98 protein-coding genes, 1 riboswitch and 1 other annotated feature (2 of these 100 running past the window's edge) are annotated in these 115,343 nt (G+C 60.4%); of the genes, 62 read left to right on the forward strand and 36 right to left on the reverse strand.

Features of this window, described 5'->3' with window-relative positions; genetic code table 11:
* A protein-coding gene (locus tag J0F90_RS03190; protein ID WP_033641221.1) for a zinc-binding alcohol dehydrogenase family protein crosses the window boundary here: on the reverse strand, window positions 1-639 show its 5' portion. It extends 363 nt beyond the left edge of the window; 639 of the gene's 1,002 nt are visible here — the first part of the coding sequence; its start codon is at window positions 637-639; its stop codon lies off the left edge, out of view.
* 97 nt (window positions 640-736) lie between these two features.
* Between J0F90_RS03190 and J0F90_RS03195 the strand changes: the two genes are divergently transcribed.
* A complete protein-coding gene (locus J0F90_RS03195) occupies window positions 737-1,648 on the forward strand; it encodes a LysR family transcriptional regulator (RefSeq protein WP_016929157.1) in 912 nt (303 codons plus the stop codon).
* Window positions 1,649-1,679: 31 nt separating this feature from the next.
* Here J0F90_RS03195 and ettA read toward each other — a convergent pair whose 3' ends face one another.
* The 4 genes from ettA to yfiR all read right to left on the reverse strand — a co-directional run bounded on the left by ettA (window position 1,680) and on the right by yfiR (window position 5,875).
* Window positions 1,680-3,347: an energy-dependent translational throttle protein EttA gene (gene ettA, locus J0F90_RS03200; RefSeq protein ID WP_025159620.1), complete on the reverse strand. Its 1,668-nt coding sequence runs from the start codon at window positions 3,345-3,347 to the stop codon at window positions 1,680-1,682.
* 142 nt (window positions 3,348-3,489) lie between these two features.
* Window positions 3,490-3,987, reverse strand: a complete 498-nt coding sequence (gene yfiB, locus J0F90_RS03205; protein WP_016929155.1) for an outer membrane lipoprotein YfiB — start codon at window positions 3,985-3,987, stop codon at window positions 3,490-3,492.
* A 38-nt stretch (window positions 3,988-4,025) separates the two neighbouring features.
* Window positions 4,026-5,273, reverse strand: a complete 1,248-nt coding sequence (gene dgcN / locus J0F90_RS03210) for a diguanylate cyclase DgcN/YfiN (protein WP_033641222.1) — start codon at window positions 5,271-5,273, stop codon at window positions 4,026-4,028.
* Window positions 5,270-5,875 (reverse strand): regulatory sequestration protein YfiR, encoded by a 606-nt coding sequence (yfiR, locus tag J0F90_RS03215; RefSeq protein WP_015376603.1) that lies wholly within the window; start codon window positions 5,873-5,875, stop codon window positions 5,270-5,272. Before yfiR ends, dgcN begins: the two co-directional genes overlap by 4 nt.
* Window positions 5,876-6,514: 639 nt before the next feature.
* Between yfiR and sltY the strand changes: the two genes are divergently transcribed.
* Both sltY and trpR read left to right on the forward strand, forming a co-directional pair.
* Window positions 6,515-8,443, forward strand: a complete 1,929-nt coding sequence (gene sltY / locus J0F90_RS03220) for a murein transglycosylase (RefSeq protein ID WP_016929153.1) — start codon at window positions 6,515-6,517, stop codon at window positions 8,441-8,443.
* Between the two features lie 54 nt (window positions 8,444-8,497).
* Complete coding sequence (gene trpR, locus J0F90_RS03225; protein WP_016929152.1) at window positions 8,498-8,827, forward strand: trp operon repressor; 330 nt, start codon at window positions 8,498-8,500, stop codon at window positions 8,825-8,827.
* Between the two features lie 11 nt (window positions 8,828-8,838).
* Here the strand turns inward: trpR and yjjX are convergent, their stop codons facing one another.
* A complete protein-coding gene (gene yjjX / locus J0F90_RS03230) occupies window positions 8,839-9,357 on the reverse strand; it encodes an inosine/xanthosine triphosphatase (protein ID WP_004933015.1) in 519 nt (172 codons plus the stop codon).
* Window positions 9,358-9,458: 101 nt separating this feature from the next.
* Between yjjX and gpmB the strand changes: the two genes are divergently transcribed.
* Window positions 9,459-10,106, forward strand: coding sequence for a 2,3-diphosphoglycerate-dependent phosphoglycerate mutase GpmB (gene gpmB, locus J0F90_RS03235; RefSeq protein WP_033641223.1), 648 nt, complete (start codon window positions 9,459-9,461; stop codon window positions 10,104-10,106).
* Here the strand turns inward: gpmB and robA are convergent.
* Window positions 10,103-10,972 (reverse strand): MDR efflux pump AcrAB transcriptional activator RobA, encoded by an 870-nt coding sequence (gene robA, locus J0F90_RS03240; protein WP_033641224.1) that lies wholly within the window; start codon window positions 10,970-10,972, stop codon window positions 10,103-10,105. The genes gpmB and robA overlap by 4 nt on opposite strands.
* A 341-nt stretch (window positions 10,973-11,313) precedes the next feature.
* Here robA and creA point away from each other — a divergent pair, with 341 nt between their 5' ends.
* On the forward strand, window positions 11,314-11,793 hold the full coding sequence (gene creA, locus J0F90_RS03245) for a protein CreA (RefSeq protein WP_004933005.1): 480 nt from the start codon (window positions 11,314-11,316) through the stop codon (window positions 11,791-11,793).
* Window positions 11,794-11,844: 51 nt separating this feature from the next.
* On the opposite strand, the gene arcA is transcribed toward creA, so the two are convergent.
* Window positions 11,845-12,561, reverse strand: coding sequence for a two-component system response regulator ArcA (gene arcA, locus J0F90_RS03250; RefSeq protein ID WP_004933003.1), 717 nt, complete (start codon window positions 12,559-12,561; stop codon window positions 11,845-11,847).
* Between the two features lie 629 nt (window positions 12,562-13,190).
* Here arcA and J0F90_RS03255 point away from each other — a divergent pair.
* From J0F90_RS03255 to thrC, 5 genes are all read left to right on the forward strand, one after another.
* Complete coding sequence (locus J0F90_RS03255; protein WP_016929150.1) at window positions 13,191-13,877, forward strand: tRNA/rRNA methyltransferase; 687 nt, start codon at window positions 13,191-13,193, stop codon at window positions 13,875-13,877.
* A gap of 212 nt (window positions 13,878-14,089) precedes the next feature.
* Window positions 14,090-14,158, forward strand: a complete 69-nt coding sequence (thrL, locus tag J0F90_RS03260) for a thr operon leader peptide (RefSeq protein WP_086581142.1) — start codon at window positions 14,090-14,092, stop codon at window positions 14,156-14,158.
* Window positions 14,097-14,214 (forward strand) — a sequence feature (Thr leader region). It overlaps the preceding gene by 62 nt.
* Window positions 14,215-14,238: 24 nt before the next feature.
* Complete coding sequence (gene thrA, locus J0F90_RS03265; RefSeq protein WP_016929149.1) at window positions 14,239-16,698, forward strand: bifunctional aspartate kinase/homoserine dehydrogenase I; 2,460 nt, start codon at window positions 14,239-14,241, stop codon at window positions 16,696-16,698.
* Between the two features lies 1 nt (window position 16,699).
* Window positions 16,700-17,629, forward strand: a complete 930-nt coding sequence (gene thrB / locus J0F90_RS03270; protein WP_016929148.1) for a homoserine kinase — start codon at window positions 16,700-16,702, stop codon at window positions 17,627-17,629.
* A 3-nt stretch (window positions 17,630-17,632) separates the two neighbouring features.
* Window positions 17,633-18,922, forward strand: coding sequence for a threonine synthase (thrC, locus tag J0F90_RS03275; protein ID WP_033641225.1), 1,290 nt, complete (start codon window positions 17,633-17,635; stop codon window positions 18,920-18,922).
* A 47-nt stretch (window positions 18,923-18,969) separates the two neighbouring features.
* On the opposite strand, the gene yaaA is transcribed toward thrC, so the two are convergent.
* Window positions 18,970-19,746, reverse strand: coding sequence for a peroxide stress protein YaaA (yaaA, locus tag J0F90_RS03280; protein WP_033641483.1), 777 nt, complete (start codon window positions 19,744-19,746; stop codon window positions 18,970-18,972).
* 105 nt (window positions 19,747-19,851) lie between these two features.
* Window positions 19,852-21,288: an alanine/glycine:cation symporter family protein gene (locus tag J0F90_RS03285; protein WP_033641226.1), complete on the reverse strand. Its 1,437-nt coding sequence runs from the start codon at window positions 21,286-21,288 to the stop codon at window positions 19,852-19,854.
* A gap of 383 nt (window positions 21,289-21,671) precedes the next feature.
* Here J0F90_RS03285 and tal point away from each other — a divergent pair, with 383 nt between their 5' ends.
* The 3 genes from tal (at window position 21,672) to J0F90_RS03300 (ending at window position 24,796) form a co-directional block, all read left to right on the forward strand.
* The gene (gene tal / locus J0F90_RS03290) at window positions 21,672-22,625 is read left to right on the forward strand and encodes a transaldolase (protein ID WP_004932982.1); all 954 of its coding nucleotides are present in this window, start codon (window positions 21,672-21,674) and stop codon (window positions 22,623-22,625) included.
* Window positions 22,626-22,776: 151 nt separating this feature from the next.
* Window positions 22,777-23,364, forward strand: a complete 588-nt coding sequence (gene mog, locus J0F90_RS03295) for a molybdopterin adenylyltransferase (RefSeq protein ID WP_015376607.1) — start codon at window positions 22,777-22,779, stop codon at window positions 23,362-23,364.
* 124 nt (window positions 23,365-23,488) lie between these two features.
* Entirely contained in the window at window positions 23,489-24,796 is a 1,308-nt protein-coding gene (locus J0F90_RS03300) for an MFS transporter (protein ID WP_016929143.1), read from the forward strand.
* Between the two features lie 45 nt (window positions 24,797-24,841).
* Here J0F90_RS03300 and satP read toward each other — a convergent pair whose 3' ends face one another.
* Window positions 24,842-25,441 (reverse strand): acetate uptake transporter, encoded by a 600-nt coding sequence (gene satP / locus J0F90_RS03305; RefSeq protein WP_033641484.1) that lies wholly within the window; start codon window positions 25,439-25,441, stop codon window positions 24,842-24,844.
* A 324-nt stretch (window positions 25,442-25,765) separates the two neighbouring features.
* Between satP and dnaK the strand changes: the two genes are divergently transcribed.
* The 4 genes from dnaK (at window position 25,766) to nhaR (ending at window position 31,405) form a co-directional block, all read left to right on the forward strand.
* The gene (gene dnaK / locus J0F90_RS03310; protein WP_004932972.1) at window positions 25,766-27,679 is read left to right on the forward strand and encodes a molecular chaperone DnaK; all 1,914 of its coding nucleotides are present in this window, start codon (window positions 25,766-25,768) and stop codon (window positions 27,677-27,679) included.
* 106 nt (window positions 27,680-27,785) lie between these two features.
* Window positions 27,786-28,910, forward strand: coding sequence for a molecular chaperone DnaJ (dnaJ, locus tag J0F90_RS03315; RefSeq protein ID WP_004932969.1), 1,125 nt, complete (start codon window positions 27,786-27,788; stop codon window positions 28,908-28,910).
* 236 nt (window positions 28,911-29,146) lie between these two features.
* Window positions 29,147-30,313, forward strand: coding sequence for a Na+/H+ antiporter NhaA (nhaA, locus tag J0F90_RS03320; RefSeq protein ID WP_033641227.1), 1,167 nt, complete (start codon window positions 29,147-29,149; stop codon window positions 30,311-30,313).
* A 192-nt stretch (window positions 30,314-30,505) separates the two neighbouring features.
* On the forward strand, window positions 30,506-31,405 hold the full coding sequence (nhaR, locus tag J0F90_RS03325) for a transcriptional activator NhaR (RefSeq protein ID WP_028127865.1): 900 nt from the start codon (window positions 30,506-30,508) through the stop codon (window positions 31,403-31,405).
* A 71-nt stretch (window positions 31,406-31,476) separates the two neighbouring features.
* On the opposite strand, the gene rpsT is transcribed toward nhaR, so the two are convergent.
* Window positions 31,477-31,740, reverse strand: a complete 264-nt coding sequence (gene rpsT, locus J0F90_RS03330) for a 30S ribosomal protein S20 (RefSeq protein WP_004932960.1) — start codon at window positions 31,738-31,740, stop codon at window positions 31,477-31,479.
* Window positions 31,741-32,130: 390 nt separating this feature from the next.
* Here rpsT and ribF point away from each other — a divergent pair, with 390 nt between their 5' ends.
* The 5 genes from ribF to ispH all read left to right on the forward strand — a co-directional run bounded on the left by ribF (window position 32,131) and on the right by ispH (window position 37,971).
* Entirely contained in the window at window positions 32,131-33,069 is a 939-nt protein-coding gene (gene ribF, locus J0F90_RS03335; protein ID WP_033641228.1) for a bifunctional riboflavin kinase/FAD synthetase, read from the forward strand.
* A 156-nt stretch (window positions 33,070-33,225) separates the two neighbouring features.
* Window positions 33,226-36,042: an isoleucine--tRNA ligase gene (ileS, locus tag J0F90_RS03340; protein ID WP_016929137.1), complete on the forward strand. Its 2,817-nt coding sequence runs from the start codon at window positions 33,226-33,228 to the stop codon at window positions 36,040-36,042.
* 13 nt (window positions 36,043-36,055) lie between these two features.
* A complete protein-coding gene (gene lspA / locus J0F90_RS03345; RefSeq protein ID WP_016929136.1) occupies window positions 36,056-36,565 on the forward strand; it encodes a signal peptidase II in 510 nt (169 codons plus the stop codon).
* Between the two features lies 1 nt (window position 36,566).
* A complete protein-coding gene (fkpB, locus tag J0F90_RS03350) occupies window positions 36,567-37,037 on the forward strand; it encodes an FKBP-type peptidyl-prolyl cis-trans isomerase (RefSeq protein ID WP_016929135.1) in 471 nt (156 codons plus the stop codon).
* Window positions 37,018-37,971: a 4-hydroxy-3-methylbut-2-enyl diphosphate reductase gene (ispH, locus tag J0F90_RS03355; RefSeq protein WP_033641229.1), complete on the forward strand. Its 954-nt coding sequence runs from the start codon at window positions 37,018-37,020 to the stop codon at window positions 37,969-37,971. The genes fkpB and ispH overlap by 20 nt, the downstream gene beginning before the upstream one ends.
* Window positions 37,972-38,244: 273 nt before the next feature.
* Here ispH and J0F90_RS03360 read toward each other — a convergent pair whose 3' ends face one another.
* Window positions 38,245-39,171 (reverse strand): LysR family transcriptional regulator, encoded by a 927-nt coding sequence (locus tag J0F90_RS03360; protein ID WP_028127864.1) that lies wholly within the window; start codon window positions 39,169-39,171, stop codon window positions 38,245-38,247.
* 191 nt (window positions 39,172-39,362) lie between these two features.
* On the opposite strand from J0F90_RS03360, the gene pvcA reads away from it, so the two are divergent.
* From pvcA to kefC, 8 genes are all read left to right on the forward strand, one after another.
* Window positions 39,363-40,328: an L-tyrosine isonitrile synthase gene (pvcA, locus tag J0F90_RS03365; RefSeq protein WP_033641230.1), complete on the forward strand. Its 966-nt coding sequence runs from the start codon at window positions 39,363-39,365 to the stop codon at window positions 40,326-40,328.
* Between the two features lie 96 nt (window positions 40,329-40,424).
* Window positions 40,425-41,288 (forward strand): TauD/TfdA dioxygenase family protein, encoded by an 864-nt coding sequence (locus J0F90_RS03370; RefSeq protein ID WP_033641231.1) that lies wholly within the window; start codon window positions 40,425-40,427, stop codon window positions 41,286-41,288.
* A gap of 25 nt (window positions 41,289-41,313) precedes the next feature.
* Window positions 41,314-42,573: a glycosyltransferase gene (locus tag J0F90_RS03375; protein ID WP_033641232.1), complete on the forward strand. Its 1,260-nt coding sequence runs from the start codon at window positions 41,314-41,316 to the stop codon at window positions 42,571-42,573.
* A 263-nt stretch (window positions 42,574-42,836) separates the two neighbouring features.
* Window positions 42,837-43,658, forward strand: coding sequence for a 4-hydroxy-tetrahydrodipicolinate reductase (dapB, locus tag J0F90_RS03380; RefSeq protein WP_033641233.1), 822 nt, complete (start codon window positions 42,837-42,839; stop codon window positions 43,656-43,658).
* A 470-nt stretch (window positions 43,659-44,128) separates the two neighbouring features.
* Window positions 44,129-45,277: a glutamine-hydrolyzing carbamoyl-phosphate synthase small subunit gene (carA, locus tag J0F90_RS03385; protein ID WP_071525950.1), complete on the forward strand. Its 1,149-nt coding sequence runs from the start codon at window positions 44,129-44,131 to the stop codon at window positions 45,275-45,277.
* 16 nt (window positions 45,278-45,293) lie between these two features.
* Complete coding sequence (gene carB, locus J0F90_RS03390) at window positions 45,294-48,518, forward strand: carbamoyl-phosphate synthase large subunit (protein WP_033641234.1); 3,225 nt, start codon at window positions 45,294-45,296, stop codon at window positions 48,516-48,518.
* 171 nt (window positions 48,519-48,689) lie between these two features.
* Window positions 48,690-49,247: a glutathione-regulated potassium-efflux system oxidoreductase KefF gene (kefF, locus tag J0F90_RS03395; protein WP_016929126.1), complete on the forward strand. Its 558-nt coding sequence runs from the start codon at window positions 48,690-48,692 to the stop codon at window positions 49,245-49,247.
* On the forward strand, window positions 49,240-51,093 hold the full coding sequence (gene kefC / locus J0F90_RS03400) for a glutathione-regulated potassium-efflux system protein KefC (RefSeq protein WP_021505358.1): 1,854 nt from the start codon (window positions 49,240-49,242) through the stop codon (window positions 51,091-51,093). Before kefF ends, kefC begins: the two co-directional genes overlap by 8 nt.
* A gap of 32 nt (window positions 51,094-51,125) precedes the next feature.
* Here the strand turns inward: kefC and J0F90_RS03405 are convergent, their stop codons facing one another.
* A complete protein-coding gene (locus J0F90_RS03405) occupies window positions 51,126-51,740 on the reverse strand; it encodes a LysE family translocator (RefSeq protein WP_033641235.1) in 615 nt (204 codons plus the stop codon).
* Between the two features lie 128 nt (window positions 51,741-51,868).
* On the opposite strand from J0F90_RS03405, the gene J0F90_RS03410 reads away from it, so the two are divergent.
* The 4 genes from J0F90_RS03410 (at window position 51,869) to J0F90_RS03425 (ending at window position 55,831) form a co-directional block, all read left to right on the forward strand.
* The gene (locus J0F90_RS03410) at window positions 51,869-52,675 is read left to right on the forward strand and encodes a threonine/serine exporter family protein (RefSeq protein WP_016929123.1); all 807 of its coding nucleotides are present in this window, start codon (window positions 51,869-51,871) and stop codon (window positions 52,673-52,675) included.
* On the forward strand, window positions 52,672-53,136 hold the full coding sequence (locus J0F90_RS03415; protein ID WP_015376621.1) for a threonine/serine exporter: 465 nt from the start codon (window positions 52,672-52,674) through the stop codon (window positions 53,134-53,136). Before J0F90_RS03410 ends, J0F90_RS03415 begins: the two co-directional genes overlap by 4 nt.
* 143 nt (window positions 53,137-53,279) lie before the next feature.
* Entirely contained in the window at window positions 53,280-53,762 is a 483-nt protein-coding gene (gene folA / locus J0F90_RS03420; RefSeq protein ID WP_016929122.1) for a type 3 dihydrofolate reductase, read from the forward strand.
* 179 nt (window positions 53,763-53,941) lie between these two features.
* Entirely contained in the window at window positions 53,942-55,831 is a 1,890-nt protein-coding gene (locus tag J0F90_RS03425; protein WP_033641236.1) for a PhoX family protein, read from the forward strand.
* Window positions 55,832-55,877: 46 nt separating this feature from the next.
* Here the strand turns inward: J0F90_RS03425 and apaH are convergent, their stop codons facing one another.
* The 6 genes from apaH to lptD all read right to left on the reverse strand — a co-directional run bounded on the left by apaH (window position 55,878) and on the right by lptD (window position 62,648).
* Window positions 55,878-56,729, reverse strand: a complete 852-nt coding sequence (gene apaH / locus J0F90_RS03430; protein ID WP_033641237.1) for a bis(5'-nucleosyl)-tetraphosphatase (symmetrical) ApaH — start codon at window positions 56,727-56,729, stop codon at window positions 55,878-55,880.
* A gap of 2 nt (window positions 56,730-56,731) precedes the next feature.
* Window positions 56,732-57,109, reverse strand: a complete 378-nt coding sequence (apaG, locus tag J0F90_RS03435; RefSeq protein ID WP_016929119.1) for a Co2+/Mg2+ efflux protein ApaG — start codon at window positions 57,107-57,109, stop codon at window positions 56,732-56,734.
* A gap of 12 nt (window positions 57,110-57,121) precedes the next feature.
* Entirely contained in the window at window positions 57,122-57,940 is an 819-nt protein-coding gene (gene rsmA / locus J0F90_RS03440) for a 16S rRNA (adenine(1518)-N(6)/adenine(1519)-N(6))-dimethyltransferase RsmA (RefSeq protein WP_016929118.1), read from the reverse strand.
* The gene (pdxA, locus tag J0F90_RS03445) at window positions 57,933-58,934 is read right to left on the reverse strand and encodes a 4-hydroxythreonine-4-phosphate dehydrogenase PdxA (RefSeq protein WP_392392014.1); all 1,002 of its coding nucleotides are present in this window, start codon (window positions 58,932-58,934) and stop codon (window positions 57,933-57,935) included. The genes rsmA and pdxA overlap by 8 nt, the downstream gene beginning before the upstream one ends.
* The gene (surA, locus tag J0F90_RS03450; RefSeq protein ID WP_033641238.1) at window positions 58,912-60,213 is read right to left on the reverse strand and encodes a peptidylprolyl isomerase SurA; all 1,302 of its coding nucleotides are present in this window, start codon (window positions 60,211-60,213) and stop codon (window positions 58,912-58,914) included. Before surA ends, pdxA begins: the two co-directional genes overlap by 23 nt.
* Before the next feature lie 65 nt (window positions 60,214-60,278).
* A complete protein-coding gene (gene lptD, locus J0F90_RS03455) occupies window positions 60,279-62,648 on the reverse strand; it encodes an LPS assembly protein LptD (protein ID WP_033641239.1) in 2,370 nt (789 codons plus the stop codon).
* 228 nt (window positions 62,649-62,876) lie between these two features.
* Between lptD and djlA the strand changes: the two genes are divergently transcribed.
* Complete coding sequence (djlA, locus tag J0F90_RS03460; RefSeq protein ID WP_033641240.1) at window positions 62,877-63,698, forward strand: co-chaperone DjlA; 822 nt, start codon at window positions 62,877-62,879, stop codon at window positions 63,696-63,698.
* Between the two features lie 143 nt (window positions 63,699-63,841).
* Here the strand turns inward: djlA and rluA are convergent, their stop codons facing one another.
* The 3 genes from rluA to J0F90_RS03475 form a co-directional block, all read right to left on the reverse strand.
* A complete protein-coding gene (gene rluA, locus J0F90_RS03465; RefSeq protein ID WP_016929114.1) occupies window positions 63,842-64,492 on the reverse strand; it encodes a bifunctional tRNA pseudouridine(32) synthase/23S rRNA pseudouridine(746) synthase RluA in 651 nt (216 codons plus the stop codon).
* 57 nt (window positions 64,493-64,549) lie between these two features.
* Window positions 64,550-67,456, reverse strand: a complete 2,907-nt coding sequence (gene rapA / locus J0F90_RS03470; protein WP_033641241.1) for an RNA polymerase-associated protein RapA — start codon at window positions 67,454-67,456, stop codon at window positions 64,550-64,552.
* Window positions 67,457-67,703: 247 nt separating this feature from the next.
* Complete coding sequence (locus J0F90_RS03475; RefSeq protein ID WP_033641242.1) at window positions 67,704-70,070, reverse strand: DNA polymerase II; 2,367 nt, start codon at window positions 70,068-70,070, stop codon at window positions 67,704-67,706.
* A gap of 215 nt (window positions 70,071-70,285) precedes the next feature.
* On the opposite strand from J0F90_RS03475, the gene J0F90_RS03480 reads away from it, so the two are divergent.
* A complete protein-coding gene (locus J0F90_RS03480) occupies window positions 70,286-71,056 on the forward strand; it encodes a DedA family protein (RefSeq protein ID WP_033641243.1) in 771 nt (256 codons plus the stop codon).
* Window positions 71,057-71,084: 28 nt separating this feature from the next.
* Here J0F90_RS03480 and ilvN (J0F90_RS03485) read toward each other — a convergent pair whose 3' ends face one another.
* The 7 genes from ilvN (J0F90_RS03485) to sgrR all read right to left on the reverse strand — a co-directional run bounded on the left by ilvN (J0F90_RS03485) (window position 71,085) and on the right by sgrR (window position 78,525).
* Window positions 71,085-71,378, reverse strand: a complete 294-nt coding sequence (gene ilvN / locus J0F90_RS03485; protein WP_016929110.1) for an acetolactate synthase small subunit — start codon at window positions 71,376-71,378, stop codon at window positions 71,085-71,087.
* 3 nt (window positions 71,379-71,381) lie between these two features.
* A complete protein-coding gene (gene ilvB, locus J0F90_RS03490; RefSeq protein ID WP_033641244.1) occupies window positions 71,382-73,076 on the reverse strand; it encodes an acetolactate synthase large subunit in 1,695 nt (564 codons plus the stop codon).
* 111 nt (window positions 73,077-73,187) lie between these two features.
* On the reverse strand, window positions 73,188-73,301 hold the full coding sequence (gene ivbL, locus J0F90_RS03495) for an ilvB operon leader peptide IvbL (protein WP_154747116.1): 114 nt from the start codon (window positions 73,299-73,301) through the stop codon (window positions 73,188-73,190).
* 88 nt (window positions 73,302-73,389) lie between these two features.
* On the reverse strand, window positions 73,390-74,094 hold the full coding sequence (gene thiQ, locus J0F90_RS03500; RefSeq protein ID WP_033641245.1) for a thiamine ABC transporter ATP-binding protein ThiQ: 705 nt from the start codon (window positions 74,092-74,094) through the stop codon (window positions 73,390-73,392).
* Window positions 74,081-75,688, reverse strand: a complete 1,608-nt coding sequence (gene thiP, locus J0F90_RS03505; protein ID WP_033641246.1) for a thiamine/thiamine pyrophosphate ABC transporter permease ThiP — start codon at window positions 75,686-75,688, stop codon at window positions 74,081-74,083. Before thiP ends, thiQ begins: the two co-directional genes overlap by 14 nt.
* The gene (gene thiB, locus J0F90_RS03510) at window positions 75,664-76,650 is read right to left on the reverse strand and encodes a thiamine ABC transporter substrate binding subunit (RefSeq protein ID WP_033641247.1); all 987 of its coding nucleotides are present in this window, start codon (window positions 76,648-76,650) and stop codon (window positions 75,664-75,666) included. Before thiB ends, thiP begins: the two co-directional genes overlap by 25 nt.
* Before the next feature lie 57 nt (window positions 76,651-76,707).
* Window positions 76,708-76,826: riboswitch (TPP riboswitch) on the reverse strand.
* 37 nt (window positions 76,827-76,863) lie between these two features.
* Window positions 76,864-78,525 carry an HTH-type transcriptional regulator SgrR gene (sgrR, locus tag J0F90_RS03515; RefSeq protein ID WP_033641248.1) on the reverse strand — a complete coding sequence of 554 codons (1,662 nt, stop codon included), beginning with the start codon at window positions 78,523-78,525 and terminating at the stop codon, window positions 76,864-76,866.
* Window positions 78,526-78,615: 90 nt separating this feature from the next.
* Here sgrR and sgrT point away from each other — a divergent pair, with 90 nt between their 5' ends.
* The 3 genes from sgrT to J0F90_RS03530 all read left to right on the forward strand — a co-directional run bounded on the left by sgrT (window position 78,616) and on the right by J0F90_RS03530 (window position 81,757).
* A complete protein-coding gene (gene sgrT / locus J0F90_RS03520) occupies window positions 78,616-78,789 on the forward strand; it encodes a glucose uptake inhibitor SgrT (protein WP_072009629.1) in 174 nt (57 codons plus the stop codon).
* Between the two features lie 154 nt (window positions 78,790-78,943).
* On the forward strand, window positions 78,944-80,140 hold the full coding sequence (locus J0F90_RS03525) for an MFS transporter (protein ID WP_033641249.1): 1,197 nt from the start codon (window positions 78,944-78,946) through the stop codon (window positions 80,138-80,140).
* Window positions 80,141-80,284: 144 nt separating this feature from the next.
* Window positions 80,285-81,757 (forward strand): DASS family sodium-coupled anion symporter, encoded by a 1,473-nt coding sequence (locus J0F90_RS03530; RefSeq protein ID WP_033641250.1) that lies wholly within the window; start codon window positions 80,285-80,287, stop codon window positions 81,755-81,757.
* A 42-nt stretch (window positions 81,758-81,799) separates the two neighbouring features.
* On the opposite strand, the gene leuD is transcribed toward J0F90_RS03530, so the two are convergent.
* Genes leuD through leuA form a run of 4 tightly spaced genes read right to left on the reverse strand, consistent with a single transcriptional unit; the run spans window position 81,800 to window position 86,482 of the window.
* Window positions 81,800-82,402 carry a 3-isopropylmalate dehydratase small subunit gene (gene leuD, locus J0F90_RS03535; RefSeq protein WP_004932829.1) on the reverse strand — a complete coding sequence of 201 codons (603 nt, stop codon included), beginning with the start codon at window positions 82,400-82,402 and terminating at the stop codon, window positions 81,800-81,802.
* Between the two features lie 9 nt (window positions 82,403-82,411).
* Window positions 82,412-83,812, reverse strand: coding sequence for a 3-isopropylmalate dehydratase large subunit (gene leuC, locus J0F90_RS03540; protein WP_033637093.1), 1,401 nt, complete (start codon window positions 83,810-83,812; stop codon window positions 82,412-82,414).
* Window position 83,813: 1 nt separating this feature from the next.
* Window positions 83,814-84,905, reverse strand: coding sequence for a 3-isopropylmalate dehydrogenase (gene leuB, locus J0F90_RS03545; protein ID WP_033641251.1), 1,092 nt, complete (start codon window positions 84,903-84,905; stop codon window positions 83,814-83,816).
* A gap of 2 nt (window positions 84,906-84,907) precedes the next feature.
* Window positions 84,908-86,482, reverse strand: a complete 1,575-nt coding sequence (leuA, locus tag J0F90_RS03550; protein WP_016929098.1) for a 2-isopropylmalate synthase — start codon at window positions 86,480-86,482, stop codon at window positions 84,908-84,910.
* Window positions 86,483-87,357: 875 nt separating this feature from the next.
* Between leuA and leuO the strand changes: the two genes are divergently transcribed.
* From leuO to cra, 5 genes are all read left to right on the forward strand, one after another.
* Window positions 87,358-88,305: a transcriptional regulator LeuO gene (gene leuO, locus J0F90_RS03560; RefSeq protein ID WP_033641252.1), complete on the forward strand. Its 948-nt coding sequence runs from the start codon at window positions 87,358-87,360 to the stop codon at window positions 88,303-88,305.
* A 465-nt stretch (window positions 88,306-88,770) separates the two neighbouring features.
* Window positions 88,771-90,579 carry an AMP-dependent synthetase/ligase gene (locus J0F90_RS03565; RefSeq protein WP_033641253.1) on the forward strand — a complete coding sequence of 603 codons (1,809 nt, stop codon included), beginning with the start codon at window positions 88,771-88,773 and terminating at the stop codon, window positions 90,577-90,579.
* 316 nt (window positions 90,580-90,895) lie between these two features.
* Window positions 90,896-92,614: an acetolactate synthase 3 large subunit gene (gene ilvI, locus J0F90_RS03570; protein ID WP_033641254.1), complete on the forward strand. Its 1,719-nt coding sequence runs from the start codon at window positions 90,896-90,898 to the stop codon at window positions 92,612-92,614.
* 2 nt (window positions 92,615-92,616) lie between these two features.
* Window positions 92,617-93,108, forward strand: a complete 492-nt coding sequence (gene ilvN, locus J0F90_RS03575) for an acetolactate synthase small subunit (RefSeq protein WP_025159637.1) — start codon at window positions 92,617-92,619, stop codon at window positions 93,106-93,108.
* Window positions 93,109-93,326: 218 nt separating this feature from the next.
* Entirely contained in the window at window positions 93,327-94,331 is a 1,005-nt protein-coding gene (gene cra, locus J0F90_RS03580; RefSeq protein WP_025301563.1) for a catabolite repressor/activator, read from the forward strand.
* A 39-nt stretch (window positions 94,332-94,370) separates the two neighbouring features.
* Here the strand turns inward: cra and J0F90_RS03585 are convergent, their stop codons facing one another.
* Window positions 94,371-94,811, reverse strand: a complete 441-nt coding sequence (locus J0F90_RS03585; protein WP_004932798.1) for an L-alanine exporter AlaE — start codon at window positions 94,809-94,811, stop codon at window positions 94,371-94,373.
* Between the two features lie 862 nt (window positions 94,812-95,673).
* Between J0F90_RS03585 and mraZ the strand changes: the two genes are divergently transcribed.
* From mraZ to lpxC, 16 genes are all read left to right on the forward strand, one after another.
* Window positions 95,674-96,132, forward strand: coding sequence for a division/cell wall cluster transcriptional repressor MraZ (mraZ, locus tag J0F90_RS03590; RefSeq protein ID WP_004932796.1), 459 nt, complete (start codon window positions 95,674-95,676; stop codon window positions 96,130-96,132).
* A gap of 2 nt (window positions 96,133-96,134) precedes the next feature.
* Window positions 96,135-97,076 carry a 16S rRNA (cytosine(1402)-N(4))-methyltransferase RsmH gene (gene rsmH / locus J0F90_RS03595; protein ID WP_004932794.1) on the forward strand — a complete coding sequence of 314 codons (942 nt, stop codon included), beginning with the start codon at window positions 96,135-96,137 and terminating at the stop codon, window positions 97,074-97,076.
* Window positions 97,073-97,393: a cell division protein FtsL gene (gene ftsL / locus J0F90_RS03600; protein ID WP_015376645.1), complete on the forward strand. Its 321-nt coding sequence runs from the start codon at window positions 97,073-97,075 to the stop codon at window positions 97,391-97,393. The genes rsmH and ftsL overlap by 4 nt, the downstream gene beginning before the upstream one ends.
* A gap of 42 nt (window positions 97,394-97,435) precedes the next feature.
* Window positions 97,436-99,199: a peptidoglycan glycosyltransferase FtsI gene (locus J0F90_RS03605; RefSeq protein WP_004932790.1), complete on the forward strand. Its 1,764-nt coding sequence runs from the start codon at window positions 97,436-97,438 to the stop codon at window positions 99,197-99,199.
* Complete coding sequence (gene murE / locus J0F90_RS03610; RefSeq protein WP_033641255.1) at window positions 99,186-100,673, forward strand: UDP-N-acetylmuramoyl-L-alanyl-D-glutamate--2,6-diaminopimelate ligase; 1,488 nt, start codon at window positions 99,186-99,188, stop codon at window positions 100,671-100,673. Before J0F90_RS03605 ends, murE begins: the two co-directional genes overlap by 14 nt.
* Window positions 100,670-102,031, forward strand: a complete 1,362-nt coding sequence (gene murF / locus J0F90_RS03615; protein ID WP_028127855.1) for a UDP-N-acetylmuramoyl-tripeptide--D-alanyl-D-alanine ligase — start codon at window positions 100,670-100,672, stop codon at window positions 102,029-102,031. Before murE ends, murF begins: the two co-directional genes overlap by 4 nt.
* Entirely contained in the window at window positions 102,025-103,107 is a 1,083-nt protein-coding gene (gene mraY / locus J0F90_RS03620) for a phospho-N-acetylmuramoyl-pentapeptide-transferase (RefSeq protein WP_004932782.1), read from the forward strand. The genes murF and mraY overlap by 7 nt, the downstream gene beginning before the upstream one ends.
* Window positions 103,108-103,109: 2 nt before the next feature.
* Entirely contained in the window at window positions 103,110-104,429 is a 1,320-nt protein-coding gene (murD, locus tag J0F90_RS03625; protein ID WP_033641256.1) for a UDP-N-acetylmuramoyl-L-alanine--D-glutamate ligase, read from the forward strand.
* Entirely contained in the window at window positions 104,426-105,628 is a 1,203-nt protein-coding gene (gene ftsW / locus J0F90_RS03630; protein ID WP_015376649.1) for a cell division protein FtsW, read from the forward strand. The genes murD and ftsW overlap by 4 nt, the downstream gene beginning before the upstream one ends.
* 3 nt (window positions 105,629-105,631) lie before the next feature.
* Window positions 105,632-106,696 (forward strand): undecaprenyldiphospho-muramoylpentapeptide beta-N-acetylglucosaminyltransferase, encoded by a 1,065-nt coding sequence (gene murG / locus J0F90_RS03635; RefSeq protein ID WP_028127853.1) that lies wholly within the window; start codon window positions 105,632-105,634, stop codon window positions 106,694-106,696.
* An 84-nt stretch (window positions 106,697-106,780) separates the two neighbouring features.
* Window positions 106,781-108,256, forward strand: a complete 1,476-nt coding sequence (gene murC, locus J0F90_RS03640; protein WP_028127852.1) for a UDP-N-acetylmuramate--L-alanine ligase — start codon at window positions 106,781-106,783, stop codon at window positions 108,254-108,256.
* The gene (locus J0F90_RS03645) at window positions 108,249-109,169 is read left to right on the forward strand and encodes a D-alanine--D-alanine ligase (protein ID WP_033641257.1); all 921 of its coding nucleotides are present in this window, start codon (window positions 108,249-108,251) and stop codon (window positions 109,167-109,169) included. Before murC ends, J0F90_RS03645 begins: the two co-directional genes overlap by 8 nt.
* Window position 109,170: 1 nt before the next feature.
* Entirely contained in the window at window positions 109,171-110,022 is an 852-nt protein-coding gene (ftsQ, locus tag J0F90_RS03650; RefSeq protein WP_004932761.1) for a cell division protein FtsQ, read from the forward strand.
* Window positions 110,019-111,275 (forward strand): cell division protein FtsA, encoded by a 1,257-nt coding sequence (gene ftsA / locus J0F90_RS03655; RefSeq protein ID WP_004932758.1) that lies wholly within the window; start codon window positions 110,019-110,021, stop codon window positions 111,273-111,275. Before ftsQ ends, ftsA begins: the two co-directional genes overlap by 4 nt.
* Before the next feature lie 74 nt (window positions 111,276-111,349).
* Window positions 111,350-112,504, forward strand: coding sequence for a cell division protein FtsZ (gene ftsZ / locus J0F90_RS03660; protein ID WP_004932757.1), 1,155 nt, complete (start codon window positions 111,350-111,352; stop codon window positions 112,502-112,504).
* A gap of 103 nt (window positions 112,505-112,607) precedes the next feature.
* Window positions 112,608-113,525, forward strand: a complete 918-nt coding sequence (gene lpxC / locus J0F90_RS03665) for a UDP-3-O-acyl-N-acetylglucosamine deacetylase (protein WP_004932754.1) — start codon at window positions 112,608-112,610, stop codon at window positions 113,523-113,525.
* A gap of 99 nt (window positions 113,526-113,624) precedes the next feature.
* On the opposite strand, the gene J0F90_RS03670 is transcribed toward lpxC, so the two are convergent.
* The gene (locus tag J0F90_RS03670; protein ID WP_033641258.1) at window positions 113,625-114,140 is read right to left on the reverse strand and encodes a DUF721 domain-containing protein; all 516 of its coding nucleotides are present in this window, start codon (window positions 114,138-114,140) and stop codon (window positions 113,625-113,627) included.
* A 26-nt stretch (window positions 114,141-114,166) separates the two neighbouring features.
* Here J0F90_RS03670 and secM point away from each other — a divergent pair, with 26 nt between their 5' ends.
* Complete coding sequence (gene secM, locus J0F90_RS03675) at window positions 114,167-114,697, forward strand: secA translation cis-regulator SecM (protein WP_033641259.1); 531 nt, start codon at window positions 114,167-114,169, stop codon at window positions 114,695-114,697.
* Between the two features lie 82 nt (window positions 114,698-114,779).
* Window positions 114,780-115,343, forward strand: the 5' end (the start) of a protein-coding gene (gene secA / locus J0F90_RS03680; protein WP_033641260.1) for a preprotein translocase subunit SecA. The gene runs 2,145 nt beyond the window's last position; 564 of the gene's 2,709 nt are visible here — the first part of the coding sequence; its start codon is at window positions 114,780-114,782; its stop codon lies off the right edge, out of view.

Consider the following 115,343-nt stretch of genomic DNA (forward strand, 5'->3'; position numbering starts at 1 on the left):
CTGCTCGATGCCGTGCTGCGCCAGGTTGCCCTTCAGATCGCGGTAGTCCACCACCAGATCGGCGCCGCGCTCACGGCACCAGGCGGCGGATTCAGGTCTTGATGCGGTGGCGATCACTTGCACCTTGCTGCGCAATGCGGCCAGCGGAATGGCCAGCGAGCCGACCCCGCCGGCGCCGCCGATGATCAGCAGCGTCTTGTGCTCCGGCGCGTCCTGAATGTTCAGGTGTTCGAACAGCGCCTCCCAGGCGGTGAGGGCGGTGAGCGGCATGGCGGCGGACTCGGCCCAGTTCAGGCTGCGCGGTTTGTGCGCGGCGATGCGTGAGTCGATCAGTTGGTGACTGCTGTTGCTGCCGGGGCGGGTGATGTCGCCGGCGTACCACACTTCATCGCCGGGCTTGAAGCCGCTGACGCTGCTGCCCACGCCCACCACGATGCCGCTGGCGTCCCAGCCGAGGACGCGCGGCTGCTGCAGGCCGCTTTTCTGCAGGCCGGCGTGCACTTTGGTGTCCACCGGGTTGACCGACGCCGCTTTCACTTCCACCAGCAGATCGTACTGGCCGGGAACCGGCATCTCCGGTGAGATTTCGATGAAACTGGCGGGGTTCTGCGGGTCTACGGCAATGGCTTTTATCGACATGATTGTACTCCTTTCAAATGATGCCCCCAGTGTAGACCCGCGACAGTGGGGTGATAAGATGGACAATATCTAACGGAGTGTTCGTTTAAGGTGAACAATGGAATTCAAACAGCTGCAGGACATGGCGTTGTTCGCGCTGGTGGCGGAGTGCGGCAGCTTCACCGCCGCCGCGCAGCGCGTCGGGTTGCCGAAATCCAGCGTCAGCCAGCGCATCAGCCAGCTTGAGCAGACGCTGGGGCTGCGCTTGCTCAATCGCACCACGCGCCAGCTGAACCTGACCTTCGCCGGCGAGCGTTATCTGGAGCATTGTCAGGCGATGATGTCCGCTGCCGAACGCGCCGATCTGGCGTTGCAGCGGCTGCGCGATAACCCGAGCGGGCGCCTGCGCATCTCGACGCCGGCCGGGCTGGGGGCGACCCTGGTGGCGCGGCTGGCGGCGGATTTTCAGCGCCAGTACCCGGACGTTTCGCTGGAGGTGTCGGTGTCCGACGCCATGGTGGATCTGGTGCAGGAAGGTTACGACGCCGCGCTGCGCACCGGCAAGCCGCAGGATTCTTCGCTGATCGGCCGACGCCTCGGGTACGCGCCGCGCTATCTGCTGGCGGCGCCGTCCTACCTGGCGCAGCACCCGCCGATCGAACATCCGCAGCAACTGCAGCAGCATCGTTGCATCGCCCACCGCGCCTGGACGGCCTGGAACCTGCGCTGCGGCGATGACTACTACCGTTGGCAGCTGCCGCTGGCGCACACCACCGACAACCTGCTGTATGCGCGCGAATGCGCCATTGCCGGTGCCGGCATCACGTTGCTGCCGGCGTTTCTCAGCCGCGAGGTGGTGGCGCAGAAGCTGTTGGTGGAGGTGTTGCCGGCGTGGCGTGCGGAAGGGAATGAGCTGTATCTGGTCTACCCGAGCCGCAAGCTGAACTCCCCGGCGCTGGCTTGTTTCATCGATGTGGTGCTGCAGCACCCGGCGTTCGACGATTACGCGCGCGAGTTGGCGCGGGGGTAAAAAAAAGGCGCCGCATGCGGCGCCTTGGGTATTACTTGGCGATCTTTTTGTACTTGATGCGGTGCGGCTCGAGCGCATCGGCGCCCAGCGTGCGCTTCTTGTACTCTTCGTACTCGGTGAAGTTGCCTTCGAAGAATTCCACCTTGCCCTCGTCCTGGTAGTCCAGGATGTGGGTGGCGATACGGTCGAGGAACCAACGGTCGTGCGAGATCACCATGGCGCAGCCAGGGAATTCCAGCAGGGCGTTTTCCAGCGCGCGCAGGGTTTCGATATCCAGGTCGTTGGTCGGTTCATCGAGCAGCAGCACGTTGCCGCCAACCTGCAGCAGCTTGGCCAGGTGCAGACGGCCACGCTCACCGCCGGACAGCTCGCCCACGCGTTTGCCCTGATCGACGCCCTTGAAGTTGAAGCGCCCGACATAGGCGCGGCTCGGCATCTCGGTGTTGCCGATGCGCATGATGTCCTGCCCGCCGGAGACTTCTTCCCAGACGGTTTTCGAACCGTCCATGCTGTCGCGGAACTGATCGACGGAAGCGAGTTTGACGGTGTCGCCCAGCACGATGCTGCCGGAATCAGGCTGCTCCTGACCGGACATCATGCGGAACAGCGTGGATTTACCCGCGCCGTTCGGGCCGATGATGCCGACAATCGCGCCTTTCGGCACCGAGAACGACAGGTCGTCGATCAGCAGGCGGTCGCCATAAGACTTGCGCAGGTTGCTGACTTCGACCACTTTATCGCCCAGGCGCGCGCCAGGTGGAATGAACAGTTCGTTGGTTTCGTTACGTTTCTGGTATTCGGTGTTGTTCAGCTCTTCAAAGCGGGCCAGGCGGGCCTTGCCTTTGGACTGACGGCCTTTGGCGCCCTGACGCACCCACTCCAGCTCTTTCTCGATCGACTTGCGACGAGCGGCTTCGGCGGACGCTTCCTGCGCCAGACGCGCGTCTTTCTGCTCCAGCCAGGACGAGTAGTTGCCTTCCCACGGAATGCCTTCGCCGCGGTCGAGTTCGAGGATCCAGCCGGCCACGTTATCCAGGAAGTAACGGTCGTGGGTGATCGCCACCACGGTGCCTTCAAAGTCGTGCAGGAAGCGTTCCAGCCAGGCCACGGACTCGGCGTCCAGGTGGTTGGTCGGTTCGTCCAGCAGCAGCATGTCCGGCTTTTCCAGCAGCAGGCGGCACAGCGCGACGCGGCGGCGTTCACCCCCGGACAGGTGGGCGATTTTGGCGTCCCAGTCCGGCAGGCGCAGCGCATCGGCGGCGCGTTCCAGCTGGGCGTTGAGGTTGTGACCGTCGTGCGCCTGAATGATCTCTTCCAGGCGGCCCTGTTCGGCGGCCAGCTTGTCGAAGTCTGCGCCTTCTTCCGCGTACAGCGCGTACACTTCGTCCAGGCGCTTCAGCGCGCCGACCACTTCCGCCAGCGCTTCTTCCACCGATTCACGCACGGTGTGTTCGAGGTTAAGCTGCGGCTCCTGCGGCAGGTAACCGATCTTGATGCCCGGCTGCGGGCGCGCTTCCCCTTCGATATCGGTATCGATGCCGGCCATGATGCGCAGCAGGGTGGACTTACCGGCGCCGTTCAGGCCCAGCACGCCGATTTTGGCCCCAGGGAAGAAGCTCAGGGAGATGTTTTTCAAAATATGACGCTTCGGCGGTACCACCTTGCCGACGCGGTGCATGGTATAGACGTATTGAGCCACGTTGCTCTAAGCCTCTCTATATCAGTATTTATAGGATGTCTGGCGGCATGAGTGTAGCCCGTTTCGATCTCGGATCCCAGACATCGCTCAGCGATCGCCAAGTATAACCGTTTATGCGCCGATAAAGGCGCATATTGGTGGCTTATGGCGTGACGACGATCGCGACGCGGCGGTTTTCCGCGCGGCCGCTGGAGGTGCGGTTATCGGCAACGGGATCGCGCTTGCCCATGCCGCGAGTTTCGATATTGGCGCGCGGAATGCCGACGCTGGCCAGCAGATCGGCCACCGCATCGGCGCGGCGCAGGGAAAGCTGATCGTTATAGCTGTCTTCACCGTAGTTGTCGGTATGGCCGTCCAGGCGGAACTTGGTGATGCCGACGCTCAGCAGCGCACGGCCCATCTTCTGCACCGTCTCGGTGCTTTCCGGGTTCAGCTTGCCGATGTTGTTGCCGAACAGCACCTTATCCGACAGGCCGAACTCCCAGCCGTTATCGGTCAGTTTGAAGCCCTGCGATTGCAGCAGCGCAACCTGCTCGGGCGTCAGGCCCTGCGGTTTGCTCTGGCAGCCGGCGAGCGCCAGCAGGGCGACGAACGCCATCGCCAGCAGTGAAAAACGACCTTTAAACAGTTGCTGTATCATAGTCAAAATCCCTAGTTCAAGTGTTATAGCCGGGGCTCTTATTTATGTATAGCCAGCCGCCAGCCTCCGTTATAACGATGCTTTGCCTGATACATCGCATCGTCAGCTTCGTGCAAAAGACCCTGAGGCGTCGACGCGTGATCAGGGTACAGCGCAATACCGATACTCAGAGAGGTGATGACCGCCTCGTCGTTCGGCAAAATGACCGGTTGCGTCATGCAGTCGATGATGTTGTCAGCGATCTGCAAGACATCTTCCGTGCCGTGTACCGGCGCCAACAGCACGGCGAATTCATCCCCTCCCAGGCGGGCGACCAGATCGGTTTCGCGCAACTGCGCGCGAATGCGTCCGGCAATGGTAGTCAGCACCGCGTCGCCTGCGGCGTGGCCGTAACTGTCGTTCACCTCCTTGAAGCGATCGCCGTCGATAAACAGCACCGCCAATTTCGCCGGCGATTCGATATCGCCCAGCGCCCGGCTCAGCCGTCCTTCGAAGAAGGCGCGGTTCGGCAAACCGGTCAGGCTGTCGTGCGTCGCCCGGTGCGCCAGCGAGTCGTTTTCCTGCTTCAGATGGGCCTGCCAGGCCTCCAGCTCGTCGAGCAAGCCGTTGAAATCGTTGCTGAGCTCATGCAGCTCGGCGATAGGCGCCGACGGCACCCGCAGGCCGAAAGTGCGATCGCGGCGCACCGCATGCGCCACGTTGGCGATATCGTCCAGCGAACTGACGATGCCGACCAGCATGCGGCGCGACAACACCAGGGCGCACAGGGTGCTGAGCACAAGGCAGGCGATCATGCCGACCATGCCGCGCAACAGGAAACGCAGCAGGCTGCCGCCGTTGCCGCTCAGCCAGACCTGGCCGACCTGTTTGCCCTCGTGGGTGATAGGCAGAATGACCGGTTCGGGCAGCGCCCAGTGCGCGACGATCTGCTCCAGGCCGTGCAGCGGCCCATCGGTAGGATGGCGCCAGTTGGCCAGCATCTTGCCGTTGTTGTCGAGGATCCGCGCGTCCGATACCTCTTCATTGGAGGATATCAGCATCAGCGCCTCGCGCGCGGCGGTGCGGTCTTCAAACACCACGGCGGCCTCCACGGTATAGCTGATGGAGCGCGCGATCAGGTGCAGGTTGTGATTGGCATAGGCGCGCAGCGCAAACAGCGCCACCAGCGTCAAAAAGATGCCGGCGGTGCCGACGGCGATCAGCGCCAGCCCAAGGTGCACCCGCTGCAGCACTCGGCCCAGCGTCGGGCGCGCATTGCCGGAGCGGTTTCTACGCAACAGCCTCATAGCGGCGGCGCCTGTTTGCGTGCCAGCTGCAGCACGTTGGGGTGAACGCGCACGCCGCTGCGCGCCAGAGCGTCCAGGTTGACCTTGAAGCTGGCCTGGTCCCCATCAATCTGCAGGCAAAATGCGCTGCCGGCGGAGCATTCGCTATCGTTCTCGCTGATGCTGAGAATGGAGTTGCCGGAAATGCGCTGCATGAAATTTTGTCTCTGCGCGGCGGTGATGTTCCCTAAGTAGATGACATCACAGCCGGTACTCAGCGTTGGGCTGTCGAACGGCACGCGCTCGGCTTTAATCGGACGCGGCGCGCTCAGCAGGATCGGATCGAACAGCCCTTCGGCATACTGGGTGGGTGCGGTCACGCACAAGCGGATCGGATTGGGTTCACGCGACCAGCGTGCGTAGCTGATGATGCCTACCACCACGGTCGTCACGGCGTGCGTGCGCTTTTGATAGGGATCAGCGGCGGCGTGCGCAGGCTCGGACAACGTCAGCAGCACCAACAAAACGATCAGCAGCAGGCGGCCGATATTCAGGCGTGCGTCAAGGAAGCCCGGTTCGGGGCTTTTTGCGCAACGCATCGCTATCGCGGTCTTATTCACCATCTTCACCCGCCATTCCGGCCTGATCCACCGCCCGCAGGCCGTGGCCTGACAAGGAAAAATCCGGCCCGCTTGAAGGGACAATCGTTTTGCTGAAAGCTGTCAGTCGCACTGCCTAATGAACACTATCTAACCCATAATTGGCGCGGATTGTATTATAAGATGTCTTCGTTGGGCGCTTTATGTGCTGTTTTCTCGGAATTATCTTACTTATTTTTGATAGTATAAAAATGCCCACCCGGGTTTGCCACCGCTTTTCTGCAAAGTTGGCGCGTTTAGCCTGCTGTCAGGCGATTTGCGCAACGGCGGCGTCATGTCGAAAATGCAATAATGTGATGGCTAATAATTAAAAAGTATTTTACTTCTCCAATAAGTGCCGGGGCAGCTAATAAAAATCCGGTGGCTGGAAATATCCCGCCGGCCTGATTTGTCAGCCAAAGTAAACGTTTTTTACCTGGCCCCCGTCATGGCGATACACTTCTTCTTCTACAGTATTGAATGGATAAGCGATTGCGCTGTCTATGGTAGATATCCGCGTCCGGGCCGTGCGCCCGGCTTTATTTTGTCCCGCGGCGCCGTGGTGCGGCGGTCACCGGGGAGCTGGGCGGCTCCTGCGGTACAACCAGTGAGGAAAGAGCGAGGATGGTCAAGGTGGACAAGCGACGGCTGTTGGCAATGGGCCTGTGTCTGACGGCGTTTTCAGGCGCGGCGCTGGCGGATTCTCTGGATGCGCAACGTCAGCGTTACCAGCAGATCAAACAGGCGTGGGACGGCAATCAAATGGACGTGGTGGCGCAGCTGATGCCGACGCTGCGCGATTACCCGCTTTATCCTTACCTGGAATACCGCGAGCTGACACAGGATCTGAGCCAGGCGGGGTTCTCCGAGGTGAACGACTTTATCAAACGCCACCCGACGCTGCCGCCGGCGAAATCACTGGTGCCGCGCTTCGTCAATGAACTGGCGCGGCGCGAAGACTGGCGCACCCTGTTGGCCTTCAGCGCGCAGCCGCCCAAACCGGTGGCTGCGCGCTGCAACTATTACTACGCCAAATGGGCTACCGGTGACCAGCAGGCGGCCTGGAGCGGCGCCGATGAACTGTGGCTGAACGGCAAAACGTTGCCGAGCGCCTGCGATCGTCTGTTCAGCGTCTGGCGCGGCGCAGGCAAGCAAACGCCGCTGGATATTCTGGCGCGCATGAAGCTGGCGTTGAAAGAGGGTAACAGTTCGCTGGTCAGCAACCTTTACGGCCAGTTGCCGGCCGACTATCAAACCATGGGCAACGCCCTGGTGCGCTTGCAAAACGATCCGACCACCGTGGAAGCCTTCGCCCGCAGCGTGGGGCCGACTGACTTTACCCGTGCCGCCACCGGCATCGCCTTTGAACGCCTGGCGCGGCAGGATGTGGAAAACGCGCGGGCGATGATCCCGACGCTCGCGCGGTTGCAGAAAATGAGCGACGACGAACGGCTAGGGTTGGAAGAGGCGGTGGCCTGGCGCCTGATGGGCAGCGACGCTACCTACGAGCAGGCGCAGTGGCGCGATCAGGTGATTCTGCGCAGCCGTTCGCCTTCGCTGTTGGAGCGCCGAGTACGCATGGCGTTGGGCAACGGCGATCGGCAGGGCGTCGCGACCTGGCTGGCCCGCCTGCCGGAAGAGTCGCGCAACAAGGATGAGTGGCGCTACTGGCGCGCCAGTCAACTGATGGACGAAGGCAAACGCGCCGAAGGCGAGGAGATGTTGCGTAACCTGATGACCGAACGCGGCTTCTATCCGATGGTCGCGGCGCAGAAGCTGAACGCCACTTATCCGGTGATGGTGGCGGTGGCGGCCAAGCCGCGCACGTCGCTGGTCGACGGGCCGGAGGTCGCCCGGGTGCGTGAGCTGATGTACTGGAATATGGACAACCTGGCCCGCAGCGAGTGGGGCTCGTATGTCGCCAGCCGCAGCCGGCCGGAACAAGAAGCGCTGGCGCGCTACGCCTTTGAGCAAAAATGGGCCGATCTGAGCGTGCAGGCGACCATCGTCGGCAAGCTGTGGGATCATCTGGAGGAGCGTTTCCCGGTCGCCTGGCCGCAGGAGTTCCGCCGCGCGACCGATGACAAGGGGATCACCACCAGCTACGCGATGGCGATCGCGCGTCAGGAGAGCGCCTGGAATCCGAAAGCGCAGTCGCCGGTTGGCGCTACCGGCCTGATGCAGGTGATGCCGCGCACCGCGCAGCATACGGTGCAGATGTACAATATTCCCGGCTATGTCGGCCCGAGCCAACTGTTCGATCCGCAGACCAATATCACCATTGGCACCAGCTATCTGGAGTCGGTCTATCAGCAGTTCGGCCGCAACCGCATTCTGTCGAGCGCCGCCTATAATGCCGGCCCGTCGCGGGTGAATACCTGGCTGGGCAACAGCGCGGGGCGGATCGACCCGGTGGCATTCATCGAAAGCATTCCGTTCTCTGAAACCCGCGGCTACGTCAAGAACGTGCTGGCTTATGATGCGTTTTACCGTTATCTGACGCACCGGCCGGCCAAGGTGCTGACCGACGCCGAGTGGCAGAGACGTTATTGATTTTGACGGCCCTATGGTATGCTGCTGTACTAGTTAAATAGTATGGTGGCTGCCATGACGCAATTATCGTTAAACGACCCCGCTCTTTCAGAACAAGGCAATGAGGATTGGCTGCGCTTCGTCGCGCTGCTGCAGAATTCCTTTGCGCAAGAACTGCATCAACCGCTGCTGCAGCTGATGTTGACGCCGGACGAGCGCACCGCGCTGGGCACCCGGGTGCGGATCATTCAGGAACTGATGCGCGGCGAGATGAGCCAGCGCGAGTTAAAAAATGAACTGGGCGCGGGGATCGCCACCATCACCCGCGGATCGAACAGCCTGAAAGCGGCTTCACCCGCGCTGAAACAGTGGCTTGAGCAGCAGCTGTTGCACGACGCGCCCTAGCAGACTCAGCGTTATTGCTGATAGATGGCGTTGTGGAACGGCACCAGCGCCAGCAGCAGCGCCTGGTGGTAAACGCTGGTGCGGCTCAGCCGGCCGTCGGTGAAGACGCCGATGGCGCCGCCCTGACGTTTCACCTCGGCGTTGCCGGTGATCGCCGCCATTTCGCTGCCCAATTCGCGACCGGCGCGAATACCTTGTAAGATGACTTCCGGCAGCATCAGGCTCGCCGAGCGGGATTCGCCACGGATGTGCGGGTTCTCGATGGTCATCCAGGCGAAGGTCATATTCTCTTCAATCCCGGCTTCCACGCCGACCCAAAAATCGGCCTCGGGCCTGACCTGGCGCGCTTCCATGACGCGTTGACGCGAACCGGTGCGGGTTTCGTGGTTGCCTATCGGCTGCAGCGAGACGCCGCTGGCGACGTCAACGGATTCAATGCGGTATTGGCCCGCGCCAAAGACGTCATCGAAGGCGAGTTGAATAGCCTTGATCTTTGCCGGGTTGGTAGTTGCAGCGACAACATGGTACATAACGGGTTTGATATCCTTCTGGCCGATACGCCGGGCAGCGGCAAAAGCGCCGCCGGGCCGGGGATAAACGCAAATTTCACGCAGTATAACGGAAAACAAAAATGTTACAGGTATACCTCGTTCGCCATGGCGAAACGGAATGGAACGCGGCTCGCCGTATCCAGGGTCAGTCCGACAGCCCGTTAACCGCCATGGGTGAACACCAGGCCCGTCTGGTCGCCAGGCGCGTCAGCAAAGAAGGCATTACGCACATCATTACCAGCGATCTGGGGCGCACGCGGCGCACCGCGCAGATCATCGCCGACGCCTGTGGCTGCGAAGTGATTGGCGATCCGCGTTTGCGTGAGCTGCACATGGGGGTTCTGGAAGAACGCCTGATCGACAGTTTGACGCCGCAGGAAGAGCAGTGGCGCAAACAGATGGTCGATGGTACTCCTGACGGCCGTATCCCTCAAGGCGAATCCATGGAGGAGCTGGGCGAGCGCATGCGCGCCGCGCTGGAGAGTTGCCTGATGCTGCCTGAAGGCAGCAAGCCGCTGCTCGTCAGTCATGGCATCGCGTTGGGGTGTTTGATCAGTACGGTGCTGGGGCTGCCGGCCTATGCGGAACGCCGCCTGCGCTTGCGCAACTGCTCACTGTCGCGCGTCGATCACCAGCAGAGCCCGTGGCTGGCTTCCGGCTGGATCGTGGAAACGGCGGGCGATGTCACGCATTTGGACATGCCCGCGTTGGACGAACTGCAGCGTTAACGCCGAATCGGGATCAGGTAATCGCACTTGATCTCGATAGGCGCCTGATGTGGACGGCGCTCGCCTTTCGGATAGAAGCGCTCGATGTCGTGCCCTTTGCGGCGCGTCAGCTGGAGCGCCGGCAGGCAGGTGCCGTAGACCGTCAGAATAAAGTCTTGCAGTCCCTCGGTGGGCCCTTCGTAGCTGAACATCGCAAACTCACCGCCCGGCAACACCAGCGGCTGGCCTTCCTGTACCTTGTCAGGCACCTGATCCGGCTCCAGCGCCGTGGTGTACAGCACTTCCTGTTCGTCGTCCTTCTCCTGGCTCGGTCTCGAGTGGTGCAGCCCGTACAGCACCGGCGGCAGGGTTTCGACGTCACCGAGGAACTGACGCCAGAACTGTGAGCGCAGTTCGGTGCGCACGGTGGTGATCTGTTCCAGCGTACAGGAGTAGCTTTGGGTCAGGCCGACCAGGTGCTTGTCCGGCAGCGAGACGAATTCCGGCTGCGGCAGGGTGAAGGCTCCCAGACGGATCGGCGGACAGATGCCGAATGCGTTCCAGTCTTCGGCGCGGCGGTACAGCGCCGGCGTCTGCGCAAACTGTTTTTTGAAGGCGCGGGTGAAGGTCTGCTGCGAGTCGAAGCGATATTGCAGGGCGATATCCAAAATCGGCCGGCTGGTCAAACGCAGCGCGACGGCGGCTTTGGACAGCCTCCTTGCCCGGATGTAAGCACCGATGGCGTTACCGGTAATATCTTTGAACATCCGTTGCAGATGCCATTTGGAGTAGCCTGCCTTGGCCGCCACGTTATCCAGCGACAAGGGTTGGTCCAAATGGCTTTCCAGCCAGCTAAGCAGATCACGAATGATACCGGCTTGATCCATAGATCTTCCTCGTAAAGCTTGGGGGTAGGAACCCGAACTGTTGATTCGTCACGCTGGTGCTGCGCTATCAGACCGATCCATGAGCCATTATGCGTTGCACTCTTTGCCTCTGCTGCGCATGCCGCGCCAGAGTTGGATTGGGGTACACCGTAGTGGGCGCAAAGAAATAACGACGCCGCATCATAGCAATTTTTTTACTCCGCGACTCTCAAAGATTTTTGTCACGCTCTGTGCTAAAACGGACGGTGCGGACCCGTAAAAACCGATTCCGTGAGCTTAGACATAAATAATGGCGACCGCCGAACCTATTTTTGCAGCAAGGTTATACCGGAGTTAAGTAAATGAAAAAAAGCTGGATATTTTTATTCGGTTTGGTTTGCGCAACCGTTGGCAGCGCGCAGGCGGAGCAGGTGGGCTCCGTTGATACGGTGTTTAAATTGTTAGGGCCGGACCACAAAATCGTGGTGGAAGCGTTCGACGATCCGGACGTTAAAAATGTAACTTGTTATATCAGCCGCGCCAAAACCGGCGGCATCAAAGGCGGCCTGGGGCTGGCGGAGGACACCGCCGACGCGGCCATTTCCTGCCAACAGGTGGGGCCTATCGAGCTGAGCGACAAGATCAAAAACGGCAAGGCGGAAGGCGATGTGGTGTTTCAGAAACGCACCTCGCTGGTGTTCAAGAAGTTGCAGGTGGTGCGCTTCTATGACGCCAAGCGCAATTCGTTGATTTACCTGAGCTACTCCGACAAGGTGATCGACGGTTCGCCGAAGAACGCGTTGAGCGCGGTGCCGATCATGCCGTGGGCTGAGACGAAATAAAAAAACGGGGTTCAGCATGCTGAACCCCGTTTTCATGACGGCAGGCCGGAATTACTCTTCCAGATCGCCGCAGAAGCGGTAGCCTTCGCCGTGAATGGTGGCGATGATTTCCGGCGTGTCCGGCGTCGATTCGAAGTGTTTGCGAATGCGACGGATGGTGACGTCCACGGTGCGGTCATGCGGCTTCAGCTCGCGGCCGGTCATTTTCTTCAGCAGTTCGCCGCGCGACTGGATCTTGCCCGGGTTTTCGCAGAAGTGCAGCATGGCGCGGAATTCGCTGCGCGGCAGCTTGTATTGTTCGCCGGCCGGGCTGATCAAAGAACGGCTGTTGATGTCCAGCTCCCACCCGTTGAACTTGTAGCTCTCGACCAGGCGGCGCTCTTCGCCCAGGCTGCCCAGGTTCATGGTGCGCGACAGCAGGTTGCGCGCGCGGATGGTCAGCTCACGCGGGTTGAACGGCTTGGTGATGTAATCGTCGGCGCCGATTTCCAGGCCGAGGATTTTGTCCACTTCGTTATCGCGACCGGTCAGGAACATCAAGGCGACGCTGGCCTGTTCACGCAGTTCGCGCGCCAACAGCAGGCCGTTTTTGCCTGGCAGGTTGATGTCCATGATGACCAGATTGATATCATTTTCAGACAGGATATTGTGCATCTCTGCACCATCATTGGCTTCATGAACAATGTAGCCTTCCGCCTCGAAAATGCTCTTCAGGGTGTTACGAGTGACTAACTCGTCTTCGACAATCAGAATGTGCGGGGTCTGCATATTTGCTACCTAAAATTGCCAACAAAATAGAAAATCGGAAGTACAGAAGTCTTTGTTTTCTTAGAGGAGGGCAGAGATAGCGCCACGTTCCCTCTCAGCAAATGACTAAAGTACGTAAACTCGTTCTTGATGCACTTTCCATCTCATGTCAACAAGATCGCTAGCCTGGTGGGGATGCTGTTCCCTACAACCCCTGGGGTGCCGAAACGGCGCATATCCTAACCCCATTAACAGCAATATAACAGCGCGTGCCGAATTCATCACCCAACAAAACTACGCTTTGTTGACATATATCAAATTCAATTGTAGCACGTTAACAGATTTGTGAAAAACACTTACAGAAATGCCAGTTTAAGTCACAGAACCTCAAATTCTGTGAACGATTCAGCATTATCCGGCCCGATAGGATACAATTATTCGCTTATTGATCATCGCGTTGTTTTAACTTATTGATAAATAAACACAGTAAAACATAAGCGCGAATAATGACTATTACGATGGGTTTATTAGCTCAACGAGCCGTTTAATCTTGTTTGTTGCTATTAACGCGTTTATTGTTACGTAATTGTAAATATAAGCGGGCGCTGCGCCATCGTCAAAAACGCAGGCCCGCCTTCGGTGGAAGAGTGATGCAGCTTCATATTGTTTTAGTGGCTCCGGCGCGGCCGGAAAATGTCGGCGCGGCGGCGCGCGCGATGAAAACCATGGGCTTCACGTCGTTGCGCATCGTCGACAGCGAGGCGCACCTGCAGCCGGCGGCGCGCTGGGTGGCGCACGGTGCCGGCGAGATCCTCGACGGCGTGCAAACGTTCGCCACGCTAGAGCAGGCGCTGGCGGGCGTGGATTTTACCGTCGCCACCACCGCCCGCAGCCGCGCGCGCTTTCACTACTACTGTACGCCGCCCGAACTGCTGGAACAGCTGAGCGAGCGTAAGCAGTGGGTCGGCCAGGCCGCGCTGGTGTTCGGCCGCGAAGATTCCGGCTTGACCAACGAAGAGCTGGCGTTGGCGGACTTGCTAACCGGCGTGCCGATGCAGGCGGACTATCCGTCGCTTAACCTGGGCCAGGCGGTGATGGTGTACTGCTACCAGCTGGCGAGCCTGATGGGTGTCAATACGCCACAGGAAACGGCGGCGTCGGAAGGGCAGCTTAAGGCGCTGCGCCGCCGCGCCGATGCCTTGTTGAGCGCATTGGATGTCGGCGATGACCAAAAATTGCGCGACTGGCTGCACCAGCGTCTCGGCGCGCTGCAACAGCGAGATACGGCGATGCTGCATACGCTGCTGCACGACATCGAAAAAAAACTCGCCAAGTGATAGCGGCTCCATCAGACGGTTACCCAGCGTGATCCACTAGTAAATCGGCTTTAAGTTGTTTTTTTGTTCTGTCATTTTGCTTTTCACCTGTTGCATCGCGCATTACCGCCGCTGAACGGAAAATAAGCAAAAAAAAGAAATAGTTTGACTTGGGATAGCGATTGCTTTAACCAATAGAGGGGACAGAGTATTTCATGAGACAGACAGACAACATGCGCAACATCAGCCTGAAAACCACAATTATTACCACCACCGATACCACAGGTAACGGGGCGGGCTGACGCGCACAGGAAACACAGAAAAAAGCCCGCACCTAATCAGTGCGGGCTTTTTTTTCGGCTTAAATTCGGAGAGATCACACATGCGAGTGCTGAAATTTGGCGGAACCTCGGTGGCGAATGCAGAACGTTTTCTGCGCGTCGCCGACATCATGGAGAGTAATGCGCGTCAAGGGCAGGTAGCCACGGTCTTGTCCGCCCCCGCAAAGATCACCAACCATCTGGTGGCGATGATCGACAAAACGGTGGCGGGCCAGGACATTCTGCCGAATATCAGCGACGCCGAGCGGATCTTTGCCGACCTGCTGAGCGGGCTGGCGCAGGCGCTGCCGGGCTTTGAATACGATCGCCTGAAAGGCGTGGTCGATCAGGAATTCGCGCAGCTCAAACAGGTGCTGCACGGCGTCTCGCTGCTGGGGCAGTGCCCGGACAGCGTGAACGCGGCGATCATCTGCCGCGGCGAAAAACTCTCCATCGCCATCATGGAAGGGGTGTTCCGCGCCAAGGGCTACCCGGTCACGGTGATCAACCCGGTGGAGAAACTGCTGGCGCAGGGCCACTACCTGGAGTCTACCGTGGATATCGCCGAGTCCACGCTGCGCATCGCCGCAGCGGCGATCCCGGCCGACCACATCGTGCTGATGGCCGGTTTCACCGCCGGTAACGACAAGGGCGAGCTGGTGGTGCTGGGCCGCAACGGCTCCGACTATTCCGCCGCGGTGCTGGCCGCCTGCCTACGCGCCGACTGTTGCGAAATCTGGACCGACGTCGACGGCGTGTATACCTGCGATCCGCGCACCGTGCCGGACGCCAGGCTGCTGAAATCGATGTCGTACCAGGAGGCGATGGAGCTCTCCTATTTCGGCGCCAAAGTGTTGCACCCTCGCACCATCACGCCGATTGCCCAATTCCAAATCCCATGCCTGATAAAAAACACCTCTAACCCGCAAGCCCCCGGCACGCTGATCGGCAAAGACAGCACCGATGACGCAATGCCGGTGAAAGGCATCACCAACCTGAACAATATGGCGATGATCAACGTCTCCGGCCCGGGCATGAAAGGCATGGTCGGCATGGCCGCGCGGGTGTTCGCCGTGATGTCGCGCGCCGGCATTTCGGTGGTGCTGATCACCCAATCCTCTTCCGAATACAGCATCAGTTTCTGCGTGCCGCAGGGCGAACTGCAGCGCGCCCGCCGCGCGCTGGAGGAGGAGTTCTATCTGGAATTGAAAGATGGCGTGCTGGATCCGCTGGACGTCATGGAGCGCCTGGCGATCATCTCGGTGGTCGGCGACGGCATGCGCACCCTGCGTGGCATTTCCGCGCGCTTCTTCTCCGCGCTGGCGCGCGCCAACATCAATATCGTCGCCATCGCCCAGGGCTCTTCCGAACGTTCAATCTCGGTGGTGGTCAGCAATGACTCCGCTACTACCGGCGTGCGCGTCAGCCACCAGATGTTGTTCAACACCGATCAGGTGATCGAAGTGTTCGTCATCGGCGTCGGCGGCGTCGGCGGGGCGCTGATCGAGCAGATCTACCGCCAGCAGCCGTGGCTGAAACAAAAACATATCGATCTGCGGGTGTGCGGCATCGCCAACTCGCGCGTGATGCTGACCAACGTGCATGGCATCGCGTTGGACAGCTGGCGCGACGAGCTGGCCGGCGCGCAGGAGCCGTTCAATCTCGGCCGCCTGATTCGTTTGGTGAAGGAGTATCACCTGCTGAACCCGGTGATCGTCGACTGTACCTCCAGCCAGGCGGTGGCCGATCAATACGTGGACTTCCTGGCGGACGGCTTCCATGTGGTAACGCCGAACAAAAAGGCCAACACCTCGTCGATGAACTATTATCAGCAACTGCGCGCCGCCGCCGCCGGTTCGCACCGCAAGTTCCTGTACGACACCAACGTCGGCGCCGGTTTGCCGGTGATTGAGAACCTGCAAAACCTGCTGAACGCCGGCGATGAGCTGGTGCGCTTCTCCGGCATCCTGTCCGGCTCGCTGTCCTTTATCTTCGGCAAGCTGGACGAAGGGCTGTCGCTGTCGGCGGCGACCCTGCAGGCCAGAGCCAATGGCTACACCGAGCCGGATCCGCGCGACGATCTGTCCGGTATGGACGTGGCGCGCAAGCTGCTGATCCTGGCGCGCGAGGCCGGTTACAAGCTGGAGCTGAGCGATATCGAGGTCGAGCCGGTGCTGCCGCCGTCCTTCGACGCGTCGGGCGACGTGGACCATTTCCTGGCGCGGCTGCCGGAACTGGATAAAGAGTTCGCGCGCAACGTGGCCAATGCCGCCGAGCAAGGCAAGGTGCTGCGCTATGTCGGTCTGATCGACGAAGGGCGATGTAAGGTGCGCATCGAGGCGGTGGACGGCAACGATCCGTTGTATAAAGTGAAGAACGGCGAGAACGCGCTGGCCTTCTACAGCCGTTATTATCAGCCGCTGCCGCTGGTGCTGCGCGGCTACGGCGCCGGTAACGATGTGACCGCAGCGGGCGTGTTCGCCGATCTGCTGCGCACACTGTCATGGAAGTTGGGAGTTTAATATGGTTAAGGTGTATGCACCGGCCTCGATCGGTAACGTCAGCGTCGGTTTCGATGTGCTGGGCGCGGCGGTTTCGCCGATCGACGGCACGCTGCTGGGCGACTGCGTCAGCGTGGAAGCCGCCGAGACGTTCAGTTTGCAGAATGCCGGGCGCTTCGTCAGCAAGCTGCCGGCCGAGCCGAAAGAGAACATCGTTTATCAATGCTGGGAGCGTTTCTGCCAGGAGATCGGCCGCGAAGTGCCGGTGGCGATGAGGCTGGAAAAGAACATGCCGATCGGATCGGGGCTGGGCTCCAGCGCTTGTTCGGTGGTGGCCGGGCTAATGGCGATGAACGAATTTTGCGATCGCCCGCTGGATAAGACGACGCTGCTCGGCCTGATGGGCGAGCTGGAAGGCCGCATTTCCGGCAGCGTGCATTATGACAACGTGGCACCCTGCTATCTGGGCGGCCTGCAGCTGATGCTGGAAGAAGAAGGCATTATCAGCCAGGAGGTGCCGTGCTTCGACGATTGGCTGTGGGTCATGGCCTATCCGGGCATCAAGGTCTCCACCGCCGAAGCACGCGCCATTTTACCCGCGCAATACCGTCGTCAGGATTGCATCAGCCACGGCCGCTATCTGGCCGGCTTTATTCATGCCTGCCATACCCGGCAGCCGCAGTTGGCCGCCAAATTGATGCAGGACGTGATCGCCGAACCGTACCGCACCCGTCTGCTGCCGGGCTTCGCCGAAGCGCGCAAGGCGGCGCAGGACATCGGCGCGTTGGCCTGCGGCATCTCCGGCTCCGGCCCGACGCTGTTCGCCGTCTGCAATGACGGCGCCACCGCGCAGCGCATGGCCGCCTGGCTGCAACAACACTATCTGCAAAACGACGAAGGTTTTGTTCATATTTGCCGTCTGGATACCGCAGGCGCTCGACTACTGGGATAACGCATGAAACTGTACAACCTTAAGGATCACAACGAGCAGGTCAGCTTCGCGCAGGCGATCAAACAAGGCCTGGGCAAGCAGCAGGGGCTGTTCTTCCCGCTGGAGCTGCCGGCGTTCGAACTGACCGAGATCGACCACCTGCTGGAGCAGGACTTTGTCACCCGCAGCAGCCGTATTCTGTCGGCCTTTATCGGTGACGAGGTGCCGGAAGCGGCGCTGAAGAAACGCGTGCAGGCCGCCTTTGAGTTCCCGGCGCCGGTGGCGAAAGTGACGGAAGACGTCTCCTGCCTGGAGCTGTTCCACGGCCCGACGCTGGCGTTCAAAGACTTTGGCGGCCGCTTTATGGCGCAGATGCTGGCGGAAGTGGCCGGCGATCAGCCGGTGACCATTTTGACCGCCACCTCCGGCGACACCGGCGCCGCCGTGGCGCATGCCTTCTACGGCCTGAAAAACGTCCGGGTGGTGATCCTCTACCCGCAGGGCAAAATCAGCCCGTTGCAGGAGAAACTGTTCTGCACCCTGGGCGGCAACATTCACACCGTGGCGATCGACGGCGACTTCGACGCCTGTCAGGCGCTGGTGAAGCAGGCGTTTGACGATCAGGAATTGAAAGATGCGCTGCACCTGAACTCGGCCAACTCGATCAACATCAGCCGTTTGCTGGCGCAGATCTGTTACTACTTCGAAGCGGTGGCGCAGCTGCCGCAGGAAGCGCGCAATCAGCTGGTGATTTCGGTGCCGAGCGGCAACTTCGGCGATCTGACCGCCGGGCTGCTGGCCAAATCGCTGGGCCTGCCGGTGAAGCGCTTCATCGCCGCCACCAACGCCAACGACACCGTGCCGCGCTTCCTGACCAGCGGCCAGTGGCAGCCGCACGCCACGGTCGCGACGCTGTCCAACGCCATGGACGTCAGCCAGCCGAACAACTGGCCGCGCGTGGAAGAGCTGTTCCGTCGCAAGGTCTGGCAGTTGAAAGAGCTGGGCCACGCGGCGGTCAGCGACGAGACCACCAAAGACACGATGCGTGAGCTGGCCGAGTTGGGCTATGTCTCTGAACCGCACGCGGCCATTGCCTACCGTGCGCTGCGTGACCAATTGCAGGAAGGGGAGTTTGGTCTGTTCCTTGGCACCGCGCATCCGGCCAAGTTTAAAGAGAGCGTGGAGGCGATCCTCGGCCAGGAACTGCCGTTGCCGAAAGCGCTGGCGTTGCGGGCCGATCTGCCGCTGTTGTCGCACACGCTGCCGGCCAGTTTCGGCGAGCTGCGCACGTTCCTGATGGCACTTCCGGCCTGAAATTCGGCAGGTTAGAATGCGAAAAGCCGTCTTGCGACGGCTTTTTTTTATGCCTGCTCCGGGCGCTTGAACACCAGTTCATTGCCCTGCGAGGCGGCTTCGTCGAAGGCGTAGCCTTCCAGGTTGAAGTCCGCCAACTGCTCGCTGCGCGTCAGGCGGTTCTTGATGATAAAGCGGCTCATCAACCCGCGCGCTTTCTTGGCGTAGAAACTGATGACCTTGTATTTGCCGTTCTTCTCGTCGAGGAACACCGGTTTGATCAGCGCGCCGTGCAGTTTGGCCGGCTTCACCGCTTTGAAATACTCGTCGGACGCCAGGTTGACCACCACGTCATCGCCCTGTTGCTCCAGCGCTTCGTTGAGCTTTTTGGTGATCTGATCGCCCCAGAAGCTGTACAGATCTTTGCCCTTCGGGTTTTCCAGCTTGATGCCCATCTCCAGCCGATACGGCATCATCAGATCGAGCGGGCGCAGCACCCCATACAGGCCGGACAGCATGCGCAGATGCTGTTGGGCGAAGTCGAAATCGGCTTCGCTGAAATCCTGCGCCTGCAGGCCGGTGTAAACGTCGCCCTTGAACGCCAGCAACGCCTGACGGGCGTTGTCCGGGGTAAATGCCGGCTGCCACTCGCTAAAGCGCGCGGCGTTCAGGCCGGCCAGCTTGTCGCTGATGCTCATCAGGCTGGCGATTTGCGCCGGCGTCAGCTTGCGGCAAATGTTGATAAGCCGCTGAGACTTGTCCAGCAGTTCGGGTTGCGTGAAGCGTTTTGTCGCCAGCGGGCTGTCGTAATCGAGCGTTTTTGCAGGGGAAATAATAACGAGCATGGCCAGATCCTGTTTATCCAAGTGCGGGTACTGTAGCAAAAAGCGCAGGAAAAAGCGGCAATCGGTCCAATAGGCGGGGCGCGCATCGCACGCGCCCCGGAAAACTCAGCGCGGCGGCTTTTGATCGTCCCACACGCCCGGCTCCAGCTGCGATTTCAGCTCCGGGAATCGGGTGGCGTCGAAGGTTGGTAGCTTGCCCAGGCGGCGCTGGCGATGGTAGTCGTCGGCCAGTTTCAGCGCCACCCGCGACAGCAGCAGGATCGCCGTCAGGTTGGTGATCGCCATTAGCGCCATGGAGGTATCCGCCATTTTCCACACCAGCGGCAGCTCCGCCAGCGCGCCGAACATCACCATGCCCAGCGCCACACAGCGGAAAATCAACAGGCCGCCCGGATGATTGTGTTCGAGGAACACCAGGTTGCTCTCGGCATAGGCATAGTTGGCGATGATCGAGGTGAAGGCGAAGAAGAAGATGGCGATGGCGACGAACGGTGCCCCCCAGCTGCCGACGGCGGTCGACAGCGCGCGCTGCGTCAGATCGATGCCGCTGATGCTGTCGGTCGGCTGATCGAGTATGCCGGAAGAGAGGATGATCGCCGCGGTGGCGCTGCAGATGACGATGGTATCGATAAACACCCCGAGCATTTGCACGTAGCCCTGCGAAGCCGGATGCGGCGGATAAGGCGAGGCGGACGCCGCCGCGTTGGGCGCCGAGCCCATGCCGGCTTCGTTGGAGAACAGGCCACGCTGCACGCCCTGGGTCATCGCCTGGGAGATGCCGTAACCGACGGCGCCGGCTGCGGCTTCCTGCAGGCCGAAGGCGCTTTTGAAGATCAGCGCCAGGATCGCCGGCATGTGTTCGATGTTATGGCCAATCACCCAGAGAGCCAGCAGCAGGTAGGCGCCCGCCATCAGCGGCACCACCAGTTCGGCCACTTTGGCGATGGAACGGATGCCGCCGAAGATCACCACGCCGCTCAGCAGCACCAGACCGATACCGACGTGCAGCGGTTGCAAATGGAAGGCGACGGCGGAGGCTTGCGCGATGGAGTTGGCCTGCACGGCGTTGAACACCAGACCGAACGCGATGATCAGGAAGATCGAGAACAGCACGCCCATCCAGCGCATGCCGAGGCCTTTTTCCATGTAATAGGCCGGGCCACCGCGGTAGTTGCCGTTGTCGTCTTTGGTTTTATAGAGCTGAGCCAGCGAGCTTTCCACAAATGAGGTGGCCATGCCGATAAACGCCACCACCCACATCCAGAAGATGGCGCCGGGGCCGCCGGCGGTCAGGGCGATGGCGACGCCGGTCAGGTTGCCGGTGCCGACGCGCGCCGCCAGCGTGGTGCACAGCGCCTGGAAAGAGGAGATGCCGGCGCTGTCGCTTTTATTGCTGTTTTTCAACACCGAGAACATGTGGCTGAAGTGGCGAAGCTGGATAAAGCGGGTACGCAACGTGAAGTAAATGCCGGTGCCGAGCAGCAGATAAATCAGCACTGACCCCCACAAAATGTTGTTTATAAAATTCATCAGGTCCGTCAAGGGATCCCTCCTCTTATCGAAATGTCATGCGCACCTTGCAGCATCCACCGCAGGTGAAAAACATTGGCCTATTTTTTACAAGAGCTTAGCTGGAATCTGTCCGGCGTCAGTCGATTAAGATTTTTCGCAGATTAGCGGACGAATTGCATCAATTTTTTCGAATTTAACATAATTTATTCGGGCGATAGCACGTTATTGCCTTTCCATCCGCTCGGTTATGGCGAAAGATATCGGCGTAAACGGTTGCTCGCCCAAGGATAAAACAGATGCTTGCGCGCCGCGGTTTTCCAGCCTTGCACCGGGCTTGGCGCATGTTATTATCAGGGCAGGGCATGGTTGAACAATGCCAAAAGTTCATGCACAAACGATGAGATAATGCCAACATGACCGACAAATTAACTTCCCTGCGCCAGCTGACTACAGTGGTTGCAGATACGGGTGATATCGCGGCAATGAAGCTGTATCAACCGCAGGACGCCACAACCAACCCTTCGCTGATCCTCAATGCAGCCCAAATTCCTGAATACCGCAAACTGATTGACGAAGCCATTGCCTGGGCGCGCGGCCAGAGCAGCGATCGCGAGCAGCAGATCGCCGACGCCGCCGACAAGCTGGCGGTCAACATCGGTCTGGAGATCCTCAAACTGGTTCCGGGCCGCATTTCCACCGAGGTTGACGCGCGTCTGTCTTACGACACCGTTGCCAGCGTGGCCAAGGCCAAGCGCCTGATCAAGCTGTACAACGAAGCCGGCATCAGCAACGATCGCATTCTGATCAAACTGGCCTCGACCTGGCAGGGCATCCGCGCGGCGGAGCAGCTGGAGAAAGAAGGCATCAACTGTAACCTGACGCTGCTGTTCTCCTTCGCTCAGGCTCGCGCCTGTGCCGAAGCCGGCGTTTACCTGATCTCGCCGTTCGTCGGCCGTATCCTCGACTGGTACAAAGCTAACGGCGACAAGAAAGAGTTCGCTCCGCACGAAGATCCGGGCGTGATCTCCGTGACCGAAATTTACCAGTACTACAAACAGCACGGTTACAACACCGTGGTGATGGGCGCCAGCTTCCGCAACGTCGGCGAAATCATCGAACTGGCCGGCTGTGACCGCCTGACCATCGCGCCTGCGCTGCTGAAAGAGCTGGCGGAGAGCGAAGGCGCGCTGGAGCGTAAACTGTCTTACACCGGTGAAGTGAAGGCGCGTCCTGCCGCACTGACCGAACCTGAGTTCTACTGGCAGCACAACCAGGATCCGATGGCGGTTGAAAAACTGACCGACGGCATCCGCAAGTTCGCCGTAGACCAGGGTAAACTGGAAAAAATGATCGCCGACCTGCTGTAATTCCCGCAGATCGCGCAGTAAAAAGGTGGCTCAGGCCACCTTTTTTTATGCCCGACGCTCCCGCCGGCGGGGGAAGCCCTTATACTCTCGGCAATGACAACAGAACGGGAGACGAACCCGTTCGGACCCCATCAGGCTGTAGAGGTTACGCATGGATATTTTACGTATTGGTTTGGTTTCCGTTTCCGACCGCGCTTCCGGCGGCGTTTATCAGGATAAAGGCATTCCGGCGCTGGAGGAGTGGCTGGCCGGCGCGCTGGCGACGCCCTTCAAGCTGGAAACCCGGCTGATCCCCGATGAGCAGACGCAAATTGAACAGACGCTGTGCGAGCTGGTGGACGAAATGGGCTGCCATCTGGTGCTGACCACCGGCGGCACCGGGCCGGCGCGCCGCGACGTCACCCCCGACGCCACGCTGGCGATCGCCGATCGCGTGATGCCCGGCTTCGGCGAGCAAATGCGTCAGATCAGCCTACACTATGTGCCAACGGCAATTCTTTCTCGCCAGGTGGGGGCGATCCGCAAACAGGCGCTGATCATCAACTTGCCCGGCCAACCGAAGTCGATCAAGGAAACGCTGGAAGGGGTAAAGGATGAGCAGGGCAATGCGGTGGTGCATGGCATCTTCGCCAGCGTGCCTTATTGCATTCAACTGCTTGACGGGCCTTACGTCGAAACGCACGCCGCGGTGGTAGCAGCATTTCGGCCAAAGAGCGCGCGTCGCGAGATAAACCTCTAAATTTCAGCGTTCTGCGAGATCGGCTTCAGCCCGTCTGGTGTGAAAATAATTTGCCGTTATAGTAAGGATTCTTTTACAGAAAGCCTGCGGCTTTTATTTTTACAGCCTTTACCGACGGTGCCCTATGCCTCACGACAATAATCGCCGGCTGAACCGGCAAGACTACAAAACGCTGACGTTGGCCGCGTTGGGCGGCGCGCTGGAGTTTTACGACTTCATCATCTTCGTGTTCTTCGCCGCCGTGGTCGGCGATCTGTTCTTCCCGGCGGACATGCCGGAGTGGCTGCGGCTGGTGCAAACCTTCGGCATCTTCGCCGCCGGCTATCTTGCCCGCCCGCTGGGCGGCATCGTGATGGCGCACTTCGGCGATCTGGTCGGCCGCAAAAAGATGTTTACCCTGAGCATTCTGCTGATGGCGTTGCCGACGCTGGCGATGGGTCTGCTGCCGACCTACGCCAGTATCGGCATCGCCGCGCCGCTGCTGCTGCTGCTGATGCGCGTGCTGCAGGGCGCGGCGATCGGCGGTGAGGTGCCGGGCGCCTGGGTCTTCGTCGCCGAACACGTGCCGCGCCGGCGCATCGGCTTCGCCTGCGGCACGCTGACCGCCGGGCTGACGGTGGGCATCTTGTTGGGCTCGGTGGTGGCGACGGTGATCAACACCACGCTCAGCCCGCAGAGCATCGCCGGCGGCGGCTGGCGCATTCCTTTCCTGTTGGGCGGCATGTTCGGCCTGGTGGCGATGTACTTGCGCCGTTGGCTGCAGGAGACGCCGATCTTTATCGAGATGCAGGCGCGTAAAGCGCTGGCCGAGGAGCTGCCGCTGAAATCGGTGGTGATCAACCACAAACGGGAAGTGGCGGTGTCGATGCTGCTGACCTGGCTGCTCTCCGCCGGCATCGTGGTGGTGATCCTGATGACCCCGACCTATCTGCAAAAGCAGTTCGCCATCGCACCGGCCTTGACGCTGCAGGCCAACAGCATCGCCACCATCATGTTGATCGCCGGCTGCATCGTCGCCGGTTTGTCGGCCGATCGCTTCGGCGCCAGCAAAACGCTGGTGGTCGGCAGTGTGCTGCTGGCCGGCTGCAGCTGGCTGTTCTATCAAACGGTGGGCGTGCGCCCGGAAATGCTGTTCGCCTGCTATGCGCTGGTGGGCTTCAGCGTAGGCGTGGTGGGGGCCGTGCCGTATGTGATGGTGCGGGCCTTCCCGGCGGAAGTGCGGTTTACCGGCATCTCGTTCTCATATAACGTCTCGTACGCTATTTTTGGCGGTTTAACCCCTATTTTTGTGACGCTGATCATGAAATTAACCCCGTTAGCGCCCGCTTACTATGTGTTGGCGCTGTCGCTCCTCGGGCTGCTGCTCGGCGTCTACCTGCATCGCGACCTGAACAGCGAAGCCGGGGAGCGGCGAGCCGACTCCTACAGCTAAAAAAAAAGCCCTGCAGTGCAGGGCTTTTTCGTCAGGGGAGGGCGATTACGCCGCGACCGGTGAGGCCGCGACGCGGGCCGGGGCCGGTTCGCCAATCGGCAGCACGGTGCGGCCGTATTGCTCGTTGAGCACTTCTGCCATCGCCAGGTAGATGGCGCTGGCGCCGCAGATGATGCCCTCATAACCGGCGAAGGTCAGCAGCACGTGGTTGCCGGTGATGTTGCCGACGGCCAGCAGGGCGAACAGCAGCGTCAGGCTGGCGAACACGAACTGCAGCACGCGGTTGGCGCCCAGGGTGCCGAAGAACATGAACAGGGTGAAGACGCCCCACAGCGCCAGGTAGATGCCCAGCACGTGCGCCTCGGTGGCTTCAGCCAGGCCCAGACGCGGCAGCAGCAGCAGGCCGACCAGGCTCAGCCAGAAGCTGCCGTAGGCGGTGAAGGCGGTCATGCCGAAGGTGTTGCCCTTCTTGTACTCCAGCAGACCGGCCAGGATCTGGGCCAGGCCACCGAAGAAAATCCCCATGCTGATGATGGCGGAGTTCAGTGGGAAAAAGCCCGCGTTGTGCAGGTTCAGCAAGACGGTGGTCATCCCGAAGCCCATCAGGCCGAGAGGGCCGGGATTCGCCAACTTGTTGGTGTGCATAAGTCCTCTGCGATAACAGAAAATTAACGGAAACAGCGAAGTAAAATCATAAATGGTCTGAATGGCCAAAAAATCGAAGTTTTCCACCAGAGCGCGCGCATCATAATGATCCCCGCAGCCGGAAACAATGATCTGAATGACGATAAAAAAAGAAATTTTTTTCGCCTTGCCCCTTGATGCCGGACTGGATGGCCCCATCTTATTTGCAACCGCAGCTGCTAACCGCGGGTCGCACTGAGATATCGGGCAGTTGAAAAGCAAAAAATCGCCCGCATATAGGTTAGCAACCTGACTGATTATGAATTTTTTAGTGGAGACGTTTAGATGGGCAAAATTATTGGTATCGACCTGGGTACTACCAACTCTTGCGTAGCAATTATGGATGGTGCCAAGGCACGCGTGCTGGAAAACGCCGAGGGCGACCGCACCACTCCTTCTATTATCGCATATACCCAGGACGGTGAAACTCTGGTTGGCCAGCCGGCTAAGCGTCAGGCAGTGACCAACCCTGAAAACACCCTGTTCGCCATCAAGCGCCTGATCGGTCGCCGCTTCCAGGATGAAGAAGCGCAGCGCGACAAAGCGATCATGCCGTACAAAATCGTCGAAGCCGACAACGGCGACGCCTGGCTGGAAGTGAAAGGCCAGAAAATGGCTCCGCCGCAGATCTCTGCGGAAGTGCTGAAAAAAATGAAGAAAACGGCGGAAGATTATCTGGGCGAACCGGTAACTGAAGCGGTTATCACCGTACCGGCTTACTTCAACGACGCCCAGCGTCAGGCGACCAAAGACGCCGGCCGCATCGCGGGTCTGGAAGTCAAACGCATCATCAACGAACCGACTGCGGCGGCTCTGGCCTACGGCCTGGACAAAGAAGTCGGCAACCGCACCATCGCGGTTTATGACCTGGGCGGCGGTACTTTCGATATCTCCATCATCGAAATCGACGACGTTGACGGCGAAAAAACCTTTGAAGTGCTGGCGACCAACGGTGACACCCACCTGGGTGGCGAAGACTTCGACAGCCGTCTGATCAACTATCTGGTGGAAGAGTTCAAGAAAGATCAGGGTATCGATCTGCGCAACGATCCGCTGGCGATGCAGCGTCTGAAAGAAGCCGCTGAGAAAGCGAAGATTGAACTGTCTTCCGCTCAGCAGACCGACGTTAACCTGCCGTACATCACCGCAGACGCGACCGGTCCAAAACACATGAACATCAAAGTGACTCGCGCCAAACTCGAGTCGCTGGTTGAAGATCTGGTTGCGCGCTCTATCGAACCGCTGAAAGTGGCGCTGAAAGACGCAGGCCTGTCGGTTTCCGACATTCAGGACGTGATCCTGGTGGGCGGCCAAACCCGTATGCCAATGGTGCAGAAGAAAGTCGCAGACTTCTTCGGCAAAGAACCGCGTAAAGACGTGAACCCGGACGAAGCGGTTGCCGTGGGCGCTGCGGTACAGGGCGGCGTGTTGGCCGGTGATGTGAAGGACGTTCTGCTGCTGGACGTGACCCCGCTGTCGCTGGGTATCGAAACCATGGGCAGCGTGATGACGCCGCTGATCACCAAAAACACCACGATCCCGACCAAGCACAGCCAGGTGTTCTCTACCGCTGAAGACAACCAGTCTGCGGTAACCATCCACGTGCTGCAGGGTGAGCGTAAGCGCGCCAGCGATAACAAATCTCTGGGCCAGTTTAACCTGGACGGCATCCAGGCGGCGCCGCGCGGCATGGCGCAGATCGAAGTGACCTTCGATATCGATGCCGACGGCATCCTGCACGTGTCTGCCAAAGACAAGAACACCGGTCGTGAGCAGAAGATCACCATCAAGGCATCTTCTGGCCTGAACGAAGACGAAATCCAGAAAATGGTGCGCGACGCCGAGCTGAACGCTGAAGCTGACCGCAAGTTCGAAGAGCTGGTACAGACGCGTAACCAGGCGGATCACCTGATCCACGGCACTCGCAAGCAGCTGGAAGAAGCGGGCGACAAACTGCCGGCGGAAGACAAAACGGCGATCGAAGCGGCGCTGAAGGATCTGGAAGCGGCGGTGAAAGGCGAAGATAAAGCCGAGATCGAAGCGAAGACTCAGGCGCTGGTGCAGGTTTCCGGCAAACTGCTGGAAATGGCTCAGGCGCAGCAGGCTCAGCAGGGTGCTGACGCCGGCGCGGACAACGCGGCGCAGAAAGACGACGACGTGGTTGACGCCGAGTTCGAAGAAGTTAAAGACAAAAAATAATCGCCCTTAAGCGGGCACGGGGCGGCCGAGGTGTCGTTCCCGGAAACCAGCACGGGCGTCGAGGCAACTCTGCGCCCGTGCACGCATGTTAAGGGTAAGCGAAAGAATGGCGAAGAAAGACTATTACGAGATTCTCGGCGTCAGCAAGACGGCGGATGAACGTGAGATCAAAAAGGCGTATAAACGCCTGGCGATGAAATACCATCCTGACCGCAACCAGGAACAAGACGCCGAAACCAAGTTTAAAGAAGTTAAAGAAGCTTACGAAGTTCTGACCGACGACCAGAAACGCGCGGCCTACGACCAGTATGGGCACGCGGCCTTTGAACAGGGCGGCATGGGCGGCGGCGGCTTTGGCGGCGGCGCCGACTTCAGCGATATCTTTGGCGACGTGTTTGGCGACATCTTCGGCGGAGGCCGCCGTCAGCGCGCCAGCCGCGGTTCCGATCTGCGCTATAACATGGAGCTGACCCTCGAGGAAGCGGTACGTGGCGTCACCAAAGAGATCCGCATCCCGACGCTGGAAGAGTGCGACGTCTGCCACGGCAGCGGCGCCAAACCGGGCAGCTCGCCGGTGACCTGTCCAACCTGTCACGGTCAGGGCCAGGTGCAGATGCGTCAGGGCTTCTTCACCGTGCAACAGGCGTGTCCGCATTGCCATGGCCGCGGTCAGATTATCAAAGATCCGTGCAACAAGTGCCACGGCCACGGCCGGGTAGAAAAATCCAAGACGCTGTCGGTGAAAATTCCGGCCGGCGTCGATACCGGCGACCGTATCCGCCTGGCGGGTGAAGGTGAAGCCGGCGAACACGGCGCACCGGCGGGCGATCTGTACGTTCAGGTGCAGGTGAAGGCGCACCCGATCTTCGAGCGTGAAGGCAACAACCTGTACTGTGAAGTGCCGATCAACTTCGCCATGGCGGCGCTGGGCGGCGAGATTGAAGTGCCGACGCTGGACGGCCGGGTGAAACTGAAGGTGCCTTCGGAGACCCAAACCGGCAAGCTGTTCCGCATGCGCGGCAAGGGCGTGAAATCGGTGCGCGGCGGCAGCCAGGGCGACCTGCTGTGTCGCGTGGTGGTGGAAACCCCGGTCAATCTGAACGACAAGCAGAAGCAGCTGCTGCGTGAGCTGGAAGAGAGCCTGGGTGGCCCGTCCGGCGACAAGAACAGCCCGCGTTCGAAGAGCTTCTTCGACGGGGTGAAAAAGTTCTTTGACGATCTGACTCGCTAACCTACTGTTTCTTTTGGTTTATGTACGAACCCCGGACTTCTGTTCCGGGGTTTTTATTTGCGCGCCAAACCGCAAATTCCATAATATAAGTGTGACTTATTCGTGCTTTTTATCGGTTTTTCCGAGCTATTTAGCATTTATAAACTTATTTTTTCGAACTAAAACGCCCTCTATACTCACTTCATGACTGTGGTTCGCAGGGCGCTACGTCCTGCACAGATTTGGAGAGACGTACTGTGACCAACATCATTCGTCAATTTTTACGTCAGGAAGCCGCGGGCGGTATCATTCTGATCGCGGCGGCGATCGTCGCCCTGATCATGGCCAACACCCCGGCGCAGGGGATCTATCAGGCATTCCTTAACCTGCCGGTGATGGTGAAGATTGCTTCGCTGGAGATCGCCAAGCCGCTGCTGCTGTGGATCAACGATGGCCTGATGGCCATCTTCTTCCTGGTGGTGGGGCTGGAGGTCAAGCGCGAGCTGATGCAAGGCTCGCTGTCCGGGCGCGATAAGGCGGTGTTTCCGGCGATCGCCGCGCTGGGCGGCATGCTAGCGCCGGCGCTGATTTACCTGCTGTTCAACGGCGCGGATGACGTCACCCGCCAGGGTTGGGCGATCCCGGCTGCGACCGATATCGCCTTCGCGCTTGGCGTAATGGCGCTGCTGGGCAACCGCGTGCCGACCAGCCTGAAAGTGTTCCTGCTGGCGTTGGCGATCATCGACGACCTGGGCGTGATTATCATCATCGCACTGTTCTACACCCACGAAGTGTCGATGGTGGCGCTGGGCGTGGCGGCGGCGGCGACGGCGCTGCTGGCGGTGATGAACTGGCGCGGCGTGGGCAAGACCTCGTTATACATGATGGTTGGCCTGGTGTTGTGGGTGGCGATCCTCAAGTCTGGGGTGCATGCGACGCTGGCCGGGGTGATCGTCGGCTTTATGATCCCGTTGAACGTCAAAAAGGGGCCATCGCCGTCGGAAACGCTGGAGCATGAGTTGCACCCTTGGGTCGCGTTTATGATCCTGCCGCTGTTCGCTTTCGCCAACGCCGGGGTCTCTTTGCAGGGCGTATCGCTGGAAGGGTTAACGTCGCTGCTGCCGGTCGGGATTGCGGCTGGGCTGTTTATCGGCAAGCCGCTGGGGATTTTCCTCTTCAGCCTGCTGGCGGTGAAAATGGGCATCGCCCGTTTGCCTGAAGGCATCGGCTTCAAACAGGTGTTTGCCGTTTCGGTGCTCTGCGGCATTGGTTTCACCATGTCGATTTTTATCGCCTCGCTGGCGTTTGGCGATGCAGATGCGGCGCTCAGCACCTATTCCCGCCTGGGGATCCTGTTGGGCTCCACCACTGCGGCGGTGGTAGGGTATGGATTGCTGCGTCTGGCGTTGCCGCGCGTGCGTTAATCCTGAATGTGCCCGGTAAAGGCACATAATAAAATGGCTGGTCGGAGCTGTACGGTATAAAATATGTGCAGCTTCGGCCGTTCTTCGTTGGGACTAATGGGGTTATACGTTGTCTGAAGCAGGGAAAGGAAGTTTGTCGCTCGTCACGGCACACCGTTTGCCGCTGCGAAACGTTGTTAAGGAGAGCCGCTCGTGAGGATGTCGCATATCAACTTTAATCACCTTTACTATTTCTGGCAGGTCTGCAAGGCCGGTTCCGTGGTTGGTGCCGCCGAAGCGTTGTTTCTGACGCCGCAGACCATCACCGGCCAGATCAAAGCGCTGGAAGAGCGGTTGGACGGCAAGCTGTTCAAACGCCAGGGGCGCGGGTTGGTGCCTTCGGAGCTGGGGCAGTTGGTGTTCCGCTATGCCGACAAGATGTTTATGCTCAGCCAGGAAATGCTGGATATCGTCAACTACCGCAAAGAGTCCAACCTGCTGTTCGACGTCGGCGTAGCGGATGCGCTGTCGAAGCGGCTGGTCAGCCAGGTATTGGAAACGGCGGTGGTGGTGGACAACGAGCAGATCCACCTGCGTTGCTTTGAATCGACGCACGAGATGCTGCTGGAGCAGCTTAGCCAGCACAAGCTGGATATGATCCTCTCGGATTGCCCGGTGGACTCCAGCCAGCAGGAAGGGCTGTTCTCGCTGAAGCTGGGCGAGTGCGGCATCAGCTTTTTCTGTCGCCAACCGGCGCCGGACCTGCCGTTCCCGGCTTGTCTGGAGCAGCGCAAGCTGCTGATCCCCGGCCGCCGTTCGATGTTGGGGCGCAAGCTGCTCAACTGGTTCAATACGCAGGGCATTCAGGTGGAAATTCTGGGCGAGTTTGACGATGCGGCGCTGATGAAGGCCTTCGGCATGTACCACAATGCGATCTTCGTGGCGCCGACGCTGTATGCGCAGGATACCTACAACGATGACAACGTGGTGGAGATTGGGCGTATCGACAGCGTGCAGGAGGAGTATTACATCATCTTCGCCGAGCGCATGATCCAGCATCCGGCGGTGCAGCGCGTCTGCAACAAAGACTTCTCGGCGCTGTTTTCCTGCTAGCGGTTCACTGAACGCAGGACGTAAAAAAACCGGCCTGAGCCGGTTTTTTTATCAAGCAGATAACGAAATGCTTATTGCATTGCGTTGATGCGTGCAGTCAGGTTTGACTTATGACGCGCTGCTTTGTTTTTGTGGATCAGGCCTTTAGCTGCCTGACGGTCCACCAGTGGTTGCATTACCAGGAATGCATTTTGTGCTGCTTCTTTGTCGCCAGCTGCGATAGCTGCGTCTACCTTCTTGATGAAGGTACGCACCATTGAGCGACGGCTTGCGTTATGCTTGCGGCGTTTCTCAGACTGTACGGCGCGTTTCTTAGCTGATTTGATATTAGCCAAGGTCCAACTCCCAAATATATTCTATTGAGGACAATTCAAAGGCCGAGGAATATGCCCTTTTAGCCTTCGTTTGTCAATGGATTTGTGCAAATAAGCGCCGTTTGTACAGGCGGCACTCGCTACGTTGTGATGGCGCAGGATTTTACCAGCTTCGCTCTTGGGAATACAGTGTTTCGCGAGAAAATTCGCCAATGTTTTGCCGCGGCGGGCGCAAGCCGTTGGCCGCGGTCGAGAATCGCCCCGACAACGCCGGATAAACTGCGGCGAAGCCGTTTCACGCGCAGATTATCTCCGGTATGGTATGTCTATTACATAAAGGCACCAATCGCGGGTTAACCTTACCGGCTGTACAAGGTATAATCCGCCGATTTCCACTGTTTTGAGCCAGCTATGGAGCTAATTCGCGGCATTCACAATATCCGGGCGCGCCACCATGGTTGCGTGCTCACCATCGGCAACTTTGACGGCGTACACCGCGGTCATCAGGCGCTGCTGGAGCAGTTGAAGCAACAAGGGCAACGCCTCGGGCTGCCGGTGATGGTCATGATCTTTGAGCCGCAGCCGCTGGAGATGTTCGCCGCAGACAAGGCGCCGGCCCGCTTGACGCGCCTGCGCGACAAGGCCAACTATCTGGCGCAGGCGGGCGTCGATTACCTGCTGTGCGTCAAGTTCGATCCGCGTTTCGCCGCCAACACCGCGCAGGCGTTCGTCGCCGAGCTGCTGGTGGAAAAACTGGGCGTCAAATTCCTGATGGTGGGGGATGATTTTCGCTTTGGCGCCGGGCGTCAGGGCGATTTTCCGCTATTGCAGCAGGCCGGAAAAGAGTACGGCTTCGACGTGGTCAGCACCCCGACCTTCCGCGAAGGCGATCGGCGCATCAGCAGCACCGCGATCCGCACCGCGCTGAGCGAGGACGATCTGCCGTTGGCGGAGACCCTGCTGGGCCACCCGTACAGCATTTCCGGGCGCGTGGTGCACGGTGACGAGCTGGGGCGCACCATCGGCTTCCCGACCGCCAATCTGCCGCTCAAGCGTCTGGTGGCGCCGGTGAAAGGAGTGTATGCGGTGGAAGTGTATGGCCTGGGGCCGAAGCCGCTGCCGGGCGTGGCCAATATCGGCACGCGCCCGACCGTCGCCGGCGTGCGCCAGCAGCTGGAAGTGCATCTGCTGGATGTCACAATGGATCTTTACGGGCGCCATATTGAGGTGGTGCTCCGCGCAAAATTGCGCAATGAACAGCGGTTTGCTTCGCTGGATGCCCTGAAGCAGCAAATCGCCAATGATGTGGTGACGGCCCGGAAGTTCTTCGGGTTAAAAACACTGGTTTAATCGTTTACCCTAAACAATTCGAGTTGCATCGCGGCGGCAACCGCGCGAACCCCGATGAGCTTGCACAGGCAAGTGATTCGGGTGAGAAAGGGCGGCCGACAAAGATGCAGCTTGAAGTGTGACGGGTAAATAGCCGAAAACGGAAACGAGAATCTCATGAGTGACTACAAGAATACCCTGAACTTGCCGGAAACAGGGTTCCCGATGCGCGGCGATCTCGCCAAGCGCGAACCTGGCATGCTGCAACGTTGGTATGAACAGGATCTGTACGGGATTATTCGTACTGCCAAAAAGGGCAAGAAAACCTTCATTTTGCATGACGGCCCTCCGTATGCGAACGGCAGCATTCACATTGGTCACTCGGTTAACAAGATTCTCAAAGACATTATCATCAAGTCGAAAGGGATGGCCGGCTTCGACTCGCCTTATGTGCCGGGTTGGGATTGCCACGGCCTGCCGATCGAACTGAAGGTTGAGCAACTGTACGGCAAGCCGGGCGAGAAGCTGACGGCGGCCGAGTTCCGCCAGAAGTGCCGCGAGTACGCGGCCGAGCAGGTTGAAGGCCAGAAGAAGGACTTCATCCGCCTGGGCGTGTTGGGCGACTGGGATCGTCCGTACCTGACGATGGACTTCAAAACCGAAGCCAACATCATCCGCGCGCTGGGCAAGATCATCAGCAACGGCCACCTGCTGAAAGGCGCCAAGCCGGTTCACTGGTGCACCGACTGCGGCTCGTCGCTGGCGGAAGCGGAAGTGGAGTACTACGACAAGACTTCGCCGTCGATCGACGTGAGCTTCCATGCGGCCGACGCGGCTGCCGTGGCGGCCAAGTTCGGCGTGAGCCACTTCAGCGGCGCCATTTCGCTGGTTATCTGGACCACCACCCCGTGGACCCTGCCGGCCAACCGCGCGATCTCGCTGCACCCGGACTTCACCTATCAGTTGGTGCAGGTTGACGGCCAGTGCCTGATCCTGGCGGCCGAACTGGTGGAAAGCGTGATGAAACGCGCCGGCATCACCGAGTGGACGGTGCTGGGCAGCTGCAAAGGCGCCGATCTGGAGCTGCTGCGCTTCAAACACCCGTTCATGGACTTCGACGTGCCGGCGATCCTCGGCGAGCATGTGACCCTGGACGCCGGTACCGGTGCGGTGCACACCGCGCCTGGCCACGGCCCGGACGACTTCGTGATCGGCCAGAAATACGGCCTGGAAGTGGCCAACCCGGTAGGGCCGAACGGCTGCTACCTGACCGGCACCTACCCGCTGCTGGACGGCAAGTTCGTCTTCAAGGCCAACGATCTGATCGTCGATCTGCTGCGTGACAAAGGCGCGCTGCTGCACGTCGAGAAGTTCCTGCACAGCTATCCGTGCTGCTGGCGCCACAAGACGCCGATCATCTTCCGCGCTACGCCGCAATGGTTCATCAGCATGGATCAGAAAGGCCTGCGTCAGCAGTCGCTGGAAGAGATCAAGGGCGTACAGTGGATCCCGGATTGGGGCCAGGCGCGCATCGAAATGATGGTCGCCAACCGCCCGGACTGGTGCATCTCGCGTCAGCGCACCTGGGGCGTGCCGATGTCGCTGTTCGTGCATAAAGAGACCGAGCAGCTGCACCCGCGCAGCGTTGAGCTGATGGAAGAAGTGGCCAAACGCGTCGAGCAAGACGGCATTCAGGCCTGGTGGGATCTGGACGCGGCCGACATCCTCGGCGCGGAAGCCGCCGACTACGTGAAAGTGCCGGATACGCTGGACGTGTGGTTCGATTCCGGTTCCACCCACGCCTCGGTTGTCGACGTGCGTCCTGAATTCAACGGCCACGGCGCCGACATGTATCTGGAAGGCTCCGACCAACACCGCGGCTGGTTCATGTCATCGCTGATGATTTCCACCGCGATGAAGGGCAAGGCGCCGTACAAGGAAGTGCTGACCCACGGCTTCACCGTCGACGGTCAGGGCCGCAAGATGTCCAAATCGATCGGCAACACCGTCAGCCCGCAGGACGTGATGAACAAGCTGGGCGGCGACATTCTGCGTCTGTGGGTGGCGTCGACCGATTACACCGGCGAGATCGCGGTGTCCGACGAGATCCTCAAGCGCTCCGCCGACTCTTATCGCCGCATCCGCAACACCGCGCGCTTCCTGCTGGCCAACCTGAACGGGTTCGAGCCGAGCACCGATTGCGTGGCGCCGGAAGACATGGTGGTGCTGGATCGCTGGGCGGTCGGCCGCGCGCTGGCGGCGCAGCGGGATATCGAGCAGGCTTACGCCAACTACGATTTCCACGAAGTGGTGCAGCGCCTGATGCAGTTCTGTTCGGTCGAGATGGGCTCCTTCTACCTGGATATCATCAAGGATCGTCAGTACACCGCGAAGAGCGACAGCGTCGCCCGCCGCAGCTGCCAGACCGCGCTGTATCACATCGTCGAAGCGCTGGTGCGCTGGATGGCGCCGATCATGTCGTTCACCGCAGACGAGATCTGGGGCTTCATGCCGGGCAAACGCGCGCAGTACGTGTTCACTGAAGAGTGGTACGACGGCCTGTTCGGGCTGGCGGAAGGCGAGTCGATGAACGACGCTTTCTGGGCTGAGCTGCTGAAAGTGCGCGGCGAAGTGAACAAGGTGCTGGAGCAGGCGCGTGCCGACAAACGCCTCGGCGGTTCGCTGGAAGCGGCGGTGACGCTGTATGCCGACAGCGAGTTGGCGGCGCGTCTGAACAGCCTGCAGGATGAGCTGCGCTTTGTGCTGCTGACCTCTGCGGCAAGCGTTGCGCCTTTGGCGGATGCGCCGGCCGACGCGCAGGCTTCCGAGCTGCTGAAAGGGCTGAAAATCGCCTTCAGCACGGCGCCAGGTGAGAAGTGCCCGCGCTGCTGGCATTACACCACCGATATCGGCCTGGTGGCGGAGCACGCAGACATCTGCGGCCGCTGTGTGAGCAACGTCGCCGGTGACGGCGAGAAGCGTAACTTTGCCTGAGAACTCGCGCCTGATGAGTAAACCAATTTGTTCGACCGGCCTGCGTTGGCTGTGGGTTGTAGTGGCGGTGCTGGCGCTGGATTTCGGCAGCAAGCAGTGGATCCTCGCTAACTTTACGCTGGGCCAGTCCCAGCCGTTGATCCCGTCGTTCAACCTGTTTTACGCGCGCAACTACGGCGCCGCGTTCAGCTTCCTGGCCGATCACGGCGGTTGGCAGCGCTGGTTCTTCGCCGGCATCGCCATCGCCATCGTCGCGGTGCTGCTGGTGATGATGTACCGCAGCGCGGCGCAGCAGAAGCTGAACAACATCGCCTACGCCTTCATCATCGGCGGGGCGCTGGGCAACCTGTTCGATCGCCTGTGGCACGGTTTTGTGGTCGATTTCATCGACTTCTACGTCGGTGACTGGCACTACCCGACCTTCAATCTGGCGGACAGCTTTATCTGCGTGGGCGCGGCGATGATCGTGCTGGAAGGTTTCTTGTCGCCGGCGAACAAAGACGCAAAGAGTAAAGGTGAGTAATATGACGGCTCAGGTTATCAGTGACAGCGCGGTGCTGGTTCACTTCACGCTGAAACTGGAAGACGGTTCGACCGCCGAATCCACCCGCAGCAGCGGCAAACCGGCGCTGTTCCGCCTGGGTGACGGCAGCCTGTCGGCGCCGCTGGAAGAGCAACTGCTCGGCCTGCGCGCGGGCGACAAGCGCGCCTTTACCCTGCAGCCGGAAGCGGCGTTCGGCGCGGAGAACCCGGATCTGGTCCAGTTCTTCTCGCGCCGCGACTTCGCGGAAACCGGCGTGCCGGACGTGGGCACCATCATGCTGTTTACCGCCATCGACGGCAGCGAAATGCCGGGCGTGGTGCGCGCGGTGGCGGAGGATTCAATCACCGTCGATTTCAACCATCCGCTGGCGGGCCATCCGGTGACCTTCGACATCGAAGTGCTGGAGATCGATCCGCAGCAGGAGGAGACGCATGCAAATATTGCTGGCTAACCCGCGCGGCTTCTGCGCCGGGGTTGATCGTGCGATCAGCATCGTGGAACGCGCGCTGGAGCTATATGGCGCGCCGATCTACGTTCGACATGAAGTGGTGCACAACCGCTACGTGGTCGACAGCCTGCGTGAGCGCGGCGCGGTGTTTATCGAAGAGATCGCCGAAGTGCCGGACGGCTCTATCCTGATCTTCTCGGCGCACGGCGTTTCTCAGGCGGTGCGCGCCGAAGCCAAGGCGCGCGATCTGACCATGCTGTTCGACGCCACCTGTCCTCTGGTGACCAAGGTGCATATGGAAGTGGCGCGCGCCAGCCGCCGCGGCACCGAAGCGATCCTGATCGGCCATGCCGGGCACCCGGAGGTGGAAGGCACCATGGGCCAGTACAGCAACCCGCAGGGCGGCATGTACCTGGTCGAATCGCCGGAAGACGTGTGGAAGCTGCAGGTGAAAGACGAAAACAACCTGTGCTTCATGACGCAGACCACGCTGTCGGTTGATGATACCTCGGACGTGATCGATGCGCTGCGTCAGCGCTTCCCGAGCATTATCGGTCCGCGCAAGGATGACATTTGCTACGCCACCACCAACCGTCAGGAAGCGGTGCGCAACCTGGCCGGCGATGCGGACGTGGTGCTGGTGGTGGGGTCGAAGAACTCTTCCAACTCTAACCGTCTGGCCGAACTGGCGCAGCGCGTGGGCAAACCGGCTTATCTGATCGATTCGGCGGCGGATATTCAGGAAAGCTGGCTGAGCGAAGCGCGCAATATCGGCGTTACCGCCGGCGCCTCGGCGCCGGACGTGCTGGTGCAGGAGGTGATCTCCCGCCTGAAAGCGCTGGGCGGCCTGGACGTGCATGAAATCAGCGGGCGCGAAGAGAACATCGTGTTCGAAGTGCCGAAAGAGCTGCGCGTGGACGTCCGTCAGATTGACTGAGGTGCGTGAGTGAATGACAACGGGGGGCTTAGGCTTCCCGTTTTTTTTTGGAAAGCGAGCCGCGTAAAAAATAACACTCCATGCATATTCAAATTTTCTGCTAACTAAAGTCAAATTTATTCTGAGCATTTGAAATAACGTCGGTGTGATTAATTATATAGGCTGGCGAAAAGTCATTAATAAGAATATCATTAGGCTGCAATCTAAATAGGCCCGGTGTTGGCAAAGTGATTACAATAATTACAATAATGGATGTTGCAGATGTTTCTTATTTTATTCCTGCCGAATATGTTCTACGGCGGTTAATCCCTTCTCCTGCAAATAGAGTTTCATATGTTCCAGCAATCGTCTGACTTTTAATGGCTGGATCTCCCTACGTGGCATAATGGCGTAGCAATTAATTTCCGGTAAGCGCCAATCGGGCAATATTTCAATCAGCTCGCCGCTGCGCAATTCACGTTCAACATTGGCGAAGAAATTGCGAATGATGCCCTTGCCGGTCAACGCCAACTCCTTCATCGCCATACCGCTGTTGGTGAACAAACGCCCGGTCATGCGCATGCGGTGTTCATCGCCGTTGCGATGGATAAGACGGACAAACTGTGGGTTGCCGAGCGGCGTAAAGGTGACCCAATGGTGATGGGTCAGCGCCTGCGGCGAATCCGGCACGCCGTGGTGTGCCAGGTAGGCCGGTGAGGCGCACAACACTTCGCGGCAGCGGGCCAACCGCGTGGAAACGTAGCTGGAATCGGCCAGCACGCCGCCGCGTATCGCCAGATCGATGCGTTGCGCGATCAGGTCTATCTTCTCATCGTGGATCTCCAGCCGCAGCGTGAGCCGAGGATGCTCGTCGAGAAAGCTTTGCAACGCCGGCACCAGATAGTGAGTGGCGAATTCGGTGGAAGTGGCGACGCGCAGTTCGCCGACCAGTTCTCCGCGCAGCGCGGCGATCCGTTGTTGGCCACGTTCGGCAGCGTGGATCATCAGCAGGCAATCTTCATAAAAACACAATCCTGCTTCGGTCAGACTCAATGAACGCGTCGATCGCAACAGTAATTGAATGCCCAGATGCTCCTCCAGCTGGCGAATATGTTGGCTGACGGCGGAGGTCGTCATGCCCAATTCTTTTGCCGCCATGCTGAATGCGCCGCAATCGACCACTTTTGAGAAAATGGCCATGCGTTTTAAAATATTGCTCATAGTTTGTTAAGCACAACTTAACCAAGATTGTGAATTATACGGGCTAATAATATAGCATCATCTCTTCTATATTGCCTGAAGCATATAAACGACGGGCTGATTATTATTTTGCAGAGATTTTTTCTCTTTTTGATAAATCTTATTGCGCTTATCAATAATACTCCCGCACCACATCGTAACAGGAGCTCATTGTGGACAGCGCTCAGAAAGAAGAAATATCGTTAAAGATCCTACGTGAATTATTGCAATACCGCCGCCGTTTCCCCGGCGACGACACCTCGATCGCTGAAGAAGAACGGCGGGTCACTCAGGTGCAATTGCCGCGCATTCGGGCATTCATCGAAAACGAGCAACGTATCGAATTCGTGCTGCCGGCCTTCCCGACCAAGTCGCCCAACACCAACAAGGTGATCGGCGCGGTGCCGGACATGGCGGAGCGGCTGTCGCTGATCTTCCTCAACTCGCTATGCCAGCGCATTCAACTCTACTACCCGCCGGGCGCGCATATTGTTATCTGCTCAGATGGCCACGTGTTCGGCGATCTGATCCGCGTCAGTGACGAAGCGATCAACCACTATCAGCGCGAAATTGAAAACCTGCTGCATGAAGTGGGCGCGACGCATCTCAGCGTATTCAACCTCGGCGACGTCAAAGGCCTGGCTGAACATACCGATGATTACGATCTGCTGCGCCAACTGTTGGTGGAGGGCTATGCCGAATCGGAAGAGGCGATCAAACAGCAGTTGATGCAGGACGAACAGGGCCTCTTGCTGTACCGCGCCATCACGCGCTTCCTGTATGAAGACAGCCAACTGCCGGGCTACAGCGGTTCCAACGCCGCGCTGCAGAAAGACGCCAAACGGCGCGCCTGCGGAGTGATCCAGCGTAGCTGGGCCTGGGGCAATCTGCTGGCGCAGCATTTCCCGGCGGCGATCCGGCTGTCGATTCACCCGCAGCCGGTCGACAGTCTGAAAATGGGCATCCACATGATGCCGACCAAAGACGATTGGCTGACGCCGTGGCATGGCGTGGCAGCCAACGTGAACGGCCAGTTCGTGCTGATGAAGCGTAAAGACGCGCAGAGCCTGGACGGCGAATTGGTGGCGATCCGCGGCACGCCGAGCCATTACCTGATCGAACAACCGCAGATGGCCTGAGGCCGCTGCAGGCTTTTGCGCCCGAAATCCTGGCGGACGCGTTTTTGACGGCACGTTGCCGTGTGAGCAGCACATTCGATGCAAGGAGAATCACCGATGAATAACCAACCGCTTAATTGCCATATTCAACCGAATACCCCGTTTGGCGCGATCCTGACGCCGCAGCATCCGGGGCAAAAGATCGGCGAACTGCCGGTGGCAGCGCTGCGGGCGCTGGCGCAGGAACATCATTTGCTGGTGCTGCGCGGATTCGACTCCGGTTTCAGCGATGGGGAGGTTCTGACGCGCTACGCCGAGCAGTGGGGCGAGATCATGATGTGGCCGTTCGGCGCGGTGCTGGACGTGAAGGAACATCCGGACGCCAAGGATCATATTTTCGACAGCAGCTACGTCCCGCTGCATTGGGATGGCATGTATAAGCCGACTATTCCCGAATTCCAGCTGTTCCACTGCGTGGCGGCGCCGTCGCCGGACGAAGGCGGGTGCACTACCTTCGTCGATACCACGCGGCTGCTGGCCAATGCGGACGAAGCGTTGCTGGATCAGTGGCTGTCGGTCTCGATCACCTACCGTATCAAGCAGGTGGTGCATTACGGCGGTGAAGTCTGTTCGCCGCTGGTGGTGCAGCACCCGAACGGCAGGGGCTTGATCATGCGCTACAATGAACCGCCGACGGAAGGGAAAAAATTCCTCAATCAACATGCGCTGGAATATGACGGCGTGCCGGAACAACAGCAGGAACAGTTCCACCACACTCTGCAGCAGCATCTGTACGATCCGCGTCACTATTATGCCCATCAGTGGCAACAGGGCGACGTGGTGGTGGCGGACAACTTCTCGCTACTGCACGGCCGTGAGGGCTTTACCGCCCGTTCCGCGCGTCATTTGCAGCGCGTGCATATTCAAAGCAATCCGGTGTGCGCCAATCTGGCGCTGAAGCCGGCCAACGCAGAAGCTTAAAAGGAGCATTATGGCAAGGATACTGATGGCGGCGGTCGCCACTCCGGGGCACGTCTACCCGATGTTAGCCATCGCTCGCCACCTGATTGCCCAAGGGCATCAGGTGCGAGTGATGACCGGCGCGCTGTTCCGCGAACGCGCCGAAGCGGCTGGGGCGAGCTTCGTGCCGTTCGACGCGCAGGTGGACTTCGACTATCGCCACCTGGAGGCGCATTTCCCCGAGCGCGCCGCGCTGCCGCCGGGCAACGCGCAGATGGCGCTGGCGCTGAAAGACTTCTTCGCCGCGCCGATCCCACTGTTGGATCGTCAGCTGCGTGCGGCCATCGCCGCCGAAAAGACCGATCTGCTGATGGTGGAGAACTGCTTCTACGGCGTGCTGCCGCTGTTGCAGTCCGCCGAACGGCCGCCGGTGTTCGGGATCGGCGTCACGCCGCTGTCGTATTCTTCGCGCGACGCCATTTTCTATGGCCCGCGCATCCCGCCGGCGCTGCTGCCGCGGGCGCTGACCCGTGAGCAGTTGGTGGATGAAGAAACGCGGGTGTTGCTTGATGAGGTGCAGCAAAGCTTTGATGCCGCGCTGGTGCAGGCGGGCGGGCGGCCGCTGAATCGCCCGTTCACCGACGCGCTGATCGGCGGCTGCGAGCGTTTCCTGCAGTTGGCCACCACGGCGCTGGAATATGAGCGTGACGATCTGCCGATCGGCGTGCGCTTCGTCGGCCCGCTGCGCAGCGGCGGCCAGCCGGCGGCGGAAGAAACGCTGTGGGAGGCAGACGATGATCGGCCGCTGGTGATCGTGTCTCAGGGCACGCTGGCCAATGTCGATCTGCATCAGCTGATCGTGCCGACGCTGCAAGCGCTGGCGCATCTGCCGGTGCGGGTGTTGGCCACCACCGGCGGGCGGGCGACGGAAGGCCTGATGGACGCGCTGCCGGGCAATGCCAGAGTGCGGGAGTTCATCTCCTTCGAACACTGGCTGCCGGAGACGGCGCTGCTGATCACCAATGGCGGTTACGGCTCGATCAACTATGCGCTGGACAGCGGCGTGCCGCTGATTGTCGCCGGCACGGGCGAAGACAAACTGGAGGCGGCCGCGCGCGTGGTCGCCGCCGGCTGCGGCATCAGCCTGCACACCAGCACGCCGAGCCCTGAACAGATCCTGGCGGCGGCGACGCGCATTCTGCAGCAGCCGATCTATCGACAACGCGCAGCGCTGGTGCGTGAGGATTATGCCCGCCACGATGCGCTGACGGCGATCGCCAACGAAGTGGCCGCCATTACCGCCTGACCACGCTGTGATCCTTTCCCCAGGCGCCGTTTTCGGCGCCTTTTTTCTGCACTTTTTTGCCATGGAAACTGCATGATTATGTACAATCGTCGCAGGCCGCCAAATCGGTTGAATGTTAATCTCACGACAGCGCCGCTGATAAAAGCGGGGGAATATCATAATTTTCTAATTATGAAATGAATCCTCTGGCGACGCTGAAGCGGGGCAGTTACCCTGAATCGATAGCCTAATGGGATAGGCGTCAAATCAAGAAGAGAGCAAGCATGAGTGATTCACAAATCCGCATTGCGATTGCGGGCGCCGGCGGCCGGATGGGCCGTCAGTTGATCCAGGCGGTGCAGCAGGCGGAAGGCGTGGTGTTGGGCGCGGCGCTGTCGCGCCCGGGTTCAAGCCTGATCGGCGTCGACGCCGGCGAGCTGGCGGGCATTGGCGCGCTGGGCGTTAAGGTAAGCGACAGCCTGGAGAAAGTGGCGAGCGAGTTCGACATTTTGATCGACTTCACCCGCCCGGAAAGCACCCGGAGCTACCTGGATTTTTGCGTGGCGCACCACAAGGCGATGGTGATTGGCACCACCGGCTTCGATGACGCCGGCAAGCAGGCGATCCGCGCTGCGGCGCAGCATATCGGCATCGTGTTCGCCGCCAACTTCAGCGTCGGCGTCAACCTGGTGCTGAAACTGCTGGAGAAGGCCGCGCAGGTGATGGGCGACTACACCGACATCGAAATCGTTGAGGCGCACCACCGCCACAAAGTGGATGCACCGTCGGGCACGGCGTTGGCCATGGGCGAAGCGATCGCCGGCGCGCTGGGGCGCGATCTGAAAAACTGTGCGGTCTATGCGCGCGAAGGCCATACCGGCGAACGCGATCCGAAAAGCATCGGCTTTGCCACCATTCGCGCCGGCGACATCGTCGGCGAGCACACCGCGATGTTCGCCGACATCGGTGAACGGGTGGAAATCACCCATAAGGCTTCCAGCCGCATGACTTTCGCCAGCGGCGCGGTGCGCGCGGCTTCCTGGCTGCATAACCGGGATAAAGGTTTGTTTGATATGCGCGATGTATTGAATTTGGACCAGTTATAATTAATTTGCATACCATCGTGATGTGGTTGTATTGGTCATAATGCTATGATAATCGGGCAATAATTTTATTGTCCTTTTTTTTAACATGATAAATATCATGTTGGCTTTGTTTCATCGTCAAGGATGTTATTTATCTATATTTACTTTGCTAATCATCTCCTTTTTTTCCACTCTCGGTTTTTTTAGCGTCTTTTTTGTCCCATTCCGGCGCCGTTTTCCGTCATTCTTCCCCGCAACCGTTTTCCAGACCCGGTTTTCTGTGTTTTTATCGGCGCTCAAGCCGCATGCGCGCCGAGAACTGCAAAAATAAAACAAAAAACGGCAGTTTGGGTAGACAAGCCAGGCACTCATCATTAAAATGCGCCCAATTTGCCAAAAATTGGCCTCGCGGACGGTTTTTGCATTGATTTAGATCGTGATATCTGAATTAATATGCAAATATTGTGATTGATTATTCCTTGGAGGGTGTTTTGATAAAGTCAGCGCTATTGGTTCTGGAAGACGGAACCCAATTCCACGGTCGGGCCATCGGGGCAGAGGGAACGGCAGTGGGGGAAGTGGTCTTCAATACGTCGATGACCGGTTATCAAGAAATCCTCACTGATCCTTCCTATTCCCGCCAGATCGTTACTCTTACTTATCCTCATATCGGCAATGTCGGCACCAATGCTTCCGACGAAGAATCCTCCGCAGTACACGCCCAAGGCCTCGTCATTCGCGACCTCCCGCTGATCGCCAGCAACTACCGCAACGAAGAAAGCCTGTCCGACTACCTCAAGCGTCACAACATCGTGGCGATCGCCGATATCGATACCCGCAAATTGACCCGCCTGCTGCGCGAGAAGGGCGCCCAGAACGGCTGCATCATCGCCGCCGATTCGCCGGACGCCGCGCTGGCCCTGGCCAAGGCGCAAGGTTTCCCGGGGTTGAAGGGCATGGATCTGGCGAAAGAGGTCACCACCCAAGAGGCCTACAGCTGGCAGCAAGGCAGCTGGACGCTTGAAGGCGACCTGCCCGAAGCCAAAACCGCCGCGGAACTGCCATTCCACGTGGTGGCTTACGACTACGGCGCCAAGCGCAACATCCTGCGCATGCTGGTGGATCGCGGCTGCCGCCTGACCGTGGTGCCGGCGCAGACCCCGGCCGACGACGTGCTGAAAATGAATCCGGACGGCATCTTCCTGTCCAACGGCCCGGGCGACCCGGAGCCGTGCGACTACGCCATCACCGCCATCAAACAGTTCCTGGAAACCGACATTCCGGTGTTCGGCATCTGCCTGGGCCATCAGCTGCTGGCGCTGGCCAGCGGGGCGAAAACCATGAAGATGAAGCTCGGCCACCACGGCGGCAACCACCCGGTGAAGGATTTGGACAACAACACCGTGATGATCACCGCGCAGAACCACGGCTTTGCGGTAGATGAAAACAACCTGCCGGCGAACCTGCGCGTGACGCACAAATCGCTGTTCGACCATACGGTGCAGGGCATTCACCGCACCGACAAGGCGGCGTTCAGCTTCCAGGGCCACCCGGAAGCCAGCCCAGGCCCGCACGACGCTGCGCCGCTGTTCGATCACTTTATCGAACTGATTGAGACTTACCGTTCTAACGCCAAATAATCAGGAGCAGTAAAAAATGCCAAAACGTACAGACATAAAAAGCATCCTGATCCTCGGCGCGGGTCCGATCGTTATCGGCCAGGCGTGTGAGTTCGACTACTCGGGCGCCCAGGCGTGTAAAGCGCTGCGCGAAGAGGGTTACCGCGTCATTCTGGTCAACTCCAACCCGGCGACCATCATGACCGACCCGGAGATGGCCGACGCGACCTATATTGAGCCGATCCACTGGGAAGTGGTGCGCAAGATCATCGAAAAAGAGCGCCCGGATGCGGTGCTGCCGACCATGGGCGGCCAGACGGCGCTGAACTGCGCGCTGGAGCTGGAGCGCCAGGGCGTGCTGGCCGAGTTCGGCGTTACCATGATCGGCGCCACCGCCGATGCGATTGACAAGGCCGAAGACCGTCGCCGTTTCGATGTGGCGATGAAGAAAATCGGTCTGGATACCGCGCGTTCCGGCATCGCGCACACCATGGAAGAAGCGCTGGCGGTAGCCGCTGACGTCGGCTTCCCGTGCATCATCCGCCCTTCCTTTACCATGGGCGGCACCGGCGGCGGCATCGCCTACAACCGCGAAGAGTTCGAAGAGATCTGCGAACGCGGTCTGGACCTGTCGCCGACCAACGAGCTGCTGATCGATGAATCGCTGATCGGTTGGAAAGAATACGAGATGGAAGTGGTGCGTGATAAGAACGACAACTGCATCATCGTCTGCTCCATCGAAAACTTCGACGCTATGGGCATCCACACCGGCGACTCGATCACCGTCGCGCCGGCCCAGACCCTGACCGACAAGGAATACCAAATCATGCGCAACGCCTCGATGGCGGTGCTGCGTGAGATCGGCGTCGAAACCGGCGGCTCCAACGTGCAGTTCTCGGTCAACCCGAAAACCGGCCGCCTGATCGTTATCGAAATGAACCCGCGCGTGTCGCGCTCTTCGGCGCTGGCGTCGAAAGCCACCGGCTTCCCAATTGCCAAGATCGCCGCCAAGCTGGCGGTGGGCTATACCCTCGATGAGTTGATGAACGACATCACCGGCGGCCGCACCCCGGCGTCGTTCGAACCGTCCATCGACTATGTCGTAACCAAGATCCCGCGCTTCAACTTCGAGAAGTTCTCCGGCGCCAACGATCGCCTGACCACCCAGATGAAGTCGGTCGGCGAAGTGATGGCCATCGGCCGCACCCAGCAGGAATCGCTGCAGAAAGCGCTGCGCGGTCTGGAAGTGGGCGCCACCGGCTTCGATCCGAAAGTGAGCCTGGACGATCCGGAAGCGCTGACCAAAATCCGCCGCGAGCTGAAAGACGCCGGTTCCGACCGCATTTGGTACATCGCCGACGCCTTCCGCGCCGGTTTGTCGGTTGACGGCGTTTTCAACCTGACCAACGTCGACCGTTGGTTCCTGGTGCAGATTGAAGAGCTGGTGCGCCTGGAAGAGCAGGTGGCCGAGGCGGGCATCAACGGCCTGAACAAAGACTTCCTGCGCACGTTGAAGCGCAAAGGCTTCGCCGATGCGCGTCTGGCCAAGCTGGCCGGCGTCGCCGAGAGCGAAATTCGCAAGCTGCGCCACAGCTACGGCCTGCATCCGGTATACAAGCGCGTGGATACCTGCGCGGCGGAATTCGCCACCGACACCGCCTACATGTACTCCACCTATGAAGAAGAGTGCGAGTCCAACCCGACCAACGACCGGCCGAAAGTGATGGTGCTGGGCGGCGGGCCGAACCGTATCGGCCAGGGCATTGAGTTTGACTACTGCTGCGTGCACGCTTCGCTGGCGCTGCGTGAAGACGGCTACGAGACCATCATGGTCAACTGTAACCCGGAAACCGTCTCCACCGACTACGACACCTCAGACCGCCTGTACTTTGAGCCGGTAACGCTGGAAGACGTGCTGGAAATCGTGCGCATCGAGAAGCCGAAAGGCGTGATCGTGCAGTATGGCGGCCAGACTCCGCTGAAGCTGGCGCGCGAGCTGGAAGCCGCAGGCGTGCCGGTTATCGGCACCAGTCCGGACGCCATCGACCGCGCCGAAGACCGCGAGCGCTTCCAGCAGGCGGTCAACCGTCTGGGCCTGAAGCAACCGGCCAACGCCACCGTCACCGCCATCGAACAGGCGGTGGAGAAGGCGGCGGCCATCGGCTATCCGCTGGTGGTGCGTCCTTCCTACGTGTTGGGCGGCCGGGCGATGGAAATCGTCTACGACGAAACCGACCTGCGCCGCTACTTCCAGACTGCGGTCAGCGTATCCAACGATGCGCCGGTGCTGCTCGATCGCTTCCTGGACGACGCGGTGGAAGTGGACGTTGATGCCATCTGCGACGGCGAGCGCGTGCTGATTGGCGGCATCATGGAGCACATCGAGCAGGCGGGCGTGCACTCCGGCGACTCCGCGTGTTCGCTGCCGGCGTACACCCTGAGCCAGGAAATTCAGGACGTGATGCGTCGTCAGGTGGAAAAACTGGCGTTCGAGCTGCAGGTGCGCGGCCTGATGAACGTGCAGTTCGCGGTGAAAGACAACGAAGTCTACCTGATTGAAGTCAACCCGCGCGCCGCGCGTACCGTGCCGTTCGTGTCCAAAGCGACCGGCGTGCCGCTGGCCAAAGTGGCCGCGCGCGTGATGGCGGGCAAAACGCTGGTTGAGCAGGGCGTGACCGAAGAAATTATCCCGCCGTACTATTCGGTGAAAGAAGTGGTGCTGCCGTTCAACAAATTCCCGGGCGTCGACCCGATTCTGGGGCCGGAAATGCGCTCTACCGGGGAAGTGATGGGCGTGGGCCGCACCTTCGCGGAAGCCTTCTCCAAAGCGATGTTGGGCAGCAACTCGGGCATGAAGAAACAGGGCCGCGCGCTGCTGTCGGTGCGCGAAGGCGATAAAGCCCGCGTGGTCGATTTGGCCGCCAGCCTGCTGAAGCAGGGCTTCGAGCTGGACGCCACCCACGGCACCGCGGTGGTGCTGGGCGAAGCGGGCATCAACCCGCGCCTGGTCAACAAGGTGCACGAAGGGCGTCCGCACATTCAGGACCGTATCAAGAACGGCGAGTACACCTACATCGTCAACACCACGGCAGGCCGCCAGGCGATTGAGGACTCCAAGCTGATTCGCCGCAGCGCCCTGCAGTACAAGGTGCACTACGACACCACGCTGAACGGCGGCTTCGCCACCGCGATGGCGCTGAAAGCGGATCCGACCGAGCAGGTGACGTCGGTGCAGGAAATGCACGCGCGCATCGGCAAGTAACCGCGCGATAACGCAACGTAAGGGGCGCTGCAGATGCAGCGCCCTTTTTTATTCAGCGAATTTGTCGGCTGGCGTTAAAAATTTCCGCTATCAATCAGTGGGCAAACTGTCACTCTGTGTGATTGGTATATGCTTGGTGTATTGGCAAGGAACGAAGGAACGACGATAACAATGATTCTGATAATTTATGCTCACCCGTATCCCCGGCATTCGCATGCCAATCACCGCCTGCTGCAGGCGGTGAGGGATCTCCCCGAGGTGGAGGTGCGCTCGCTGTATGAGTTGTACCCCGATTTCAATATCGACATCAACGCCGAGCAGCGGGCGGTGGAGCGCGCCGACCTGGTGGTGCTGCAACATCCGATGCAGTGGTACAGCTTCCCGCCGTTGTTGAAGCTGTGGATCGACAAAGTGCTGGAGCACGGTTGGGCCTACGGCCACGACGGCAATGCGCTGGTGGGTAAAGACTGCCTGTGGGCGGTGACCAGCGGCGGCGACGAGCACCACTTCGAGCTGGGCGATTTCCCCAACTTCGCCGCGCTGGCGCAGCCGCTGCAGGCCACGGCGATCTATTGCGGCATGACCTGGCTGCCTTATTTCGCCGTGCACAATACCTTTACCTGCAACGAGCCGGCGCTGCTCGCCGCCGGCGAAGCCTACCGCCAGCGGCTGGTCGACTATCTGATGGAACATGCCGAAGCGGAAACCCGGGAGGCCAGCCATGGATAATCACCACATGATGATCGAGGGGCTGATCTATCTCGGCTCCGCGGCGCTGTTTGTGCCGATCGCGGTGCGCTTGGGACTGGGTTCGGTGCTCGGTTACCTGATCGCCGGCTGCATCATTGGCCCCTGGGGGCTGAAGCTGGTGTCGGATGCCGAGTCGATCCTGACCTTCGCCGAGATCGGCGTGGTGCTGATGTTGTTTATCATCGGCCTGGAGCTGGATCCCAAACGGCTGTGGACGCTGCGCGCCTCTGTGTTCGGCGGCGGCAGCATTCAGATGGTGGGCTGCGGCCTGGCGCTGAGCGCCTTCTGTTACTTCCTTGGCCTTAACTGGAAGGTGGCGTTGCTGATTGGCCTGACGCTGGCGCTCTCATCCACCGCCATCGCCATGCAGGCGATGAGCGAACGCAATCTGACGCCGTCGCCGATCGGCCGCAGCGCGTTTGCGGTGCTGCTGTTCCAGGATATCGCGGCGATCCCGCTGGTGGCGATGATCCCGCTGTTGGCCAGCAGCGGCGCCACCACCACGCTGGGCGCTTTCATGCTGTCGGCGGCCAAGGTGGTGGGCGCGTTGACGATGGTGGTGTTGCTTGGCCGCTACGTCACCCGTCCGCTGCTGCACTTCGTCGCCCGTTCGGGCATGCGCGAAGTGTTCAGCGCCGTGGCGTTGTTCCTGGTGTTCGGCTTCGGCATCCTGCTGGAGATGGCCGGGCTGTCGATGGCGATGGGGGCGTTCCTCGCCGGGGTGCTGTTGGCGAGCTCTGAATACCGCCACGCGCTGGAGAGCGATATTCAGCCGTTCAAGGGACTGCTGCTGGGGCTGTTCTTCATCGGCGTCGGCATGTCGATCGACTTCGGCACGCTGTTCCATCATCCGTTGCTGATCGCCTCGCTGCTGCTGGGCTTTATGCTGATCAAGGCGGCGTTGCTGTGGCTGATTGGGCCGCTGCTCGGCGTGCCGAAGCGCCAGCGCGGCCTGTTCGCCATTCTGCTGGGGCAGGGCAGTGAGTTCGCCTTCGTGATCTTCAGCGCCGCGCAGCTGGCCGGCGTCTTGCCGGTTGAATGGGCCAAGTCGCTGACGCTGGCGGTGGCGCTGTCGATGGCGGCCACGCCGCTGCTGTTGGTGATCGCCGCGCAGCTGGAAAAAAATGCGCCGAAAGAGGATCGCCCGGCTGACGTCATTGATGACGAGAACGCCAGCGTGATCATCGCCGGCTTCGGCCGTTTCGGCCAGATCGCCGGTCGTTTACTGTTGGCCAACGGCGTGCACACCGTGGTATTGGATCACGATCCGGACCATATCGAAACGCTGCGTAAATTCGACACCAAGGTGTTCTACGGCGACGCCACGCGCGCCGATCTGCTGGAGGCCGCCGGCGCCGCTCACGCCAAGGTGCTGATCAACGCCATCGACGATGTGGAGGACAGCCTGGCGTTAACCGAGCTGGCCAGACAGCACTTCCCGCATCTTAAGGTGGTGGCGCGGGCGCGCGACGTCGATCACTGGTATCAGCTGCGGCAACTGGGGGTGGAAAAACCGGAGCGCGAAACCTTTGAAAGCTCGCTGCGCGTCGGCCGTGAAACCCTGGAGTTGCTGGGGCTGGACGCCTATGAGGCGCGCGAGAAAGCGGACACGTTCCGTCGCTACAACCTGAAGATGCTGGAAGACACGCTGGATAATTATCAGGATACCGAGTTCCGTATCGCCAGCCTGCAGCGGGCCAAGGAGATGCTCAGCGCGGCCATCGAGCAGGATCAGAATCGGTTGGCGCGGGTGCAGCAGACCGGCTGGCGCGGCAGCATCGACGGCAAGGCGCCGGAGGATGAAGTGGTGGAAGCCAAAGGATAACCGCAGGGGCGCCGTGATGGCGCCCCTTTTGCTTAGCTCAGCGCGACCTTGATGCCTAAGGCGATCAACATGCCGCCCAGCAATTTGTCGACGATCTTCTGCGTCTTTTCCAGCCCGCGGCGCACCGGCCCGCTCTGGATCAGGAACACCAGCAGCGGCCACCAGATGACCGACAGGCCGAGAATAATCCCCGCGTACCACAGCTTGTCCCCCAGACCGGAATCGATCTGCAGCACCTGGGTGAAGACCGCCAGGAAGAACAGGGTGGCTTTCGGGTTCAGCAGGTTGCACAGGTAGCCTTGCAAAAAGGCGCTCTTCAAGCTGACCCGCTGTTGCGGCAGATTGCTGACGTTCATTTTTCCGCCGCCGCGCGACAGCAGCGCCTGGATGCCGATCCACACCAGATAGACCGCCCCGGCGTATTTCAGCAGGTTGAACAGCCACGGCGTGGTGGTGATCACCACCGCCAGCCCGGCGACGCAGTAGGACATGTGGGTGGCGACGCCGCAGATCACGCCGAAGGCGGTCATCATGGCGGCCAGCCGCGGGTAGCGGGCGGCGTTTTTGATCACCAGGAAAAAATCCGGGCCGGGGGAGAGCATGCCGAGGGCGGCAATGCCGGCGACGAACAACGAAGTTTCAAGCATGGGAGACGTCTCGCGCAAAAGGCAGCAATCTGGCGATAATAACGCCGCTTCCTCTGATGCGCATCAACCCAATGAGGTATTGTTAGGCTCTATGATAATAATTCATCTCCCGCCAGCGACGGAGCACCATGCAGCAGACTACCACTACCGCCACAGACAGGCCGGAACCGCACCGGCAACAACGCGAAATCACCCGACTGTGCATTCAATGCGCGCTGCTGCTGTTGCAGCACGGCGCCGAGAGCACGGTGGTGGAACAGCTGTCGACCCGCCTGGGGCTGGCGCTGGGGATGGACAGCGTGGAAAGCTCGATCTCCGCCAATGCGGTGGTGTTGACCACTCTTAGCCATGGCGCCTGCCTGACCACCACCCGCAAGAACGTCGATCGCGGCATCAATATGCAGGTGGTGACCGAAGTGCAGCATATCGTGATCCTCGCCGAGCATCGCCTGGCGGATGCGCACGACGTGGCGCGCCGCTTTGAAAGGATCCGGCCGCTGCGCTACCCGCGCTGGCTGGTGGTATTGATGGTAGGGCTGTCCTGCGGGTGCTTCAGCATGCTCAACGGCGGCGGCGGCGACGCCTTCCTGGTGACCTTTATCGCCAGCGGCGCGGCGATGCTGGTGCGCCAGATCCTCACCGCCCGCCAGATGAATCCGCTGATCAATTTTTGCCTGACGGCATTTGTCGCGACGTCGATCTCCGGGCTGCTGCTGCGCCTGCCGGCGTTTAAAGACACCTCGAGCGTGGCGATGGCCGCCAGCGTGTTGCTGCTGGTGCCGGGCTTCCCGCTGATCAACGCGGTGGCCGACATGTTCAAGGGGCACGTCAATACCGGACTGGCGCGCTGGGCGATGGCCAGCCTGCTGACGCTGGCGACCTGTATCGGCGTGGTGATGGCGATGTCGTTGTGGGATCTGCGGGGGTGGTCATGAATCTGCTGTGGGCATTGTTGCAGGAGATGCTGTTGGCGGCGGTGCCGGCGCTGGGCTTCGCCATGGTGTTTAACGTGCCGTTGCGCGCGCTGCGCTATTGCGCATTGCTCGGGGCTATCGGGCGCGGTTCGCGCATGCTGATGATGCATGCCGGCATGAACATTGAGTGGGCCTCGCTGTTGGCGGCGATCCTGATTGGCATCATCGGCATCTACTGGTCGCGCTGGCTGTTGGCGCATCCGAAGGTGTTCACCGTGGCGGCGGTGATCCCGATGTTCCCCGGCATTTCCGCCTATACCGCGATGATAACTGTGGTGGAGATCTCGCATCTGGGCTACAGCGAAGCCCTGATGGAAACCATGATCACCAACTTCCTCAAGGCCAGTTTCATCGTCGGCGCGTTGTCGATCGGCCTGTCGTTACCGGGCCTGTGGCTGTACCGCAAACGCCCCGGCGTGTGAAATTTCCCGGCGGAAGAACGTTGGTTATTAGATATGCTGATAAGAGCTATCTTATATATTCATCTTGCTTGATTAGCCTATCGACGGCACTCAGGCCTTTACGTATAGTGTCACCAATTTTGCTGCCTACACAGGGTTAAACAATGATTATCAGCCTGATCGCTGCCTTGGCGGCGGATCGCGTTATTGGCATGGAAAACGCCATGCCGTGGCACCTGCCGGCGGACCTTGCGTGGTTTAAACGCAACACGTTGAATAAGCCGGTTATTATGGGCCGCAAGACCTTCGAGTCCATCGGCCGCCCGCTGCCGGGCCGCCACAATATCGTTTTGAGCAGCCGCCCGGGCAGCGAAGCCGGGGTGACCTGGGTAACCTCGCTGGATGAGGCGCTGGCCGCCGCGGGCGACGTGGAGGAAGTGATGGTGATCGGCGGTGGGCGTATCTATACCCAGCTGCTGCCGCGCGCCGACCGTCTGTACCTGACACACATCGACGCCGAAGTCGGCGGCGATACCCACTTCCCGGATTACGAGCCGGACGAGTGGGAAACCACGTTCAGCGAATTCCACGACGCCGACAATCTGAACTCGCACAGCTACTGTTTCGAAATCCTGCAGCGCCGCTGATTTCAGCGCGTTAGCCAACTCTCCCGGGGGCGCAAGCAATTGCGCCCCCGGCCTTTTTGCGCCGGTCATTTGTAACCTTTCCGTCACATTACCTGATTAGTATGAAGCCCAACTCCGAGCGCCACGGCAACTCTGGTGAATCTTGACCGCGGCGCCATAACTAAAAAGGTAACCACGTTATGACCAAGCAAATTGAGCAATTAGACGCCGACCGCCTGATCGATCCCACTCGCCGCAAGCTGCTGCTCGGCAGCGCCGGCGCCGTCGGCCTGGCCGGCTTTCTCGGCGGCGGCATCTGGTCGGTTTCCGCCGAGGCGTTGGCCGAGGATCTGCCGCCGAACACGCTGTTGGGCTTTCAGGGCATCGCCGCATCTACCGCCGACGAGGTGACCATCGCGCCGGGCTACCGCGCGGAGGTGCTGATCTCCTGGGGTGAGCCGCTGGTGGACGGCGCGCCGGCCTTCGATCCGCAGGGCAACAACAGCGCCGCCGATCAGGAAAAACAGTTTGGCGATAACAATGACGGCATGAGCTTCTTCCCTATCGATGACAATCACGGCGTGATGGCCATCAATAACGAATACGTCAACGAGCAGTATCTGTTCGCCCACGGCGGCGCCAAAGCCACCAGCCTGGAAGAGGTGCGCAAGTCACAGGCGGCGCACGGCGTCTCCATTGTGGCGGTCAAGCGTGTCGGCGACGGCCAGCGCTGGGAGGTGGAACGCCCATCGCGCTATAACCGCCGCATCACCGCCAACAGCGAAATGCAGTTCAGCGGCCCGGCCGCCGGGCACCCGCTGCTGCAGACCGCCGCCGATCCGAGCGGCCGCAAGGTGCTGGGCACCTTCGGCAACTGCGCCAACGGCAAGACGCCGTGGGGGACCTATCTGACCTGCGAGGAAAACTTCGACACCTATTTCGGCACCCGTCAGGCCGATTATCGAACCACGCCGGAACAAAAGCGCTACACGCTGAAGGTCAGCGAACCGGAGCGCAACTGGCCGGACTATGACGAGCGCTTCGATGTGGCGAAGAATCCCAACGAATTCAACCGTCACGGCTGGATCGTCGAGATCGATCCGCTGAATCCGAGCTCGACGCCCATCAAGCACACCGCGCTCGGCCGCTTCAAGCATGAAAACGCGGCGGTGACCGTGGCCAAAGACGGCCGTCTGGTGGTGTACATGGGCGACGACGAGCGCGGCGAACATATCTATAAGTACGTTTCCAAAGGCGTGGTCGACGCCGCCAATCCGGCCAACAATCGCACGCTGCTGGACGAGGGAACGCTATACGTGGCGCAGTTCGACGGCGATGAGGCCGGCACGCCGCTGAAGGGCAAAGGGCGCTGGATTGCGCTTGAGTTTGGCAAGAATGGCCTGACGCCGGAGAACGGTTTCCGCGACGAGGCCGAAGTGCTGATCTTCGCCCGCAAGGCGGCGCAGCAGGTCGGCGCCACCAAAATGGATCGCCCGGAGTGGATCGCGGTGAACCCGCATGACGGCCGCGCATACTGTACGCTGACCAACAACAGCAAGCGCGGTGAGGAAGGGATGCCGCTGAACGCCGCCAACCCGCGACCGAACAATATCTATGGCCAGATCATTCGCTGGGACGAAGGCGGCGACGCCACCGCCGATGTCTTCGCCTGGGACATCTATGCGCTGTGCGGCAACCCGATCGCCCACCCCGAAGGCGTCAACCGCGGCACGCCGAATATCACGGCGGAGAACACCTTCAACAGCCCGGACGGGCTGGGCTTTGATCGCGCCGGCCGTCTGTGGATCCTCACCGACGGCAAGTACAGCAACAAGGGCGATTACGTCGGGCAGGGCAACAACCAGATGCTGGTGGGCGATCCGGTCAGCGGCGAGATCCGCCGTTTCATGGTGGGGCCGAAGTCCTGCGAATTGACCGGCATCACTTTCACCCCGGACTACAAGACGATGTTCGTCAACGTACAACATCCGGGAGAAGAGGGCGATTCGCACTTCCCGAACAACAGCCCGCGCCCGCGTTCATCGGTGTTGATGATCACGCGTGAAGATGGCGGAGTGATTGGGGCGTAAGGCGGCAATACCGAACAAAGGCGGCCGCCGGGCCGCCTTTATCGTTTCAGGATGCGGCTAATCTGCCGGCGTGACCAGGCGCCTCGCCCCGATTGGCGGGCTGCGTGAAGTAACGGCGGTCTTCCCAGCGCAGCATCGTCAAGTCGCCGCCCCAGCAGCAGCCGGTATCCAGCCCGATCACGCCTTCCGGCGTGCCCTTGCCTTCGAGCGAGGCCCAGTGGCCGAAGATGATGGTGTATTCGGGATCGACCAGGCGCGGCAGTTCGAACCACGGCTTCAGCGGCGCCGGCGCGCTGCCCGGCGCATCTTTGCAGATCATGTCGAGCTGGCCGTTGGGGAAGCAGTAGCGCATGCGCGTGAGCGCATTGGTGCTGAAACGCAGGCGCGCCAGGCCGCTCAGCTCCGGCGCCCAGTTGTTCGGCATGTCGCCGTACATGGCGTCGAGGAACAGCGGGTAGCTGTCGCTGCTCAATACCGCTTCCACTTCGCGCGCGCACATTTTCGCGGTGTCGATATCCCACTGCGGAGTGATGCCGGCGTGCGCCATCACCAGCTTTTGCTCATCGTCCACCTGCAGCACCGGTTGGCGGCGCAGCCAGTTGATCAGCTCGTCGGCGTCAGGCGCCTCCAGCAGCGGGGTGATGCGATCTTTGGGTTTGTTGCGGCTGATGCCGGCGTAAACCGCCAGCAGGTGCAGATCGTGGTTGCCCAGAACCATGCGCACCGCCGGACCGAGCGAGCGCACGTAGCGCAGCACGTCCAGCGAGGCGGGGCCGCGCGCCACCAGATCGCCGGTCAGCCACAGTTGATCGCGCTCGGGATCGAACGCAGCCTGAGCCAGCAGCGACTTCAGTTCATCGAAACAGCCGTGAACGTCGCCGATAAGGTATGTCGACATAATTAATGGATCAGCGTTGGAATGGCTAAGCGAAACACGGGAATAGCGGTGCGGAACGGCTGACCCTGATGGTCAACCATTTCGTAATGGCCTTCCATGGTGCCCAGCGGCGTTTCCAGAATGGCGCCGCTGGTGTACTGAAACTCTCCGCCGGGCGGAATGACGGGCTGTTCGCCGATCACGCCCTCGCCCTGGACTTCGGTTTGGCGGCCGTTGCTGTTGGTGATCAGCCAGTAACGGCCCAGCAGTTGCACGTCGGTCCGCCCCAGATTGCGGATGGTGATGGTATAGGCGAAGACGTAACGCTCTTCTTCAGGGATCGACTGTGATTCCACATAGATGCTCTGAACCTGAATACACACGCGGGGCGAATCAATCATGACAACAACTCCTTATTGCTGCGGCGCCGGATTGGCTGACAGCCAGTTGGCCAGCTTGCAGTACTGCGCCACAGAAATATTTTCTGCTCTGAGCGAAGGATCGACGCCCAGTTCCATCAGCTGTTCCGGCGTGAACAGGTCGCCCAAGCTGTTGCGGATGGTTTTCCGCCGTTGGTTGAACGCCTGCGTGGTAATGCGGCTCAGCATGCGCACGTCGCCCACCGGGTTCGGCAGCACGCTGTGCGGCACCAGACGCACCACGGCGGAATCGACCTTCGGCGGCGGCGCGAACGCGGTCGGCGGCACTTCCAGCACCGGAATGACGTTGCAGTAGTACTGCGCCATCACGGTCAAACGCCCGTAGGCCTTGCTGTTTGGGCCGGCCACCAGACGGTTGACCACCTCTTTTTGCAACATAAAGTGCATGTCGCGGATTGCCTGAGTATAGCTGAAAAGGTGGAACATCAGCGGCGTCGAAATATTGTACGGCAGGTTACCAAATACGCGCAGCGGTTGGCCAGCTTCCTCGGCCAGTTCGGCGAAATTCACCGTCATGGCGTCCTGCTGGTGGATGGTCAGCTTGTCTTTCAACCGCGGGTGGTTCTCCAACCGGGTGGCCAGATCGCGGTCCAGTTCGATCACCGTCATGCGGTCCATGCGTGCGCCGACCGGCTCGGTCAAGGCGCCGAGGCCGGGGCCGATCTCGACCACCGCTTCGCCCGGCTGCGGGTGAATGGCGGAGACAATGCTATCGATGACAAACTGATCGGTTAAAAAGTTTTGTCCAAAGCGTTTGCGGGCAAAGTGCCCTTGGTGGACTCTGTTATTCATTACAATTAATTATCATTTTAATGGCGAGATTCAGGGCCGTTTGGAAACTGCCGACATCGGCGGTGCCGGTGCCGGCCAGTTCCAGAGCGGTACCGTGGTCGACCGAGGTGCGTATGAAAGGCAAACCGAGGGTGATATTCACCGCGCGGCCGAACCCTTGGTATTTTAGCACCGGCAGTCCCTGATCGTGATACATCGCCAGCACCGCATCGGCATCTTGCAGATATTTGGGCTGGAACAGGGTGTCCGCCGGCAGCGGGCCGACAAGATGGATACCGTCAGCGCGCAGCGCGTCGAGCGCCGGGATGATGGTGTCTATCTCTTCGCGCCCCATATGGCCGCCTTCCCCGGCGTGGGGGTTCAGACCGCAAACGTAAATGTGCGGCTGGGCGATGCCAAATTTGGTTTTCAGATCGTGGTCGAGGATGCGGATGACTTCGAACAGGCTCTGTTGCGTGATGGCGCCCGGCACCGCCAGCAGCGGCAGGTGGGTGGTCGCCAGCGCCACGCGCAGCTCTTCGGTCGCGAGCATCATCACCACGCGATCGCAGCGGCTGCGATCGGCAAAGAATTCGGTATGGCCGATAAACGGCACGCCGGCGTCGTTGATCACGCCTTTGTTCACCGGGCCGGTGATCAGCGCCGCGAACTCGCCGTTCAGGCAACCGTCGCAGGCGCGCGCCAGGGTTTCCACCACATAGGCGCTGTTGCCGACGTTCAACTCCCCGGCGGTGACCGGCTGAGCGAGCGGGACCGGCAGCACGGTCAGCGTGCCGGCGCGTTGCGCTTCGGCCGGTTGCTGCGGCTGGTAGTCGCGCAGCGTCAGCGGCAGGCCCATACGCTTGGCGCGTTCAAGCAGCAGGGCCGGATCGGCGCACACCACCAGCTCAACAGGCCAATCCTGTTGCGCCAGCGCTGCCACCAAATCCGGCCCAACCCCGGCAGGTTCGCCGGGGGTAATGACGACGCGTTTATTGCTGTGCATCGCTGCCATCGAGGATCTTCACGTAAGCCTGGGCGCGCTGTTCCTGCATCCAGGTCTGCGCTTCTTCGGCGAACTTACGGTTGAACAGCATGCGGTAAGCACGATCTTTCTGCGCGGCGTCGGTTTTATCCACCTGACGGGTATCCAGCAGCTGAATCAGGTGCCAACCGAAGGAAGAGTGGACCGGCGCGCTGATTTCACCTTTGCTCAGCTTCAGCAACGCATCGCGGAAGGCCGGATCGTAGATGTCCGGGGAGGCCCAGCCCAGATCGCCGCCCTGCATGGCGGAACCCGGATCCTGCGACAGCTGTTTGGCTTCGTCGGCGAATTTGGCGCGGCCGCTCTTGATCGCTTCCGCCACGGATTGCAGCTTGGCGCGCGCCTGATCGTCAGTCAGCACCACCGAAGGCTTCAGCAGGATGTGACGGGCGTGCACTTCGGTGACCGACACCGACTGGCTCGCGCCGCGGATGTCGTTCACTTTCAGGATGTGGAAGCCGACGCCGGAACGGATTGGGCCGACGACGTCGCCTTTCTTGGCGCTCACCAGACGTTCAGCGAACAGGGTCGGGATCTCTTGCAGCTTGCCCCAGCCCATGTTGCCGCCTTTCAGCGCCTGAGAATCGGCGGAGTAGGTGATCGCCAGTTTGCCGAAGTCGGCGCCGCTGTTGATCTCACCCACCAGGCGTTTGGCCAGCTCTTCGGCTTTATCGACCTGCTGCTGCGACGGGTTTTCCGGCAGCGGGATCAGGATGTGGCTGATGTTCATTTCGGTGTCGCTGCCGTTCTGCGCGCCCACCTGTTTGGCCAGCGCGTCCACTTCCTGCGGCAGGATGGTGACGCGGCGGCGCACTTCGTTGTTACGCACTTCGGAGATCAGCATCTCTTTGCGGATCTGCGAGCGGTAGGTGTTGTAGTTCAGCCCTTCGTACGACAGGCGGCTGCGCAGCTGATCGACGCTCATGCGGTTCTGCGCGGCGATGTTGGCGATCGCCTTGTCCAGATCGGCATCGGACACGGTGATGCCCATTTTCTTGGCCATCTGCAGCTGGATGTTATCCATGATCAGGCGTTCGATGATCTGATGACGCAGCGTCTTGTCGTCCGGCAGTTGCTGGCCGGCCTGCTGGGCGTTGAGCTTCACGGACTGCAACAGACCGTTGACGTCGCTTTCGAGTACCACGCCGTTATCCACGACGGCGGCGACTTTATCCACTTCTTGGGGTGCTGCGAACGCGGCATTGGCGCAAACCACCAATCCGAGAATAAGCGTTCTCCAGTTCTTCATACATTTCCCATTATGTAATCCGCAAATGCGGGTGAAAGTTCTCGTTTTCAAAGTGTTGCAAAGCGTCAGAATGCGCGTTGATACGGCAGAATGCCGGAGCGCAGCATTTCTGCGGAGCCGAGACTATGATCGCTGCTCAGGCCGCGCAGTTCGACGTTGAACGAAACTCTGTTGTCGTAAACGCTGGTATTGTTGCTGGTGTTCCAGTCGGTGATCTTGCGCTCATAGCCCAGCGTCACCGCCCAGCAGCAGGTGTTGTACTTCAGCCCCACCAGCTGATCGGCGGATTGTTTGGCGCGGGTGTCGTAATAATACGCCCCGACCACCGCCCAACGATCGGCGATCGGCCAGCTACCGGTGATGCCCACCTGCGAGATGCCGTCCTGGAAGGCCGGAACCTGCCGGGTGTTCAGCGCCGTCTGGATATATTCCGGCGTGGCGTAACGGTAGTTCAACTGCACCACGCGCTCGCTGTCCTGGCGGTATTCCACCACGCCGTTGCCCAGCGAGACGCTGTTCAGGCGGGTGTCGTACTGCAGGCCGCCGCGCAGGCCCCAACGATCGTCGATTTTCCAATAGGTATCGCCGGCCCAGGCCACGCTGCCGGTGTCGTCGTTGTTGTCGTAACCGGTCATCCGGTCACCGGTACGGGAACGGCTGAAGTAGTAGATTTGACCCACGGAAGCGTTAAAACGTTCAACCAGCGCGTCATCATAAATACGGGTGGTCACACCGGTAGACACGCGGTTCTGCGAAGCGATGCGATCCAGGCCGCTGTAGGTGCGGTCGCGGAACAGGCCGGAGTAGTCGGTCTGCAGCAGCGTGGTGTCGTAGGTGTAGATGTTGCTCTGGTCGCGGTACGGCACGTACAGGTACTGCACGCGCGGCTCCAGCGTCTGGGTGGCGCCTTCGGCCCAGATCATCGGCCGTTCGAACACCAGCTTGCCGTCAACCTTGAACTGCGGCAGTACGCGGTTGACCGAGTTGTCGAGGTTCGGTGCGTCAGCTGCGCTTACTTGATTACGCATAGCATAGTTGGCGGCGAAACCGTCAGGAATATCCTGCTGGTAGTGGGTCGCCATCACCTTGGCTTCGGTGTTCAGGCTGGCCCAACCGTTGGTCAGCGGCAGGCTCAGCGTCGGTTCCATGTGCAGACGGGTGGCGTCCGGGCTGTACGGGTTGACGCTGGTGAACTTGGCCGCCTGACCGTAGATATGGAAGTCGAACGGGCCGAGGTCGTTCTTGTAGTAGTTCAGATCCAGCTGCGGCTGTACCTTGTAGGTCTGCGACCAGGTACGATCGGTATTGTCGAAGATCTGGAACTGCTTGGAGCTCAGCGTGGCGTTCCAGTTCTCGTTGGCGTAGCCGAGGCTGAATTTCTGCGTGGCGTAGCCGTCGGTGGTGGAACCGTACTTAGAGTCCAGATCGGTGAAGTATTTGTAATCGCTGACCTTGGTGTAATCGACGTTGAAGCGCCACACCTGATCCATGACGCCGTTGTGGTTCCAGTAGAACAGCCAGCGTTTGCTGTCGTCATTGTCTTTGCCGTATTCCTTGTCGTCCGGCAGCCAGTCGAACTCCATCAGGCCGAGGCCCGGCTGCACCAGATAACGGAACTCGGTCTGCCACTGCAGGCCGCGCTTGGACATATAGTGCGGCGTGATGGTGGCATCGTAGTTCGGCGCGATGTTCCAGTAGTACGGCAACATGAACTCGAAGCCGTTGTTGCTGCCGTACTTGGCGTTCGGGATCAGGAAGCCGGAGCGGCGCTTGTCGCCGACCGGCAGCTGCAGGTACGGGCTGTAGAACACCGGCACGCCGCCGATGCGGAAGCGGGCGTTCCACACTTCCGCCACCTGCTCTTCGCGATCGTGGATCACTTCGGAGCCGACCACGCTCCAGCTGTCGTCGCCCGGCAGACAGGAGGTAAAGGTGCCGTTTTCCAGAATGGTGTAACGGTTGGCGCCGCGCATCTTCATCTTGTCGGCGTCGCCGCGCCCCTGACGGCCGACCATCTGGTAGTCGCCTTCATAGACGTCGGTATCTTTGGTATTCAGGTTCGACCAGGCCTTCGGGCCTTTCAGTTTGATCTGATTGTCGCTGTAGTGCACGTCGCCGGTGGCGGTGACGGTGCGCACCGGTTCCGTCTGGCCAGGGTTTTGCGTCTGGTTCAGCTCGACTTCTTTGGCGGTCAGGGTGCTGTTGCCCTGCTCGATATGCACGTTGCCGCTGAACAGGGCGCTTTTCGGGTAGTCGGCGCGCGAGTCATCGGCATTGATGGTCACCGGCTGGCTGTTCGGATCGCCGCTGACCAAAGGCTTGTCGTAAACGGGAACGCCAAGCATGCATTGCTCGGCCAGATCAGCCAGCGCATGCTGACTGTAGAGTGCCGTCCAAATCATCGTGGCCAGCAGTGTTGGGAAACTTTTTTTCATACGCGGTTTTGGTGTTCCGTCATCAGAGGCGTCGTGTCCGGCAAACGGTCAGAGACTATATTACTCATCTGCGTTGCGCTAGTGCTAAATCCAGCCGTTTACTTGCGTCGTCGTTAGGCGCAAAGATAAATGACAGGTATGATAATCCAAATTCTAGGAAAAATCGCCTGCGCCCTTTCCTGAAGCGAAGGAGAGCGGGCGGCTTTCGGCATGATAATTGAGGAGTATATGCAGTATTGGGGAAAACTGCTCGGCGTCATCGTCGCCATCTGGTCTGGCGCGGGATTCTGGGGTGTAGTTCTGGGGCTGATTATCGGTCATATGATCGATACGGCGCGCAGCAACAAGCGTAGCCGGGGGTTTTTCACCGACCAGCAAACGCGGCAAACGCTGTTTTTCCGCACCACTTTTCAGGTGATGGGCCACCTGACCAAATCCAAGGGACGCGTTACCGAGGCGGATATCCAGATCGCCAGCCTGTTCATGGATCGCCTGCAGCTGCACGGCGAAGCGCGCACCGCGGCGCAGCAGGCGTTCCGCGAGGGCAAACAGAGCCAGTTCCCGCTGCGTGAGACGCTGCAGCAGTTCCGCAGCATCTGTTTCGGTCGCTTCGATTTGATTCGGATGTTTCTGGAAATTCAGATCCAGGCGGCGTTCGCCGACGGCTCGCTGCACCCGAACGAACGTCAGGTGCTGTACGTCATCGCCGAAGAGCTGGGCATTTCGCGCGCGCAGTTCGATCAGTTCCTCAGCATGATGGAGGGCGGGCGTCAGTTCGGCGGCGGTCAGCAGGGCGGGTATTCGCAGGGCGGCTATCAGCAGGCTCAGCGCGGCCCGACGCTCGACGATGCCTGCAAGGTGCTCGGCGTGAGCAGCAGCGACGATGCCGCCACCATCAAACGCGCCTACCGCAAGCTGATGAGCGAACACCATCCGGATAAGCTGGTGGCGAAGGGCTTGCCGCCGCAGATGATGGAAATGGCCAAGCAGAAAGCGCAGGAGATCCAGGCGGCGTATGACCTGATCAAACGCGAGAAAGGCTTCAAATAACGATACCCGTCATACTTCGAGCCGCAGGTGTATTGGCTGCCCGCGCTTACCCCGGTTACGTACTTTTTGTACGCTCCCGGGGCTGCGCTTGGTTGCCGCCTTCCTGCAACTCTAATTATTTAGGGTATCCCTGAGCGGTGGGCTCAGAAATCCGGCTCGGCGCGAAAGTGCATCGGCGTCTGGAAGGCGGGGTGGGTGATGCGCAGCTCTTGCGCATGCAGCTGTAGCCGTGGCGCCATCGCCTTAGCCTCCGGCGGGGCGTAGAAACCGTCGCCGAGGATCGGATGCCCCAGCGCCAGCATGTGCACCCGCAGCTGATGCGAGCGGCCGGTGATCGGCGTCAGCTTCACGCGCGTGCTGCCGTCGGCGTCGCGCGACAGCACCTGATATTCCGTTTGCGCCGCTTTGCCGGTGTCAAAACACACCTTTTGCAGCGGCCGGTTCGGCCAATCGCAGATCAGCGGCAAATCCACCAGTCCTTCGTCATGTTCCATATGCCCCCAAACGCGGGCGATATAGGATTTCTTCGGCTCGCGTTCGCGGAATTGACGCTTCAGCTCACGTTCGGCGGCCTTGTTGAGCGCCACCACGATCACCCCGCTGGTGGCCATGTCCAGCCGGTGCACCGATTCGGCGGCCGGATGATCGGCCTGAATGCGGGTCATCAGGCTGTCTTTGTTCTCCGGCGCGCGGCCGGGCACCGACAGCAAGCCGCTGGGCTTGTTGACCACCATGATGTGTTCATCCTGATACAGGATGTGCAGCGGGTCCTGCGGGGGATTGTAGGGTTCCATCTTGGCTCCGCGAAAAGGGCCGAACGGGGAGACGGTGGCCTCCCCATGTCGCGCCGGTTACTGGTGGGTGACCACCACCAGACGAATGGCGTCCAGGCGCCAGCCGGCTTCATTGAGGTTGGCCAGCACCTGACGGCGGTTGAACTCCAGCGCTTCGACTTCGTCGTCGCGGATGTTCGGGTTGACCGCCTTCAGCGCTTCCAGACGCGCCAGCTCGGCGCTCAGCTTGTCGTCCGCTTCTTGCTTCGCCTGTTCGATCAGCGTGCGCGCCTGCGCTTCCACCAGGCTTTCCGCCTGCTGCAGCATGGCGTGCACGTCTTGCTGCACGGCGTTGACCAGCTTGCTGGAGGTGTGGCGGTTGACTGCGTTCAACTGGCGGTTGAAGCTTTCGAACTCGACCTGCGCCGCCAGGTTGGTGCCCTTGCGATCCATCAGCATGCGGATCGGCGTCGGCGGCAGGAAGCGGGTCAGCTGCAGGTGTTTCGGCGCCTGGGCTTCCACCACGTACACCAGCTCAACCAGCAGGGTGCCGACCGGCAACGCTTTGTTTTTCAACAGGGACACCGCGCAGCTGCCGGTATCGCCGGACAGGATCAGATCCAGGCCGTTGCGGATGATCGGGTGTTCCCAACTGACGAACTGCGCGTCTTCACGTGACAGCGCCCGATCGCGATCGAAGGTGACGGTGCAGCCGTCCTGCGGCAGGCCCGGGAAGTCCGGCACCAGCATATGGTCGGACGGCGTCAGCACGATCAGGTTGTCGCTGCGGTCTTCCTGATTGATGCCGACGATGTCGAACAGGTTGAGCGCGAAGCCCACCAGGTTGACGTCGTTATCCTGCTCGGCGATGGCGGCGGCCAGCGCTTGGGCTTTGTCGCCGCCGTTGGAGTGCATCTCCAGCAGGCGGTCGCGGCCCTGTTCCAGCTGCGCTTTCAACTGGTCATGCTGCTGGCGGCAGGCGTGGATGAATTCGTCGAAGCCTTCTTGTTCAGTCGGCGCGGCCAGATAGCCGATCAACTGCTCGTAGCAGCTGTCGTAGATGGTGCGGCCGGTTGGGCAGGTGTGTTCGAAGGCATCCAGCCCCTCGTGGAACCAGCGGCCCAGCACCGCCTGTGCGGTGTGCTCCAGGTAAGGCACCATGATCTGGATATCGTGCATCTGGCCGATACGGTCCAGACGGCCGATACGCTGCTCCAGCAGATCCGGGTTGAACGGCAAATCGAACATCACCAGCTGGCTGGCGAACTGGAAGTTGCGGCCTTCGGAACCGATTTCGGAACACAGCAGCACCTGCGCGCCTTCCTCTTCGGAGGCGAAGTAGGCGGCGGCGCGGTCGCGCTCGATGATCGACAGCCCTTCGTGGAACACCGCGGCGCGGATCGCTTCACGCTCGCGCAGCACCTGCTCCAGCTGCAGCGCAGTATCGGCCTTGGCGCAGATCACCAGCACCTTTTCGTTGCGGTTGGCCAGCAGGTAATCCAGCAGCCACTCGACGCGCGGGTCGAAGTTCCACCAGGTGGCGTTTTCGCCCTCGAATTCCTGATAGATCTGCTCCGGGTACAGCATGTCGCGCGCGCGCGCTTCGACGGATTTCTTGGCGCCCATGATGCCGGACACTTTGATCGCGGTCTGATATTGGGTTGGCAACGGCAGCTTGATCTGGTGCAGGTTGCGGTGCGGGAAGCCCTTCACGCCGTTACGGGTGTTGCGGAACAGCACGCGGCTGGTGCCGTGGCGATCCATCAGCATGGCCACCAGCTCCTGACGCGCCTGCTCGGCGTTGTCGCCTTCGCTGTTGGCGGCCTTGAGCAGCGGTTCGATGTCCTGTTCGTCGATCAGCTCGCCCAGCAGGTTAAGCTTGTCGTCAGCCAGGCGTTCACCGCTCAGCAGCAGGGTGACGGCGTCGGCCACCGGACGGTATTTCTGCTGCTCGGCGACGAACTCGCCGTAGTCGTGGAAACGGTTCGGATCGAGCAGGCGCAGGCGCGCAAAGTGGCTCTGTTGGCCCAACTGTTCCGGGGTGGCGGTCAGCAGCAGTACGCCGGGGATATGCTCGGCCAACTGTTCGATCACCTGATATTCGCGGCTCGGCGCTTCTTCGCTCCAGGCCAGGTGGTGCGCTTCATCGACCACCAGCAGATCCCACTGGGCGTCCGCCAGCTCTTCCAGGCGCTGCTTGTTGCGGCGCACGAAGTCCAGCGAGCAGATCACCAGCTGTTCGGTCTCGAACGGGTTGCTGCTGTCGAGCTTGGCTTCGGCGTAGCGGCTGTCGTCGAACAGCGAGAAATAGAGGTTGAAGCGGCGCATCATCTCTACCAGCCACTGGTGCTGCAGCGTTTCCGGCACCACGATCAGCACGCGCTCGGCGCGGCCCGCCAGCAGTTGCTGGTGGATGATCATGCCGGCTTCGATGGTTTTGCCGAGGCCGACTTCGTCCGCCAGCAGAACGCGCGGCGCATGGCGCTGGCCGACTTCATGAGCGATGTGCAGCTGGTGCGGGATCAGGCTGGCGCGCATGCCGCGCAGGCCGGCGAACGGCAGGCGATACTGCTCGCTCTGGTATTTGCGGGCGCGAAAACGCAGCGCGAAACGGTCCATGCGGTCGATTTGGCCGGCGAACAGGCGATCCTGCGGTTTGCTGAAGGTCAGCTTGCTGTCCAGCAGCACTTCGCGCATCGCCACGCCGCTTTCCTGGGTATCCAGGCGGGTGCCGATATAGGTCAACAGACCGTTTTCCTCTTTCACCTCTTCCACCTGCAGCTGCCACCCCTCGTGGCTGCTGACGGTATCGCCCGGGTTGAACATCACGCGGGTGATCGGCGAATCGTTTCTGGCATAGAGGCGGTTTTCACCGGTGGCGGGGAAAAGCAGGGTAATCATGCGCGCGTCCAGCGCCACGACGGTGCCCAGTCCTAATTCGCTTTCCGTGTCGCTGATCCAGCGTTGACCAAGAGTAAAAGGCATATATTGTCGGCTCGATTCTTTGTAAGTAAGTCTTGTTACCGGGCGGGAAGGGCCGCGGCACCTGTACTGAACGTCTGCTAATCCCGGTTTGTTTTAAATTTGGCGGGCAATAGCCGTTCACGCCATGCAGACGTCGCGAGACGGCAGGGCTAAGCGTGGTTCAGTTTTGGGAAGGGCGCTATGGTAATGGAAGGCGGCGCGTTCGTCACCTGCAAAACCGGATGATTTTTCTTAACCTGGCGCAATCTCAAAACAGCCCCATCTGCCCGGTAACCAGCGTGGTGAAATCGTCGTGCAAGAAAGGGAGTATAGCGTCTGCCACCGGTTGCAGCTGGCGTTCAAGGTAATGCTGATAGTCGATGGGCGAATGGCGGGTTTCCAGCGGTTCCGGCCCGGCCACGGTCATCACGTAGCTGATCCAGCCGCCGTTCTGATACTGCAGCGGCCGCCCCTGGCTGCGGTTGTAGTCGTCGGCGATGCGCGCGGCGCGGGCGTGCGGCGGCACGTTGCGCTGATAGTCATCGAGCTTTCTGCGCAGCCGCTTGCGGTACACAAGTTGATCGTCGAAGTCGCCGTTCAGGGTTTTGCCGACGTAGTCGCGCACATAGTCCTGATAAGGTTGCCGTTTGAAGATGCGCTGATAGAGCTGCTGCTGGAACTGCTGCGCCAGCGGCGTCCAGTCGGTGCGCACCGTTTCCAGGCCTTTATACACCATCTCTTCCTCGCCGTCGGCGCACGCGACCAGGCCGGCGTAGCGTTTTTTGCTGCCCTGTTCGGCGCCGCGAATGGTCGGCATCAGGAAGCGGGAATAGTGGGTTTCGAACTCCAGTTCCAGCGCGTTCTCCAGCCCGAACTGCTGCTGCAGATGCTGTTGCCACCAGGCGTTGACCCGCTGCACCAGCGCCCGGCCGATCTGCGCCGCCTGTTGCTCGTCATGCGGCTGTTTCAGCCAGACGAAGGTGGAGTCGGTGTCGCCGTAAATCACCTGATACCCTTCGGCTTCGATCAGCTCGCGGGTTTGGCGCATGATCTCGTGGCCGCGCAGGGTGATCGACGACGCCAGCCGCGGATCGAAGAAGCGGCAGCCGCTCGATCCCAGCACGCCGTACAGCGCGTTCATGATGATCTTCAGCGCCTGTGACAGCGGCTTATTGTGCTGGCGTTTGGCGGCCTCGCGACCCTGCCAGATCTGTTCGACGATCGCCGGCAGGCAGTGTTTGCTGCGCGAGAAGCGGGCGTTGCGAAAGCCGGGCACCGAGTCGGCGTCGTTTGGGTGGCGCATGCCTTCCACCAATCCTACCGGATCGATCAGGAAGGTGCGGATGATCGACGGGTACAGGCTTTTATAGTCCAGTACCAGCACCGAATCGTACAGGCCGGGCTGGGAGTCCATCACAAAGCCGCCGGGGCTGTGCTCCTCCGGCTGTTCGCCGAGGTTGGGGGCGACAAAGCCCAGGCGATGCATGCGCGGCATATAGAGGTGGCTGAAGGCCGCCACCGATCCGCCGCTGCGATCGGCCGCCAGCCCGGTGACGGTGGCGCGCTCCAGCAGGAAGTTGAGCAGATCGGCCTTGGCGAAGATGCGCGTCACCAGCTCACAGTCCTTCAGGTTGTAGCGTGCCAGCGCCGGCTTGTCTTCGGCGAAGCGCCGGTCGATCTCCGCCATGCGCTGATAAGGGTTGTCGATCGCCTTGCCTTCGCCCAGCAGCGCCTGCGAAACGTACTCCAGGCTGAAGGAGGGAAAATTCCAGGTGGCGGATTTCAGCGCCTCGATGCCGTCGATGATCAGGCGGCCGGCGGCGGCGGCGAAAAAGTGATTCTGCTTGAAGCCATGCTCGCGCCACTCCAGCAGGTTGCCGCCACGTCCCAGCCGCAGCGGGATGTGGTAGCGCTCGGCGTGCTTCTGCAGCACTCGCAGATCGAACTGCACCAGGTTCCAGCCGATGATGGCGTCGGGATCGTGCCGCTCCAGCCAGGCGTTCAACCGCTCCAGCAGCTGAGGGCGGCTGGCGCAGTACTCCAGATCGAAATCCAGCGGCGTATCGCCGCCGTTGGCCGGCCCCAGCATATAGACCTGACGCTGGCCGCAGCCCTCCAGCGCGATAGAGTAAAGTTCGCCGTGGGCGGTGGTTTCGATATCCAGCGACACCAGTTTTAGCGTTGGACGGTACTCCGGCGCCGGCTTCATCTGGCCGTTGAGCAACGGGCCGCCGCCGTCGGGGCTGCCGTTGAACCACACCGGCGCGGTGATGAAGCGTTCCATCAGGTAGCGCTCCGGCGGGCGAATGTCGGCCTCGTAGACCGCAACGCCGCCCTCCCGCAGCAGTTTTTCCAGCTTGATGAGCTGACGGTGCTGGCGGCAGTACAGCCCCAGCATCGGGCGGTGATGAAAATCCGTCAGCGCCAGCGGTTTTAGTTCGACTTGCCGCTCTTCCCGCAGCAGCAGTTCCGCGCGCTGCCTTTGTTCGGCGGGGATAAACGCCACCGAGGTCTGCGGCGGCAGACGCAGCTGACGCGGGCCTGCGTCGGTCGCCAGCCAAAATTCGACCTCGGTGCCGGCAGGCGTGTCGCGCCAGTGGCGAGTGAGCAGGAAACCCTGTTGCAGTGCAGTCATAACCCCTTCGTTTTCCACCGGGCGGCGTGCGCGACGTTCAGCGTGATGTCGGTTTTGGCGCTAATATAGATAAATTATAGTATGGGTTTTTATACAGTGATTGTCCATCGCCGCGCGGCGTTGCCAAATACGCATACAATTCATCGATTGACTCGCCAGCGGCGGCGCTGGAAAATCCTCCGCCCCGTTTGGCCCGAATAATCCGCAGAGGTGTAATGGAAGCCTATTTACAAGATTTGATCACCCAGTCACTGGCTTTCACCCTGATGGTCGTCCTGCTGGTCGCTTTTCTGGAGTCACTGGCGCTGGTGGGGCTGTTGCTGCCCGGCACGGTGATGATGGCCAGCATCGGCGCGCTGATCGGCAGCGGCAAGGTGGACTTTTACTACGCCTGGGCGGCGGGCATCGTCGGCTGTCTGCTCGGCGACTGGATCTCTTATTTCGTCGGCCGCGCGTTCAAGGGGCCTTTACACCGTTGGTCATTCCTGAAGAAGAACAAGGCGCTGCTCGACAAAACCGAGCATGCCTTGCACCAGCACAGCATGGCGACCATTCTGATCGGCCGCTTCATCGGCCCGACGCGCCCGCTGGTGCCAATGGTGGCCGGCATGCTCGATTTGCCGCCGTACAAGTTCGCGCTGCCGAACATCATCGGTTGCCTGACCTGGCCGCCGGTTTATTTCTTCCCCGGCATTCTGGCGGGCGTGGCGATCGATATTCCCGCCGGCGCCGACAGCGCGATGTTCAAGTGGCTGCTGCTCGCGGCGGCGCTGCTGGTCTGGCTGGCGGTATGGTTGAGCTGGCGTTGGTGGCGTGAGGGCAAGCGCAACGCCGATCGACTGAGCCGTTGGCTGACGCCGCTGCGGCTGCGCGTGGTTTGCGGATTGAGTTGGCTGGCGGCGCTGGCGGTCGGTTATGCGCTGAGTCAGCAGCCGCTGATGCCGGTGTATCGCCACCTGCTGTGGCAGGTGTTGTCGGGTCAATGACCAAAGGGGGCGAAAGCCCCCGTTCGCCTTATTGGAAGAACGCTTCCAGCTGTTCAAATACCCGCACGTCTTCGCTGTGGCGCTTCACCTGCAGCACGTCTTCCAGCTTTTCCACCTGGCTGATCATTTGCTCCAGCCGCTGATCGTCGGCGACCAATAGCCAAATGCGGCTCTGCTGGCCGTCTTTTAGCGGCAGACACAGAATGCCTTCGACGTTGAACGCGCGGCGGGCGAATAGCCCGCAAACGTGCGACATCACGCCGGGATGGTTACGCACGGCCAGCTCCAGGATCACTTGGGGTTTATCTTGTGGTTGCAGCATGGCTTATTCTCCAATCATGTCGATGTTGGCGGCGCCCGGCGGCACCATCGGGAACACTTTTTCGTTGATATCGATCAGCGCGTGGATCAGGCAGGGACCCGGGCGCTGGATCGCCTCAGCCAGTGCCGCCTGCGGATCTTCCGCGGCGTTCAGATCGCAGGTATCCAGCCCGAATCCGGCGGCGATTTTCAGGAAGTCGGTACGCTTCGGATAGGCGGCGGCGAAGATGCGCTGTTGGTAGAACAGGGTTTGCTGCTGGTGCACCAGCCCCAGCGCCTGGTTGTTCATCAAAATGATTTTCACGTCCAGATCGTGCTCGACCGCGGTGGCCATTTCCTGAATGTTCATCATCAGGCTGCCGTCGCCGGAGAAGCACAGCACTTTACGTTCGGGCTCCGCCAACGCCGCGCCGATCGCCGCCGGCAGACCGAAGCCCATGGTGCCCAGGCCGCCCGACGTCAGCCACTGGCGCGGCCGGCTCAGCGGATAGGCCTGCGCTACCCACATCTGATGCTGACCCACGTCGGTGGTGATGATGGCGCTGTCGTCCACGCAGCGCGCGGCGGCCAGCACCAGGCCGTAATGGCTCAGCGGATCGTCGGCGTTCGGCATGTTGAACGGGAATTCGCGTTTCAGGTCATTGACGGTGTTCAGCCACGCGCTGCGCGGCTGCGTGTCGATCTGCGGCAGCAGCTGTTGCAGCACCTGGCCGACGTCGGCATGGATCGCCACGTTGGCCTGTTTGACCTTGCCCAGCTCGGCGCGGTCGATATCCACGTGAATGATGGCGGCGTTAGGGCAGAACTGCTCGGTTTTGCCGATCGCCCGATCGTCGAAGCGCGCGCCCAGCACGATCAGCAGATCGGCTTCCTGCAGAATGAAGTTGGTGCTGCGCGCCGCGTGCATGCCCAGCATGCCCAGCGACAGCGGGTGTTCCACCGGCATCGCGCCCAGCGCCATCAGCGTCATGGTGGTGGGCAGACCGGCGCGTTCGGCCAGTTCCACCGCTTGCCGGTGGGCGTCGGCGCAGATGATGCCGCCGCCCAGGTAGAGGATCGGGCGTTTCGCCTGATTGATCATCGCGGCCGCTTGCGAAACCAGCGCCGGATCGAAGCTTGGAGCGGCGTCCGGCACGGCGATCGGCGGCAGCTCTTCCAGCGTGATGGTGGCGGTTTGCACGTCTTTCGGCACATCGATCCAGACCGGGCCGGGGCGGCCGGACTCGGCGATACGGAAGGCGTCGCCAATCACCTGCGGCAGTTCACGGATATCGCGCACCAGATGGTTGTGCTTGGTGATCGGGATGGAAATGCCGTAGGTATCCACTTCCTGGAAGGCGTCGGTGCCGATCATCGAGGAGGGCACCTGACCGGTGATGCACACCAGCGGAATGGAGTCGAGCTTGGCGTCGGCGATGGCGGTGACCAGGTTGGTGGCGCCCGGCCCGCTGGAGGCGATGCACACCGCCGCCTTGCCGTTGGCGCGCGCCATGCCTTGCGCCATAAAGCCCGCGCCCTGTTCGTGGCGCGCCAGCACGTGGTGAATGCGGGTGCTTTGGCTCAGCGCGTCATACAGCGGCAGCGCGGCGCCGCCGGGAATGCCGGCGACGGTGGTGATGCCCTGACGCTCCAGCAGATGAACGATCAATTGTGCGCCGGTGAAGCGGGTGCTCGGTTGAGGCGTGCCCGAAGTTGCCATGTTCCTGTCCTTTCTCAAGGCCGGTGAGCTTTGCTGGGCAGGGTGCTAAAACAAGAAACCCCGCCCGGTTTGCGCCGGCGGGGTTTGGGAATCGATGCGTTGATTCGGACCCTACGGCGCATTGCCGACGACCACCACCACACGCACGACGACCACCGCGGCTGGTAGCGCGGTAACTAGTAGGGTCGAAGTCAGCGAGGATGCGATCACAGGGAACCTTATCATCAGTAAAAAAAGTCAGGTTTTTATAAAAACACAGGCGCAAAATTCGCACAACAGGTTTATTGGCGCAGCATAAAAAACGCGCGTCAGATCACGCTTTGCCCGAAATGCCCAGCACGCGCGCTTCGGGCGCGCTGCCGTCCATCAGGGCCTGCGTCGTGCCGTCGTAATAGATGCGGCCGTCGACCACCAGCAGCGTGCGCGGCGCGATGCGTGCGGCGTCGTCGAGGTTGTGCGACACCATCAGCAGCGTCAGGTTGCGCTGTTCGCATACCGTCTGCAGCAGCTGCAGCATCTCGTTGCGCAGCGCCGGATCGAGCGCCGAGAAGGGTTCGTCGAGCAACAGGATCGGCCGTTGGCGAATCAAACAGCGCGCCAGCGCGGCGCGCTGACGCTGGCCGCCGGAAAGTTGCGACGGCAGGCGCTCCAGGCGCTCTTCCAGGCCGACCTGACGGGCGATGTGCTCCCGCTGTTGGCGCTGTTGTTCAGTCAAGCGCAGACCGGGATCCAACCCCAGCCCGATGTTCTGCGCCACCGTCAGGTGCGCGAACAGGTTGTTCTCCTGAAACAGCATCGACACCGGCCGCTTGGCCGGCGGGGTGGCGGTGTGGTCTTCGCCGTTCAGCAGCAGCCGGCCGCTGGCCGCCGGCAGAAAACCGGCGATCAGGCTCAGCAAGGTGCTTTTACCGGCGCCGCTGGGGCCGAGCACCGCGACGCGCTCGCCCGGCTGGATGCGCAGATCAAAGCGCATCGGCAGGTGTTCATACAGGTAGGTCAGTTTTTCAAGCGTCAGCATGGCGGCCCGGTAAGCGTTCAATCAGGGTAAACAACAGGAAGCACAGCAGCAGCAACAGCAGCGCGGTCACCGCCCCGTCGTTGCTGCGGTAGGCGCCAATCTGCTGATACAGGTAAAAAGGCAGGGTACGGAAATGCTCGTTGCCAAACAAGGCGACCACGCCGAAGTCGCCGATCGACAGCACGCAGGCGAAGGCCAGTGCCTGCGCCAGCGGGCGGCGCAGGGCGCGCAGCTCAATCAGCCGCAGCCGTTGCCAGCCGCGGATATCCAGCGACAGGCACAGCGGATTGTAACGTTCGGCGAGGTCGCGCATCGGGTTCTCCAACACCTTTAGCGCGTAGGGCACCGCCATCAGCGCATTGGTGAGGATCACCAGCGCATAGGGCGACTGCGGCAACCCAATTGTATCGCTCAGCAGCAGGAAGAAGCCGGTGGCCAGCACGATGCCCGGCATCGCCAGGATCACCATGCCGCTCAGCTCCAGCGCCTGGCCGCCGTGCAGCTGCTGCCGCAGTTTCAGCTCGCGGCTGCTCCACAGCAGCATCATCGTGAGCGCCACGCACAGCAGCCCGGCGCCGAGGGCGATGCGCAGCGACGTGAACAGCGCCTGCCACAGCACCGGCTGGCGCAGCACGCTGACAATGGCCTGATTGGCGCCGTCGGCGATCACCGCCAGCAGAGGCGGCAGCAGCAGCAGCAGGGCGGCGGCGATCAGCAGAAAATCGCTGATGCGCCGCCACAGGCTGTCTTCCGGATTGCGCCAGCGCTGGGCGTGGGTATGCCCCACCGGCAATGCCTGGCTCAGGCGCTGACTGATCAACACCAGCCCGAGACAACAGCCCAGCTGGATCAGCGCCAGCATGGCGGCACGCCCCAGATCGTAGTCGTAACTCAGCGCCTGGTAGATCGCCAGTTCGATGGTGGTGGCCTGCGGCCCGCCGCCCAGCGACAGCACGGTGGCGAAGCTGGCGAAACACAGCATGAAGATCAGCGCGCCGCTCGGCAGGATCTGGCGACGCAGCGCCGGCCATTCGACGAAGCGGAACTGCTGCCAGCCGTTCATACCCAGTTGGGCGGCCAGCTGGCGCTGCTCCACCGGAATGTTCTCCAGCGCCTGCAGCAACAGGCGGGTGGCCAGCGGCAGGTTAAAGAACAGGTGCGCCAGCAGAATGCCCTGCAGCCCGTAGGGCGAGAAGCCATACTCGACGCCCAGCCAGCCGCACAGCGTCGCCAGCCAGCCCTGGCGCCCATAGACGCTGAGCAGGCCGAACACCGCCACCAGCACCGGCAGCACCAGCGTCATGGCGCACAGCCGCAGCAGCAGCTGCCGGCCGGGGAAACGGCGGCGATAGAGCGCACGCGCCAGCAGAACGGCGGGCAGCACCGAAATCAGCGCCGACAACAGCGCCTGCCAGAAGGTGAAGCGCACCACGTGCCACAGGTAACTGTCCTGCCACAGGCCGCGCCAGTCGCTGTCCGGCGCGTGACGCCACAGTGAGCCCATCGCCAGTGCGGCGACCAGCAGGATCACGCCGGCGGCCAGCAGCCCCGGCCAGAGCCAACGGGGGATCAGCGGCTGACGGCGGTTTGCCATGCCCGGATCCAACCGCCGCGTTGTTTGGCCACCTCTTCGGCGCTGTATTGCAGCGCGGTCTGCGGCACGTTCATCTGCTCAAAACCGACGGGCAGCGGGGTGTTGATCACCGGGTACATCCAGTTGCCGGTCGGGATGGTGTTCTGGAATGCCGGCGTCACCATGAACTGCATGAAGCGCTCGGCCAGCTCAGGCTGTTTGGCGGCTTTCAGCTTGCCCGCCACTTCCACCTGCAGGTAGTGGCCTTCGCTGAACGTGGCGGCGGCGTAAAGGTCTTTTTTCTCTTCGATCAGGTGATAGGCCGGAGACGTGGTGTAGCTGAGCACCAGGTCGCCTTCGCCTTTCAGGAACAGGCCGTAGGCCTCGCTCCAGCCTTTGGTGACGGTGACGGTCTTCTTCGCCAGCTGCTGCCAGGCGGCCGGCGCCTCGTCGCCATACACTTTTTGCATCCACAGCAGCAGGCCGAGCCCCGGCGTGCTGGTGCGCGGATCTTCGTAGATCACTTTCCAGTTGCGGTCGCCGCTGACCAGCTCCTGCAGGCTTTTCGGCGGGTTCTTCAGTTTTTCTTTGTTGTAGACGAAGGCGAAGTACCCGTAGTCGTAAGGCACGAAGGTCGCGTCCTGCCAGCCGCCCGGCACCGTCAGCTTGGCGGTGTCGACGCCGCTCGGCGCGAACAGGCCGGTTTGCTGCGCCGCCTGCAGCAGGTTGTTGTCCAGCCCCAGCACCACGTCGGCGGCGCTGTTTTTGCCTTCCATGCGCAGGCGGTTCAGCAGCGAGACGCCGTCTTCCAGCGCGACGAACTTCAGTTCACAGCCGCATTCGGCTTCGAAGGCTTTTTTCACCGCCGGGCCAGGGCCCCAGTCGGCGGCGAAGGAATCGTAGGTGTAAACCGTCAGCGTCGGCTTGGCGAACGCCGGCGCGGCGCACAGCAGCAATAAGCAGGGCAGATATTTTTTGACCACGTTGCACTCCTGAAAAATAAGGGGGCAAGGGCATCTGAGGGGGCGAGGCGGCGTCGCCGGTTCGCTGGGCTCAAATCCCTCCGCCGGTATTGACCGGATCAGGTTCGACGGGTGTGCTCTCAGCGGAAAATCGGGCTTATTAGGCGGCCCGGCTCTCCGCACCCCGTTGAGACGGCGCTATTGTAAAGATTAACCGACTTGGGCGAAAGGCGCTTATGTCTCCGGCGGGGCAAACCAGGCGGACTTGAAGTCGAACCAGCCGAGGGTGTTCATCCGCACGCCGCGCATGCTGCGCTGGCCGTGCAGCTGCAGCCAGTGGTGGAACAGCGGATGCAACTGGTGGTTGCTGACCAAACGCTGGCAGAACTCCGCCAGCGGCAAGCGGTTGGCGCGCCACAGCGCCGCGTCCTGCGCCAGATCTTCGTTCATGCAGTGCTGCATCAGCGGCAGTTCGTACAGCGTGGCGAACAGCGAAAACTCCAGCGGCAGATAGAAGTTGGCGCTGCCGAGCCACAGATCGCTGCGCGCGTCGCCCTGGTGCCAGGTGGCGTAATCCACGCTTTGCACGATCAGGCGGATGCCGTGCTGCGCCAGCAGCGGTTCAATCGCCTGGCGAATGGCGTGAAACTCCGAATGCTCATTGAAGTGGGTCATCGTCAGTTCGGTCAATCCCGCCGGTTTGGGTTGCTGCGCCAGCGCGCGGTTGTGGTGCCAGCGGGGCAGCAGGCCGTACGCCGGCGACCAGTAGCGCTGGTAGAGCGGCCCGGCGCGGCTCAGCAGCGAAATGGGGTTGATCAATTCGCACAGCCAACTGCGAATGGCGGGGTCGGCGGCCAGCGGGGAGCGCTGATCGAACAGCAAGAAATAACAGCCCTCTTCCAGTCGGCTTTCCAGTTCGTTTTTGCCGGTTTCATCGCCCTGCAGCTGCACGCCGGAGTGCACCAGTTCTTCGGAGAACTCCGGCAGCACCCAGATGTTCACCTCGTCGATCAGCGCCCGGTAGCCGAAATAGTCGTCGAAAGCGTGGATCTTCATCTGGCTGGGAAGATTGCGCACCACGCGGTAGGGGCCGGTGCCGACCGGATGGCGGGCGAAATCCGGCAGTTCGCGCCATTCACGCGGCAGGATCATGGCCTGCACACTGCCCAGCAGCCAGGGCAGCCAGTGGTCGGGGCTGCGCAGATGCACGTCGATAACGAACGGCGTCGGCGAGGTGACGCTCTCGATATGCGAGAACAGCGGTTGCGCGGTCAGACGCGAGAGGGATGTGATGACGTCCGCCATCTCCAGCTCGCGGCCGTGATGAAAATGGATCGCCGGGCGCAGGTAAAACCGCCAGTGCAGCGGCGTCAGCGCCTGCCAATGGTGAGACAGATCGGACTCCAGTTCCCCGTTTTCCTCATTTATGCGCGTCAGGCCGTTGAAGATCTGGCGCGCCAGATGGGTTTCCGAACGCCGCAGCGCCGAGCCGGGCAGCAGATTGTACAACTGCCGGTAGTAGAGCACCCGCAGGATGTGCTTCCCCTGGCGGAAGCTGCGCCCCAGCTGCGACAGCAGCATCTGGCGCACCACGTTTTTGTCGCCCACCAGTTGCACCAGCTGATCGATGCGATCCTGTTCCAGCAACTCCTCGGCCCGCTGTTGCTGCAGCGCCAGGCCGGTGTAGTGGAAGGTTAGCCGCGAACGCTTGCCGCGCCCCGACTCCGCCTGCCAGGTAAGCCAGCCTTCCCGCTGCATGGCGCTCAGCAGGGAGCGCACGTGGCGCCGCGAGCAGCTGAGCACCTCCGCCAGATCCTGCAGCGTGGTGTCGGTGGTTTCACCGTGGCAGCGCTGCCACAGGCGGATGAACTGCTGCTGCAATCTGGACGTGGACATAAAAGAGGAACACTCCCGCTTCAACTCGTCAATTTTTCTTTCCCTATATTACGCCGATAATTTTCATCAATGAAAGGGGAGGGCGTAATCATGAAAGCTTTCTTATCCAAATCGTTCTATCAGCGCTATTTCAGCGCGGTGCGCCGCCAGCGCGCCGACTGGCTGAGCGTGGTGCCCGAACAGGCGCGGCTGGCGATGCTGGCGCACCTGACGCAATGGGACATTAAAGAGATGACCGATAAGCAGTATCGCGAGCACCTGTAGGGGCTGCGGCAACAAGTTTCTGAGTAATGGTGCTGTTTCACCAGCCAGTGGGGCGACCCACTGGTTTTTTTATGCGCGGTCATGGCGATGCGCTTGCTTTTTCCTCGTCGTGGCCTAAGGTTCTTTCTTCTGCTTTGAGGTCAGGGAAGACGATATGCAACGCCTGAGCCGGTTGTCACTGCGCATTAACCCCATCTTCGCCGCCTTCCTGCTGATCGCTTTTCTCTCCGGCATCGCCGGCGCGTTGCTGACGCCGACGCTCAGTCTGTTTCTGACCACCGAAGTCAAAGTGCGGCCGCTGTGGGTCGGGCTGTTTTACACCGCCAACGCGGTGGCCGGCATCGTGGTCAGCTTCCTGCTGGCCAAACGTTCCGACACCCGCGGCGATCGGCGCAGGCTGATCCTGCTGTGCTGCCTGATGGCGGTCGGCAACTGCCTGCTGTTCGCCTTTAACCGCGATTACCTGACGCTGATCACCGCCGGGGTGCTGATGTCCGCCGTTGCCAACACCGCCATGCCGCAAATTTTCGCGTTGGCGCGGGAATACGCCGACAGCGAGGCGCGAGAAGTGGTGATGTTCAGCTCGGTGATGCGCGCCCAGCTTTCGCTGGCGTGGGTGATCGGCCCGCCGCTGTCGTTTGCGCTGGCGCTGAACTACGGGTTCACCGTGATGTTCCTGATCGCCGCCGCCACCTTCGCGGTTTGCGTGCTGCTGGTGGGATTTATGCTGCCTTCGGTGCCGCGTGCGGCGGAGAATGGGGGGCTGCAGGGCGGGATGTCTGCGCCGATCGCGCCCGCCAGCGCCTGGCGCAATCGCGATGTGTGGCTGCTGTTCATCGCTTCGATGCTGATGTGGACCTGCAATACCTTGTATATCATCGATATGCCGCTGTATATCACCGCCGATCTCGGGTTGCCGGAAGGGCTGGCCGGGGTGCTGATGGGCACTGCCGCCGGGTTGGAAATCCCGGCAATGCTACTGGCCGGTTATTACGTCAAACGCTTCGGCAAGCGCAACATGATGCTGCTGGCGGTGGCGGCGGGCGTGCTGTTTTATCTCGGGCTGACGGTGTTGGCGACCAAGCCGGCCCTGATCGCGCTGCAGCTGCTTAACGCGGTGTTTATCGGCATCGTCGCCGGTATCGGCATGCTCTATTTTCAGGATTTGATGCCGGGCCGGCCGGGCGCCGCCACCACGCTGTTCACCAACAGCATCTCTACCGGGGTGATCCTGGCCGGGGTGCTGCAGGGCGCGCTGGTGGAGAATTTCGGTCATGGTTCGGTGTATTGGATGGCGGCGCTGCTGGCGCTGGCGGCGCTCGGGATGAGCGCCAAAGTGCGTGAAGTGTAAGGTTAAACGACGGCATTCTTGATGCAAGTCATTGAGAAGGCTAAGCCGGACGCTCAAGCTGAAGGCATATGGCGCGCGATCGCTGCGCCCACGCCCATCTCGCTATTGAGATGCCGCCCTGTCGTTTAGAACAGTGGGAACGTTATGGATAAACTCACACCGCTCAAACCGCTTCCTTCCCTGTGCGCCCTTGGCGCCACGCTGATTATCTGGTTCCTCATTCCCGTGCCGGAGGGCGTTGCGCCCAACGCCTGGCAACTGCTGGCGCTGTTTATCGGCACCATCATCGCCATCATCGGCAAGGCGATGCCGATCGGCGCGGTTTCGGTGATCGCCATCGCTCTGGTGGCGGTGACCGGCGTCACCAATCCGGGCAAGCCGGGCGCCGCGCTGGACGATGCGCTCAGCGGCTTCTCCAACCAGCTGATCTGGCTGATCGGCTTTTCGATCATGATTTCCCTCAGCCTGAACAAAACCGGGCTGGGCGCGCGCATCGGCTATTACTTTATTTCGCTGTTCGGCAAGAAGACGCTGGGCATCGCTTACGCGCTGACGCTGGCGGAAACCACGCTGGCGCCGGTGACGCCGAGCAACACCGCGCGCGGCGGCGGCATCATTCACCCGATCATGAAGTCGATCGCCGACAGCTTCGGCTCCAAACCCGAGCTCAATACCTCCGGCAAAATCGGCCGCTACCTGTCGTTGGTAAACTACAACATCAACCCGATCACCTCGGCGATGTTTATCACCGCCACCGCGCCTAACCCGTTGATCGTCAGCCTGATCGCCAAAGGCACCCACGGCAGCTTCGAGCTGTCCTGGTCGATGTGGGCGGTCGCCGCCCTGGTGCCGGGGCTGTGTTCGTTGATCGTGATGCCGCTGGTTATTTACCTGCTGTATCCGCCTGAGGTGAAAAGCACGCCGGACGCGCCGCGCTTCGCGCGCGAAAAGCTGCAGGCGCTGGGGCCGGTGACGCTGCCGGAGAAAATTACCCTCGGGGTGTTCGCGCTGCTGTTGGTGCTGTGGGCCGGCATTCCGGCGATGGTCTTCGGCCCGGCGCTGGCGGTCAATCCCACCACTGCGGCGCTGATCGGCCTGGCGGTATTGCTGGCCACCGGCGTGCTGAGCTGGGAGGATGTGCTGAAGCATAAAGGCGCCTGGGACACCGTGGTGTGGTTCTCGGCGCTGGTGATGATGGCCAGCTTCCTCGGCAAGCTGGGGCTGATCGGCTGGCTGTCGCAAACCGTCGGCAACGGCATCGACCGTATGGGCATGAGCTGGGTGGGCGGTACGATCTTGCTGACCCTCATCTATTTGTATTCACACTATTTCTTCGCCAGCACCACCGCGCACGTGACGGCGATGTTCGCCGCCTTCTTCGCCGCCGGCATCGCGCTCGGGGCGCCGCCGGCGTTGCTGGGCCTGATCCTGGCGTTCTCTTCTTCGCTGATGATGTCGCTGACCCATTACGGCACCGGCACCGCGCCGATCGTCTTTGGCTCCGGCTATGTGACGCTGGGGGAGTGGTGGAAAGCGGGATGGGTGATGAGCGTGGTTAACCTGCTGATCTGGATGCTGATCGGCGGGGCATGGTGGAAGCTGCTGGGCTACTGGTGAGGAAAGAATTCACCCGCCGGGCGGCGGGTGAATTGAAGGGGATTAATTCAGAAACGCCGGCTGCTGCGCTTCGTAGCGGGAGATGTCCGCTTCGTGCTGCAGCGTCAGGCCGATGCTGTCCAGCCCGTTGATCATGCAGTGGCGGCGGAAGCTGTCGATTTCGAACGGATAGCTTTTGCCGCCGGCGTTGACCGTCTGGTTCTCCAGATCCACCACGAACTCCGTCCCCTCGTTGGCGTCCACCAGTTTGAACAGCTCGTCCACCTGCTGCTCGCTCAGCGTCACCGGCAACAGCTGGTTGTTGAACGAGTTGCCGTAGAAGATGTCGGCGAAGCTCGGCGCGATCACCACTTTGAACCCGTAGTCGGTCAGCGCCCAGGGGGCGTGTTCGCGCGAAGAGCCGCAGCCGAAGTTTTCGCGCGCCAACAGGATGCTGGCGCCTTTATAGCGCGGTTTGTTCAGCACGAACGCCGGGTTCGGTTGCTGGCCGGCGTCGTCGAGGAAGCGCCAGTCGTTGAACAGGTGCTGGCCGAAACCGGTGCGGGTGACCTTCTGTAAAAACTGCTTGGGAATAATGGCGTCGGTGTCGACGTTGGCCGCATCCAAAGGCACCACTAAGCCGGTATGTTGAGTAAATTTAGCCACGTTAGCCCCTTAGTGAATATCACGGATGTCGGCGAAGTGACCGGCGACGGCGGCCGCGGCGGCCATCGCCGGGCTGACCAGGTGGGTGCGCCCGCCGCGGCCCTGACGCCCTTCGAAGTTACGGTTGCTGGTGGACGCGCAGCGCTCGCCCGGATTCAGACGGTCGTTGTTCATCGCCAGACACATTGAGCAACCCGGCAAACGCCATTCGAAACCGGCTTCGATAAAGATTTTGTCCAACCCTTCGGCTTCCGCCTGGGCCTTCACCGGGCCGGATCCCGGCACCACGATGGCCTGCACGCCGCTGGCGACCTTGCGCCCCTTGGCGATAGCCGCCGCCGCGCGCAGATCTTCGATGCGTGAGTTGGTGCAGGAGCCGATGAACACTTTGTCGATCGGCACGTCGGTCAATTTGATGCCCGGCTTCAAATCCATGTAGGCTAGCGCTTTCTCAGCGGAGGCGCGCTCGACCGGATCGCTGAACGATTCCGGCGCCGGGATCGCCTGATTGACGGCGATCACTTGGCCGGGATTGGTGCCCCAGGTGACCTGCGGCGCGATCTCTTCGGCGCGCAGCGTCACCACGGTATCGAACTGGGCGTCGGCGTCGGACTTCAGCGTGCGCCAATAGGCGACCGCCTGCTCCCAGTTTTCGCCGGTTGGCGCAAACTGACGCCCCTTCAGGTAGGCGAAGGTGGTGTCATCCGGCGCGACCAGCCCGGCCTTGGCGCCCATTTCGATCGCCATGTTGCACAGGGTCATGCGGCCTTCCATGCTCAACGCTTCGATCGCCTTGCCGCAGAACTCCACCACGTGGCCGGTGCCGCCGGCGCTGCCGGTTTTGCCGATCACCGCCAGCACGATGTCTTTGGCGGTGATGCCCTCGGCGGCGTCGCCGGTGACTTCAATCTTCATGGTCTTGGCGCGGCCCTGTTTCAGGGTCTGGGTCGCCAGCACGTGTTCCACTTCGGAAGTGCCGATGCCGAACGCCAACGAGCCGAAAGCGCCGTGGGTGGCGGTGTGCGAGTCGCCGCAGACGATGGTCATGCCCGGCAGCGTCATGCCTTGCTCAGGCCCGATCACGTGCACGATGCCCTGGAACGGGTGATTCAGGTCATACAGCGAAACGCCGAATTCCGCGCAGTTCTTGATCAACTCCTGCATCTGGATGCGCGCCATTTCGCCGCTGGCGTTGATGTCTTTGGTTTGGGTCGACACGTTGTGATCCATGGTGGCGAAGGTTTTGCCGGGCTGGCGCACCTTGCGGCCCATGGCGCGCAGGCCGTCGAACGCCTGCGGCGAGGTGACTTCGTGCACCAGGTGACGGTCGATATACAGCAACGGCGTTTCGTTCGGCGCTTCGTGCACCACGTGGGCGTCGTACAGCTTCTGGTATAAGGTCTTGGCCATGTTATGCCCCCTGAGCTACAAAGCGGGCGATGATGTCGCCCATTTCATCGGTGCTGACGGCCTTGCCGTCACCGGCCAGATCGGCGGTGCGGTAGCCCTGTTCCAGCGCCTGGTTGATGGCGCGCTCCACGGCGTCGGCCGCTTCATCGGCGCCCAGGCTGTAACGCAGCAGCAGGGTGGCGGACAGGATCTGCGCAATCGGGTTGGCGATGCCTTTGCCTGCAATATCCGGCGCGGAACCGCCCGCCGGTTCGTACAGGCCGAAGCCTTGCTCATTCAGGCTGGCGGACGGCAGCATGCCCATCGAGCCGGTGATCATCGCGCACTCGTCGGACAGAATGTCGCCGAACAGATTGGAGCACAGCAGCACGTCGAACTGGGACGGATCCTTGATCAACTGCATGGTGGCGTTGTCGATATACATGTGCGACAGCGACACGTCCGGGTAATCCTTGGCGACCTGATTGACCACTTCACGCCACAGGATGGAGCTTTGCAGCACGTTGGCCTTGTCGATCGACGTCACCTTGCGGCGGCGCTTGCGGGCGGATTCGAAGGCGATGCGCGCGATGCGTTCAATCTCGAAACGGTGATACACCTCGGTATCGAAGGCGCGTTCCTGCATGCCCTGGCCTTCGCGGCCCTTCGGCTGGCCGAAATAGATGCCGCCGGTCAATTCGCGCACGCACAGAATGTCGAAGCCGCGGGCGGCGATGTCGGCGCGCAGCGGGCAGAATGCCTCCAACCCTTGATACAGGCGCGCCGGGCGCAGGTTGCTGAACAGTTTGAAGTGCTTGCGCAGCGGCAACAGCGCGCCGCGTTCCGGCTGCTCGGCCGGCGGCAGGTGTTCCCATTTCGGGCCGCCCACCGAGCCGAACAGGATGGCGTCGGCCTGCTCGCAGCCGGCGACGGTCGCCGCCGGCAGCGGGCTGCCGTGGCGATCGATGGCGATGCCGCCGACGTCGTACTCGGCGGTGGTGATGCGAATGTCAAAGCGTTGACGCACCGCGTCCAACACTTTGCGCGCCTGAGCCATTACTTCCGGGCCGATGCCGTCTCCGGGCAAGACGGCAATGTGATAAGTCTTCGTCATGTTCACACCGTTTCCTGATTATTTTGATGTTTGTTTTGCTGCAGGCGCTGCTTTTCTTTTTCTACCTGCTGTGAGCGCCAAATATTGTTCAACACGTGCACCATCGCCTTGGCGGAGGATTCGACGATGTCGGTCGCCAGACCCACGCCGTGGAAGCGGCGGCCGTTGTAAGAGACCACGATATCCACCTGGCCCAGCGCGTCGCGGCCATGGCCCTTGGCGGTCAACTGGTACTTCACCAGCTCGATCGGGTAGTCGGTGATGCGATTTATCGCCTGATAGACCGCATCGACCGGGCCGTTGCCGGTGGCGGCTTCAGCTTTCTCTTCGCCGCCGCAGATCAGTTTCACCGAGGCGGTGGCCATGATGCTGCTGCCGGACTGCACGCTGAAGTAACCCAGGCTGAAGTGCTCCGGCTCTTCCTGCTGTTTGTTGATGAAGGCCAGCGCCTCCAGATCGTAGTCGAATACCTGGCCCTTTTTGTCGGCCAGCTTCAGGAAGGCGGCGTACAGGCTATCCAGGTTGTAATCCTGTTCCTGGTAGCCCATCTCTTCCATGCGGTGTTTCACCGCCGCGCGGCCGGAGCGGGAGGTCAGGTTCAACTGCACGTCTTTCAGACCGATCGACTGCGGGGTCATGATTTCGTAGTTTTCGCGGTTCTTCAGCACGCCGTCCTGGTGAATGCCGGAGGAATGGGCGAAGGCGTTGGAGCCGACGATCGCCTTGTTGGCCGGGATCGGCATGTTGCACAGCTGGCTGACGATCTGGCTGGTGCGGAAGATTTCCTGGTGATTGATGTTGGTGTGCACGTTCATGATGTCCTGGCGCACTTTAATCGCCATGATTACTTCTTCCAGCGAACAGTTGCCGGCGCGTTCACCAATGCCGTTCAGGGTGCCTTCCACCTGGCGGGCGCCGGCCTGCACCGCGGCGATGGAGTTGCCGACCGCCATGCCCAAATCGTCGTGGCAGTGCACGGAGATGATGGCTTTGTCGATGTTCGGCACGCGGTCATACAGGGTAGTGATGATGCCGCCGAACTGGTTCGGCGTGGTGTAGCCGACGGTGTCCGGGATATTGATGGTGGTGGCGCCGGCGTTGATGGCGGCTTCAACCACGCGACACAGATTGTCGATCGGCGTGCGGCCGGCGTCTTCACAGGAGAACTCCACGTCGTCGGTGTAGTTGCGGGCGCGTTTTACCGAGCGCACCGCCATCTCCAGCACTTCGTCGAACGAGCGCTTCAGCTTCGATTCGATGTGCAGGGTCGAGGTGGCCAGGAATACGTGGATGCGGAACGCTTCGGCGACGCGCAGCGCTTCGGCGGCCACGTCAATGTCTTTGTCCACGCAGCGGGCCAGGCCGCAGACGCGGCTGTTCTTGATCTGGCGCGCGATGGTTTGCACCGACTCGAAATCGCCCGGCGAAGAGACCGGGAAGCCGACTTCCATCACGTCAACGCCCATTCTTTCCAGCGCCAGCGCAATCTGAATCTTCTCTTTTACGCTCAGGCTGGCCTGCAGCGCCTGCTCGCCATCACGCAGCGTGGTATCGAAAATAATGACTTGTTGGCTCATCGGTGCATTCCTTATCGTGTTGATTTCACGCTAAGCGGGCAAAAAAAAACCCGCGCAGTAGCGCGGGTTTCTTATGGGTGATCGGCTGAGTCAGCTCCGAACTTCGTCCATAGGCATACCGCGCAAACAAGATGCGTTAAGTAGTAGGCCTAGTAGACGGTGAGTACGGATCATAAGGGTTCAGCTTCTCTTAAATTGGGTGTCTGCCTAATTTGATACGTGATTGGCCTGGCGATGTCAACACCTGATTGAATGCGGGGACAATGCATCAGCCCATTAGCTAAACAGAGGATCATTCGGCAAAAAAACGACGCCTTAGAGAAAAAAATGGGACCAGTTTGCGTGCTGCTTAGCATAAACGAATCGAATATATACTGCGCTAATTGCTTCTGGATTTCGTTGCGTTAAGATTTGTGATGAAAAAAACAAGAGGGATTAATCACGGGGAGCAATGAAATAACATTTTCAATACAAATGGTTTAAATTGAACTCATATGAATAATTGATTGTTTTAGTCATAATATAACAAAATAATGCGTTTTTACACAAAGTGAGCGGTGTTTTTAGATGGTTTGATTGCTTATGATGTGTTTTTATAGTTTGTCTCATACAGTGCGGCGACGTTGTTCAATTGTATTAATCATTGTTGATACCTAATTATTAGTACTACCCAGGTGGCATTCTTCTCGCTGACGGGGGAAGCTGCTGACATGTATTCCATATACGACTTATATCGTGTCGATAACACGAGGTTTTTTTATCGGTTGATGACGGTAATGGCAGAATTTGTCGTGCAAAGATAAGACAATGCGGCGTTTCATTGTTTGTCGAGCATAAGGATTAGATTATCTACACAGGATTTAGTGGAGTGAAATATGGCTGAATATGATTCAGAAATCGCCATGGTCAAAGAGCCGGCGGACATTCATTTGCGCAGCGTCGATCTTAATTTACTGACGGTGTTTGACGCCGTGATGCAAATGCAAAATATTACGCGAGCCGCTAATTCGTTAGGGATGTCGCAGCCGGCGGTGAGCAATGCGGTAGCGCGCCTGAAGGTGATGTTCAACGACGAACTGTTCGTGCGCTGCGGCCGCGGGATCCAGCCCACCATGCGGGCCAGGCAGCTGTTCGGGCCGGTGCGGCAAGCGCTGCAGCTGGTGCAGAATGAGTTGCCGGGATCTGAGTTTGAGCCGCTGACCAGCACGCGAGCGTTCTCACTGTCGCTGTGCAGCCCGCTCGATTTGCGTCTGGGCGCCGGGATAATCAATCACGTCAAACAGATAGCGCCGCAGCTTAACCTGCAAATAAAGTCATACATTAACAATAATATTGAACATCAATTGCGTTATCAGGACGTCGAGTTTGTCATCGGCTACAGCCGTTTCGAGTCGGCGGAGTTTCGCAGCCTGGCGATGTTCGACGACGAATTAGTGCTGGCGGTTGCGCAGGCGCACCCGAGAATAGGCGAGGAGGTGACGCCGGAGCACATGCTGGCCGAGCAGCATGCTGCGGTTTCCCTGGAAAGTTTTGGATCGTTCAGTAAACCTTTTTATTTAGACGAGCCGATGCTGCGTGCCGTGACGCAGCAGTGCACGGATCTTTACAGCGTGTTGAATATGGTGTCGCAAACGGAAATGGTGGCGATTGCGCCCGCCTGGTTGGTGCGACAGCAGACGGAGGCGTTGAAAATAAAGGCGGTTCCTTTATGTGGCAACGATAATAAAGCCACCTGCTACCTGTCCTGGCATGAATCTTCAGAGCGGGATAAAGGCCACCAGTGGATGAAATCTGTCCTGATTGAGGCGGGTAACCCAAAGTAAAGCGATAAAGATGGGAGCCATATAAAGATAATATTCAACTGAGCGTTTTTTTCTCATGATAAAAACTAAGAACTATCTGTGTTTTTATTAAGATGTTTCTTGGTTTTGCGGCGATAGAATAACTTATTCTTAGGGTAAATTTGTTCATTTAGCGAAAACAATTAATATAAATTAATATTCTGATTTTTACTTTCCAGTTGGAATTTTAAACTAACTCGATGTGGCGGCCCGAACGGGCCGCGTTTTATGGCCGCCATCAAACCTTTTCCTTCCCATTCTGTCCAACCCATGAAAGCGCGAAAGCCGGCTTGAGTTTTGGCTCACACTTCTACGCTGAAATCGCTTTTCCCCCTGCCTGAGAGTAGGTAGACTGCGCGGAAAAAAGTAAACACGTGTAAGCTGAGATGAGGGCCGCAAGGCGTCGTTCAGGCTTAACGGTATGATTCATTTCAGGCTTAGAGCACTATGATCACTAATCTGCTGCAATACCATTTGATCCATCGTATACAGCATCAAATTACCCACCGAGCCGATCGCACAGCATTTCGCCAATGGTCGCCCAACGGCGAGTTTCAACTGACCTGGGGAGCGGCGGCTGCCCGCATCGATCGCATTGCCGCCGGGCTGCTGGCGCTGGGCGCCGAAGTGCAAGAACGTATCGGTATCTTCGCCAATAACACGATGGCCTGGTCGTTGACCGATCTCGCGATCCTGCACCTGCGTGGCGTCAGCGTACCGCTCTATTCCACCAATACGCCGGCGCAGGCGGCCTTCGTCATCAATGACGCTGACATTCGCATCCTGTTCGTCGGCGAACAGGCGCAGTTGGACGCCGCCATCGCGCTGCGCGGCGTCTGTCCGCAACTGCGTCATATTATCGTGTTCGACGAGGATGCCGATCTGCGCGATTGCGAGATAGCCCAACACCTGAGCGCCTTCGAGCATGCCGTCGATCCGGCGGCTTTTATCGCTCAACGTCGGCAGCGCATTGAAGAGTGCGACCTGCAGGATCTCTTCACCCTGATCTATACCTCGGGCACCACCGGCGAGCCGAAAGGGGTGATGCTGGATTATCGCAACCTGGCGGCGCAGCTCTACCTGCATGATGAGAGACTGACGGTCGGCGAAGAGGATGTGTCGCTCAGTTTCCTGCCGCTGTCGCACGTGTTTGAGCGTGCCTGGAGCTTCTTTGTCATGCATTCCGGCGCGCAGAACGTTTTCCTGCCGAACACCGACTGGGTTCGGGAAGCGATGGGGCAGGTGCGGCCGACGTTAATGTGCGCGGTGCCGCGTTTCTACGAGAAGATTTTCAGCGCGGTGCATGAAAAAGTGGCGCGTGCCCCTTGGCTGCGCCGCGCGTTGTTCCACTGGGCGATCGTCTGCGGGGAGCGCAAGTTCCTGCAAGAGCGGGCCGGCAAACCGTTGGGCAAACTGTTCGAACTCTCTCACCGCTGGGCCGACAAGCTGGTATTGAGCAAGCTGCGCGGTATCCTCGGCGGTCGGGTGCGCTTCCTGCCGGCGGCGGGCGCCAAGCTGGATGACAATGTGATCCTGTTTTTCCAGGCGATGGGCGTCAACATCAAGTACGGTTACGGCATGACTGAAACCTGTGCGACCGTGTCCTGCTGGGAAGAAGGGCATTTCCGCTTCGGCTCTATCGGTAAACCGCTGCCGCAGGTCGAGGTGCGCATCGGTGAAGAAAATGAAATTCAGGTGCGCGGGCCGATCGTGATGCGCGGCTATTTCAACAAACCGTTGGAAACCGCCGCGACCTTTACCGCAGACGGCTGGCTGAAAACCGGCGACGCTGGGGCGATCGATGAAGAGGGCAATCTGTTCATCACCGAGCGCCTTAAGGATTTGATGAAAACCTCCGGCGGCAAATACATCGCGCCGCAGATGCTGGAAGGCACGTTGGCGCAGGACCGCTTTATCGAGCAGGTGGCGATCATCGCCGATGCGCGCAAGTTCGTTTCCGCGCTGATCGTGCCGTGCTTTGAGTCGCTGGAAGAGTACGCGAAGTCAGTCAACCTGAAGTATCAGGATCGCCTGGAGCTGCTGCGCAACGGCGAGATCCTCGCGATGTTCGAAAAGCGCCTGCGCGAGATGCAAAAGGAGCTGGCGCGCTTCGAACAGGTGAAGAAGTTCACTCTGCTGCCGGCGGCTTTTTCCATGGAGTTGGGGGAGCTGACGCCAACCCTGAAGCTGCGCCGCAAAGTGATCCTGCAGCGCTATCAGCGCGAAATCGACTCTATGTACCGGGAACAGGCCTGACGCCGCCGCCGGGCCATGTGCCCGGCGAAAAAAGCGGCATATCCTTCACCTGATTTAGTTCTGTAATTTTCCTCCTGTTCGAAACAATGCCTAGCCCAACACCCCTGAGGCTAGCGCATTGTTTTTATAAAGCTGCGATCTCCAGCCGCTTGGCAATAACCCCGCCGCCGTTAAGCCATTTTGCCGTTTGCCTGCCCCATATTCTGACGTTATGTTAATTCGATAGCGACAACCCATAAAAATTTAGGGGCATTGCCCCGCAGCAGGCGCTACGTTCCGGCGCCAGAGAAGAATAAGCAAGCCTGGAGGCAAACCCATGGAGATGTTGTCAGGAGCCGAGATGGTCGTCCGATCGTTGATCGATCAGGGCGTTAAACATGTATTCGGCTACCCCGGCGGGGCGGTGCTCGATATCTACGACGCCCTGCATACGGTCGGAGGGATCGATCATATTCTGGTGCGCCACGAGCAAGGTGCGGTGCACATGGCCGACGGTTACGCGCGCGCCACCGGCGAAGTGGGCGTGGTGCTGGTGACGTCCGGCCCCGGCGCCACCAACGCCATTACCGGTATCGCTACCGCTTATATGGACTCGATCCCGATGGTCGTCCTGTCGGGGCAGGTGCCCAGCTCGCTGATCGGCTACGACGCCTTTCAGGAGTGCGATATGGTGGGGATTTCTCGGCCGGTGGTGAAACACAGCTTCCTGGTAAAACGCACCGAAGACATCCCGGCGGTGTTGAAGAAGGCCTTTTACCTGGCCTCCAGCGGCCGCCCCGGCCCGGTGGTGATCGATCTGCCGAAAGACATCGTCGGCCCGGCGGTGCGGATGCCTTATGCCTACCCGCAGGACGTGAGCATGCGTTCTTATAACCCGACGGTGCAGGGCCATCGCGGGCAAATCAAACGCGCGTTGCAAACCATCCTGGCGGCCAAGAAGCCGGTGATGTATGTCGGCGGCGGCGCGATCAACGCCGGTTGCGAAGCCGAACTGCTGGCGTTGGCGGAGCAGCTGAACCTGCCGGTGACCAGCAGCCTGATGGGACTGGGCGCTTTCCCCGGCACCCATCGCCAGAGTGTCGGCATGCTCGGTATGCACGGCACTTATGAAGCCAACAAAACCATGCACCATGCCGACGTGATCTTCGCGGTCGGCGTGCGTTTCGACGATCGCACGACCAACAATCTGGCCAAATACTGCCCGGATGCCACCGTGCTGCATATCGATATCGATCCGACCTCGATCTCCAAAACGGTGGATGCCGATATTCCGATCGTCGGCGATGCCAAACAGGTGTTGGTGCAGATGCTGGAGCTGTTGGCGCAGGATGACAAGGCGCAGGATCACGATGCGTTGCGCGATTGGTGGCAGTCTATTGAACAGTGGCGCGCCCGCGACTGTTTGGGGTACGACAAAAACAGCGGCACCATCAAGCCGCAGGCGGTGATCGAAACCCTGCATCGCCTGACCAAAGGCGATGCCTATGTGACCTCCGACGTGGGGCAGCACCAGATGTTTGCCGCGCTCTATTACCCGTTCGACAAACCGCGCCGTTGGATCAACTCCGGCGGCCTCGGCACCATGGGCTTCGGCCTGCCGGCGGCATTGGGCGTCAAGCTGGCGCTGCCGGAGGAAACCGTGGTGTGCGTCACCGGCGACGGCAGCATCCAGATGAACATTCAGGAGCTGTCCACCGCGCTGCAATATAACCTGCCGGTGGTGGTGGTGAACCTCAACAACCGCTATCTGGGCATGGTCAAGCAGTGGCAGGACATGATTTATTCCGGCCGCCACTCGCAGTCTTACATGGATTCGCTGCCGGACTTTGTCAAGCTGGCCGAGGCTTACGGCCATGTCGGCATCGCCATCCGCACGCCGGATGAGCTGGAAAGCAAGCTGGCGCAGGCGCTGGCGGAAAAAGAGCGGCTGGTGTTCGTCGACGTGACCGTCGATGAAACCGAACATGTTTACCCGATGCAGATCCGCGGCGGAAGCATGGACGAAATGTGGCTTAGCAAAACGGAGAGGACCTGATCATGCGCCGTATTTTATCTGTCTTGCTGGAAAACGAATCCGGCGCCCTCTCGCGCGTGGTGGGGTTGTTCTCCCAGCGTGGTTATAACATTGAGAGCCTGACGGTGGCGCCGACCGACGATCCGACGCTGTCGCGTATGACTATCCAGACCGTCGGCGACGAGAAAGTGCTGGAGCAGATTGAGAAGCAGTTGCACAAGCTGGTGGACGTGCTGCGCGTCAGCGAGCTGGTGCAGGGCGCTCACGTCGAGCGCGAGATCATGCTGGTGAAACTGCAGGCCAGCGGCTACGGCCGTGAAGAGGTGAAGCGCTGCGCCGACATTTTCCGCGGCCAGATCGTCGATGTGACGGCGACGTTGTATACGGTGCAGTTGGCCGGCACCAGCGATAAACTGGACGCCTTCCTGAGTGCGGTGCGAGACGTCGCGGAGATCGTGGAAGTGGCGCGTTCCGGCGTGGTCGGCGTGTCGCGCGGCGACAAAATCATGCGCTGAGCGCGGTTTGGTGGCGAATAATCGGGGCGCGGCATGGCTGCGCCCTTTGTTTTTCGGCATTTTTTTGCCCGATTGCTGGCACCTTTCGGCAAAAGCGGTTGCTAGGTAGTGTTTTCTGCTGTTAGATCGCAGAGGCTGGATTGAATAACCGCACGGGATGTCATGGTTAATCCGAGCACAGCCTTCACTTCTATTTTCAGCGTCATTAAGGGGTTAATGTGAAACTGGATGAAATCGCGCGTCTCGCGGGCGTTTCGCGCACGACGGCCAGTTATGTCATCAACGGAAAGGCGAAGCAGTATCGTGTCAGCGATAAAACCGTCGAGAAAGTGATGGCCGTAGTCAGGGAGCATAACTATCACCCGAATGCCGTCGCGGCAGGGCTGCGCGCCGGGCGCACCCGTTCTATCGGTCTGGTGATCCCGGATCTGGAAAATACCAGCTATACCCGTATCGCCAACTACCTGGAGCGTCAGGCGCGCCAGCGTGGTTATCAATTGCTGATCGCCTGTTCCGAAGATCAGCCGGACAACGAAATGCGCTGTATCGAGCATTTGCTGCAGCGTCAGGTGGACGCCATCATCGTTTCCACCGCCTTGCCGCCGGAGCACCCCTTCTATCAACGCTGGGCCAACGATCCGCTGCCGATCATCGCGCTGGACCGCGCGTTGGATCGCGAACATTTCATCAGCGTCGTCGGGGCCGACGAGGAAGATGCCTTTGCGCTGGCGCAGGAGCTGCGCACCTTCCCGGCTGAATCGGTGCTGTATCTGGGCGCCTTGCCGGAGCTTTCGGTCAGCTTCCTGCGTGAGCAGGGCTTCCGTCAGGCCTGGCAAGAGGATCCCCGCCACGTCGATTACCTGTATGCCAACAGCTATGAGCGTGAAGCCGCCGGCGCGCTGTTTGCCGAATGGCTGAAGACGCACCCGATGCCGCAGGCGCTGTTCACCACCTCGTTCTCGCTGTTGCAGGGCGTGATGGACGTGACGCTGAAGCAACGCGGCCGTTTGCCGACCGATCTGGCGATTGCCACCTTCGGCGACCATGAACTGTTGGATTTCCTGGAGTGCCCGGTGCTCGCGGTGGCGCAGCGCCATCGTGACGTGGCCGAACGCGTGCTGGAGCTGGTGTTGGCCAGCCTGGACGAACCGCGTAAACCCAAGCCGGGATTGACGCGTATTCGCCGCAATCTGTTCCGCCGCGGCAGCCTGAGCCGCAAGTAGTTTGCCTGGCAGGAGCCCCCGCGTTGGCGGGCTCCTGGTTTAGACGTAGTCCGCCACCCGGAACAGCCGCCGGCAGTATTCCAGGAAATAGCCATACACCACGCCCATCGCCATGGAGACCAGCGCATTGCTGGTTACCGCCGCCAGCATTTGTTGGCCGTCGGCGCCTACGCTCCATAGAATGGCGGCATAAACCGGCGACTGGAAGCTGACGTAGGCCAGCAGATCGGCGAGGTTGCGCAGCAGGAACTGGCCGCGCGGGCAGCGGCGCGCCGTGCGGATAAACAGATCGCGATAGCGGCCGTAAGGCCAGGCGATCAGGATGTTGACCGGGATCGACAGCAGGCGCGAAGAGAGGGATTGCTGGAAGCTCATGCCTGAGATCAACACTTCTATCGCCATGCCGGCGATAAAGCAGTACACCACCAGTGCGAACGTATCGGCAGCGGCGCTACGCCAGTGAGTCGCGGGCGAAAGCATGCGTCATCCCCTTTGGTTAAAATTCTGTTAATTTATTAATTATTGGATGTTAAGGCTGGTTTTTTGCCTTTTTTATAGTGTACTAATCTGAATTGTCTTTTTTAACTAGGTTTATATTTTTATTTTTAACATTTGTTCGCTTTTTGTCCCGCAGAACTGGGACATAGGATGGGGCGGAGAGATTAAAATCGGTGTTTTTAAATAAATCGATTAAAAACATAAGGTTGCGATTTTTCGTTTTTGGAGGGGATTTTTTCCGGCAAAAATTGTGGAAATAAAGGTGTAAGAAAATGAAACCATAATTGTAAACAGGTATTTTGGGAATAATCTTACCAAATTGATTTGAATCGAAATTACTTCTGCTCGTAATATCCGAGCCATTTATTTTTATCGCGCCTTCATCACGGCGGTGCAAATTGAAGTAAAATAGCGCCCGGCTTTACGGTGAATAACGATTGAGCGTTATTAACTCAAGGGGTTATGGCCTTATTCCGCGATCGGTTCGCCTGGCGCCGAGCCTTGGCGGGCGCGGCTCGCCAGCGGTTACAGCCCTGAGATTGCCGAGCTGAAAAATGAGACATGGCTTGCAGAAGGAAGTAATGAGTTAATTAATCGCCAGTTCGTCAGGTTTTTAATCAGATTCTTTCCGCTTAGAAAATTCTCTCCGTTTATCATGGTGTTAATTTTTAATCGTCGAATAATCAGAGTTTCTTTCGCGAGTCAGCTCCCAAAATGACCAGAGAAATATTGCCAAAGCGCTGGCGCTCTGGCTTGACAAGGTTTTCATACCCTCCGTAAACTCCATTGTGTGGGAATTTGTGGGGTAAAGTGGTGAAAACGGTCACTAAGGGGTAGCTCAGGAATGTTCCGTGGAGCGACGATGGTCAACCTCGACAGCAAAGGGCGGCTCGCCGTACCTACCCGATATCGGGAATTGCTCAACGAGGAATCGCAAGGCCAAATGGTCTGTACCATTGACCTCCATCAGCCCTGCCTGCTGCTTTATCCTTTGCCCGAATGGGAAATTATTGAACAAAAATTATCACGTCTGTCGAGCATGAATCCCGCCGAGCGCCGCGTTCAGCGCCTGCTGCTGGGGCATGCCAGTGAGTGTCAGATGGATAGTGCCGGTCGTTTGCTGTTAGCCAGTACGCTGCGGCAACACGCCGGGCTCACGAAAGAAGTGATGCTGGTCGGTCAGTTCAACAAGTTTGAACTGTGGGATGAACAGACCTGGTATCAACAAGTCAAGGATGATATTGACGCTGAACAGTCGACTCAGGAACCGTTGTCTGAGCGGCTACAGGACTTGTCGCTATAAGCATGTTGGAAAACTATAAACACACCACCGTCCTGCTGGACGAAGCCGTCAACGGCCTCAACATCCGCAGCAACGGCATATATATCGACGGTACTTTTGGTCGCGGTGGCCATTCTCGTCTGATTCTGTCCCAACTGGGGCCGGAAGGGCGCTTGCTGGCGATTGACCGTGATCCTCAGGCGATTGCAGCCGCCAAATCTATTGAAGATCCTCGTTTTACCATCGTACACGGCCCATTTTCCGAGTTGTCGCACTATGTGCGGGAGCGCGAGCTGGTGGGCAAGATCGACGGCGTTCTGCTCGATCTGGGCGTTTCCTCGCCGCAGCTTGACGACGCGGAGCGCGGATTCTCCTTTATGCGCGACGGTCCGCTGGACATGCGCATGGATCCGTCCACCGGCCTGTCCGCCGCCGAATGGCTGATGAAGGCCGAAGCGGACGATATCGCCTGGGTGCTGAAAACCTTTGGCGAAGAGCGTTTTGCCAAGCGCATCGCGCGCGCCATCGTGGAAAGAAACCGCGTGGAGCCGATGACGCGCACCAAAGAGCTGGCGGATCTGATCGCCGATGCCAGCCCGTTCCGTGAAAAGCACAAGCATCCGGCGACGCGCAGCTTCCAGGCGATCCGCATCTATATCAACAGCGAGCTGGAAGAGATCGAGCGTGCGCTCGACGGCGCGCTGGAAGTGCTGGCCCCGCAGGGCCGTTTGTCGATCATCAGCTTCCACTCGCTGGAAGACCGCATCGTCAAACGCTTTATGCGTCACCACAGCCGCGGCGCTCAGGTGCCGGCGGGCATTCCGTTGACCGAAGAGCAGCTGCGCGGCATGGGCGGCCGGACGCTGAAAGCGCTGGGCAAAATGATGCCGTCGGAAGCGGAAGTGGCGGACAACCCGCGTGCGCGCAGCTCGGTGCTGCGTATTGCTGAGAGGATGCCCGCGTGATCGGCAACGAACGTCACGGTTTGGTCGGGGTGATTGGCGGCGATCTGCTGCGCAATGCCAAGATCCCCCTGATTTTACTGATTGCGTCACTGGTTTCCGCGATTTTCGTGGTGACTACCGCGCACCGCACCCGCCTGCTGACCGCCGAGCGCGAACAGTTGGTTCTGGAGCGCGATGCGCTGGATATCGAGTGGCGCAACCTGATTTTAGAAGAGAACGCCCTCGGCGATCACAGCCGGGTTGAACGTATCGCGACAGAAAAACTGCAGATGCAACACGTTGATCCATCGCAGGAAAATATCATCGTTAAACAATGAATGGTTTAACCGGAATAATGACACGGAGTAGAAAGGAAACGCATGAAAGCAGCGCGCCCCGGTAAGTTGAGACGCCAGGAAGATCAGGCCAGCTTTGTCAGCTGGCGTTTTGCGTTGCTGTGCGGCTGCATTTTGCTGGCGATGGTTGGCCTGATGTTGCGCGTCGCGTACCTGCAGGTCATCAACCCCGATCGTCTGGTGAAAGAAGGCGACATGCGTTCGCTGCGCGTGCAGGAAGTGCCGACCGCGCGCGGTATGATCAGCGATCGCGCCGGCCGTCCATTGGCGGTCAGTGTGCCGGTGAATGCGGTGTGGGCCGATCCGAAAGAGCTGAACGAGCGCGGCGGCATCACGCTGGACAGCCGCTGGAAAGCGCTTTCCGATGCGCTCAACATCCCGCTGGACCAGCTTTCCAACCGCATCAACGCCAACCCGAAAGGGCGCTTCGTTTATCTGGCGCGCCAGGTTAACCCGGCGATCGGCGATTACATTCACAAACTCAAGCTGCCGGGGATCTACCTGCGGCAGGAGTCGCGCCGTTACTACCCGGCGGGGCAGGTGACGTCGCACATCATCGGCGTGACCAACATCGACGGGCAAGGTATCGAAGGCGTCGAGAAGAGCTTCGACCGCTGGCTGACCGGGCAACCGGGCGAGAGAACGGTGCGTAAGGACCGCTTCGGTCGGGTGATCGAAGATATTTCCTCCGTCGACAGTCAGGCGGCGCACAACCTGGTGCTGAGCGTCGATGAGCGCCTGCAGGCGCTGGTGTATCGCGAGCTGAACAACGCGGTGGCGTTCAACAAGGCCGAATCGGGCACTGCGGTGCTGATCGACGTGAACACCGGCGAAGTGCTGGCGATGGCCAACAGCCCGTCTTACAACCCGAACAACATGGCCGGTACGCCGAAAGAAACCATGCGTAACCGCGCCATCACCGATATTTTTGAACCCGGTTCAACCGTGAAGCCGATGGTGGTGATGACCGCGCTGCAAAACGGCGTGGTGAGAGAAAACAGCGTGCTGAACACCATCCCGTACCGCATTCAGGGCCACGAGATCAAAGACGTGGCGCGGTACTCGGAGCTGTCATTGACCGGGATCTTGCAGAAGTCGAGTAACGTCGGTGTTTCAAAGCTGGCGTTAGCGATGCCGTCCTCAGCGTTAGTAGATACTTACTCTCGTTTTGGGCTGGGAAAAGCGACCAATTTGGGGCTGGTCGGAGAAAGCAGTGGCATATACCCAAAAAAACAACGGTGGTCTGACATAGAGAGGGCCACCTTCTCTTTCGGCTACGGGCTGATGGTAACTCCGTTACAGTTGGCGCGAGTCTATGCAACGATCGGCAGCCTGGGCGTGTATCGCCCATTGTCGATCACCAAGGTTGACCCTCCGGTCGCCGGCGAACGCGTTTTCCCTGAACCTCTGGTGCGCACCGTGGTGCACATGATGGAAAGCGTGGCCTTGCCGGGCGGCGGCGGCGTGAAAGCCGCCATCAAGGGATACCGTATCGCCATCAAAACCGGTACCGCGAAAAAAGTGGGCCCGGACGGCAAATACGTCAACCGATACATCGCTTATACCGCCGGCGTCGCGCCGGCAAGTAACCCCCGTTTTGCCCTGGTGGTCGTCATCAACGACCCGCAGGGTGGGAAATACTATGGTGGCGCAATCTCCGCGCCGGTGTTCGGCGCCATCATGGGCGGCGTATTGCGCACCATGAACGTCGAGCCTGACGCGTTGCCCACCGGTGACAAAAGCGAATTAGTGATTAACAAGAAAGAGGGTTCAGGTGGCAGATCGTAATTTGCGCGACTTACTCGCCCCGTGGGTGCCGACGGCACCCGGGCGCGCGCTGCGGGAAATGACATTAGACAGCCGCGTGGCGGCTGCCGGGGATCTGTTTGTCGCCGTGGTCGGCCATCAAACGGATGGACGCCGCTATATTCCGCAGGCCATCGCGCAGGGCGTCGCCGCTGTGATCGCCGAGGCTGACGGTCAGGCCGAAGATGGCGCCATCGTTGAGATGCACGGCGTGCCGGTGATCTACCTGAGCCAACTGAACCAGCGCCTTTCCGCGCTGGCCGGGCGTTTTTACCACCAGCCGGGCGAGCGTCTGCGCCTGGTCGGCGTGACCGGCACCAACGGCAAAACCACCACCACGCAACTGCTGGCGCAGTGGAGCCAACTGCTGGGCGAAACCAGCGCGGTAATGGGCACCGTCGGCAACGGCCTGCTGGGCCAGGTGTGTCCGACGGAGAATACCACCGGTTCTGCGGTGGATGTTCAACACGTATTAAACGAGTTGGCGGAACAGGGCGCGACCTTCGCCGCGATGGAAGTCTCATCCCACGGTCTGGTGCAACATCGGGTGGCGGCGCTGCCGTTCGCTGCGGCGGTTTTCACCAACCTGAGCCGCGATCACCTGGATTATCACGGTGACATGGCCAATTACGAAGCGGCCAAATGGTCGCTGTTCGCCGCCCACAACGTGGGGCAGGCGATCATCAACGCCGACGATGAAGTCGGCCAGCGCTGGCTGAGCAAGCTGCCGGATGCGGTAGCGGTGACGATGCAGGACAACCTGCAGCCGGGTTGCCACGGCCGCTGGCTGAAAACCACGGCGGTCGACTATCACGACAACGGCGCCACGGTTCGTTTCAGCTCCAGCTGGGGCGACGGCGAGATCGAAAGCCGCCTGATGGGCGCTTTCAACGTCAGCAACCTGCTGTTGGCCTTGGCGACGCTGCTGTCGTTGGGCTACCCGCTGGAGGCGCTGGTGGAAACCGGCAGCCGTCTGCAGCCGGTCTGCGGCCGCATGGAAGTGTTTAACGCGCCGGGCAAACCGACGGTCGTGGTGGATTACGCCCACACGCCGGATGCGCTGGAGAAAGCGCTGGAGGCCGCGCGCCTGCACTGCCAGAGGCAGCTGTGGTGCGTGTTCGGCTGCGGCGGCGATCGCGACAAGGGCAAACGTCCGCTGATGGGCGGCATCGCCGAGCAGTTCGCCGATCGCGTGGTGATCACCGATGACAACCCGCGGACCGAAGAGCCGCGCGCGATTATCAACGACATCCTGACCGGATTGCTGGACGCCGGGCAGGCGCTGGTGATCCACGGCCGCGCCGAAGCGGTGACCAGCGCCATCATGCAGGCGCAGGAGCAGGATGTGGTGTTGGTGGCGGGCAAAGGCCACGAAGATTATCAGCTGGTGGGCAACCGCCGCCTGGATTATTCCGACCGCACGACGGTCGCACGGCTGCTGGGGGTGCTGGCATGATCCCTGTCTCTCTTCAGACACTGGCTGAGGTATTGAGCGCTGAACTGATCGGCGCCGATTGCCAAATTGTCGAGGTGACGACAGACACCCGCAAGGTGACCGCCGGTTGCCTGTTTGTAGCGCTGAAAGGCGAGCGTTTCGACGCTCACGACTTCGCGGCGGATGCCGTAGCCGCAGGCGCCGGGGCGTTGCTGGTCAGTAAGCGCTTATTGGTGGACGCGCCGCAGCTGGTGGTGAAAGACACCCGTCTGGCGCTGGGGCAGCTTGGCGCCTGGGTGCGTCAACAGGTGCCTGCGCGCGTGGTGGCCCTGACCGGCTCCTCGGGCAAGACATCGGTGAAAGAAATGACCGCCGCCATTCTGCGGGAATGCGGCGAAGTGCTGTATACCGCCGGCAACTTCAATAACGACATCGGCGTGCCGCTGACGCTGTTGCGTCTGGAGCCGCAGCATGATTTTGCCGTGATAGAGCTGGGCGCTAACCACATTGGCGAAATTGCTTACACCACCGCATTGACGCGTCCGCAGACCGCTTTGGTGAACAACCTGGCGGCAGCGCACCTGGAAGGCTTCGGCTCGCTGGCCGGCGTCGCCCAGGCGAAAGGTGAAATCTTTACCGGCCTGCCGGCCGACGGCGTGGCGATAATCAACGCCGATAACAACGACTGGCCGCACTGGCAGAGCATGCTGGGCGGCAAAACCGTCTGGCGCTTCTCGCCGCAGGCCGCCGAAGGCGTGGACTTCTTCGCGGACGACGTGCGGGTGAACGGCGCAGGCACGCAGTTTACGTTGCACAGCCCGTTCGGCACCGCCGAGATCGCGCTGCCGCTGCCGGGGCGCCACAACGTGGCCAACGCGCTGGCGGCCACGGCGCTGGCGATGTCGGTGGGCGCCACCCTCGAAGCGGTGCGTCAGGGGTTGAAGCAATTGCAGGCGGTGCCGGGGCGTTTGTTCCCGGTGGCGCTGGCCGAAGACAAGCTGCTGCTGGATGACAGCTATAACGCCAACGTCGGGTCGATGACCGCGGCGGCGCAGGTGCTGGCGGAAATGCCGGGCTATCGCGTGATGGTGGTCGGCGATATGGCCGAGCTGGGCGCAGAAGCGGAAGAGTGCCACCGTCAGGTGGGTGAAGCCGCCCGTCTGGCCGGGGTCGACAAAGTGATCAGCGTCGGCGGGTTGAGCCGCGTGCTGAGCGAAGCCTCCGGCAATGGCGAACATTATCAGGACAAGACAGCAGTGATCGCGCGCGTGGCGGAATTACTGTCGGAACATGCGGTCATCACCGTGTTAATCAAAGGTTCACGTAGTGCCGCAATGGAGCAGGTAGTACGCGCGTTACAGGAGAAAGCACCATGTTAGTTTGGCTGGCCGAGCATTTGGTCAAGTATTACTCAGGCTTCAACGTCTTTTCTTATCTGACGTTCCGAGCCATTGTCAGCCTGCTGACCGCGCTGTTCCTGTCGCTGTGGATGGGCCCGCGGGTGATCAAGCGTCTGCAAGAAATGTCCTTCGGCCAGGTGGTGCGTAACGACGGCCCCGAGTCGCACTTCAGCAAGCGCGGCACGCCGACCATGGGCGGTATCATGATCCTGACCTCCATCACCATTTCGGTGCTGATGTGGGCCTACCCGTCCAACCCGTATGTCTGGTGCGTGCTGTTTGTGCTGGTGGGTTACGGCATCGTCGGTTTTGTCGACGACTACCGCAAGGTGGTGCGTAAGGACACCAAAGGGCTGATCGCCCGCTGGAAGTATTTCTGGCAGTCGGTGATTGCGCTGATTGTCGCATTCGCCATGTACGCCGTAGGAAAAGACACGCCAGCCACCGAGCTGGTTGTGCCGTTCTTTAAGGACGTGATGCCGCAGCTGGGCTTGCTGTACATCCTGCTGGCCTATTTCGTCATCGTCGGCACCAGTAACGCGGTCAACCTGACCGACGGTCTGGACGGCCTGGCGATTATGCCGACGGTATTCGTGGCGGCCGGTTTCGCGCTGGTAGCCTGGGCGACCGGTAACATGAACTTCGCCAACTACCTGCATATTCCGTATCTGCGTCATGCCGGTGAGTTGGTGATCGTCTGCACCGCCATCGTCGGCGCCGGCCTCGGGTTCCTGTGGTTCAATACCTACCCGGCTCAGGTGTTTATGGGCGACGTCGGTTCGCTGGCGCTGGGCGGCGCGCTGGGCACCATCGCGGTGCTGCTGCGCCAAGAGTTCTTGTTGGTGATCATGGGCGGCGTGTTCGTGGTAGAGACGCTGTCGGTGATCCTGCAGGTGGGATCGTTCAAGCTGCGCGGACAACGCATTTTCCGCATGGCGCCGATTCACCACCACTATGAATTGAAAGGCTGGCCGGAGCCGCGCGTGATCGTGCGCTTCTGGATCATTTCGCTGATGCTGGTGCTGATTGGCCTGGCAACGCTGAAGGTGCGTTAATCATGGCAGACTATCAGGGTAGAAAAATCGTCATCATCGGGTTGGGCCTCACCGGCCTGTCCTGTGTCGATTTCTTCATGGCGCGCGGCGTGACGCCGCGCGTGATGGATACCCGTATCGCGCCGCCAGGGTTGGACAAACTGCCTGAAAGTGTGGAGCGCCATCTGGGTGATTTGAATCAGGACTGGCTGCTGGCGGCGGATCTGATCGTCGCCAGCCCGGGCGTCGCGCTGGCGACCCCGGCATTGAGCGCCGCGGCTGACGCCGGCGTGGAAATCGTCGGCGATGTTGAGCTGTTCTGCCGCGAGGCGCAGGCGCCGATCGTGGCGATCACCGGCTCCAACGGCAAAAGCACCGTCACCACCCTGGTGGGCGAGATGGCGAAAGCCGCCGGTTGGGCGGTGGGCGTGGGCGGCAATATCGGCCTGCCGGCGCTGAGCCTGCTGCGCCAGGAATGCCAGCTGTACGTGCTGGAGCTGTCCAGCTTCCAGCTGGAAACGACCCATAGCCTGCGGGCGGCGGCGGCGACCATCCTGAACGTGACCGAAGATCATATGGATCGCTATCCGTTCGGCCTGCAGCAGTATCGCGGCGCCAAGCTGCGCGTGTATGAAAACGCCGCCGTGTGCGTGGTGAACGCGGATGATGCGCTGACCATGCCGGTGCGCGGCGCCGACGAGCGCTGCGTCAGCTTCGGCGCCGACGTTGGCGACTATCACCTGAACCGTCAGCAGGGGGAAACCTGGCTGCGGGTGCGCGGTGACAAGGTGCTGAATACGCGCGAGATGAAACTGACCGGCCGCCACAACTACACCAACGCCCTGGCGGCGCTGGCGTTGGCGGATGCGGTCAATATCCCGCGCGCGTCCAGCCTGAAGGCGCTGACCACCTTCACCGGCCTGGCGCACCGCTTCCAGCTGGCCTGGGAGAGCAACGGCGTGCGTTGGATCAACGATTCCAAAGCCACCAACGTCGGCAGCACCGAAGCGGCGCTGAACGGCCTGCAGGTGGACGGCACGCTGCATCTGCTGCTGGGCGGCGACGGCAAGTCCGCCGATTTCTCGCCGCTGGCGCGCTATCTGCAGGGCGACAACGTGCGTCTGTATTGCTTTGGCCGCGACGGCGCCCAGCTGGCGCAGCTGCGGCCGGAAGTGGCGACGCTGACCGAGACCATGGAGCAGGCGATGCGCACCATCGCCGGCCGCGTACAGCCCGGCGATATGGTGTTGTTGTCGCCGGCCTGCGCCAGTCTCGATCAGTTCCGTAATTTTGAAGTGCGCGGCGATGAGTTCGCCCGCCTGGCGCAGGAGCTTGGCGGATGAAACTACGCTTGCCGAACTTCGGGCTGACAGAACGGCTGAAAGACTGGGTGACCGGCGCGCGCGACAACGACGCGGTCAACATGGTGCTGTACGATCGCACCCTGCTGTGGCTGACCTTCGGGTTGGCGATCATCGGCTTCGTGATGGTGACTTCGGCGTCGATGCCGATCGGCCAACGCCTGGCGGACGATCCGTTCCTGTTCGCCAAACGTGATGCGTTGTACCTCGGCCTGGCGTTCGGTCTGTCGCTGGTGACGCTGCGCATCCCAATGGAAGTTTGGCAGCGCTACAGCAACGTAATGCTGCTGATGTCGATCGTGATGCTGCTGATCGTCCTGGTGGTGGGGAGCTCGGTAAACGGGGCCTCGCGTTGGATCGCGCTCGGCCCGCTGCGTATTCAGCCCGCAGAGCTGTCTAAGCTGTCGCTGTTCTGCTACCTGGCGAGCTATCTGGTGCGCAAGGTGGAAGAGGTGCGCAGCAACTTCTGGGGCTTTTGTAAGCCGATGGGCGTGATGGTGGTGCTGGCGGTGCTGCTGCTGGCGCAGCCGGACCTCGGTACCGTGGTGGTGCTGTTCATCACCACGCTGGCGATGCTGTTCCTGGCCGGCGCGAAAATGTGGCAGTTCCTGGCGATCATCGGCTCCGGCGTGTTCGCCGTGGTGCTGCTGATTATCGCGGAACCGTACCGTATGCGCCGCGTGACCTCGTTCTGGAACCCGTGGGCCGACCCGTTCGGCAGCGGCTACCAGTTGACCCAGTCGCTGATGGCATTCGGCCGCGGTGAGTTCTGGGGGCAGGGGCTCGGCAACTCGGTGCAGAAACTGGAGTATTTGCCGGAAGCGCATACCGACTTCATCTTCTCCATTTTGGGTGAAGAACTGGGCTATATCGGTGTGGTTTTAGCCCTGTTAATGGTATTCTTCGTCGCTTTTCGCGCGATGTCCATCGGGCGCCGCGCGCTGGAGATCGACCAACGCTTCTCCGGCTTCCTGGCCTGCGCGATCGGCGTGTGGTTCAGCTTCCAGGCGCTGGTTAACGTCGGCGCCGCCGCGGGCATGCTGCCGACCAAAGGTCTGACGCTGCCGCTGATCAGTTACGGCGGCTCGAGCTTGCTGATTATGTCGACGGCGATCGTGCTGTTGCTGCGAATTGATTATGAAACGCGCCTGACCAAGGCTCAGGCGTTTGTGAAGAGGTAAGGGATGAGCGGGAAACCTAAGCGTTTAATGGTGATGGCAGGCGGTACCGGCGGGCACGTGTTCCCGGGGCTGGCGGTCGCGCATCATCTGATGGCGCAGGGCTGGCAGGTGCGCTGGCTCGGAACCGCAGACCGAATGGAAGCCGATCTGGTGCCGAAGCACGGGATCGAGATTGATTTTATCCGCATCTCCGGCCTGCGCGGCAAGGGCCTGAAGGCCCAGTTGACGGCGCCGCTGCGGATCTGGCAGGCGGTGCGGCAGGCGAAAGCCATTATGCGCAGCTATCAGCCGGATGTGGTGCTGGGGATGGGCGGTTACGTTTCCGGCCCCGGCGGTCTGGCGGCCTGGCAGTGCGGCATCCCGGTGGTGCTGCACGAGCAGAACGGCATCGCCGGCTTGACCAACCGCTGGCTGGCGCGCATCGCCGCCAAAGTGATGCAGGCCTTCCCCGGCGCGTTCCCGAACGCCGAGGTGGTGGGCAACCCGGTGCGTACCGATGTGTTGGCGCTGCCACTGCCGGCGGAGCGGTTGCAAGGGCGCGAAGGCCCGATCCGTGTGTTGGTGATTGGCGGAAGTCAGGGCGCGCGCGTGCTGAATCAGACAGTTCCTGAAGTCGCGGCGCGTTTGGGCGATAGAATTACGCTCTGGCATCAGGTTGGCAAGGGCGCGCTGGAAACGGTGCTGCGCGACTACGAGAGGGTAGGGCAGACGCAGCACAAGGTGACCGAGTTCATCGACGACATGGCCGCCGCCTATGCCTGGGCCGACGTGGTGGTCTGCCGCTCCGGCGCGTTGACCGTCAGCGAAATCGCGGCGGCGGGGCTGCCGGCGATCTTCGTGCCGTTCATGCACAAGGATCGTCAACAGTACTGGAACGCACGCCCGCTGGAAGAAGCCGGCGCGGCGAAGATTATCGAACAGCCGCAGTTCAACGCCGATGTGGTGGCCGAACTGCTGGCGAGCTGGGATCGCAAGACGCTGCTGGCCATGGCCGAGAAAGCGCGCGCGGTCGCCATTCCGGACGCCACCGAGCGCGTGGCGGCGGAGCTGGTGCGGCTCGCCAGGTAACGAGTGCAGGGGTTCGGCGCGCCGAACCTGAATAAAAGCAATGTGATGTAGGGCCGGGGTACCGGATCCGGATTAGAGAGAGTGATGAATACACAACAACTGGCGAAACTACGTACTATCGTGCCCGAGATGCGTCGCGTCCGGCACATTCACTTTGTCGGCATCGGTGGTGCCGGCATGGGTGGTATCGCCGAAGTGTTGGCAAACGAAGGGTATCAGATCAGCGGCTCCGACCTGGCGCCGAATCCGGTGACCCAACAGTTGAGCGCGCTCGGGGCGACGATTTACTTCAATCACCGTCCGGAAAACGTGCTGGATGCGAGCGTGGTGGTGGTGTCTACCGCCATCTCCGCCGACAACCCGGAGATCGTCGCCGCTCGTGAAGCGCGCATCCCGGTGATCCGCCGCGCTGAAATGCTGGCGGAGCTGATGCGTTTTCGCCACGGCATTGCTATCGCCGGCACGCACGGCAAAACCACCACCACGGCGATGGTCTCGAGCATTTATGCCGAAGCCCGCCTGGACCCGACCTTCGTCAATGGCGGGCTGGTGAAGGCGGCAGGCACCCACGCACGACTGGGGTCCAGCCGTTATCTGATCGCGGAAGCGGATGAGAGCGATGCGTCGTTCCTGCACCTGCAGCCGATGGTGGCCGTGGTCACCAACATCGAAGCCGACCATATGGACACTTACCAGGGCGACTTCGAGAACCTGAAGCAGACGTTTATCAATTTCTTGCACAACCTGCCGTTCTACGGCCGTGCGGTGATGTGCATCGACGATCCGGTAGTGCGCGAGCTGTTGCCGCGCGTGGGTCGCCATATCACCACTTATGGCTTCAGTGAAGATGCCGACGTGCGCATCGAAGACTACCGGCAGATTGGGCCGCAGGGGCACTTTACCCTGAGCCGTCAGGACAAGCCGTTGCTGACGGTGACGCTGAACGCGCCGGGCCGCCACAATGCGTTGAACGCGGCGGCGGCGGTAGCGGTAGCGACCGAAGAAGGCATCGACGACGAAGATATCCTGCGCGCGCTGGCGGGCTTCCAGGGTACCGGGCGCCGCTTCGATTTCCTCGGCGAGTTCCCGCTGGAGCCGGTCAACGGCAAAGCGGGCAGCGCGATGCTGGTGGACGACTACGGCCACCATCCGACCGAAGTGGACGCCACGCTGAAGGCGGCGCGCGCCGGTTGGCCGGACAAGCGTCTGGTGATGATCTTCCAGCCGCACCGCTACACGCGTACTCGCGATCTGTACGACGATTTCGCCAACGTGCTGTCGCAGGTGGATGTGCTGCTGATGCTCGACGTGTACGCCGCCGGCGAAGCGCCGATCCCGGGCGCGGACAGCCGCTCGCTGTGCCGCACCATCCGCAGCCGCGGCAAGCTGGATCCGATCCTGGTTTCCGATGCCGATAGCGTGCCGGAAACGCTGGCGCAGCTGCTGCAGGATGAAGACCTGGTGCTGGTGCAGGGCGCCGGTAACGTGGGCAAAATCGCCCGTAAACTGGCCGAGCTGAAGCTGCAGCCGCCGAAGAAAGAGGAGGAGCACCATGGCTGATAAAGTTGCAGTTCTGCTGGGCGGCACCTCCGCTGAACGTGACGTTTCTCTGCAATCCGGCGCCGCGGTGCTGGCCGGGTTGCGCGAAGCCGGTATCGATGCGCACGGCGTCGATACCCGCGATTTCCCGGTGACCCAGCTGAAAGAGCAGGGGTTCACCAAAGTGTTTATCGCGCTGCACGGCCGCGGCGGCGAGGATGGCACCCTGCAGGGGCTGCTGGAGTTCCTCGAGCTGCCTTATACCGGCAGCGGCGTGATGGCCTCGGCGCTGACTATGGACAAATGGCGCACCAAGATGGTGTGGCAGTCGATGGGCTTGCCGGTGGCGCCTTACGTGGCGTTGAATCGCCAGCTGTACTTAGGCGCCGAAAAAGCGGCGCTGCTGGCGCGCGTGGCGGATCTCGGTTTGCCGCTGATCGTCAAGCCGAGCCGTGAAGGCTCCAGCGTCGGCATGAGCAAGGTCACCGAGAGCGCTGCGTTGGAAGCGGCGTTGGAAGAAGCCTTCCGCCATGACGACGATGTGTTGGTGGAGAAGTGGTTGAGCGGGCCGGAATACACCGTGGCGATGCTGGGCGACCAGGTGCTGCCGTCGATCCGCATCCAGCCGGCCGGCGTGTTTTACGACTACCAGGCCAAGTACATTTCGGACGATACGCAGTACTTCTGCCCGAGCGGTTTGAGCGCCGAGCAGGAAGCCGAGATGGCGGCATTGGCGCTGCGCGCCTACCGCGGTCTGGACTGCAGCGGCTGGGGCCGCGTCGACGTGATGCAAGACAGCGATGGCAGCTTCTATCTGCTTGAGGTGAACACCTCTCCGGGCATGACCAGTCATAGCCTGGTGCCGATGGCGGCGCGCCAGTTTGGATTAAGCTTCTCGCAGCTAGTGGCGAGAATTTTGGAGTTGGCCGACTGATATGTCGCAAGCTGCCCTGAATGCGCGCGATCGCGAGGTGGATAACGGCCCGCGCCGCAGCAATGGAACCCAGTTGGCGGGAATGATTTTCCTGCTGATGGTGTTGGGAACGGTCGTGTGGAGCGGTTGGGCGGTGCTTGGCTGGATGAAAGACGCCAGCCGCCTGCCGCTCTCAAGGCTGGTGGTGACCGGCGAACGCCACTACACCACCAACGATGATATTCGTCAGGCGATCCTGGCGCTGGGCGCACCCGGCACCTTTATGACGCAGGATGTGGACGTCATCCAGCAGCAGATCGAACGTCTGCCGTGGATCAAGCAGGCCAGCGTGCGCAAACAATGGCCGGATGAGCTGAAGATCCATCTGGTGGAGTACGTCCCGGTGGCGCGCTGGAACGATTTGCACATGGTGGACGCCGAGGGCAAAGCGTTCAGCGTGCCGGCGGAGCGGGCGGGCAAGCAGAAGTTGCCGCTGCTCTACGGGCCGGAAGGGAGCGAGCAGGATGTGCTGGAAGGCTATCGGGCGATGAGCGCCACGTTGGCGGCCAGCAAATATACGCTGAAAATGGCGGCGATGACCGCGCGCCATTCCTGGCAGCTGGCGCTGGACAACGATGTTCGGCTTGAGCTGGGGCGCGATGACCGCAACGGGCGTTTGCAGCGGTTTATCGAGCTTTACCCGGTATTGCAACAGCAGGGCCAGGCGGAGAGCAAGCGTGTCAGCTATGTCGATCTGCGCTACGAGTCCGGCGCTTCGGTAGGGTGGGCTCCGGTGTTGGTCGATCCGCAGGCGCTTGGCGGTCAGCAAAACAGTAATCAGCAACAGAATCAGGCACAGGCAAAACAACAATGATCAAGTCGACGGACAGAAAACTGGTAGTTGGACTGGAGATCGGTACTGCAAAAGTCTCCGCGTTGGTAGGGGAAGTTCTGCCCGATGGCATGGTCAACATTATCGGGGTGGGCAGCTGCCCGTCTCGCGGCATGGATAAGGGTGGCGTAAACGACCTGGAGTCGGTGGTGAAGTGCGTACAGCGCGCCATCGATCAGGCCGAGCTGATGGCGGACTGCCAGATCTCGTCGGTGTATCTGGCGCTGTCGGGCAAGCACATCAGCTGCCAGAACGAAATCGGCATGGTGCCGATCTCGGAAGAGGAAGTGACGCAGGACGACGTGGAGAACGTGGTGCATACCGCCAAATCGGTGCGCGTGCGCGACGAACACCGCATCCTGCATGTGATTCCTCAGGAATACGCCATCGATTATCAGGAAGGCATCAAAAACCCGGTTGGGCTGTCCGGCGTGCGCATGCAGGCCAAGGTGCATCTGATTACCTGCCATAACGATATGGCGAAGAACATCGTCAAGGCCGTGGAACGTTGCGGCCTGAAAGTTGACCAACTTATTTTCGCCGGTCTGGCCGCGAGCTACGCGGTGCTGACCGAAGATGAACGCGAACTCGGCGTTTGCGTGGTGGATATCGGCGGCGGCACCATGGATATGGCGGTGTACACCGGCGGCGCGCTGCGCCACACCAAAGTGATCCCTTACGCCGGGAACGTGGTCACCAGCGACATCGCTTACGCCTTTGGTACGCCGCCGACCGACGCGGAAGCGATTAAAGTTCGACACGGTTGTGCGCTTGGGTCGATTGTTAGCAAGGATGAGAATGTAGAGGTGCCTAGCGTCGGGGGACGTCCTCCGCGCAGTCTGCAAAGACAGACGCTGGCTGAAGTCATTGAGCCACGCTACACCGAACTGTTGAATCTGGTTAACGATGAAATTTTGCAATTGCAGGAGCAACTGCGTCAGCAAGGGGTGAAGCATCATCTGGCGGCAGGTATCGTGCTGACCGGTGGCGCCGCCCAGATTGATGGCCTGGCAGCCTGTGCGCAACGGGTGTTCCACACTCAGGTACGCATCGGCCAACCCTTGAACATCACGGGTCTGACGGATTATGCGCAGGAGCCTTACTACTCGACGGCGGTAGGTTTGCTGCACTATGGAAAAGAGTCTCACCTGAGCGGTGAGACAGAAGTAGAAAAACGCGCCTCGGTGGGCAATTGGTTTAAACGCATCAATAGCTGGCTGAGAAAAGAGTTTTAATGTTTCAACAAAGAGATCATGCTGAGTAATCTTTTTATGATCTCGCAGCGACAGGCACAAAACGGAGAGAAACTATGTTTGAACCAATGGAACTAACCAATGACGCGGTGATTAAAGTCATCGGCGTCGGCGGCGGCGGTGGCAACGCCGTTGAACACATGGTGCGCGAGCGCATCGAAGGTGTTGAATTCTTCGCTGTGAACACGGACGCCCAGGCGCTCCGCAAAACGGCGGTTGGCCAAACCATCCAGATTGGTAGCGGTATTACCAAAGGTCTGGGTGCGGGCGCGAACCCTGAGGTGGGTCGCAATTCAGCGGAAGAAGACCGCGAAGCCCTGCGCGCAGCGCTGGACGGCGCAGACATGGTCTTCATCGCAGCCGGCATGGGCGGCGGTACCGGTACCGGTGCGGCGCCAGTGGTGGCTGAAGTGGCTAAAGATTTGGGTATTCTGACCGTGGCCGTGGTGACCAAGCCTTTCAACTTCGAAGGCAAGAAGCGCATGGCATTCGCGGAGCAGGGTATCGCTGAGCTGTCCAAACACGTGGACTCGCTGATCACCATCCCGAACGACAAGCTGTTGAAAGTGCTGGGGCGCGGGATCTCTCTGCTGGACGCGTTCGGCGCGGCCAACGACGTGCTGAAAGGCGCGGTGCAGGGTATCGCCGAGCTGATCACCCGTCCGGGCCTGATGAACGTCGACTTCGCCGACGTGCGCACCGTGATGTCCGAAATGGGCTACGCGATGATGGGTTCCGGCGTGGCTTGCGGTGAAGACCGCGCCGAAGAAGCGGCCGAAATGGCGATCTCCAGCCCGCTGCTGGAAGACATCGACCTGTCCGGCGCGCGCGGCGTGCTGGTCAACATTACCGCTGGCTTCGATCTGCGTCTGGATGAGTTCGAAACCGTGGGTAACACCATCCGTGCGTTCGCTTCCGACAACGCTACCGTGGTTATCGGTACCTCGCTGGATCCGGAAATGAACGACGAACTGCGCGTAACCGTGGTTGCAACCGGTATCGGTATGGACAAGCGTCCAGAAATCACTCTGGTGACCAATAAGCAGGCCAGCCAGCCAGTGATGGATCACCGTTATCAGCAGCACGGCATGTCGCCTCTGCCGCAGGAAGTGAAACCTGCCGCCAAGGTGGTCAACGACCAAGCTGCGCAGCCGAATAAAGAGCCCGACTATCTTGATATTCCAGCCTTCCTGCGTAAACAGGCAGACTAAGAATATCCTGAGAATTTGGAATCTCCGCTCTTTGTGCTAAACTGTCCCGCCGGCCATGCTGTATGCTTGGCTGGTAGGATGGATAACATTGCGAGATAAAACGATGATCAAACAAAGGACATTAAAACGTATTGTTCAGGCGACTGGCGTCGGTTTGCATACCGGCAAGAAAGTCACGCTGACAATGCGCCCAGCGCCGGCTAATACCGGGGTCATCTATCGTCGCACTGACTTGAATCCACCGGTTGATTTTCCGGCTGATGCAAAATCCGTGCGTGATACCATGCTCTGTACTTGCCTGGTGAATGAGCATGACGTGCGTATTTCGACCGTTGAGCACCTCAACGCCGCGCTGGCTGGGCTGGGCATCGACAACATCGTCATTGAAGTCGACGCCGCTGAAATCCCAATCATGGACGGCAGCGCCAGTCCGTTCGTGTTCTTGCTGCTGGATGCCGGCATCGAAGAACTGAACTCGGCGAAGAAATTCCTGCGTCTGAAAGAGACCGTACGCGTTGAAGACGGCGACAAATGGGCCGAGCTGTCCCCGCACAACGGGTTCCGCCTGGACTTCACCATCGACTTCAACCACCCGGCTATCGACGCCAGCTCTCAGCGCTACCGTCTTGATTTCTCGGCTGAGTCGTTCGTGCGTCAAATCAGCCGCGCGCGCACCTTCGGGTTCATGCGCGACATTGAATACCTGCAGTCCCGCGGCCTGGCCCTGGGCGGCAGCTTCGATTGCGCCATCGTGGTAGATGACTACCGCGTGCTGAACGAAGACGGTCTGCGTTTCGAAGACGAATTCGTACGTCACAAAATGCTGGACGCCATCGGCGACCTGTTCATGTGCGGCCACAACATCATTGGCGCGTTCACCGCGTTCAAGTCTGGCCACGCGCTGAACAACAAACTGCTGCAGGCCGTACTGGCCAAGCAGGAAGCGTGGGAATACGTGACCTTCCAGGACGAAGCCGAAATGCCGTTGGCATTCAAGGCGCCGTCTACCGTATTGGCGTAAGGTTCGAATTCCTCGCCTGCGAATAACGGCAGGCGCATCCCCTGAGAGCCTGATCATTCAGGCTCATGATGTCGGCTGTTTTGCAGTTTGTGTCGCTGATTACTTATCACGACTGGTTGTGTTGGTACCCTCTCCGGCCAATGCAGCCAGCCGTTCCAATATCTTGCGCAGTTTCTCCGGGCTACGGCTCGCCAACCCTCTCAGCTCTTCCGCACTTTCCAGACTCAAATGCCGCATCGGCACGGGTTTTTCCGGCGCTTTCTCTGCGTTTTGCACCTGGTTGCTGCCTTTCGCCATCAAGGCCGGATTAATCCTGATGTCGATCGACGACAATGATGGTAGAATTTGCGCTCGTAGTGCAGACAGCAAAGCGGGTTGTTCGTAGCGCAAGCGCATCATCCAACTGGCATTTGCCGTTTCGAGCACTAAAATACCCTGTCGGAAATTCGCGACGCGGCACCAGGGATGCAGGGGAGCGGGCAACAGGCCCTTCACTGCACGGTTAAGCTTGAGCAGCGCCACCGCGCGTTGCTGGACGTTATGCAGCGGCCCTTTGCTGCTGGCAGACGCGTCGTCGAACAGGACATCTAATAATTGTGGACGGCTATCGCGCATAATGGGCTCCGGCGGATTATAAACTCGTGATCGGTATTCTAAATCGTTGGCGACAATTTGGCAGACGTTATTTCTGGCCCCATCTCCTGTTAGGGATGGTTGCGGCCACGCTTGGCGCGTCTTCCAATTTGTCCGGCGCCCCCGATCAGGCCGCATTGCCGAATACGTCGTCCAGCCTTAACCGGCAAAATTCGGCCAATGGCACGTTCAACAGCCTGGCCCTGCTGCAGGACGCGCATCGCCGTCCTACCTTCAGCGTAGATTACTGGCAGCAACATGCGCTGCGCACCGTCATTCGTCACCTCTCTTTCGCGTTGGCGCCGCAGGCGGTTTATGCGCGGGTGCAGGAGAGCGAAGCCGAAGCGGAACCCCCTTTGCAGGTAGCGCAACTGGCGCTGCTGTCTACCCTCAATGCGCTGCTGACGCACGAGCCGAAGCCGCCGACCATCATTCGCCACACTCACCTTGAGGTGCTGCCCACGCTGGCGCGCCACCAGACCGGCCTGTGGGTGGCGCAGGTGCAGGGCATTCGCGCCGGGCCCGCCGCCCTCGTCTGATCTCGCCCTTCGGGCACAAAAACCATAAATAATAGCAAGTTGACTGCCGTGTTCGGCGGTCATGACAGAGATATCAAACATCATGTTAGTGAAATTATTAACCAAAGTTTTTGGCAGCCGTAACGATCGTACCCTGCGCCGCATGCGCAAAGTGGTTGAGCAGATCAACCGCATGGAACCGGACATGGAAAAACTGTCCGATGACGAGCTGAAAGCGAAAACCAACGAGTTCCGCGCACGCCTGGAGAAAGGCGAGTCGCTGGACAGCCTGATCCCTGAAGCCTTCGCCGTGGTGCGCGAGGCGAGCAAGCGCGTGTTCGGCATGCGTCACTTCGACGTGCAGCTGCTGGGCGGCATGGTGCTGAACGACCGCTGCATCGCGGAGATGCGCACCGGTGAAGGTAAAACCCTGACCGCGACGCTGCCGGCCTACCTGAACGCCCTGAGCGGCCGCGGCGTGCACGTCGTGACCGTCAACGACTATCTGGCGCAGCGTGACGCCGAAAACAACCGTCCGCTGTTCGAGTTCCTCGGCCTGAGCATCGGCATCAACCTGCCGGGCATGCCGGCGCCGGCCAAGCGCGAAGCTTACGCCGCCGACATCACCTACGGCACCAACAACGAATACGGCTTCGACTACCTGCGC

The sequence above is a fragment of the Serratia marcescens subsp. marcescens ATCC 13880 genome (assembly GCF_017299535.1).
GTDB lineage: Bacteria > Pseudomonadota > Gammaproteobacteria > Enterobacterales > Enterobacteriaceae > Serratia > Serratia marcescens.

What these genes read in the sequence shown, in the direction of transcription:
- mraZ (WP_004932796.1), top strand. Translation starts at nt 95,674, where the DNA reads ATGTTCCGTGGAGCGACGATGGTCAACCTCGACAGCAAAGGGCGGCTC.
- J0F90_RS03415 (WP_015376621.1), top strand. Translation starts at nt 52,672, where the DNA reads ATGAATCTGCTGTGGGCATTGTTGCAGGAGATGCTGTTGGCGGCGGTG.
- fkpB (WP_016929135.1), top strand. Translation starts at nt 36,567, where the DNA reads ATGACGGCTCAGGTTATCAGTGACAGCGCGGTGCTGGTTCACTTCACG.
- mraY (WP_004932782.1), top strand. Translation starts at nt 102,025, where the DNA reads ATGTTAGTTTGGCTGGCCGAGCATTTGGTCAAGTATTACTCAGGCTTC.
- murC (WP_028127852.1), top strand. Translation starts at nt 106,781, where the DNA reads ATGAATACACAACAACTGGCGAAACTACGTACTATCGTGCCCGAGATG.
- ileS (WP_016929137.1), top strand. Translation starts at nt 33,226, where the DNA reads ATGAGTGACTACAAGAATACCCTGAACTTGCCGGAAACAGGGTTCCCG.
- J0F90_RS03645 (WP_033641257.1), top strand. Translation starts at nt 108,249, where the DNA reads ATGGCTGATAAAGTTGCAGTTCTGCTGGGCGGCACCTCCGCTGAACGT.
- ftsQ (WP_004932761.1), top strand. Translation starts at nt 109,171, where the DNA reads ATGTCGCAAGCTGCCCTGAATGCGCGCGATCGCGAGGTGGATAACGGC.
- J0F90_RS03525 (WP_033641249.1), top strand. Translation starts at nt 78,944, where the DNA reads ATGCAACGCCTGAGCCGGTTGTCACTGCGCATTAACCCCATCTTCGCC.
- ilvN (WP_016929110.1), bottom strand. Translation starts at nt 71,378, where the DNA reads ATGCTGCAACCACAAGATAAACCCCAAGTGATCCTGGAGCTGGCCGTG.
- J0F90_RS03605 (WP_004932790.1), top strand. Translation starts at nt 97,436, where the DNA reads ATGAAAGCAGCGCGCCCCGGTAAGTTGAGACGCCAGGAAGATCAGGCC.
- sgrR (WP_033641248.1), bottom strand. Translation starts at nt 78,525, where the DNA reads ATGTCCACGTCCAGATTGCAGCAGCAGTTCATCCGCCTGTGGCAGCGC.
- arcA (WP_004933003.1), bottom strand. Translation starts at nt 12,561, where the DNA reads ATGCAGACCCCGCACATTCTGATTGTCGAAGACGAGTTAGTCACTCGT.
- ilvN (WP_025159637.1), top strand. Translation starts at nt 92,617, where the DNA reads ATGCGCCGTATTTTATCTGTCTTGCTGGAAAACGAATCCGGCGCCCTC.
- creA (WP_004933005.1), top strand. Translation starts at nt 11,314, where the DNA reads ATGAAAAAAAGCTGGATATTTTTATTCGGTTTGGTTTGCGCAACCGTT.
- J0F90_RS03475 (WP_033641242.1), bottom strand. Translation starts at nt 70,070, where the DNA reads ATGACTGCACTGCAACAGGGTTTCCTGCTCACTCGCCACTGGCGCGAC.
- J0F90_RS03255 (WP_016929150.1), top strand. Translation starts at nt 13,191, where the DNA reads ATGCAGCTTCATATTGTTTTAGTGGCTCCGGCGCGGCCGGAAAATGTC.
- J0F90_RS03370 (WP_033641231.1), top strand. Translation starts at nt 40,425, where the DNA reads ATGAATAACCAACCGCTTAATTGCCATATTCAACCGAATACCCCGTTT.
- yfiR (WP_015376603.1), bottom strand. Translation starts at nt 5,875, where the DNA reads ATGGTGAATAAGACCGCGATAGCGATGCGTTGCGCAAAAAGCCCCGAA.
- leuO (WP_033641252.1), top strand. Translation starts at nt 87,358, where the DNA reads ATGGCTGAATATGATTCAGAAATCGCCATGGTCAAAGAGCCGGCGGAC.
- carB (WP_033641234.1), top strand. Translation starts at nt 45,294, where the DNA reads ATGCCAAAACGTACAGACATAAAAAGCATCCTGATCCTCGGCGCGGGT.
- J0F90_RS03360 (WP_028127864.1), bottom strand. Translation starts at nt 39,171, where the DNA reads ATGAGCAATATTTTAAAACGCATGGCCATTTTCTCAAAAGTGGTCGAT.
- thrC (WP_033641225.1), top strand. Translation starts at nt 17,633, where the DNA reads ATGAAACTGTACAACCTTAAGGATCACAACGAGCAGGTCAGCTTCGCG.
- trpR (WP_016929152.1), top strand. Translation starts at nt 8,498, where the DNA reads ATGACGCAATTATCGTTAAACGACCCCGCTCTTTCAGAACAAGGCAAT.
- rluA (WP_016929114.1), bottom strand. Translation starts at nt 64,492, where the DNA reads ATGGAACCCTACAATCCCCCGCAGGACCCGCTGCACATCCTGTATCAG.
- murF (WP_028127855.1), top strand. Translation starts at nt 100,670, where the DNA reads ATGATCCCTGTCTCTCTTCAGACACTGGCTGAGGTATTGAGCGCTGAA.
- J0F90_RS03405 (WP_033641235.1), bottom strand. Translation starts at nt 51,740, where the DNA reads ATGCTTGAAACTTCGTTGTTCGTCGCCGGCATTGCCGCCCTCGGCATG.
- yfiB (WP_016929155.1), bottom strand. Translation starts at nt 3,987, where the DNA reads ATGATACAGCAACTGTTTAAAGGTCGTTTTTCACTGCTGGCGATGGCG.
- gpmB (WP_033641223.1), top strand. Translation starts at nt 9,459, where the DNA reads ATGTTACAGGTATACCTCGTTCGCCATGGCGAAACGGAATGGAACGCG.
- J0F90_RS03530 (WP_033641250.1), top strand. Translation starts at nt 80,285, where the DNA reads ATGGATAAACTCACACCGCTCAAACCGCTTCCTTCCCTGTGCGCCCTT.
- ivbL (WP_154747116.1), bottom strand. Translation starts at nt 73,301, where the DNA reads ATGATAAGGTTCCCTGTGATCGCATCCTCGCTGACTTCGACCCTACTA.
- ispH (WP_033641229.1), top strand. Translation starts at nt 37,018, where the DNA reads ATGCAAATATTGCTGGCTAACCCGCGCGGCTTCTGCGCCGGGGTTGAT.
- kefF (WP_016929126.1), top strand. Translation starts at nt 48,690, where the DNA reads ATGATTCTGATAATTTATGCTCACCCGTATCCCCGGCATTCGCATGCC.
- yjjX (WP_004933015.1), bottom strand. Translation starts at nt 9,357, where the DNA reads ATGTACCATGTTGTCGCTGCAACTACCAACCCGGCAAAGATCAAGGCT.
- ilvI (WP_033641254.1), top strand. Translation starts at nt 90,896, where the DNA reads ATGGAGATGTTGTCAGGAGCCGAGATGGTCGTCCGATCGTTGATCGAT.
- dapB (WP_033641233.1), top strand. Translation starts at nt 42,837, where the DNA reads ATGAGTGATTCACAAATCCGCATTGCGATTGCGGGCGCCGGCGGCCGG.
- pdxA (WP_392392014.1), bottom strand. Translation starts at nt 58,934, where the DNA reads ATGGCAGCGATGCACAGCAATAAACGCGTCGTCATTACCCCCGGCGAA.
- lspA (WP_016929136.1), top strand. Translation starts at nt 36,056, where the DNA reads ATGAGTAAACCAATTTGTTCGACCGGCCTGCGTTGGCTGTGGGTTGTA.
- satP (WP_033641484.1), bottom strand. Translation starts at nt 25,441, where the DNA reads ATGCACACCAACAAGTTGGCGAATCCCGGCCCTCTCGGCCTGATGGGC.
- tal (WP_004932982.1), top strand. Translation starts at nt 21,672, where the DNA reads ATGACCGACAAATTAACTTCCCTGCGCCAGCTGACTACAGTGGTTGCA.
- mog (WP_015376607.1), top strand. Translation starts at nt 22,777, where the DNA reads ATGGATATTTTACGTATTGGTTTGGTTTCCGTTTCCGACCGCGCTTCC.
- leuB (WP_033641251.1), bottom strand. Translation starts at nt 84,905, where the DNA reads ATGACGAAGACTTATCACATTGCCGTCTTGCCCGGAGACGGCATCGGC.
- leuC (WP_033637093.1), bottom strand. Translation starts at nt 83,812, where the DNA reads ATGGCCAAGACCTTATACCAGAAGCTGTACGACGCCCACGTGGTGCAC.
- folA (WP_016929122.1), top strand. Translation starts at nt 53,280, where the DNA reads ATGATTATCAGCCTGATCGCTGCCTTGGCGGCGGATCGCGTTATTGGC.
- J0F90_RS03300 (WP_016929143.1), top strand. Translation starts at nt 23,489, where the DNA reads ATGCCTCACGACAATAATCGCCGGCTGAACCGGCAAGACTACAAAACG.
- thrA (WP_016929149.1), top strand. Translation starts at nt 14,239, where the DNA reads ATGCGAGTGCTGAAATTTGGCGGAACCTCGGTGGCGAATGCAGAACGT.
- J0F90_RS03480 (WP_033641243.1), top strand. Translation starts at nt 70,286, where the DNA reads ATGGAAGCCTATTTACAAGATTTGATCACCCAGTCACTGGCTTTCACC.
- apaG (WP_016929119.1), bottom strand. Translation starts at nt 57,109, where the DNA reads ATGATTGATTCGCCCCGCGTGTGTATTCAGGTTCAGAGCATCTATGTG.
- rapA (WP_033641241.1), bottom strand. Translation starts at nt 67,456, where the DNA reads ATGCCTTTTACTCTTGGTCAACGCTGGATCAGCGACACGGAAAGCGAA.
- robA (WP_033641224.1), bottom strand. Translation starts at nt 10,972, where the DNA reads ATGGATCAAGCCGGTATCATTCGTGATCTGCTTAGCTGGCTGGAAAGC.
- rsmH (WP_004932794.1), top strand. Translation starts at nt 96,135, where the DNA reads ATGTTGGAAAACTATAAACACACCACCGTCCTGCTGGACGAAGCCGTC.
- murG (WP_028127853.1), top strand. Translation starts at nt 105,632, where the DNA reads ATGAGCGGGAAACCTAAGCGTTTAATGGTGATGGCAGGCGGTACCGGC.
- thiP (WP_033641246.1), bottom strand. Translation starts at nt 75,688, where the DNA reads ATGGCAAACCGCCGTCAGCCGCTGATCCCCCGTTGGCTCTGGCCGGGG.
- yaaA (WP_033641483.1), bottom strand. Translation starts at nt 19,746, where the DNA reads ATGCTCGTTATTATTTCCCCTGCAAAAACGCTCGATTACGACAGCCCG.
- kefC (WP_021505358.1), top strand. Translation starts at nt 49,240, where the DNA reads ATGGATAATCACCACATGATGATCGAGGGGCTGATCTATCTCGGCTCC.
- surA (WP_033641238.1), bottom strand. Translation starts at nt 60,213, where the DNA reads ATGAAGAACTGGAGAACGCTTATTCTCGGATTGGTGGTTTGCGCCAAT.
- ftsZ (WP_004932757.1), top strand. Translation starts at nt 111,350, where the DNA reads ATGTTTGAACCAATGGAACTAACCAATGACGCGGTGATTAAAGTCATC.
- thrB (WP_016929148.1), top strand. Translation starts at nt 16,700, where the DNA reads ATGGTTAAGGTGTATGCACCGGCCTCGATCGGTAACGTCAGCGTCGGT.
- lptD (WP_033641239.1), bottom strand. Translation starts at nt 62,648, where the DNA reads ATGAAAAAAAGTTTCCCAACACTGCTGGCCACGATGATTTGGACGGCA.
- dgcN (WP_033641222.1), bottom strand. Translation starts at nt 5,273, where the DNA reads ATGAGGCTGTTGCGTAGAAACCGCTCCGGCAATGCGCGCCCGACGCTG.
- dnaK (WP_004932972.1), top strand. Translation starts at nt 25,766, where the DNA reads ATGGGCAAAATTATTGGTATCGACCTGGGTACTACCAACTCTTGCGTA.
- sltY (WP_016929153.1), top strand. Translation starts at nt 6,515, where the DNA reads ATGGTCAAGGTGGACAAGCGACGGCTGTTGGCAATGGGCCTGTGTCTG.
- ftsA (WP_004932758.1), top strand. Translation starts at nt 110,019, where the DNA reads ATGATCAAGTCGACGGACAGAAAACTGGTAGTTGGACTGGAGATCGGT.
- J0F90_RS03670 (WP_033641258.1), bottom strand. Translation starts at nt 114,140, where the DNA reads ATGCGCGATAGCCGTCCACAATTATTAGATGTCCTGTTCGACGACGCG.
- J0F90_RS03565 (WP_033641253.1), top strand. Translation starts at nt 88,771, where the DNA reads ATGATCACTAATCTGCTGCAATACCATTTGATCCATCGTATACAGCAT.
- J0F90_RS03410 (WP_016929123.1), top strand. Translation starts at nt 51,869, where the DNA reads ATGCAGCAGACTACCACTACCGCCACAGACAGGCCGGAACCGCACCGG.
- lpxC (WP_004932754.1), top strand. Translation starts at nt 112,608, where the DNA reads ATGATCAAACAAAGGACATTAAAACGTATTGTTCAGGCGACTGGCGTC.
- dnaJ (WP_004932969.1), top strand. Translation starts at nt 27,786, where the DNA reads ATGGCGAAGAAAGACTATTACGAGATTCTCGGCGTCAGCAAGACGGCG.
- ilvB (WP_033641244.1), bottom strand. Translation starts at nt 73,076, where the DNA reads ATGGCAACTTCGGGCACGCCTCAACCGAGCACCCGCTTCACCGGCGCA.
- rsmA (WP_016929118.1), bottom strand. Translation starts at nt 57,940, where the DNA reads ATGAATAACAGAGTCCACCAAGGGCACTTTGCCCGCAAACGCTTTGGA.
- thiQ (WP_033641245.1), bottom strand. Translation starts at nt 74,094, where the DNA reads ATGCTGACGCTTGAAAAACTGACCTACCTGTATGAACACCTGCCGATG.
- J0F90_RS03375 (WP_033641232.1), top strand. Translation starts at nt 41,314, where the DNA reads ATGGCGGCGGTCGCCACTCCGGGGCACGTCTACCCGATGTTAGCCATC.
- sgrT (WP_072009629.1), top strand. Translation starts at nt 78,616, where the DNA reads ATGAAAGCTTTCTTATCCAAATCGTTCTATCAGCGCTATTTCAGCGCG.
- J0F90_RS03425 (WP_033641236.1), top strand. Translation starts at nt 53,942, where the DNA reads ATGACCAAGCAAATTGAGCAATTAGACGCCGACCGCCTGATCGATCCC.
- ribF (WP_033641228.1), top strand. Translation starts at nt 32,131, where the DNA reads ATGGAGCTAATTCGCGGCATTCACAATATCCGGGCGCGCCACCATGGT.
- djlA (WP_033641240.1), top strand. Translation starts at nt 62,877, where the DNA reads ATGCAGTATTGGGGAAAACTGCTCGGCGTCATCGTCGCCATCTGGTCT.
- J0F90_RS03195 (WP_016929157.1), top strand. Translation starts at nt 737, where the DNA reads ATGGAATTCAAACAGCTGCAGGACATGGCGTTGTTCGCGCTGGTGGCG.
- leuA (WP_016929098.1), bottom strand. Translation starts at nt 86,482, where the DNA reads ATGAGCCAACAAGTCATTATTTTCGATACCACGCTGCGTGATGGCGAG.
- J0F90_RS03585 (WP_004932798.1), bottom strand. Translation starts at nt 94,811, where the DNA reads ATGCTTTCGCCCGCGACTCACTGGCGTAGCGCCGCTGCCGATACGTTC.
- apaH (WP_033641237.1), bottom strand. Translation starts at nt 56,729, where the DNA reads ATGTCGACATACCTTATCGGCGACGTTCACGGCTGTTTCGATGAACTG.
- ftsW (WP_015376649.1), top strand. Translation starts at nt 104,426, where the DNA reads ATGAAACTACGCTTGCCGAACTTCGGGCTGACAGAACGGCTGAAAGAC.
- murD (WP_033641256.1), top strand. Translation starts at nt 103,110, where the DNA reads ATGGCAGACTATCAGGGTAGAAAAATCGTCATCATCGGGTTGGGCCTC.